This is a genomic window from Sinorhizobium sp. NG07B (genome assembly GCF_002532005.1).
GTDB lineage: Bacteria > Pseudomonadota > Alphaproteobacteria > Rhizobiales > Rhizobiaceae > Sinorhizobium > Sinorhizobium fredii_C.
The window spans coordinates 336,440-450,835 of sequence record NZ_NWTD01000001.1; the positions used below are offsets into that span (position 1 = coordinate 336,440).

Sequence of the window (114,396 nt, forward strand, 5' to 3'; positions counted from 1 at the left end):
GAACTGGCGGTTGCCTCGGCCCGGGCAATTGCCCCGGAGACGCGGATCGTGCTGGTCGAGGGCAACTACCTGCTGCTCGACGAACTGCCGTGGAGCAGGCTCGACGGGGCCTTCGACTACTCGATCTTCATCGATCCGGGGATCGACGTACTCGAACAGCGATTGCTGCAACGTTGGCACGATCACGGCTACGATGAGGAGACCGCCCGGACAAAGGCGTTCGGCAACGATATCCCGAACGCTCGCCGCGTCGTCGGCAGCCGCCGCGCCAGCGATGTGGTGATCGGGGATTTCTGAAATATACTTCGAGCCATTGTCTTCGGCGGCGCAATGATGGTATCGAGGCGCGGTTTCACCACATGAGTTACCACGCCTTCAAGCGCACTGGCCGGCTTTGACGCCGCCCGCGCCGATCGGGCGCGAGCATCGGGAGAAAGCTGAAATGCAAGAGCTCGTTATCCGCCGCCCGGACGACTGGCATCTCCACCTGCGCGATGGCGGCGTGCTGCGCGGTGTCATCGGCGACACGAGCCGGCATTTCGCCCGCGCCGTCATCATGCCCAATCTGGTGCCGCCGGTGGTGACCTCTGCCGACGCCGCGGCCTATCGCGAACGCATCCTCGCCGCCATTCCGGTCGGTGACCGGTTCGAACCGTTGATGACTCTCTATCTCACCGAAGGAACCGACCCCGCCGACGTCGAGGCCGGATTCAGGAGCGGTCTGGTCAAGGCAGTGAAGCTCTATCCGGCCGGCGCGACCACCAATTCGCACAGCGGCGTCCGCGACATCACCAAGGCGATGCCTGTTCTCGAGCGCATGGCCGAGATCGGCATGCCGCTCTGCGTCCACGGCGAGGTGACGACGCCGGAGGTCGACATCTTCGACCGCGAGGCCGTCTTCATCGAAACGGTCCTCGATCCGCTTCGCCGGCGGCTGCCAGACCTCCGCATCACCATGGAGCATGTGACAACGAAGGACGGCGTCGATTACATCAAGGAGCACGCGGCCAACCTTGCCGGCTCCATCACCACCCATCACCTGATCATCAACCGCAACGCCATCCTCGTCGGCGGCATCAAGCCGCATTATTACTGCCTGCCGGTCGCCAAGCGCGAGACGCACCGCCTGGCCTTGCGCGCCGCTGCCGTGTCGGGGGATGTGCGCTTCTTCCTCGGCACCGACTCCGCCCCGCATGTCGACCCCCTCAAGGAATGCGCCTGCGGTTGCGCGGGCATCTACACGTCGGTCAATACGCTGAGCTGCCTTGCCCATGTCTTCGAAGAGGAGGGGGCGCTTGACAGGCTCGAGGCCTTCACCTCGCTGAACGGCCCCGCCTGGTATGGCCTGCCAGTGAACGAGGAAACGATCACGCTGCGCAAGGCAGAAGAGGCGGTCCGCTATCCCGCCAAGGTCGAGACCGAAGCCGGGCCGGTCACGGTTTTCGACCCGATGTTCCCGCTCCACTGGGCGGTCGTCTGATTGAGATATGTCTTGCCGCGTGTCTGAAAGCCGCTTCGGGTCACGCTTCTGAAGGAGAGGTCATGTTTTCGAATACGTTCACCGACAAGACGGTGATGGCCGAGCTGGTCGCCAAGATGCTTTGGGAAATAAAGGCGGTGCATTTCCGGGCCGACGAGCCCTACAAGCTCTCCTCCGGAATGGCGAGCCCGGTCTACATCGACTGCCGCAAGCTGATTTCCTATCCGCGCATCCGCTCGGCCGTCATGGATTTCGCTGCAGCGACGATCCTCCGCGAGGCCGGCTTCGAGCAGTTCGATGTGGTCGCTGGCGGCGAGACGGCCGGCATCCCCTTTGCGGCCATGCTCGCCGAGCGCCTCGGCCTGCCGATGATCTACGTGCGTAAGGCCCCGAAAGGCCACGGCCGCAATGCCCAGATCGAGGGCCACATGCCGGAAGGCGCGCGCGTGCTGGTGATCGAGGATCTGACCACCGCCGGCGGCTCCATGTTCAAGTTCATCGACGCGATCCGCGCCGCCGGCGGCATCGTCGCGCACGGCATTGCGCTCTTCTACTACGATATTTTCCCGGAAGCCCGGGCCAACATGAAGGCGAAGGGTGTCGACCTGCACTACATCGCCACCTGGCGCAATGTGCTCGCCGTTGCCCGAGAGCAGGCGCTGTTCGACGAGAAGACGCTGAACGAGGTGGAATCTTTCCTCAATGCGCCGCTCGCCTGGTCGGCCCGCAACGGCGGTGTCGGCGAACTCGCTGCCCAGTGATTCGACGCTGGTCTATGGAATAGTTTTCAAGGGAGGACGTTGATGATCGTTTGCTGCGGAGAGGCCTTGATCGACATGCTGCCGCGCGAGACGCCGGCCGGTGAAAGCGCCTTTGCCCCCTATGCCGGGGGCGCCATCTTCAATACGGCGATCGCGCTTGGCAGACTCGGCATTCCGACCGGCTTTTTCACCGGGCTCTCCGACGACATGTTCGGCGACATCCTGCGGGAGACCCTGAAAGCGGCGAATGTCGATTTCGGCCCATGCGCGACCCTGCCGCTGCACACGACGCTTGCCTTCGTGAAACTCGTCAACGGCCACGCAAGCTACGCCTTCTTCGACGAGAACACCGCCGGGCGGATGATCACCACCGATCACCTGCCGGCCTTCGGAGATTTCTGCGAGGCGTTGCATTTCGGTGCGATCAGCCTGATCCCCGAACCCTGCGGCTCGACCTACGAAGCGTTGATGACGCGCGAACACGAAAAGCGGGTGATCTCCTTCGATCCGAATATCCGGCCCGGCTTCATCAAGGACCGCGACGCCCATCTCGCTCGCATGAACCGCATGGCGGCAATGTCGGACATCGTCAAGTTCTCCGACGAGGACCTCGCCTGGTTCGGCATGGAGGGGAGCCATGACACGCTCTCGGCGGAATGGCTGCAGCGCGGGCCCAAGCTGGTGGTGATCACCAGGGGCGCGGACGGTGCCGTCGGCTATACCAAGAACCACAAGGTCGAAGTGGCGAGCGAGCGGGTCGCGGTGGTCGATACGGTCGGCGCCGGCGACACCTTCGATGCCGGAGTGCTCGCCTCGCTGAAGCTCAACAATCTGCTGACTAAGGAACAGGTCGCAGACTTGAGCGACGAGGCGGTCCGGCAGGCACTCGCTCTCGGCGCCAAGGCAGCCGCCGTCACCGTGTCGCGCGCCGGCGCCAACCCGCCGTGGAAATATGAAATCGGGCTCTGACGCCAGCAAATCCGCGTGAAAGAGGGCGCCGGTTGGCGCCCTTTTTCCTGTCCGTCAGCGTGCCGCCTGCAGCAGTGCCGCAACGAGGCCGGCGGTCGACGAATCGTGCCCCTCGGCGCTCTCCTTGCCCTCGACGACCGGCAGCAGCCCGGTCGCCAGCTCCTTGCCGAGCTCGACGCCCCACTGGTCGAAGGAATTGATGTTGAGGAGCGCGCCCTCGACGAAGACGCGGTGCTCGTAAAGCGCGATCAGCCGGCCGAGTGCGAAGGGATCGAGCTGGTCGTAGACGAAGGTGAGCGACGGCCGGTTGCCGGTGAAGACGCGGTGCGGCGCGATCTTGTCCGCCTTTGCCTCGTCCATGCCTTTCGAGGTGAGCTGCGCCTTGGCCTCCGCAAGCGTGCGGCCCTTCATCAGCGCTTCCGATTGCGCCAGGCAGTTGGCGATCAGCAGCTGGTGCTGGTGGCGCAGATCCTTCTCGTGGCCATTGGCGGCGATCATGAACTCGGCCGGGATGATGTCGGTGCCCTGGTGGATGAGCTGGTAGAAGGCATGCTGGCCGTTGGTGCCGGATTCGCCCCAGACGACCGGCCCGGTCGCGAATTCGACGGGGGTGCTGTCGAGCGTCACGGCCTTGCCGTTCGATTCCATATCGAGCTGCTGCAGATAGGCCGGGAAGCGGGCGAGGCGCTGGTCGTAGGGCAGGATCGCCCGCGACGGATAGCCGAGCACATTTCGGTGATAGAAGCCGATCAGGCCGAGCAGCATCGGGATGTTTTCGCGCGGCGGTGCGGAGCGGAAGTGTTCGTCGATCGCATGGCCGCCATCGAGGAAGCGGCCGAAATTCTCACTTCCGACGGCGATCATCAGCGGCAGGCCGATCGCCGACCAGATCGAATAGCGGCCGCCGACCCAATCCCAGAAACCGAAGACGCGGGCGGCGTCGATGCCGAATGCGGCGACCTTGTCGAGGGCGGTGGAGACCGCTGCGAAATGGTGACCGACCGCCGCTTCGCCGAGCTTGCCGGCGATGAAGGCACGCGCTGTGGCCGCATTGGTCATCGTCTCGATCGTCGTGAAGGTCTTCGAGGCGACGATGAAGAGCGAGGTCTCCGGGTCGAGCAGCTTCAGCGTATCGGCGATGTGGGCGCCGTCGACATTGGAAACGAAGTGCAGCCGCGGCCCGTCATGGAAGGGGGCGAGCGCCAGCGTCGCCATGACCGGGCCGAGGTCGGAGCCGCCGATGCCGATATTGACGACGTCGGTGATCTTCTTGCCGGTGGCGCCCTTCAAGGCGCCGGAGCGGACGTCGCCGGCGAAGGCGCCCATTGCGTCCAGAACGGCGTTGACGTCGGGCATGACGTTTTTGCCGGCGACGAGGACCGGCCGGTTCGAGCGGTTCCTGAGCGCCGTGTGCAGGACGGCGCGTTCCTCGGTGATGTTGATGATGTCGCCGCGGAACATGGCGTCGCGCTTTTCCTCGCCCCTTGCGGCCTTCGCCAGCGCCTCGAGACCGTCGAGAATCCGATCGTTGACGGCGCATTTCGAATAGTCGAGGAGGAGATCGCCGAGCCTCGTGCTGAAGCGCGAAAAGCGCTTCGGATCGGCCGCGAATGCGGCCCGGATGTCGGCTGCATTGGTCTCGCGTGCAGTGGCTTTGAGGTTTTCGACAAGCGCTTTCATCGCAGGGCTCCTTGCATCGGAAATCGGCTGCGATAGCTAGTCGGTTTAGACATGGCAAATCAAGGGCAGGTGTGCACTGCAGCGAAAAAAGCGAGTGGCGAGCCCTTGTAACCGCCCCTCACCCTAACCCCGCACGTGGGGCGAGGGGACTCTAGTAGTGGGCGATGCCGCGAGCCCCTTCTCCCCGCCTGCGGCGAGAAGGTGGCGGCAGGCGGATGAGGGGCACTCCCAATGCTAGTCGCGCAGGTCCTTGCGCAGGATCTTGCCGACATTGGACTTCGGCAGTTCGTCACGGAATTCGACGTGCCGCGGCCGCTTGTAGTTGGTGAGGTTTTCGGCGCAGTGGCGCTTGACGTCCGCTTCCGTGAGGTTCGGATCCTTGCGCACGATGAAGAGCTTGACCGCCTCGCCGGAATGCGGGTCGGCAACCCCGACCGCAGCGCATTCCAGAATGCCGGGATGGGTCGCCACGACCTCTTCGATCTCGTTCGGGAAGACGTTGAAGCCGGAAACGAGGATCATGTCCTTCTTGCGGTCGACGATCTTCGTCAGCCCTGCCGCATTCATGAAGCCGATGTCGCCGGTGCGGAAGAAGCCGTCCGGCGAAATCGCCTTCGCCGTCTCGTCCGGGCGTTGCCAATAGCCGGCCATGACCTGCGGGCCGCGGATGCAGATCTCGCCGATTTCGCCGGCCGGCAGCGCGTTGCCGTTCTCGTCGCGGATTTCGACCTCGGTCGAAGGCAGCGGCATGCCGATCGTGCCGGTGAACTCGTCCGTGTCGAGCCGGTTGGCGGTAGCGACCGGCGAGGTTTCCGAGAGCCCGTAGCCTTCATGGATCGGGCAGTGCGTCATCGCGAGCCAGCGCTCGGCGACCGGTCGCTGCACCGCCATGCCGCCGCCGAATGTGAGAATCAGCGAGGAGAAGTCGAGCTTCTGGAAGTCCGGATTGTTCATCAGGGCGTTGAACAGCGTGTTGAGGCCGGGGAAGATGTTGGTCTTGTACTTGCCCAGTTCCTTCACGAAGGCGGGAATATCGCGCGGATTGGGGATCAGGATGTTGTTGCCGCCGGTCGCAAGCCCCATCAGCGAATTCACCGTAAGTGCGAAGATGTGGTAGAGCGGCAGGGCGCACATGAAGGTGAGGTTTTCCGGGCGCGGCTTGCGCAGGAAGGCCGTGTTCAGCCAGAGTTCCATCTGCGCCATGTTGGCGAGAAGATTGGCATGGGTGAGGGTGGCGCCCTTCGAAACGCCCGTGGTGCCGCCGGTATATTGCAGGAAGGCGACGTCGCTCGGCCCGATATTGGGTTTCGCAAGCTGAAGCTTCTCGCCCCTGGCTAGAACCGTTCGGAACGAGAGGTGGCCGGGCAGCGACCAGGCCGGAACGAGCTTCTTCACGCGGCGTACGACGAGATTGACGACGAGGCCCTTCACCCCGAGCATGTCGCCCATGGTCGCGACCACCACATGCTTGACTTTGGTGCGGGCGACGACCTGCTCGACCGTGTGGGCGAAGTTTTCCAGCACGAAGATCGCCTTGGCGCCGGCATCGACCAGCTGGTGCTCGAGCTCGCGCGGCGTGTAGAGCGGGTTGACGTTGACGACCGTATAGCCGGCCCGGAGAATGCCGTAGACAATCACCGGGTTCTGCAGGATGTTCGGCATCATGACGGCGACGCGATCGCCTTTCGCCAAGCCGAGCGACTGCAGCCAGGCACCGATCCGGCCCGAATGGACGTTGAGATCGGCGAAGCTCAGCGACTTGCCCATTGAGGTGAAGGCGGGGCGCCAGGAATGCTGCGCCACCGCATGGTCGAAAAACTCGCCGAGCGATCGGTAGGGGAGCGGTCCGATGTCGGCGGGCACGCCCGGCGGATAGGATTTGACCCAGTTCTTGCCCGCGCCGGACCCCGCCTGCTGCATGCTTGCTTCCGCCATGATCTCTCTCCCTCTGGTGGCAACGAACGGCCTTGCTCACGGCGAAGAAAAATCCCTCCCGATCTTCCCTCCCGATCGAAGATGCTGCTTTTCCAGCGTCTCTTCAAGCACTAATCGGAATTATATGACTTTGACGTAAACGTCAACAATCCGGGCGTGACTGCGCATGGTGAATTTTGCCGCGAGCGTTCCTCGGTCACGGCTAAATCTGCCTGTCATGTCCGTCCGCTAGACCGGTGAAGGCGATCACGGCAATTGTGAATTGATCCTTAATCGTCGCGATCATTTGGAGACGCCGGCTCCTTCAAGCCGAAAGCGCGGATAGACGCAGCAGACGGGCTGGCAAGCCTGCGGGATTGTTGTAAGGTTCTTGAAAGACGGAGGACTACAGGTGCAATTGGGCAATCGTGAGCGAGAAAATCCCCCGGTGGAGCCGCGGCTCTTCGGGCAGCCTGCCCATGCACGCTCGGCCCTCGTCCTGCCGATCTCGGCAGCCCGCTGGCTGCTCGTCCTGGTATTGATCGCCGGCGTCTATTTCTTTCACGGCTTCGTCGTGCCGGTGCTTGCCGCCGTCGTCATCGGCTTTGCCAGCTGGCCCATCTATCGTCGGCTGCTTCAGGCACTGAACGGCAATCGGACGCTTGCGGCGACCATTGCCATCACCTCCGTCGTCGCCTTCATCGTCGTGCCGATCTCGATCGCCGCGGCCTATGCAGTGGACGAGGTGCGCGACTGGCTCGTCTGGGCGGTGGAGACCAACGTCAACGGGGCGCCGGTGCCGGCCTGGCTGACGACCATCCCCGTGGCGGGCGCCTGGCTTGGTCAGCAATGGGTGAAATATGTGGGCCATCCCGGCGCGCTTGGCGAACTGGTCCAACTCGTCAGCGGCTCCAATATCGGCAACATCTACCGCGGCGTCCTGGTGATCGGAGCCTCCGCCTTCCAGTCCTTCCTGACGCTGCTCTTCATGCTGATCACGCTGTTCTTCGTCTATCGTGACGGCCAGTCGTTTTCTAAGCAGCTCGATCGTCTCGGCGAGCAGATTTTCCCGATGCGCTGGGAGCGCCTGTCGCGCGTCGTGCCGCTGACCATCAGCTCGACGGTAACCGGCATGGGCATCATCGCGATCGGCGAAGGCATCGTGCTCGGTGTCGCCTATTGGATGGCGGGCGTGCCGTCGCCGGTGACGCTCGGCATCATCACCGGCCTCATGGCGCTCATTCCGGGCGGCGCGCCTCTCTGCTTCACCCTGGTGTCCATCTATCTGGTGGCGAGCGGTTCGCCGTTCCACGGCGTGGCGCTCTTCGCCTGGGGTACGACGGAGCTCTTCATCGTCGACAAGACGCTTCGCCCGAGGCTCGTCGGCGGCCCGATCAAGCTGCCCTTCCTGCCGACCTTCTTCGGCCTCGTCGGCGGCGTCAAGACGATGGGCTTCCTCGGCCTTTTCGTCGGCCCGGTACTGATGGCACTGCTCGTCGCGATCTGGCGGGAATGGATGCACGAGGTGGCGAACCAGCCGGAGCCGGCGGCAAAGCCGATCTCCCGCGTCGACATCGCCGCGAAATAGGATCCGCACGTTGAGGGTCCGGTCACGGATGGTCTCTGGGAGCGAACCTTCTCCAACGACCGAGTTCGAGAGATTGCATGTCCGAGATTGATCGCGATCTGGCAAACCGCCCCGATCCCGATGCCCTGCTGGCTCTGGCCGAACAGGGCGGAAGAGGGAAGCTGACGGTGTTCCTCGGCGCCGCGCCGGGCGTCGGCAAGACCTTCGCCATGCTGATGCGGGCGCAACGCCTCAAGCAACAGGGCGCCGACATCGTCATCGGGCTCGTCGAAACTCATGGGCGCAGCGAAACCGCGGCGCTGCTCGAAGGGCTGGAGGTCCTGCCGCGCCGGGAAGTCGTGCATAGCGGCCGCACGCTGAGCGAATTCGATCTCGACGCCGCTTTGGCGCGCCGCCCGACGATCATCGTCGTCGATGAGCTCGCCCATACCAATCTCGGCGACGGTCGCCATCCGAAGCGCTACCAGGACATCGAGGAACTCGTCGATGCCGGCATCGATGTGTGGACGGCGCTCAACATCCAACACCTCGAAAGCCTGTCGGACATCGTCGCCCAGATCGCCGGCGTGCCGGTGCGCGAACGGATTCCCGACACGGTCCTGAATCGGGCCGACGAAGTCCTGCTGGTCGACCTGCCCCCGGCGGAACTGATCGAGCGGCTGAAGGAGGGCAAGGTCTATCTGCCCGACAATGCCCGGCGTGCCGCGGACAATTTCTTCCGGCTCGGCAATCTGACGGCGCTGCGCGAGCTTGCGCTGCGGCGGACCGCCGACCGGGTCGACGACCAGATGGTCGATTACCTCAAGCAGAACGCCATCGAGGGTCCCTGGCCGGCCGGCGAAAGGCTCCTCGTCTGCATCGGCCCGGATCCGCTGTCGGAAAAGGTGGTGAGGACGGCGAGCCGGCTCGCCTCCGGCCTCAATGCCGATTGGATCGTCGTTTCCATTGAACGGGCGGATCGCGAAGCGGGCGACGGCGAGGCGATGCGGCAGCTCGACGAGACCTTCCGCCTTGCCGAGCAATTGGGCGCGGAGACGCGCCGCATCGTCGGCAGCGATTTCGTCGAGGAGATCCTGAAGCTTGCAAGGCGCGAGAATGCCACGCAGATCGTCATCGGCGCGCGCCGCCACTGGTTCCCTCTTAGCCTTTTCCGTGCCTCCCTGCCCGATGCACTGGCCAAGCGCGTCGCGGGTGTCGGCATTCACCTCGTCACGGGCAAGATCGAGCCCGCCGCAAAGCGGCGGCGGAGAAGCGGGCAATTGCTGCCGGAAGGATTGGGGCGGGCCTTCGGCATAGCCTCCGGCACCGTCGGGCTGGCGACCGCGCTCGGCGTGCTGATCGAGCAGGTCATCATCCTGCAGAATATTTCGCTCCTCTATCTCCTCGCGGTGCTCGCCTCGGCGGTTTATGCCGGCTACTTCGCGGCCCTGGCAGCCGCACTGTTTTCCGTCGTCGCATACAATTTCTTCTTCATCGAGCCGGTCGGCACCTTCACGGTGGCCGAGCCGCACGAGGTTTTCGCGCTCTTCGTTTTCCTGGCCGCAGCGGCGCTCGCCGGCGGGCTTGCCTCGCGCATCCGCGAGCAGGCAAAGACCGCCAAAGGCCGGGCGACGGCGACGCAGGCGCTTTACGATTTTTCCCGCAAGCTTTCCGGCACTGCCAATGCCGAAGACGTGTTGTGGGCGGCGGCCAACCAGATTCACGCGACATTGAAGCGCAATGCCGTGCTGTTGCTGCCGGAAGACGTTGACATCGCCGTGAGGGTGGCTTGGCCTCCGGACACCGACCTCAGTGTCAGCGACATGATGGCGGCGCGCTGGGCGTTCGAAAAGAAGGAGCCGGCAGGCAATGAGACCGGTACGCTGCCGAACAGCCCGTTTCAGTTCAGGCCGCTGATGAGCCCGCATGGTGTCGTTGGTGTTTGCGGCTTTCTGCAGGAGGGCAACCCTCTCGACATCAACGCGGAACGAGCCCTTGCCGCGATCCTCGACCAGACCGCCATCGCCGTCGATCGCGCGAGGCTGTCGCGTGAAAGCCTCGATCAGGCCGCCCAGCTTGAGGGCGAGAAGTTCCGTGCTGCGCTTCTCTCGTCGCTGTCCCACGATCTCACGACCCCCTTGGCGGCGATCGGCGGCGCGGTCGCGAACCTCCGCAAGCTCGGCGAAGGAATGCCGCAGGCGGATCGGGAGGATCTGCTGAACTCGATCGATGAGGAGAGCGGCAGGCTGAAGCACTTCGTTGCCAACCTGCTCGACATGATCCGGCTCGAGGCCGGAACGATCAATGCCAGGCGCGATCGGGTCGATGTGGCGGAAGTGGTCCACGATACGGTGGAACGGGCGCGGAAATATTTTCCGGGCCGAGTTTTCGAGACCAGCATCGCCCCGGAGCTGCCCCTGATGCGCGGCGACAGCGTCCTGCTCGGGCAGGCCCTCTTCAATCTGCTCGACAATGCCGACCGCTTCGGCGGTGACGAACCCGTCAGCATCTATGCCCGGCGGGAGGGCGACGAGGTCGTTCTGTCGGTGACGGATCTCGGCAAGGGCATTGCTGCCGCCGATATCGATCAGGTCTTCGACAAGTTCTTCCGCAAGGGAAAGCCTGACGGACGCTCGCTCGGCACCGGGCTCGGCCTGTCGATCAGCAAGGGATTCGTGGAGGCGATGGGCGGGCGGATCAAGGCCGAGAGCCCGGCCCTCAGGCGCCGCGGAACGCGGATCTCCATGCGCTTCCCGGTGGCCGGAACGGAGGCCCAGGAGAAGGAACGCGGGTGACTCCGGCATGGCCGCCGTTGCCGCCGTTGCCCCGTCCGCAGTCGCGAGGCGGCCATATGGCCTTTGGCGCGAAGTTGTTTTATGACAGGTTGCAATCATAAATTTTGTAGGGGCTGAATTCCACAAAGATGAGTGTCGCTCCGGATGGCGCAGAGCCCAAGAGGCCGGGCGCGGATCGGCGTCCCATTGCGGCGCGCGATAGCGGCTTGGCGCGCCGCCTGACGGCGCTGCTCCTCAAGACGCCGATCACGCCGAACGGGATCTCGCTGCTGAGCATCGGCTTCGCCGCTGTCGGCGCGGCAGCGCTCGTCTTCGCGCCGCGCTGGCCGTTGCTTTATCTCGTCGCCGTCGCCGGCATCCAGTTGCGGCTTCTGTGCAATCTGCTTGACGGCATGGTGGCGGTCGAGGGCGGCCGCGGCTCGCCGGTCGGCGCGCTCTACAACGAATTTCCCGATCGCATTGCCGACACGCTGCTGATCGTGGCGCTTGGCTACGCCGCCGGCGCCGGCTGGCTCGGCTGGGCCGGCGCGCTTGCGGCCGCCCTGACGGCCTATGTGCGCGTCTTCGGCGGCTCGCTCGGCCAGGTCCAGGACTTTCGCGGACCGATGGCCAAGCAGCACCGCATGGCACTCATGAGCCTCGCCTCCCTCCTGGCGCTCGGCGAAGCCTGGCTGACAACGGGGCGTTTCGTTCTCTACGCCACGGCATGGATAATCCTCGTCGGAGCGCTTCTCACCTGCTGGACCCGCACCAAGGCGATCGTCTCGCGCATCCCGGGAGCCGCAAAGCCGTGATCGACCTGTTGCTGATCGGCCTCACCCGGTTTCTCGTCGGCGGCCAGGCGCAATGGATCGGTGCCGTGCCGGACACGCGCCAGCGCGTCTATTTCGCCAACCACGCCAGCCATCTCGACACGCTGCTGATCTGGTCGGCCCTACCGCGACCCCTGCGCGGGATCACTCATCCGATCGCGGCCGCAGACTATTGGGGCAGGGGCAAGCTCCGCCGCCACATTGCGCTGAAGGTGTTGAATGCGGTGCTCGTCGAGCGCGCTACGCAAGGCCCGCCCGGATCGGCGCTCGCCCCCTTGCGCGGTGTGCTCGCCGACGGCGAGTCGCTCGTTCTCTTTCCAGAGGGAACGCGCGGCAGCGAGCGTCTCCCGGGGCCGTTCAAGAGCGGCCTCTACTGGCTGTCGCAGGAATTCCCGGAGGTCGAGCTGATCCCCACCTATCTCGACAATCCCTCGCGCGCCTTCCCGAAGGGAACCTTCCTGCCCGTTCCGATCAGCTGCACCGTTCGCTTCGGCGCGCCCCTCATGCGGCGGGCGGGGGAGGAGAAGGACGCGTTTCTCGAACGCGCCCGCGCCGCCGTCGGCGCGCTCGCCTCCGACCCGGTTCCATGAGGCCGCCATGTCTTTGATCGACAAGCTTTCCATCCTCTTCGGCGGCATCTCAGCGCTGCTCGGCATCGCCTCGGTGATCGGCTTCGTGCTGTCGTGCAAGGTGACCTCCGAAAACGGCCGGGCGACGGTCGCCAATCTCAACGCCCGCATCAAGGCCTGGTGGGTGATGGTGGCGATCTTCGCGGTGAGCTTCGGTCTCGGCCGCGGCGTGACCGTGGTGCTCTTCGCGCTCACCTCGTTCTACACGCTGCGCGAGTTCATATCGCTGACGCCGACGCGCGGCGCCGATCACCTGCCGCTGGTCGCCGCCTTCTATGTGCTGCTGCCGCTTCAATACTGGCTGATCTGGACCGACTGGTACGCGCTCTTCGCGATCCTCGTCCCGGTCTACGGCTTCCTTCTCCTGCCGAGCCTTGCGGCGCTGAAGGGCGATGCCGGTGAGTTCCTGCTGCGTGTCTCGCGCATCCAGTGGGGCCTGATGCTGACCGTCTACTGCATCAGCCACGCACCGGCCCTGCTGACGCTCGACATCCCCGGCCGTCCCAACGAGGGTTTCCTGCTGCTCTTCTTCCTGATCACCGTCGCGCAGTTCAGCGACGTGATGCAATACGTCTTCGGCAAGCTCTTCGGCCGGACGAAGGTGGCCCCCGTCGTCAGCCCCTCAAAGACCGTAGAGGGCCTCGTCGGCGGCGGCCTCTCCGCCGTCGCCGCCGGCGCCGGTCTCTGGTGGATCACCCCGTTCACGCCGCTTCAAGCTGCCGCCATGGCGCTCGCCATCGTCGCCATGGGCTTTTTGGGCGGCCTGTCGCTCTCGGCCGTCAAGCGTTCGATGGGGGTCAAGGATTGGGGCACGATGATCTCCGGCCACGGCGGCGTGCTCGACCGCATGGACTCGCTGAGCTTTGCCGCACCGGTGTTTTTTCATCTGACGCGGTATTTTTATACGTGAGCGGCTGAGCGCCGCAGCGGCGACTTCAAGTAAAAATGCAGGGAAGAAATGGTGCCGCTTACGTGACTCGAACACGTGACCCCATCATTACGAATGATGTGCTCTACCGACTGAGCTAAAGCGGCATTAAAGCGCCCCGCAGCGTGACCGCGGAACGAATGTGAGGCGCTGATAAACGCAAAGCGCCGGGATTTCAAGTCATCAGTTTCGAGAACTTGAAAATTCCTTCGACGCGTCGAGGCCCGCCAAGGATGCCAGGCCGAGGCGGGCGCGGGCGGCGGCGTATTCGCGTTCCAGCCGGTCGACCAGTTCCGCGACCCGGCTGATCCCGTGGATGGCGCCGATGCCTTGGCCGCAGCCCCAGATGTCCTTCCAGGCCTTGGCGCCGTCCGTTGCCTTGCCGAAGTCCATCTTCGACGGGTCGGCCTCCGGCAGGCTGTCCGGATCCATGCCGGCGGCGCGGATCGAGGCCTTCAGATAGTTGCCGTGAATGCCGGTGAAATAATTGGAGTAGACGATATCGGCGGCGTTGCCGTCGACGATCGCCTGCTTATAGGCATCGCTGGCGCGGGCTTCCTCGGTGGCGATGAAGGGCGAGCCAATATAGGCCATATCGGCGCCCATCGCCTCTGCCGCAAGGATGGCGTCGCCGGTGGCGATCGCGCCCGAGAGAAGCAGCGGCCCGTCGAACCAGGCGCGGATTTCCTGGATCAGGGCGAAGGGCGACAGCGTTCCGGCATGGCCGCCGGCGCCGGCGGCGACCGCGATCAGCCCGTCGGCCCCCTTGCGGATCGCCGAGTTGGCGTGGCGGTTGTTGATGACGTCGTGCAGCACGATGCCGCCATAGGAGTGGATTGCAGCGTTGACCTCCGGTACGGCCCCGAGGGAGGAAATGACGATCGGTACCTTGTATTTGACGCAAAGCATCAGGTCCTGCTCGAGCCGGGTATTCGACTTGTGCACGATTTGGTTGACGGCAAAGGGCGCGGCCGGCCGGTCGGGATGCTGGCGGTCGTGCTCGGCGAGCGTTTCGGTGATCTCGGCGAGCCACTCGTCGAGTTGTGCCTGCGGACGGGCGTTGAGCGCCGGGAAGGCACCGATGACACCGGCCTTGCATTGCGCGATCGTCAGCTTGGGATGTGAGACGATGAATAGCGGCGCGCCGACAACCGGCAGTCTCGTCGTTCTGGAAAGAATGGGCGGCAACGGCATTGGTCTCTCTCATCCCATTTTTTGACGTTTGCGTAAACGTCAATGTAGATAGCAGCAAAGGCCGTGCTTGCAAAGAGAGGTTTTCCGCCCCGCATTTTGACGGGGCAAGGGGCCCTTTTCCCCGTGCAAGACCCGGCCGCAGCGCCGCCGGACTTGCAGATTCCGAAAGCAGCGGTTACCCAATCGTTAATAAAACCAACGGCGTGCCGCGGGAAGAGGCAGGGCCTTCCGATACTCGCCCCGTAAGCCTGGTGTGCAGAAGGATTTGATGTGAGCGGACTCGAGACGGCGATCAGGAATGCACTGGAACGCTCGGAGCGGAGCAATGCGGAGATCCGCGCGCGGATCTATCAGTCGGCCCGCCAGGCGCTGGAAAACGGCCTGAAGAAGCAGGAAATCGAGGACCCGGAAGTCATCGCCAGGCAGCGCCATCGGCTGGAGGCGGTCATCCACGCGATCGAGACGGAGGAGCGCGCGGCCCTGAAGGCGCGTGCCGCCACACCGGTGGTGAGCCTAGCAGAGGTGAAAAGCAAAGCTGATGCGGCGGCGCAGGTCGCAGCCGGGCCAGCCGCCACGGTGCGGCAGGAGCCGAGCCTCCAGCCGGAGGCGCGTCCGGCGGGCGACGGCGGCCTCGGTGCGCTCGGCGCGCTCCGCCCGGAGCGCGACGGCCCCACGCCGCCGGTCAACGGTGGCGGAAAATCTGCGGAGGCGGCGAGGTCCGGTACGGCCGCCCCCGATCTCGGCGTCACCGACAAGCGTCCCCGCAAGCGCAGGCGCGGCCGGCTTCTCTCCTTCGTCATGGTTGTCGCGACGCTGGCCGCCGCCGTCGGCGCGGGCGTGTGGTGGGTTCAGACCAACGACCTGTTGAAGTCGCCCGCCGAGCGCGACACCAATGTCGCCAACCCTCCGGCCGTGGTGGAGAGCGAGGACTTCCCCGGCGCGGCCGGCTTGCCGACCCTCGGCGCGCAGGAGGGGTTTTCCGACGACTGGATCGAGATCTTCACGCCGGCGAACGCGGCGGCCGTCAGGCCTGGCACTCGCGCCACGGCCGAGCCTTTCGACGACGACGGCGGAGAGCGCATCCGGCTGGCGTCGGCGACAGGGTCGAAGGAGGGCGAGGTGGCAATCGACATTCCCGCCGATGTGCTGGCCCAGCTCTCGGGCAAGTCCTCGACGCTTGCCCTGAGCGTCCGGGCGCTGCCGGGCAAGACGACGGAGTTCTCCGTCGAATGTGATTTCGGGGCACTCGGCGCCTGCGGCCGTCACCGCTTCACCGCCCATGACGAGCGCGTCGACATGCTGTTCAAGATCAGCTTCGAAGATCGCGCGCCGGGCAGTTCCGGAAAGCTGCTGATCAACAGCGATGTCAGCGGCGACGGCAACAGTCTGGATCTCTATGCGATCCGTGTGCTGCCGGGGCAATGATCGGGCCTTGCGCCCGGCTCACCTGAGGAAGCCCGGGCCGGCGCCGACGATCTTCTCGTCCACCTTGCCGATCGCAGCCTTGTCCTTGCCGTCATAGTCGAGCTTCGTCAGCATATGGCGGACCAGGTTGATCCTGGCGCGGCGCTTGTCATTGCCGCGGATGACGGTCCAGGGCGCATGGTCCGTATGCGTTTCCTTCAGCATCCGGTCGCGCTTCCTGGTGTAGTCGTCCCATTTCGGCAGCGCGGCTATGTCCATCGGCGACAGCTTCCAGACCTTCAGCGGGTCGTGCCGCCTGTCGTGGAACCGCTTCAGCTGCATCTCGCGGCCGATATTGAGCCAGAACTTGAAGAGCTGGATGCCCTCGTTGACGATCATCTTCTCGAAACGTGGTGCCTCCTTGAGGAAATGCTCGTACTGCTCGGGCGTGCAGAAGCCCATAACCGGCTCCACGCCGGCCCGGTTGTACCAGGACCGGTCGAAGAGAACGAATTCGCCGACCGTCGGGAAGGTCGAGACGTAGCGCTGGAAATACCATTGACCCCGTTCCGTTTCGGTGGGCTTGGTGAGCGCCACGACGCGTGCGGAACGAGGGTTCATGTAGGCCATGGTCGCATGGATGGCGCCGCCCTTGCCGGCCGCATCGCGCCCCTCGAAAACGGCCATGACGCGCTTGCCGGTCGCCTGCATCCAGAACTGCACCTTGACGAGCTCGATCTGCAGCCTGGTCAGCGTTTCTTCGTATTCCTCCTCGTCGAGCTTCTTCTCGTAAGGATAGTCGTCGGAGGAAAAGGCTTCGTCGTCGATCCATTTCGGCAATTCCGGATTGTCGATGTCGAAGACCCGTGTCTTGCCGCCGATCTCGAGCTCGACCGCCCGGCTTCCGGGTGCCCCCGCATTCGGGATCTGTTCGAGAGCCATGTGATTTCCTCCCGCTGATGTGAAATCCACTACCGCGCCGTGCATCTGTTCAGTCGCGCAGGCGTCGCTGCAGGCACTTTGCTCGCTGCCTGCCCTTTATCCTCAAATTGACTGAGATTTGAGGAGGCATGCAATGGAGGAGGCCACAATTGCATTGCAGATTCAAGCATGTCGTGAAAATCATGTCATGAAGCGCCGCTATCTCTGAGCTTGTGGCGAAGCGGGCGGCTGGAAAGCTTGCGTCGATTTCCAGCCAGGGCCGCGCCACCTTGGCGGGTCACCACCACGTTCTTAACACGTGGCTGCAATTCCTCATGGGTCGGGAGGCGGCAATTGGACAGCGAGGGTATCGTCTTGGATGGCGCGAAGGTGTTCTGGCAGGGCCTCAAGCCGAAGCTGAAGGCAGAGCGCTGGATTCTTGGCCTCTCGATCCTGCTTGCCATTCTTGCGGCCCTCGCCGGTATCCATGTGCTGGCGGTGCTTGCCTTCTGGCTCGTTCTCGTAGCAGCGCTCCTCAAACGAAGTGTCCCTTCGTCAGAGCCGGTGCCGGAGGCGGCCCCGAGGGTGGTCGACACGCGCACCGACGCGCTGATCCCCGTGCTGAATGCGCTCGATATGCCCGTTCTCGTTATCGCCACGGACGAGACCGTCCTTTTCCAGAATGCAGCCGCCGAGAAGGCTTTCGGCGCGATTCCCCCGGAAAGCTATCTTTCGGCGCGGGTGCGTTCCCCCGGAATACTCGACATGGTGCGCGAGACCATCGCCACGGGAAAGGTCAATCAGATCGAACATGCGGAACGCCTGCCTTCGGATGCAGTCTATGTCGTCCGCGTCGCCCCGGCGGATATCGGCGGCGAGCTTTCCGGCGGGCGGATCTTCCTGCTGACCTATCGCGATATTTCCCAGACCCGCCGCATCGACCGGATGCGATCCGACTTCGTGGCCAATGCCAGCCACGAGCTGCGTACCCCACTCGCTTCCCTCCGGGGCTTCATCGAGACGCTGTCGGGGCCAGCAAAGAACGACACGAAGGCGCAGGAGAAATTCTTCGGCATCATGCATGAGCAGGTGACCCGCATGAGCCGCCTCGTCGACGATCTATTGTCTTTGTCACGGCTTGAGTTGAAATCGCACATCGCTCCCGAAGACCCGGTCGATCTGGTGCCGCTGCTCGGACATGTGCGCGACAGCCTTCAGCCGCTGGCAAGCGATCTCGACGTGACGATCTCGCTCGAGGTGCCCGAGGGCCCGGTCGTCGTCCGGGGCGATCGCGACGAACTGATCGAGGTCTTCGAGAATCTCGTCGAAAACGCCTGCAAATACGGCCAGGAAGGCAAGAAGGTCGAGGTGCGCCTGACCGGCGGCGAGGGTTGTCAGGCAGAGGTCTCGGTCACCGACCATGGGCCGGGGATTCCGGCCGAGCATGTGCCGCGAATTACCGAACGTTTTTATCGGGTTAACGTGGAGGCGAGCCGGTCCAAGAAAGGGACTGGCCTTGGCCTCGCGATCGTCAAGCACATCCTGACCCGCCACCGGGCGCGCCTGCTCATCCATTCGGAGGTCGGCAAGCGCACGATCTTCACGGTGCGCTTCTGACACAAAAAGCGTGCGTCGGCTGCGACGAGCATGGATACCCAAGTATCTTCAATGACTTAGCCTGTCATAAATGTTTCACCCAATTGACATAAAACCTGTAGCCATCGGCGGCTAACTAGGGCAGCCGATTAAACGGCGAGAGAGCGCTGATCGCTAGCGCACCAACACGAGCCCATTCCGGGAGAACATCAATGAACATCCTTAAACTCAGTGTAGCGGCGCTGGTTGCATCCGCCGCATTCGCGGGCGCTGCTGTCGCTCGCGACCAGATCCAGGTCGCGGGCTCCTCGACCGTTCTTCCCTACGCAAAGATCGTCGCCGAAAGCTTCGGCGAGGCATTCCCGGACTTCAAGACCCCGGTCGTCGAATCCGGCGGCTCTTCCGCCGGCCTGAAGGAATTCTGCAAGGGCGTCGGCGAAGACACGATCGACATCGCCAATTCCTCGCGCAAGATCAAGGACAGCGAGATCGAGGCCTGCAAGGCAGCCGGCGTGACCGAGATCCAGGAAGTCAAGATCGGTTACGACGGCATCGTCTTCGCGACGGACGCCGGCAATGCCGATATCGCACTGAAGCCGGAGCACCTCTACAAGGCGCTCGCCGCTGAAGTCGTCGTCGACGGCAAGCTCGCTGCCAACCCCTACAAGAAGTGGTCGGAAGTCGACGCTTCGCTGCCGGATGCCGAAATCGCCGCCTACATCCCGGGTCAGAAGCATGGTACGCGCGAAGTCTTCGAAGAGAAGATCCTCGCTGCGGGCTGCAAGGCCTCCGGCGCTCAGGACGTCATCAAGGCTGCCGTCAGCGATGAAAAGCAGCAGCACAGCAAGTGCGTTGCCGTGCGCAAGGACGGCCTCGCCGTCGACATCGACGGCGACTACACCGAGACGCTCGCCCGGATCGCTTCCAACAAGAGCGGCATCGGCGTCTTCGGCCTGTCGTTCTACGAAAACAACGCCGACAAGCTGAAAGTCGCGACCGTCAACGGCATCGTACCGTCGACCGAAACGATCGCCTCCGGCGAGTACCCGGTTTCCCGTCCGCTGTTCTTCTACGTCAAGAAGGCGCATCTCGGCGTCATTCCGGGTCTCAAGGAATATGTCGAGTTCTTCGTCGACGACCAGATGATCGGCCCCGACAGCCCGCTTGCCGAATACGGCCTGGTTGCTGCTCCGGATGCCGAGCGCGAAGAAATCCGCAAGACCTTCGAAGCTGGCAATCTGCTCTGATCAAGACCGGTCCCGGTGCAGCTTTCCGCTGCGCCGGGACCTTGCATAGTTGGATTTTTTTGGCGGCCCTGCCGTGGAGACGTGCCGATGAGCACCTCGCTTCTTCTCCTGATCATCGCTTTAGTTGGATTTGTTGCCTATTTTGCCGGCCGCGCCCGTTCGCTTGCCGAGTCCGGCAACAAGCTTGCCACCTTGCATTCACTGCCGGGCTACCATGGCAGCTATGTCGCCATCTGGGCAGTGCTGCCCGCGGTCCTGGTGCTTGCCGCATGGCTGATCGCCTCGCCGCTTCATGTCGATTCCGCCGTTCGCTCGGCGCTCCCTGATACGGTCCAAAGTCAGGGCAACGCGGCAGTGCAGCTCGCGCTCGGCCAGGTGAAGGCGGTCGCCACGGGGCTTAAACGCCTCGACACCGCGGAAATCGAGGCAGTCAAGACCGGTTCGGCCAATCTGCGCGAAACGCTCGCCGCCAAGGGCGTGGCGCTTGCCGGTGAAGGCGAGCCGTACATGGTCGAGGCGGCTGAGCAGTTCAATACGATGCGCGGTTACAGCCGCTGGCTGATGAGCGCCGTCGTGCTGCTCGTCGCCATCGCCGGCGGCCTCTATGCAATCCGCAACGTTACCACCCGCTTTCGCGCCCGCAATCAGGTCGAGCGCGTCATGCTCGGCTCGCTCGTCGTCGCTTCGTCGATCGCGATCCTGACGACGATCGGCATCATCGGCTCGATGTTGTCGGAAGCCGGTCGCTTCTTCAGCATGGTTTCGCCGATGGAGTTCTTCTTCGGCACGGTCTGGGATCCCCGCTTCGCCGCGGCAGGCAGCGAGGGCGCCTCCGGCCAGTTCGGCCTGCTGCCGCTTCTCGGCGGTACGCTCTATATCGCTTTTGTCGCCATGCTGTTTGCTGTACCGGTCGGCCTGTTCGCCGCCATCTACATGGCCGAGTATGCCAGTCCGCGGCTGCGGTCTATTGCGAAGCCGCTGCTGGAGGTGCTGGCGGGCATCCCGACGATCGTCTACGGCTTCTTCGCGCTCGTCACAGTCGGCCCGTTCCTGCGCGACATCTCGACGCAGCTGAACGGCCTCATCACCGGCAACTACCAGAATTTCATTCAGGCGCAGAGCGTGCTGACCGCTGGCATCGTCATGGGCATCATGCTCATTCCGTTCGTCTCGTCGCTGTCGGACGACATCATCACGCAGGTGCCGCGGGCGCTGCGCGACGGCTCGCTCGGGCTCGGCGCGACGCGCTCGGAGACGGTGAAGAAGGTCATTCTTCCCGCCGCACTGCCCGGCATCGTCGGAGCGCTGCTGCTGACCGCCTCGCGCGCGGTCGGCGAGACGATGATCGTCGTGCTTGCTGCCGGCGTCGCCGCGCGCATGCAGCTCGACCCGTTCGAACCGATGACGACGGTGACGGTCAAGATCGTCCACCAGCTGACCGGCGACCTGGAGTTCACTTCGCCGCAGACTCTGGTCGCCTTCGCGCTCGGCATCACACTCTTCGTCATCACGCTCTGCCTCAACATCTATGCGCTCTACATCGTGCGCAAATATCGGGAACAGTACGAATGACCGACGTTGCTTCTCCCACGGTAAGGGTCTCGACCCGTCCCGCCGAAAGCCGCCGCGACATCGGCATAAAACGCCGCTACGCCGCGGAGCGCCGGTTCCGTGCCTATGGCATCAGCGCCATCGTTATCGGCCTGTTCTTCCTGGCGGTCCTTGTCTGGAGTGTTGTCTCGAAAGGCTACACGGCCTTCCAGCAGACGACGATCACGCTGCCGATCGAGTTTTCCGAAAAGGTGATCGACCCGAAGAACGAGCGCGCGACCGATCCGAAGCAACTGATGACCGCCAATTATCCGGTGCTCGTCCGCGACGCCCTGGTCAAGCAGCTCGGCATCGACCCGAAGAAGCGGCCGCTTGTGAAACAGGCGAACGACATGGTCTCCGACAGCGTCCGCACGCAGCTGCGTGACATTGTCGTTGCCGACCCTTCGGTGATCGGCAAGACGATCCCGGTGACGCTGCTCGCCGACGCGAACATCGATTCGGCCTTCAAGGGCCAGATCGACCTCACGGTCGACGAATCGAAGCGCAAGGTCAAGGACCAGCAGGTCGCCTGGATGAACCAGCTGGCCGAGGCCGGCGTGCTGAAGAAGAGCTTCAACACCGGCATCTTCACGTTCGGCGCATCGAGCCGCCCGGAAGCGGCCGGCGTCGGCGTGGCGCTGGTCGGGTCTGCCTATATGATGCTGATCGTCCTCGTCCTGTCGCTGCCGATCGGCGTCGCCGCCTCGCTCTATCTCGAGGAATTCGCGCCGAAGAACCGGCTGACCGACCTGATCGAGGTCAACATCAACAATCTCGCCGCCGTGCCGTCGATCGTCTACGGCCTTCTCGGTCTCGCCGTCTTCGTGAATTTCGCCGGCATGCCGCGCTCGGCGGCCCTCGTCGGTGGATTCGTGCTGACCCTGATGACGCTACCGACGATCATCATCGCGACGCGCGCCGCGCTGAAGGCCGTGCCTCCGTCGATCCGCTCCGCCGCGCTCGGCCTCGGCGCCTCGAAGATGCAGACGATCTTCCACCATGTGCTGCCGCTTGCCATGCCCGGCATCCTGACCGGCACGATCATCGGCCTGGCGCACGCCCTCGGCGAGACGGCGCCGCTGCTCCTGATCGGCATGGTCGCCTTCGTCGTCGACTATCCGGGCTCGCCGCTCGAACCGTCCACGGCGCTCCCCGTGCAGATCTACATGTGGGCGAACGAGGCTGAGCGCGCCTTCGTCGAGCGTACCTCGGGGGCGATCATCATCCTGCTGATCTTCCTCGTCATCATGAACCTCGGCGCAATTCTGTTGCGGCGTCGCTTTGAGCGTCGCTGGTAGTGGGGTAAGGACTATGAACATCATGTCGGAAGCTGCAGTCGAAAAGGCTCTGGACCAGAAAATGAACACGGTGCCCTTGAAGATGATCGGCAAGGATGTGTCGGTCTATTACGGCGAGAAGCGCGCGCTCTTCGACGTCAACCTGAATATCCGCGAGAGTACCGTGACGGCGCTCATCGGCCCTTCCGGATGCGGCAAGTCGACCTTCCTGCGGACGCTCAACCGCATGAACGACACGATCGAGAATTGCCGGGTCACCGGCCGGATCACCCTCGACGAGGACGACATCTACGATCCGTCGATCGACGTGGTGGAACTGCGCGCCCGCGTCGGCATGGTCTTCCAGAAGCCCAATCCGTTCCCAAAGTCGATCTATGAGAATGTTTCCTACGGGCCGCGCATCCACGGCCTCGCCCGCACGAAGGCCGATTTCGATGAGATCGTCGAAACGAGCCTGCAGAAGGCGGGCCTGTGGAATGAGGTGAAGGACCGCCTGCAGGAGCCGGGGACGGGTCTTTCCGGCGGCCAGCAACAGCGCCTCTGCATCGCCCGCGCCGTTGCCGTCAGCCCGGAAGTGATTCTCATGGACGAGCCCTGCTCGGCCCTCGACCCGATCGCCACGGCCAAGGTCGAAGAGCTCATTCACGAGCTGCGCGCCAATTTCACCATCGTCATCGTGACCCACTCGATGCAGCAGGCGGCCCGCGTCTCGCAGCGCACCGCCATGTTCCACCTCGGCAATCTCGTCGAGGAGAACGACACCGACAAGATGTTCACCAATCCGGACGACCAGCGCACCCAGGATTACATCATGGGCCGCTTCGGCTGATCGCCCGAAAACCCACCGCGAAGAGTGCGCCCTCGAGGAACCGTAGATGTCTCACCCCCACATAACGACAGCCTTCGACGAAGAGCTTAAATATCTGACGCGCCGGATCTCGGAGATGGGCGGCCAGGCCGAGCAGATGGTGGCGGATTCCGTCCGGGCTCTGGTGCATTCCGATCTGGCGCTCGCCCAGAAGGTCATTTCCGACGATGCAATCTTGGACGACGCCGAGCGCCAGATCGGCGAAAAGGCGATCGTCACCATCGCCAAGCGACAGCCGATGGCCGCGGATCTCCGCGAGATCATGGGGTCGATCCGGATCGCCGCCGATCTCGAGCGCGTCGGCGACCTCGGCAAGAACACTGCCAAGCGCGTCATCGCGGTTGCCGGCTCCGGCATTCCGCGCAAGCTGGCGCGCGGTCTCGAGCACCTCGCCGAACTCGCCCTGATCCAGCTCAAGGAGGTCCTCGACGTTTACGCCTCGCGTTCGCCGGAGAAGGCAAACAGCATCCGCGAACGCGACGAGGAGATCGACGCGATTTACACCTCGTTGTTCCGCGAGCTGTTGACCTACATGATGGAGGATCCGCGCAACATCACCCCCTGCACGCATCTCCTTTTCTGCGCCAAGAACATCGAGCGTATCGGCGACCACGCCACCAATATCGCCGAAACCATCTACTACATGGCGACGGGCGCCCAGCCGCAGGGCGAGCGGCCGAAGGACGACATGACGTCAACGCTCGGATCCGTCACCGACTGAGGGGACACCCGCCAATCATGAATCTAGGCAAGGAGTCGTAGCTGAATGTTGCCGAAGATAGCCGTTGTCGAGGACGAGGAAGCGCTCAGCGTGCTGCTGCGCTACAATCTCGAGGCTGAGGGCTTCGAGGTCGATACGATCTTTCGCGGCGACGAAGCGGAGATCCGCCTGCAGGAGCGCTTGCCCGACCTTCTCATCCTCGACTGGATGCTGCCCGGCGTCTCCGGCATCGAGCTTTGCCGCCGTCTCCGACAGCGCCCGGAGACCGAGCGGCTGCCGATCATCATGCTGACGGCGCGCGGCGAGGAAAGCGAGCGGGTGCGAGGCCTTGCGACCGGTGCCGACGACTACGTCGTCAAGCCGTTCTCGACGCCGGAGCTGATGGCGCGGGTCAAGGCGATGCTCCGGCGGGCGAAGCCTGAAGTGCTGTCGACGGTGCTTCGCTGCGGCGACATAGAGCTCGACCGCGAAACCCATCGCGTGCATCGTCGCACCCGCGAAGTGAGGCTCGGCCCGACGGAGTTCCGGCTCCTGGAGTTCCTGATGGCCTCGCCAGGCCGCGTCTTCTCCCGCTCGCAGCTGCTCGACGGCGTCTGGGGGCACGACATCTATGTCGACGAGCGAACGGTCGACGTCCATGTCGGTCGGCTGCGCAAGGCTCTGAATTTCTCCAATATGCCCGATGTGATCAGGACGGTGCGCGGCGCCGGCTATTCGTTGGAAAGCTGACGCTTGCGCTGCTCTTCCGGCGTTCCAAAGTGATAAGGGGCCCGACGGGCCCCTTCATGCGTTATTTGTTATTGCTCCGACCGATCAGCGCGCGCGGCGCCGCTCGGCCGAGGGCTGGTAGGCGAGGCGAGCGTGGTAGCTGCAATAGGGGGAGGATTCCGGCGAGTCGTTGCCGCAGAAGTGGAATTCTTCCTTGAGCGGGTCGCCGATCGGCCATTTGCAGGTCCGCTCGGTCAGCTGGGTGAGTTCCAGCCGGCGCGACATCGGCACGACAATGTTGGTGTCGAGTGCGAGATCCTGCTCCGCCACCAGATCGACGGCGACCTCTTCCTTGAGCACGGCCGTGCCGGCAGCGCGGGTAACCGTCCGGGTCACGGCGCGTGCCGCGTAGTTCGGGGCGCGGGGCGCCGAGGTCGTCCGCTTGGGACGAGCCGCCGCTGTCGCTCCGCCGGCCTTGGCGCGGCCTGGCAGGCTCAACCGATGAACCTTGCCGATCACCGCGTTACGGCTGACGCCTCCCAGCTGCGCCGCGATCTGGCTCGCGCTTAGGCCCTCGGACCATAGCTTCTTCAGCTTCTCAACCCGCTCGTCCGTCCAGTTCATGTCTGCACTCCCCGTTCTCGGCGTTGGGATGGCAGAATCCATCACCGTTCTCCGGAAAAGCCCCGGAGTTACAACGCGATAACTATTTTGGTGACTAGGTCCGCCGCATGCGTCTAGTAATTGAATATTAACCTACCGGCCGGGTGACTCCGTGGCAAGAGTCGCCGGAATCGCGCCGAATCGATTTCGCAGTTTTCCCCAACTTGCTGTCGGATAGTTGCATTTTTGCAAGCCCCGCATCGGGATTTTTTCGCGGTGCGGAATCCGGGCCGGCGCGTCTGTTGCAAGCCTTGGTTTTGTTGACATTGCGCCGCGATATGGGAATAGTGCCTGCGCCGCCGAAAGGCGGCATTTTTGATTTTTGTCGGGCCGATACGTCCGACAGCGATGCCGATGACGAAGGAGATGCTGATCATGGCCGCAACAACGCCGCTCTACGACACCTATCTGCGTGCGCCGTTGCGTTTCGAGCGAGGCGAGGGCGTCTGGCTGATTGCCGAAGACGGCACCCGCTATCTCGACTTTGCAGCCGGCGTCGCGGTCAATTCGCTCGGCCATGCCCATCCTCATCTCGTCGAAGCGCTGAAAGCGCAGGCGGAGAAGCTCTGGCATGTGTCCAATCTCTACGATGTTCCCGGCCAGGTGAGCCTGGCGCAGCGGCTGACGGCGGTCACCTTCGCCGATCGAGTGTTCTTCACCAATTCCGGTGCGGAAGCGCTCGAATGTGCGATCAAGACGGCGCGCCGCTACCATTTCGCCAAGGGCCATCCGGAGCGGTTCCACATCATCACCTTCGAAGGCGCCTTCCACGGCCGCACCATCGCGACGATTGCCGCCGGCGGCCAGCAGAAATACATCGAAGGGTTCGGGCCGAAGGCTCCGGGCTTCTATCAGGTGCCGTTCGGCGACATCGCCGCCGTCAAGACCGCGATCAACGACGAGACCGCTGCAATCCTGGTCGAGCCGATCCAGGGCGAGGGCGGCATTCGCCTCGCTTCGAAAGAATTCATGCAGGAACTGCGCGCGCTCTGCGACGAGTTCGGGCTGCTGTTGATCCTCGACGAGGTCCAGTGCGGCGTCGGCCGCACCGGCAAGCTCTTCGCGCATGAATGGTCGGGCATCAAGCCGGACATCATGGCCGTCGCCAAGGGCATCGGCGGCGGCTTCCCTCTCGGCGCCTGCCTGGCAACGGAAGCGGCGGCGGCCGGCATGGTGGCCGGCACCCACGGCTCCACCTACGGCGGCAATCCGCTGGCGATGGCGGTCGGCAATGCGGTGCTCGATGTCGTCCTGGCCGATGGTTTCCTGGAGAATGTCCGCGACGTGGGATTGGTGTTCCGCCAGGGGCTTGCCTCGCTCAAGGATCGCTTCCCCGACGTGATCGAGGAGATCCGCGGCGACGGCCTGATGCTCGGCATCAAGGCAAAGGTGCCTTCCGCCGACTTCCTGAAGGCGATCCGCGCCGAGAAGCTGCTTGCCGTGCCGGCCGGTGAGAACGTGCTGCGGCTGTTGCCGCCGTTGATCACCACGCCCGCCGAAGCGCGCGAGGGGCTTGCACGACTCGAGCGTGCCGCCGAGGCGGTGCGCGCCAAGAGCGGAACGGCCGCGGCCTGAGGTCGCGACGGACGGTCGATTACCGGTTTACGACAGGAACTACAGCATTATGACTGCCACCAGACATTTTCTCGATCTCTCGGCAATGACCGCGACCGACCTGCGCACGATCATCGACGATGCCCGCGCACGAAAGACGGCGACCAAGGCCGGAACCGCCGAGAAACCGCTTGCCGGCAAGATGCTGGCGATGATCTTCGAAAAGCCGTCGACCCGCACCCGCGTTTCCTTCGATGTCGGCATGCGGCAGCTCGGCGGCGAGACGCTGTTCCTGTCGGGGACCGAAATGCAGCTCGGCCGCGCCGAGGCGATCGGCGACACGGCCAAGGTGCTGTCGCGCTATGTCGACGCCATCATGATCCGCACGACCGATCATCGCCGGCTTCTGGAATTGGCCGAGCACGCCACCGTTCCGGTCATCAACGGGCTGACCGACGACACGCATCCCTGCCAGATCATGGCGGACATCATGACCTTCGAGGAGCATCGCGGGCCGGTCAAGGGAAAGACGATTGCCTGGGCGGGTGACGGCAACAACGTGCTTCACTCGTTGATCGAAGGCTCGGCGCGCTTCGGCTACCGGATGAACATGGCCGTGCCGCTCGGCTCCGAGCCGCAGGACAAGTTCCTGAACTGGGCGCGTAACAATGGCGGCGAAATCCTGCTCTGCCATGAGGCGGAGCAGGCGGTTGCCGGCGCGCACTGCGTCGTCACCGACACCTGGGTGTCAATGAACCAGGAGCATCGCGCCCGCGGGCACAACGTCTTTCAGCCCTATCAGGTGAACGCGGCGCTGATGAAGCACGCGGCCCCGGAGGCCTTGTTCATGCATTGCCTGCCGGCGCATCGCGGCGAGGAAGTCACCGACGAGGTCATCGACGGCCCGCAGTCGGTCGTCTTCGACGAGGCCGAGAACCGGCTGCACGCGCAGAAGTCGATCCTCGCCTGGTGCATGGGTGCCGTCTGACGGGACCGTTCGAGGGCCAGGCCGGGCTATTGAAATCGGAGAGCGGTGACACGATCTAGGCGATGTGCGGGAGAGTTCGGCCGCTGCGCCGTTTCTCGCCACAGCGCGTTTCAGCGGATCCGCCGCATACGGGGCGCTTCCGGAGCCGCGCTTGCCTGCTGGACAAATCGGTCCATGCCGGGATCAAATAGGATAAGCGGCAGTTAGAGACGGAGTGCGTCGATCGGCGCTCTCGATGTCACGAGCAATGCACGGTGTCATGCGACCGTTGCGCCTCTCGATCGAGACGCAGCGGTGCAACGAACGGCAGGGTGTGCGCGGCTGCGCTTGCATCCGCAGGATGGAAGTTCGATTACGGCGACGGCGGGTTGCTCGGCCGCTGTGATCCATGCAAGGAGCAAACGATGACAGAGACAGCACGGGGACTTGGCGAGTTCGATTTTGCCGGTGACGACCACGTCGTTCCCTTCCAGGTCGAGGGCCTCGACGTGCGTGGCCGAGCCGTGCAGCTCGGCCCGATGCTCGACGCTATCCTCGAGCGGCACAGCTACCCGCTGCCGGTGGCGCGGCTGGTTGCCGAAACCGTCGTGCTGACGGTCCTGCTCGGTACCTCGCTCAAGTTCGACGGCAGGCTGATCGTCCAGACCCAGGGCGATGGGCCGGTCGATCTCGTCGTTGCCGATTTCTCCACCCCGGATCGGGTCCGCGCCTATGCGCGCTACGACGAGGAAGCGCTTTCCGCCGCCGAGAAGGGCGGCCGCTCGCAGCCGCACGAACTGCTCGGCAACGGCATCCTTGCCTTCACCATCGACCAGGGCGCCCATACCCAGCGCTACCAGGGCATTGTCGCGCTTGACGGCGCGACGCTCGAAGAGATCGCTGCGGTCTATTTCCGCCAATCGGAACAGATACCGACCAAGGTTCGCCTCGCCGTCGCCGAACTGCTCGACCGGGACGAAAACGGCAAGCCGCGGCATCGCTGGCGCGCCGGCGGCATGGTGGCGCAGTTCCTGCCCGAGGCGTCCGAGCGCATGCGCCAGCCGGATCTGCCTGGCGGCGATGGCGATGACGGCGACGCCAGCCTGCTCTTCGAGGAAGACGATCTCTGGGCGGAAGCCAAGGTGATGGTGGATACGATCGATTCCGACGAGCTGACCGATCCTACCGTCGGCACCGAGCGTCTGCTATATCGTCTGTTCCACGAACGGGGCGTGCGCGTCTACCAGCCGCAGGCCGTCTACGATCGCTGCAGCTGCTCGCGTGACAAGATACGCGAGGTCCTGGAGGGACTGAGCGAGGAGGATATCGAGCACAGCATCGAGGACGGCGAGATCAAGGTCACCTGCGAGTTCTGCTCCACCGACTATCGCTTCGAGGCGAGCGAGGTGCGATCTCAATAAAGGCGGGCGGCTAATGCATGTCGCCCAAAAGTGTGCAGCGGTTTTGGGATAACGACATGCACAAAAACAAAGACCTAAGGCGCGCCGCGTGAATACGTTTGAACGCGACGGGCTTTAGTTCAGCGTCCGCACCAGTCCGGGAGAATCGAGCGAGAAGGCGGGGATGGCGACATTGAAGGTCTCTCCGTCTTCGGCCTCCATGCTGTAGTGGCCGAACATGACGCCGGAGGGGGTGTCGAGCGGGCAGCCGGAGGAATATTCGTAGGTGTCGCCGGGATTGAGCAGCGGCTGCTCGCCGATGACGCCTGGACCGCTGACCTCGTCCACCTGGCCGTTCTCGTCGGTGATGTGCCAGTAGCGGGTCATCAGCCGAACCGCGATTTCGGAATGGTTCGAGATGACGATGCGGTAGCCCCAGACATAGCGGCTATCATCCGGATCCGATTGTTCTTCGAGATAGTACGGCTCCACCGTGACCTCTATGTCGCGTGTCAGCGCACGGTACATGTTCGACATCCTGTTTCAAAACTGCTCGAGTATCATACAGCGATAAGGTTTCGTGAAGAATAACGGCAGGATTATACGGGTCCTTACGATTTTCACGCAAGGCAGGGGAATATGCTCGACGGCGCGGCGCGCAGGCATCTCGATCCTATCCTGAACCGGCTCGGCGCCGCCCTCGCCAAGCGGGGCTTGGGCGCCGATGCGGTCACGGTCGCCGGCCTTTGTCTTGGACTTGCCGCGGCCGTCCTGATTGCCTTGCATTACTACGTGGCGGGTGCGGCTCTCATTCTCCTGAGCCGGCTTTGCGACGGCCTCGACGGGGCAGTGGCGCGCGCGAGCCGCAAGACCGATTTCGGCGGTTTTCTCGACATCGTTCTCGACTTCGCCTTCTATGGCGCGATCCCGCTGGCCTTCATCGCCGCCGATCCGGCGGCCAACGGGTTTGCCGGGGGGCTCTTGCTCTTCGCTTTCTATGTCAACGGCTCGAGCTTCCTCGCCTTCGCCGCGATCGCCGAGAAGCGCGCACTGTCGACCGAGATCCGTGGTGCGAAGTCGATCTACTTCACCACCGGGCTTGCGGAGGCGACCGAGACGATCGTCTTCTTCGTGGCCGTCTGCCTGTTTCCGCACCGGTTCCCTGTGCTGGCGGCGATATTCGCCGTCCTATGCCTCTACACTGCCCTGTCGCGCATCGTTCTCGCGCGTCTCACCTTTCGTGACGGGTCATGAAAAAGCCGCCCGGCGCGGGCCGGGCGGCTGAGGTCACCTGAAATTGGACGGTTCAGGCGCGGATCGACTTCAGTCCCTTGGCGAAATCCTCGACAAGGTCGTCGCTGTCTTCGATCCCGGCCGAGAACCGTACGGTTCCGGCCGAGATGCCGAGTTCGGTACGGGCCTCGTCGGTGAGGTTCTTGTGCGTCGTCGTCGCCGGATGTGTAATCAGGCTCTTGGAATCGCCGAGATTGTTGGAAATCCGAACGATCTCAAGGGCGTTCTGCAGCGCGAAGGCCGCATCCTTGCCGCCCTTCAGCTCGAAGGCGACCAGCGTCGAGCCGCCGGTCATCTGCTTGGCGATGATGTCGGCCTGCGGATGGTCCTTGCGGCCCGGATAGATGACGCGCGCCACCTGGGGCTGCTCAGCGAGGAAGTCGGCGATGCGGCGGGCGTTTTCCGTCTGCTGCCTGACGCGCAGCGGCAGCGTTTCGATGCCCTTGAGCAACGTCCAGGCGTTGAAGGGCGACATGGCAGGGCCGGTGTGGCGGAAATAGTCGTGCAGGTTCTCGTCGATCCATTCCTTGTCGGCAAGCACGACGCCGCCGAGGCAGCGGCCCTGGCCATCGATATGCTTGGTGGCGGAATAGACGACGACATGGGCGCCCAGCTCCAGCGGCTTCTGGAAGAGCGGCGTCGCGAAGACATTGTCGACCACGAGCTTGGCGCCCACCTGGTCGGCGAGCCTGGCGACGCCGGCGATGTCGATCACCTCCAGCGTCGGGTTGGTCGGGCTCTCGAGGAAGAAGACCTTGGTGTTCGGCCGCACCGCCTTTTCCCAGTTGGCAAGCTCGCGGCCGTCGACCAGCGTGCATTCGACGCCGTATTTCGGAGCGAGCGTTTCGACCACCCAGCGGCAGGAGCCGAAGAGGGCGCGGGCGGCGACGATGTGGTCTCCCGCCTTGACCTGGCAGAGGATCGCCGCCGAAACCGCCGCCATACCGGAGGCCGTGGCGCGCGCATCCTCGGCGCCTTCGAGCATGCACATGCGCTTCTCAAACATGTCGTTGGTCGGGCTTCCGTAGCGGGCATAGATGAAGCCGTCGGTCTCGCCCTTGAAGCGGGCTTCCGCCGCTTCCGAGCTTTCGTAGACGAAGCCCTGTGTCAGGAAGATCGCTTCCGAGGTCTCGCCGTGCTGCGAGCGGGTGGTCCCGCCGTGGACGAGTTGGGTTGCCGGGCGCCAGGTCTTGCTCATGCGACGATCACCTTCAGAACAAAAAAACCGGCCGCGAAACGACCGGTTTGACACCCGGCCTTTTTAGCTACTTGTTTAACGTGGCTGCAAGCCGACCGGCCAAATCACCACGGGATAAAGCTCCAATACTGCCTGGCCGCGCTTGCGTCAATTCCCGGAGTTTGGTTTTGTCTGGCAACTGAGAATGAGGATCGGAATGGGCCGCGACACAGGGATTCTGGCCGACCGCGCAATTGCCGCGCTGTTTGCCACGGGACGTCTGAAGAGCGAGAAGCCGCTGGATGATGACCAGATCCAGCCGGCGAGCCTCGATCTTCGGCTCGGATCCAAGGCGTTTCGCGTCCGGGCGAGCTTCATGCCGGGACCGGCGCATCTCGTCGCCGACAAGCTCGACCGCCTGAAGCTGCACGTCATCGATCTTCGCGAGGGCGCGGTGCTGGAAACCGGCTGCGTCTATATCGTGCCGCTGATGGAGAGCCTGACGCTGCCGGAGACCATGTCGGCGTCGGCCAATCCGAAGAGTTCGACCGGTCGCCTTGACATCTTCACGCGCGTCATCACCGATAGGGCGCAGGAGTTCGACAAGATCCCCGCCGGCTACAGCGGGCCGCTTTATCTCGAGATCAGTCCGCGGACCTTTCCGATCGTCGTTCGCCGCGGCTCGCGTCTCTCGCAGATCCGTTTCCGCGTCGGCCACTCCGTTCTTTCCGAGCAAGAACTGCTGGGCTTGCACGAAAGCGACGTGCTCGTCGCCAGCGAGCGGCCCAACATCACCGGCGGCGGCATTGCGCTGTCGATCGACCTCAAGGGCACCGGCCCGGACGGCCTGATCGGCTATCGCGGCAAGCATCACACGTCGGTGGTCGACGTCGACAAGAAGGCGGAGCACGCCGTTTTTGATTTCTGGGAGCCGCTCTATAGCCGCGGCCGCGACGACCTGATCCTCGATCCGGACGAGTTTTACATCCTCGTGTCGCGCGAGGCAGTTCATGTGCCGCCGCTCTACGCCGCCGAAATGACGCCCTTCGATCCGCTGGTCGGCGAGTTCCGCGTCCATTATGCCGGCTTCTTCGATCCGGGGTTCGGCCACGCCTCAGCCGGCGGCAGCGGCAGCCGCGCAGTACTCGAGGTCCGCAGCCACGAAGTGCCCTTCATCCTCGAACACGGGCAGATCGTCGGCCGGCTGATCTACGAGCACATGCTGGAGCGTCCGGAAGGTCTTTACGGCATCGATCTCGGCTCGAACTACCAGGCGCAGGGCCTGAAGCTTTCCAAGCATTTTCGCGCCGAGTGAGCCCAATAGCTGGATGATTCACTGCTCCAATAGAGCAGTGAATCATCTAGACGCTTGACAGATCGCGACCATTGGGGAAATTTCCGCTTCAGACGCGGGTGTAGTTCAGTGGTAGAACGCCAGCTTCCCAAGCTTGATGTCGTCGGTTCGATCCCGATCACCCGCTCCATTTTCCCTTCCTTCCGTATTCGCCCGACCGGCTTTAAGAATGCGCGGCCCTGCCGAGGGCCGGCCTATGGTCAGCGCTGCAGCATCCCGCTAAGTTCCGCTCAATGCTTGCGAATCGGATGGTAATGACGCGCGCTTCCTTTCACAAAACTATCGGGCTGCTGGCGGTCGCGGCGGTGCTCGTCGCATCCGCGGCGGGCGGCGCGCCGAAGGACCTGCCGCTGCTGTTCGATGCCCGCGAGCGCATCGCCAAGCCCGATCTGACCGGCCTGGCTCGGCTGCGCTTCCTCACCACGGTCGATTTCCCGCCTTTCAATTTTATCGATCAGTCGGGCAAGCTTTCGGGATTCCACGTCGATCTCGCCCGGGAAATCTGCCGCGAGCTGGAGATCGAACCGAAATGCCAGATCCAGGCGGTGACCTATCCCGAACTGATGCCGGCGCTAGAACAGGGCCAGGGCGAGGCGATCGTCGCCGGCATCGCCGTGACGCCGGAACTAAGGCGGCGTTTCGCCTTCTCCAGGGCCTTCTTGCAACTGCCGGCCCGTTTCGCCCTCAACAGGAAGGCTGCCGAGGGGGTTCAGAGACCGGACGACCTCGTCGGCAAGCCGGTCGGGGCCGTGGCCGGAACGACGCATGAAGCGATGCTGAAGGCCTTCTTCCCGAAGCTCGAGGCCAAAGCCTACCCCGACCGACAGGCCCTACTGAACGCCCTGCGGGAGGGCGCCGTGACGGCCGCCTTCTCCGATGCCATGCAGCTCTCCTTCTGGGTCTCCGGCAGCGTCGCCGCGGGATGCTGCGCCCTGATGGACGGCGCCTATTTTTCCGAGCGCTTTCTGGGCGAAGGGCTGACGATCATGAACCGCACGACCGAGCCCGCTTTGACGCAGGCGATCGACCATGCGCTCTTGGCGCTTTCGCGCAGCGGCAGGCTCGAAGAGATTTACCTGCGCTATTTTCCGAACGGCATCTACTGACGCCAGGCGGCCGGGCTCGGCTGGCAAGCAGGGCCTGCTCCCGTCTCGTTTACCCGCGCCGGAACGGCAGCATCAGCGACCAGACGAGCTTTGTCGGCTCGCTGCGTCCAAAGGCCCTTAAGCCGGTCTCGATCCCGTCGTCGCCGCTTGCCGGCTGTGCCACATAGGTCGAAAACAGTCGATCCCAAAGAGAGAGATTGAAGCCGTAGTTCGAATCCGTTTCCCGCTTTTCCACGGAGTGATGGATGCGGTGCATGTCGGGTGTGACAATCAGCAGCCGCAAGACCCCGTCAAATTTTGGCGGCAGTCGCAGGTTGGCGTGGTTGAACATCGCGGCGGCATTGAGGACGATTTCAAAGACCAGCACCGAGAGTGCCGGCGCCCCGAGAGCGATGATGACCGCGCTTTTCCAAGCCATCGAAAGCAGGATCTCCAGCGGGTGGAAGCGCAGCGCCGTCGTGACGTCCACCCCGGGGTCGGCGTGATGCACCCGGTGGATCAGCCATAAGATGGGCAGTTTGTGAAACACCACGTGTTCCAGCCAGACGGCAAAATCAAGTGCGACGAAGGCCAGGAGACCGGCAAGCGGCGCCGTCACGCCGAGTGCTGGGAGGAGGCCATAGCCGCGCAAGCCGGCCCAGATCGCGACGCCTGTCGCGGCGGCCGGAAAGACGATGCGCAGTAGCAGGGAGGAGAGCAGAAGAATCGACAGGTTGGTGGCCCAGCGACGCGCCTTGAGTGCCCGCAGCAGTTCCGGCCTTTCGAGCCGCGGATGCAGCAGTTCGAGTGCTGCTAGCGCGGCGAAGATTACCGCAAAGGCACCGAGCCGCCAGACCGGCTCAGCAATTCCAAGGAAAAGCATTTCACTCTTCACGCCGATCCTATGGCCGCTTGTTCACTTTGAATCGCCGCTTCCTTCCTAGAGGCGGCTTTTAAGGAAAGAGGCGACAGGACGACGGTATGACCATTGCCGAGAAAGGGCAAAGACACGTTGCCGTGAATGAAGCCTGCCGTTGCGAGCGGGTTACTTGCGAAAGCGGGCAAGCGCGCCGCGCTCAATCGCCGCGCAGGTGAGCTTGTCGAGGGCGAGACGGTCGCGCAACAGCTGCAACAGCCGGATTTCCTCGGTGCGGATGCGTTGATCAGCGGCGGCGATCTCGACGGCAAGAGCGTAGGCGGTTTCGTAGTGGCGCTGCGGCAGCGATTCGCGAACCATTTCGAGCGTCACGTCGAGGCCTTCAGGCGCGGCGAGCTGGGCCGCGCACTCGCGGCCGATATGGATCAGGCGGTCTTCCTCGAAACCGTCGAAGGCCGGCAGGAAACGCACCAGCCCGCCAATCCGTGCGAATTCGTCGTCGCTCATCCTCCTGTCGACAGCAGACATCATGACCATGACATAGACAAGGGCTTCGTGCTGACTGAGGCTCGCGGACATCTATTCTCCTGAAATTGATGGAGCCCAGTTAGGAGTTCCCGCAGGGGCTTGCAAGTCCCGCGCGGTCTCGCCGAGGTCCGCGGCGCCCGCGGGCTCGTCGATCACCAGCCGCCTCCGGCTCAGATCACGCGGGTCGCCGCCGTAGAAGCCGCGCTTGGCTTTGCGGGCGGCCTCCGCCTTTGCTTCGAGGGCGGTGCCCGGGATCGGTATCGCCCAGCCGTTCGTGACCAGCCACTCGGCGACGCTCATGTTGCCGACCCTGCAGTTTGCGGCGGCGGAGCCTTCGCGCTCCTCGTCGATCTCAGAGCAGACGAGCGCCCGTCCCCTCAAGAAATTGCGGAACGCCGTTCGCGCGACCATGCCGCAGGGCCATGTCTTGCCGCCCCCCTCGCAGATCCGATCGGCTTTTTCCGGCTCGATGTCGCTGATTTGCAGTGTCGTGTCGCCGGTCTGGACGAGGCCGGCGGCAAGGGCGACGGGCCGCTGCAGGACAAGCGGCGTTGCCTTCTTTTCGGGCGGCGCCGAAAGAGGCGGCCGCGGCGCAATCCGCTCGAGCGGTTTAGCAAGCCCCTCTTCCGGCATGGCAAAGAGATTTGGGTCGACGGGTCGCACCGGCGTCCTGGAGGTCTTGGCGGCCGCCTCCTGTTCGGCGGTCGGCGACGCCGCCGCGGCTGGCGGTTGCTCCGCCGGAACCGGCTCCGCGGCCGGGTCCTCGATCATGGCGGCGTCCGGCGTCTCGAGCACGAGATCGGGCGCGGCGGCGCTTTCACGACCGCGGATCGAGGCGGCCCCGCCGAGCAGGATTGCGGTATAGAGGGCGAGGGCGGCGAGCCCGCCGGCGATGGAGATGAATTGCGGCCGCATCTCGACGCTTTCCTATTGGCTGGCCCAGATGATCCGAGCGATCCATTCCACGTCTTTCATCTCGAAACTGCGGTTCGGGTGGTCGGGATTGAGCGACAGAAGCTCGACGCCGCGCGACGTCTGACGCGCCAGGATCTTCGCCATCACCTCTCCCTCGCGACTTTTGAGGACGACGCGGTCGCCGCGGCGCACCTGGGCTCCCGGATCGACGATCAGGACGTCGCCGTCGCGATAGAGCGGCAGCATGCTGTCGCCTTGGACCTCCAAGGCGTAGACGCTGGATTTGCTCTGCGGCGCGACCGGAAATTCGACCTCGTCCCAACCCTGCCCGACGGGGAAGCCGCCGTCGTCGAAGAAGCCGCCTGCGCCGGCCTGCGCGAAGCCGATCAGCGGAATGCCGGAGGCCGGCTGGCCGGAGTGCGGCGGCCTAGCGTTGCCGGATTGCAGGAGTGCCATGAACTGGTCGATCGTCGCGCCGGTCGCATCGAGGACCTTCGCAATCGATTCCGTCGACGGCCAGCGATCGCGACCGTCGGGCGACTGACGCTTCGATTTGTTGAAGGAGGTCGGGTCGAGTCCCGCGCGGCGTGCCAGACCGGACGGCGAGAGCTGATGGTGCTCCGCCAGCGCATCGATCGCCCGCCAGATGCTGTCATGTGAAAGCATGTCGATCCACCCCCGCCGGTGCAGCATACGCGGCTGAAAACCGCACGCTGTTTCGCTTCCGCTTCAGCCTGATTGTACCTTACCGAAGCCGGGATCGGCCGTAAAGAAGAGCAGGAAAATAGTCCTGTGCCTGCAGGGGCGGCGGCCGGGGACGGCTTATTTGCCGGCCCTGACGAGTTCCTTGGCCTTGCGAGCCATGACGTTCTCATAGGCCGCCTGCAGCGTCTGGCGCACCGTAGGACCTTCCGTCTCGCCGGGCGCGCCAAGATGTTCGACCCTCAGCTCGTCCATGAAACGCTCCCATAGGACCGGGCCGCCTTCCTCCATGAGTTGGGCGCGGATACTCAGTTCTTCGCTGACCGGCAGGTAGCGCCGACCCCAGGCGCCGAGATGCGCCATGATCGGTACCAGGGCGATCGCCATCTCCGTCAGGCTGTAGATCGCCTTCTGCTTATGGCTCGGATCGTCTCTCTTCGTCAGCATGCCGATCTCAAGCAGAGTTTTCAGCCGGTCGGCTAGAATATTGGAGGAGATGCCCTCTTGCGACCGCAGAAGCTCGCGGAAATGGCGTTTGCCGCCGAAGATCATGTCGCGGATGATCAGGAGGCTCCATTTGTCGCCGAAGACTTCGAGCGAAAGGTTGATCGGGCAGGCCGAGCGGTGGTCGTCAGTCATTCTGGTCTCTTTACCGGAGGGCGGATGCGGATAGGCGATTCCCATCCTGCAAAACCGCTTGCATTATTGCAGCAGTGACACTGCAGTGCAACTGCTTTCATAGTACAATCAGCTTTGCGGCGCACCGGCACAAAGCCGCCGAGGAGGAGAGAAAGCGATGACCCAGACTTCCGTCGAACATGCAAGCTTCACAATCGAGCGCGTCTTCAAAGCGTCCCCCGAGCGGGTGTTTCATGCCTTTGCCGACCCTGCTGCGCACGACCGCTGGTTCGTCAAGGCCGACAACTGGCCGGTGGCGGAATACCGCCACGATTTCCGCGTCGGTGGCCGGGAAAGCGGCCGCTTCAGCCAGGACGGCAAGACCTTCTACTTCAACGAGACCGTCTATCTCGACATCGTCGAGAACCGGCGGATCATTTCGGCCTATACGATGGCGAAGGACGAACGTCCGATTTCCGCATCCATCGCCACGGTCGAGCTGGTGCCGGAAGGAAGCGGCACGCGCGTCATATTCACCGAGCAGGCGGCTTTTCTCGATGGCCTAGACCAGGTCGAGTATCGCCGCAGCGGCTGGGAGCAGCTGATCGGTTTCCTGGCGGCCGAGCTTGGCGAGAACGCCGAAGCCGCCTGACCTGCGGATCGCCTATAGCATCGATGCGAGCGCGCTCCCGGCGATGCCGAAGGAGAAGGCGACAAGGCAGGCAGCGGCGATGCGGCGCGGGAGACGTGGGCCGACCGGCCGCCTCGGCAGGCGCGCCAGTAGGCTGCCGGCGGCGATCCAAAGCGTGCCGGCACTCAGCGTCAGTGCCGCAAGGCCGAGAAACCATGGCAGCATCGCCAAGAGCCCGTGCTGCGGCATGATGACGAGCGCAATGACCAGCGCCTTCGGATTGAGGAGCGTGGTGGCGAGGACCTGGCCGGAGGCGATCGGCCGTTCACTCGCGCTGTGCGCCTTCCTCGTCCAGAGCGCATGCGCCATGAAGAGGATCCAGCAGGCGGCGGCAAGCTTCAGCAAAAGGCCGATCTCGGGATGGGCGGAAAGCAGCGCGGCCGCCAGCACCGCCACGGGGGCGATCACCGTCAGATAGCCGCCGAGTTCGCCGAGAAGCAGGGGCAGGGACCGGCGCATGCCGACCGCCGCGCCGGAAAGCCACAACAGCGTGTTCGTGGGCCCTGGCGTTGCGAGCAGAAGCAGGATGGCGAGTGCGAAGGAGAGCGGCAGCATGGTTGGTTCTCCGATTTCGATAACTGCAGATGCACTTAGCCCAGCCGCTAGCTTGGCGACTTGTTTCCGGTCAATTGCGCTTATAGGCGCGGCGTCCCCCTTGCTCCGTCATCCTCGGGCTTGACCCGGTCAAGCCCGGGGATGACGGAGGGTGTTGGCACGAGCGAGCCCACATGAGCGTCGCTTTGCAGGCCGCGGGGGGCCCGCGCAAAACGACATTGCGGACGGGGCGAAACGAAACGCGGCGTCAGCCCCTGTGCAGCCGGATCGGTCGCGTCTTCTCCCGCACGATCGCTCCCTTTGCCTCGAGGTCGAGTTGCACGGTCTTCGACCACCAGGAGACGCCCCTGCCTCCGGGGAATTTCTCCTCCGGCAGATGGGCGAAGATCCGCGCGCGGATTTCAGCCAGCGTCAGGCCGGGCGCTTCGGAGGGGATGACTGTGAGCAATGCCGTCTTCATAGCGGCATACACATCGATGTCGACCGCGTTGGTCTTGCCGGGGCGGATGACGTTCTCGATGATGATCTTGTTGTCCTTCGACATGGCGGATCCTCCAGTTCCTCCGAAGGACGATCGAGCGAGGTGGCGGCCGACAAGGCGAACTAGTCGGGCTGACGCGCGTGCCGCTTCACGAACCAGCACAACAAAAAAGGGCCGCGCCCAGTGGGCCGGCCCTTGGATTTTCATATGCCAGGACGAGCGGCTTAAGCCGCCCTCTGCGCCGCACCGTAGGGGTCGAACCGTCCGTAGAAGGTCTCGCCATTTTCGGCCATTTCCTTCAAGAGCGGCGTCGGCTTGAAGTGCTCGCCATACTCCTTGGCAAGTTTATCGCAGAGCGCGACAAAGGCCTTGGCGCCCATGCCGTCGATATAGGAGAGCGTGCCGCCGGTATAGGGTGCGAAGCCGAAGCCGAGGATCGAGCCGACATCCGCCTCGCGCGGATCGGTGACGATGCCTTCCTCCATCGTCCGGGCCGCTTCCAGTGCGATCGTTGCCAGGAAGCGCTGCTTCAACACCTCGACATCGACCTTGTCGGCCGCCTTTTGTGGGTAGAGGTCCTTGAGGCCCGGCCAGAGATACTTCTTGGCCGGCTTTGCCGGATACTCGTAGAAGCCCTTGCCGTTCTTGCGGCCGCGCCGGTCGAGTTCGTCGACCAGCTTGTTGACCAGCGCCATGTGCCTCGGGTCGACAGCCTTTTCGCCGAGATCGGCGACGGTGGCCTTGAGGATCTTCTGGCTGAGATCGATTGCCACCTCGTCGTTGAGCGACAACGGCCCGACCGGCATGCCGGCCATCTTTGCGGCGTTCTCGATCATCGCCGGGGGCACGCCCTCGATCAGCATATCATAGGCTTCGTGGATATAGCGGAAGACGCAGCGATTGACGTAGAAGCCGCGGGTGTCGTTGACGACGATCGGCGTCTTCTTGATCGCCGCGACATAGTCGAGTGCCGTGGCAAGCGCACGGTCGCCGGTCTCCCTGCCGAGGATCACTTCGGTCAGCATCATCTTCTCGACCGGCGAGAAGAAATGGACGCCGATGAACTGCTCCGGCCGCTTCGAGTTCTTGGCAAGCCCGGTGATTGGCAGCGTCGAGGTGTTCGAGGCGAAGATCGCGTCGGGTGCGATGACGGCCTCGACCTTTTCGATCACGTCCTTCTTGACCTGCCGGTCCTCGAACACCGCCTCGACGACGAGACCGGCATCCTTGAGGTCGCCATAATCGGCAGACGGCGTGATCCGGGCGAGCAGTGCTTCGCCCTCTTCCTTCGTCAGCCGGCCCTTGCCGACGGAATCCCTAACCAGGCCTTCCGAATGCGCCTTGCCCTTCTCGGCCGCTTCCATGTCGCGGTCGATGAGGGTGACCGGAATGCCGGCGGCAGCCGTCACATAGGCGATCGAGGCACCCATGAAGCCGGCCCCGACGACGCCGACCTTCTTGAATTCGGACTTCGGCACGCCGGCCGGGCGACGCGCGCCCTTGCCGAGTTCCTGCATCGAAACGAACAGCGAGCGGATCATCGAGAAGGCCTCGGTGGTCTGCAGGATTTCGGTGAAATAGCGCTGCTCGATCTTGAGGCCGGTATCGAACGGCACTTGCAGCCCTTCGTAGACGCATTTCAAGATGGCGATCGCGCCCGGATAGTTGCCGTAGGTCTCGCGACGAAGAATGGCGGAAGCCGCCGGCCAGAGTTGGGCCGAGGCGGGCGTCCAGACGCCGCCGCCCGGAAGCTTGAAGCCTTTCTCGTCCCAGGGCTGCACGGCCTTCAAACCGTTCTTGATCATCGCCTTGGCGGCCTCGATCAGCTTCTCCGGCTCGACCACCTCGTGCACGAGACCCATCGCCTTGGCGCGTGCAGCGGTCAGCGACGAACCGGTGGTCATCATCTGCAGCGCGTCCTGCGTGTTGGTGAGCCGCGGCACGCGCTGCGTGCCGCCGGCGCCCGGAAAGATGCCGACCTTGACCTCGGGCAGGGCGATCTTCACGGATTTCGAATTGGAAGCGACGCGGCCGTGGCAGGCGAGCGACAGCTCGAAGGCGCCGCCCATGCAGGTGCCGTTGATCGCCGAGACCCAAGGCTTGCCCGAGGTTTCGAGCTTGCGGAAGAGCCGGGTCATGCGGCCGACGAGATTGAAGAGCTTCTGCGCGGCATTGGCCGGATCGTTCTTCTTCTCCTCGGCCTGCAGCGTGAACATCGACTTGATCATCGAGAGGTCGGCGCCGCCGGAGAAGGACGATTTCCCGGAGGTAATGACCACACCCTTGACGGCGGTGTCGGCGGTCGTCTGGTCGACGATCGCGTCGAGCTCCTCCATCACCTCCTGGGTGAAGACGTTCATCGACTTCTCCGGCATGTCCCAGGTGACGAGTACGATGCCGTCTGCGTCGGTTTCGATCTTGAAGTTCGTGTAAGACATATTCTCTCTCCCGGGACGGATCAGACGCGTTCGATGATCGTGGCGGTGCCCATGCCGGCGCCGATGCAGAGCGTCACCAGCGCCGTGTTGAGGTCGCGGCGCTCGAGCTCGTCAAGCACGGTGCCGAGGATCATGGCGCCGGTCGCGCCGAGCGGATGGCCCATCGCGATCGCGCCGCCATTGACGTTGATGCGATCGGGCGGAATGTCGAAGGCTTGGCAGAAGCGAAGCACGACGGCGGCAAAGGCCTCGTTGAGCTCGAAGAGATCGATGTCGGATAGCCTCATGTCGGCGCGTTTCAGCAGCTTTTCGGTGACGTCGACCGGGCCGGTCAGCATCAGCGCCGGATCGGAGCCGATATTGGCGAAGGCGCGGATGCGGGCGCGCGGCTTCAGCCCCATGGATTCGCCGCCGGCCTTCGAGCCGAGCAGCACCGCCGCGGCGCCGTCGACAATGCCGGAGGAATTGCCGGCATGATGGACATAGTTGATCCGCTCGATTTCCGGATGCGCCTGTATGGCGACGGCCTCGAAGCCGCCCATCTCGCCGGGCATCTGGAAGGAGGGGTTGAGCGAGGCGAGCGCCTGCATGTCGGTGCCGGGACGCATATGCTCGTCGCGGTCGAGGATCGTCAGGCCGTTCTGATCCTTGACCGGCACGACCGAGTTCGCGAAATAGCCCTTTTCCCAGGCATGCGCGGCGCGTTTCTGGCTCTCCACCGCATAGGCGTCGACGTCATCGCGCGAGAAACCGTATTTGGTGGCGATCAAATCGGCGGAGACGCCCTGCGGCATGAAATAGGCCGGCAGGTTGACGGAGGGATCCATGAACCATGAGCCGCCGGACATGCCGAGACCGACGCGCGACATGGATTCGACGCCGCCGGCGATGACGATGTCATCCGCCCCTTGGGCGATCTTGGCGGCGCCGAAATTAACGGCATCGAGGCCGGAGGCGCAGAAGCGAGAGATCTGCATGCCGGGCGCTCGCGTCGAGTAGCCGGCCTCGAAGGCGGCCGCCTTCGGGATCACCGAGCCTGCATCCATCACCGGATCGACGCAGCCCATGACGATGTCGTCGACTGTCGACGTGTCGAGCCCGTTGCGGTCGCGGACCGCCTCGAGCACCTTGGCGGCGAGCCGGACGGACGGCACTTCGTGCAGCGATCCGTCCTTCTTGCCACGGCCGCGCGGCGTGCGCACGTGGTCGTAAACGAAGACTTTCGTCATGTCTCATCTCCCTTTCGCCGGCGCCTCGTCGGGCCGCGCATCATCAATTGGAACGGAGTGCGGGCGGAAGCCGCCCCGCAGGCCGTTCCTCGTCCAGTTCCACTCTGAAATCAGAAAGCGGCGGCGTCCAGCGCCATCAGCGTATCGGCGCCGGTTTCAATGCGCACCTTGCGCAGTGCCGTTTCCGGCAGGATGCGCTCCATGAAGAACTTGGCCGTGATCAGCTTGTTCTTGAGATAGTCCGCCTGCGCGCTTTCCCCGGCGGCAAGCTTATCCTCCGCCGTCTTGGCGATCTTCGCCCACATGTAGCCGAGCACGACGAGGCCGCAGAGATGCATGTAGTCGGTCGAACCGGCACCGGCATTGTCGGGCTTCGCCATGGCGTTCTGCATGAACCACATGGTCGCCGCCTGCAGGTCGTTGAGGCCCTTCTTCAGGGCCTTGGTGTAACCGGAGAGCCTATCGTCGCCGCGGTTCTCCTCGCAAAAATCGCCGATTTCCTTGAACAGCGCCATGACGGCGCGGCCGCCATTCATCGCCAGCTTGCGGCCGACGAGATCGAGCGCCTGGATGCCGTTCGCCCCTTCGTAAATCATCGCGATGCGGGCGTCGCGCACATACTGGCTCATGCCGTGCTCTTCGATATAGCCATGGCCACCGAACACCTGCTGCGCCATCACCGTGTGGTCGAAGCCCTTGTCGGTCAGCACGCCCTTGAGGATCGGCGTCATCAGGCCGAGAATGTCGTCGGCCGCCTGCCGCTCCTGTTCGTTGTCGGAGCGGTGGGCGATGTCGGACTTCAGCGCCGTCCAGAGGGTGAAGGCGCGGCCGGCCTCGTTGAAGGCCCTGATCGTCATCAGCGTGCGGCGCACGTCCGGGTGGACGATGATCGGGTCCGCCTTTTGGTCGGGCGCCTTGACGCCGGAAAGCGAGCGGCCCTGGAGGCGGTCGCGGGCATAATTCGCGGCGTTCTGATAGGCGATTTCGGCGATCGCCAGTCCCTGCATGCCGACGGCAAGGCGGGCCTCGTTCATCATCACGAACATGGCGCTCAGACCCCTGTTCTCCGCGCCGATCAGATAGCCCGTCGCCTCGTCATAGTTCATGACGCAGGTGGAGTTGCCGTGAATGCCCATCTTCTCTTCGATCGCGCCGCAGGAAACGCCGTTGCGCTCGCCGGGCTGGCCGTCGTCGTTGAGCTTGAACTTCGGCACGATGAAGAGCGAGATACCCTTGACGCCTTCCGGCGCGCCCTCGATGCGGGCGAGCACCAGGTGGATGATGTTCTCGGCCATGTCGTGCTCGCCGGCGGAGATGAAGATCTTCTGCCCGGAGATCCGGTAGGATCCGTCGCCGTTCGGCACGGCCTTGGTGCGAAGCAGGCCGAGATCGGTGCCGCAATGCGGCTCGGTCAGGTTCATGGTGCCGGTCCAGGTGCCGTCGACCATTTTCGGCAGATAGGTGCGCTTCTGCTCCTCGGAGCCATGCACGAGGATGGCAGCGATCGCTCCCTGGGTCAGGCCGGGATACATCATCAGCGACATGTTCGCGGCGGACAGGAATTCGCCGACCGCGGTATGGAGCGCATAGGGCAGGCCCTGTCCTCCGAATTCCTCCGGCGCCGCGAGGCCCAGCCAGCCGCCCTCGCGATAGAGATCGAAGGCTTTCTTGAAGCCGGCCGGCGTGGTGACCGTGCCGTCTTTGTGACGCGTGCAGCCCTCCTGGTCGCCGGAAAGGTTGATTGGGAACAGCTCCTCCTCGGCGAGCCTGGCGGCCTCGCCGACGATTGCCGCCACCATGTCCGGCGTCGCATCGGCAAAGCCCGGCAGGTTGTGGTAGCGCTCGAGGCAGAGCACGTCGTTGAGGATGAACAGGGTGTCGTCGACCGGAGCCTTGTAAATGGGCATTCTTTCCTCGCCTTGAAATCCTCTCGGGCTGGCCGCGGCTTGCCCGATTCGAGCTGTTTGGGCGCGAGCCGAAATTCTCGGCCTCGCACGATTGGCAGGATGCTACAAAATTTTGACGTTTGCGTAAACGTCAAAATCTGGCGCGTGGCAAAAATCTGGAAAGAGGCGGTTGTCGGCCCGGAAGAGACCTGACGAGGAAGATTAGGACGGGCGCAGATGGATAAATCGTTAAAAGATCCCGACGATTAACCGCTTGTTTACCACGTTTAATGAATTGTGGGCTGTGAGATGGTCAAAGCTGCAACCGGAAGGCTCGCATCGTTGTGGCTTTGCCCGCTTCGGCTGGGCCGCTGAAGAGGAACGGACTTAAACGCCCTTCCGCGGCTTCCATGATAGTCGACGACAGGGGCGAAGAGACAATGAACGGATCGCGATCCAATCCTCAGCGCGCAGGCAACCCGTCCTATGGCGACAGGCCGTCGCTCGATGCCCTCAACCGTACCATCGAGGGTCTCGAGGCCCGCATCGAGGGCCTGATGAGCAGCGTCAACCGTGAGCAGCGCCAGCCGGAGCGTCCGGCAGCCCCGGCGAGCAACGCCGTCTCGGAAATCCTCGAACGCCAGCGGGCGCTCAGCGCCGGGCGCGAGCGATCGCCGTTGCGCGAGCGCCTTGCGGCGCGCGCCTCCGATCGCCCTGCGCCGCAGCGCCTTGCGGAAGAGCCGCGATACCAGTCCCCCCAGCCGGCGCCGGCGCAGCCGTCGCGGCCCACCGCGGCAGCCGATATTGCCGAGGCTCTCGTCGGGCTGAGGCAGGATCTGAAGCGCGACATCAGCGATGGGCTTGCCCGGGAAATGCACGCCCTTCGTTCCGAAATCCGCGGCATCAAGGCGGAAGCCTCCGAGGATCGCAGCTACGCCGCCGATATCAGGACCGATCTGCAGCGGCTTGCCGACAGCATCAATCAGCTCGGACGCCAGGCACCCTCGGCGCAGGTCGACGCGCTGCGGGTCGAATTCGACGATCTCCGGGCGATGATCGACGGCCTGGCCCGCGAAGACAGCATGCGCCGCATGGAAAGCCGCTGGAGCGGCGTCGAGGATCGGCTGAACGCCTTCGACCAAAACCGGGACGACGAGCTTGTGGCGCTCGCCTATCGTCTCGACGAGATCAAGTCGCAGATCGGCACGCTGAACCCGGCCTCGGCCGTCGATGTGCTGGAGGACAAGCTGGTCGCGGTCGCCCGGGCGATCGAGATGCTCGGGCGCCAGATGGAGCCGGACGATAGACGCTTCGTCCCGCAGTTCGCCGAGCTCGATCAGCGGCTCGATGAGATCAGCCGTGCGGTCGCCGCCGGCCGCACTGCCACGAACCTCGACAGTGCCTTCGTCAACCGGCTGGAAAGCCGCCTCGGCGACCTCTCGCGGCAGATCGACAACATTGCCCGCCCGGACGCCGGCCTCGGCGCTAGGATTGAGGCGCTCACGGCGCGGGTCGAGGATCTCGCGGGGGAGAGGGCTGCGGCCCGGCTGGAGGAACGCCTCGACCAGCTTTCCGCGTTGCTCGAGCACGGCCAGCGCAACACGGTGCCGGAACTGACGGACTATCTCGCCGATATTTCGCGCAGGATCGAAGCCCTGGACCAGGGCAGCGTCAACGACGCCCTGGCCGAGCGGCTCGATTATCTCGCCCGCCGTATCGATGATCTCGACGGCCATGCCGGCGCGACGGCGCCCGACATGCGCTTCGAGCGGCTCGAAGACCGGCTTGCCGACATCGCGCAGCGCCTCGAGGAGACGCAAGCGGCGCCCTTCGACGATCGCGAGGCGCTGCGCAATCTCGAAGCGCAGATCGGCAATCTTTCGGCGCTCGTCAGCCAGTCGCATCAGGAGCCGGCAGGCGCAGCGCCGGTCGAGTTCGAAAGCCGCATGACGGCGCTCGAAGACTATCTCGCCACCAGCGACGAATATATCATCGAGGCCGCCCGGCAGGCCGCCGAGGCGGTGATGGAGGCCTATGCCAGAAACGGCACGCCGCAGGCCCCGGCCGGCACCGACATGGCGGCAATCTCGGCGCTTGCCGACGATCTCAAGGCGCTGGAGGAGCTCAGCCGGTCGAGCGAAGAACGCACGGCGCGCACTTTCGAGGCCCTGCATGACACGCTCGTCCACATCGCCGAGAAATTGGAACGGCTCGAAGAGCGGGAGCCGAATGCCGGAATTGCTGCCGCGGCGCGCGCCGCCCCGATGCCCAAGGCGGTGCAGCCGGAATTCGGCGGCGCCTTCGGCGATGCCGGTCAGCGGCAGGAATATCAGCCGGTTGAAACAGCGGCCGAAGGCGAAGCCGTCGTCGCAGTCGCAGCCGACCTGTCTTCCTCCGTTGAGGTTGCGACTGTCGCGCGGGACGAAACTCGAGTCGAGCCGCCCGCGGCAAAGGCTGGCCTGCTCGCCGGCCTGACCCGTCGCTTTTCCCCCAAGCGCAGCGAGACGGCACTCGCGCCGGCGCGCCAGATGGTCGAGCCCGCCCCCTCGATCGATCCGTCGGAAATGCTCGCGCCCGAGGACGCCAACCAGCTGCTCGAGCCGGGCTCGGGCGTGCCGGACGTCAAAAAGATACTCGAGCGGGTGCGGGCCGGGCAAATGGCCCGCGGCGGCCAGTCGGCTGCCGGCGTCGAAAAGGCGGACTTCATCGCTGCCGCACGCCGTGCGGCGCAGATGGCCGTCGAGGAAGCCGATTCGCTGAAGAGCGCCAAGGACAATAAGGGACCGTCTGCCATGGGTGGCGCCCTTGCCCGTCATCGCCGTCCGATCCTGATGGCGGTCGGCGCCGTTCTGCTGGCGATCATGTCCTATCCGCTGGTCAGCACGATGCTGAAGGGCCGGGACGTGGAAAACATCCGGCCCGCCGCAGCGCTCGAGCGCAAGGCGGAAGCCGAAACCGCGCCGAAGGCCGCCGACGAGGGCGCTGCAAAGCCGCTTCCCGCCGTCGCGGCGGCAAAGCCTGCCGAACCGGCAGTGGCTGTGGCTCCGGTCGGCAAGACGGACACGCCGCCGCTTGCGGCGAAGGCTCCCGGCGCGGCGCCCGAGAAACCTGCCGCGACCGCTCCGGCAACGGAGGCCGGCGGGGCACCGATGCTGCAGGCGGCAGTCATGCCGGCGCAGGCGAGTCCGGTCTCGACATTCCAGCCGGCGACCGCAGGCACGCCCGCGGCAGCGACTTTTGCGCCGCTGAAGGCGAACGAAATCATTCTGCCCGAAGGCTTCGGCCCGCCGGCTCTGGTGACTGCGGCAAAGGGCGGCGATCCCCTCGCCTATTACGAGATCGGCACCCGCTTCACCGAAGGACGCGGCGCGAAGGAAGATCTTGCCGAAGCCGCAAAGTGGTATCATCGCGCCGCCGATGCCGGCGTCGTTCCGGCGGCCTACCGGCTCGCCAATCTCTACGAAAAGGGGGCAGGGGTAACCCGCGACGCGGCCAAGGCCAAGGCGCTGTACCAGAAGGCTGCCGAGGCGGGGAATGCCAGTGCGAGCCACAATCTTGCGGTCATGCTTGCCAGCGGCCGCGATGGTGCGCCCGATCTCGCCGCAGCCGTGAAATGGTTCGAGAAGGCGGCCAATCTCGGGGTCCGCGACAGCCAGTTCAACCTCGCCGTGCTCTATGCCCGCGGCAACGGCGTCGCTCAGAGCCTCGAGGAATCCTACAAGTGGTTCGCGATCGCCGCGCGCGACGGCGACAAGGACGCCGGCGAAAAACGCGACGAGATCGCCAAGGCGATGAAGCCCGGGGAGCTTGCGAACGCCAAGGCGAAAGTCGACGCCTGGAAGGTGCAGCCGGTCGACGCCGAAGCGAATTCGGTGGATGTGCCGGACGCCTGGGTGGGTCCCTCGACGAAGACGGCCTCCGTCGACATGACGAAGGCGGTTCGCAACATCCAGGCCATTCTCAACAACAACGGCTTCGAAGCCGGCGCCTCCGACGGGCAGATCGGCAAGAAGACGATTGCCGCGATCAAGGCATTCCAGAAGTCGATCGGTCACGAGCCGACCGGTGAAATCACCGATGAATTGGTAAGGGAATTGTTGAAGCGCAATTCGTGAGAGCCGGAAGGCCCGTCTGCTCGACGTTTCTGCTGTGGACCGCGCCATGCTCGCCGCGCTCACCCGTCGCCGGACAAGCCGTCTATCGCTTGTGATCGGCGGCGGGTGCAAACTGCGGCTCCATGTCCCTGAAAAGGTTGACAGCTCCCGCCTGAGGGCGCATGAGCGGGGTGCCGTCCGGCGTCCCGTCGAGGACGCAGGCGGTCGGCCAAATGTCCCCGTGGTGAAATTCTTGCCACTTCGAAGCACGTCGCCGTGCCTTGCTCCGAGCGGGCGTGCGAATGCTCCAGCGTTGCACGATTCCTAAAGCGTTTCCGGGTTAGGAATTGTTCAGTTGCAATTTTTCACCCGCCCTGCGGGTCCGTTGTTACATCGAGGTTTGGCCGTGACGGTCTATCTGCCCATTGCAGAATTGTCGGTGAACATTCTCATCATTCTCGGCATGGGCGCGGCCGTCGGTTTCCTGTCGGGCATGTTCGGCGTCGGCGGCGGTTTCCTGATCACGCCGCTCCTGATCTTCTACAACATTCCGCCGGTGGTGGCGGTGGCGACTGGCGCGAACCAGGTGGTCGCCTCGTCGATCTCCGGGGCGATCACCCATTTCCGGCGCGGCACGATCGACATCAAGCTTGGAACGGTGCTGCTCTGCGGCGGCCTCGTGGGTGCGACGGTGGGTGTCTGGCTGTTTTCGCTGCTGCGCAGCATTGGTCAGCTCGATCTCGTCATTTCGCTGCTCTACGTCGTCTTGCTCGGTTCGGTCGGCGGGCTGATGCTCTGGGAGAGCATCATCGCCATGCGCAAGGCCGCCAAGAACCAGCCCACGCAATTGCGCCGGCCCGGCCAGCACAACTGGATCCACGGGCTGCCGTTGAAGATGCGCTTCAAGAAATCGAAGATCTATCTGAGCGTCATCCCGGTCGCCACGCTCGGCTTCTGCATCGGCATCCTGACCTCGGTCATGGGCGTCGGCGGCGGCTTCATCATGGTGCCGGCGATGATCTATCTCCTGCGCATTCCGACCAGCGTCGTCGTCGGGACCTCGCTGTTCCAGATCGTCTTCGTCTCCGCCTACACGGTCATCGTCCAGGCCTCGACCAACTATACGGTCGATATCGTGCTCGCCTTCGTGCTGATGATTGCCGGCGTCATCGGCGCCCAGTACGGCGTGCGCGTCGGCCAGCGGCTGCGCGGCGAACAATTGCGGGCGCTGCTGGCGCTGCTCGTGCTTGCCGTCGGCATCCGCCTGTCGATCGAGCTCATCATTCCGCCGAAGGACATCTACTCGGTCGTTTCAGCGGGGTTCGGCTTCTGATGCGCTCGCTCGCCCGTCTCGTTCTGCTTGTTCTCGCTCTTTCGGCCGCCTGGCCGGCATCGGCACAGTCTCTGGAGCGCGAGGTCGGCGACTTCCCCGAGAAGCTCGAGATCGGCATCTCGACGGACGAGATCTCCATCACCTCCGATTTCCGCGGTGCCGACCTGACGATCTTCGGCGCCATTGACGGCTTCGACGCGAACCTTCTCGCCCAGGGCAAGTACAACATCATCGTCGTCCTCGAGGGGCCGAAGGACAATGCGACGGTGCGCAAGAAGGAGCGCGTCTTCGGCATCTGGGTCAACACCCAGTCGATGACCTTCGAGCTCGTCCCGGAAGCCTATTCGCTGTCGAGCACGCGCGATATCGAGACGATCGCGCCGCCGCGCGACATCGCCAATATGGGCATCGGCGTCGATCATATGCGGCTGGTGCCGCTCGGCTTCATCGGCGACGGCAGCAGCCTCGGCGAGTTCCGCAACGCCTTCCGCCGCATCCGCGAAGAAAGCGGCGTCTACCAGCGCGATCCGGGCGGCGTGCAATTCATCAGCTCGAGCCTTTTCAAGGCTTCCGTCCGCCTGCCGGCCAATGTTCCGAACGGCGTCCACGTGGTGCGCGCCTATCTCTTCCGCGAGGGCCTCTTCGTCGCCGCCAAGGCCTTGCCGCTGAGGGTGGTGAAAACCGGCCTCGAACAGGCGATTACCCGCGCAGCGCACGAGCAGCCGCTCGTCTACGGCCTTCTTGCCGTGACGCTGGCGGTGATCACCGGATGGGGCGCGAGCCTGCTCTTCCGCAAGGATTGATGCAGAACTAAGCCGGGCGATAGCTTCGCGGGCACGTTCACTTTTGTACCGTGGCGGTTTAAGAGAGACTGAAGATCAGCATGCCCCTCCGGTCCTTGCGCCGGCGGCGGCTACTGCATGTGTCCTTAAATCGACCTCGATTGAAGGACAAAGACATGCAGCAATTCAAAGTGCTACAGCGACTTTGCGCGTCTGATAAGACGCGCGGCACTGTAGAATGGTCGGGAGCCAACTCCCGGAAGCAGAGGAAGCCCATGAAACCGATTTTCGTGCAACTGCAATGCGCTCCCGGCCGCACCTACGAGGTTGCCGATGAGATCTACCGCAAGGAAATCGTCTCGGAGATGTATTCGACGAGCGGCGATTACGACCTGCTCTTGAAGATCTATGTCGCGGAAGGCCAGGACATCGGCAAGTTCATCAATGACAATATCGCCAGCGTTCCAGGTATTTCCCGTTCGCTGACGACGCTCACCTTTAACGCCTTCTGATCGATTCCAATAGCGAGCGGGATGCGGGGGGAAAACCGCGCACAGTTTTTCCTCGATCCCGCTCTACCCCAAGAGGTTGGCAAAGCGCACCGAATAGATCCGGTCGCGGCCGAGCATGTGGGCGACAAGCCGCTCGCGCTCGAACAGGCCGCTCATCGCCCGGTGCCGGAGATCGAGCCCGCCGGTGGTGACGCCGAAGGCGGGCATCAGCAGCCGTCTGCCATCCGTCGCAAAGCAGGCGCGCCGGATGGAACGCTCCCGGCGCTTGACGGTTGCCGAGGGGTGCAGATGGCCGGCGATCTCACCGACGCCGTCCACCATCGACGGTTCGTGGCGAAAGACGAGGCCGGCGTGGCGCAGCTCGTCCATCGAGGCGCCGGGCAGTCCCGAGGTGCCGTCCGGATCGTGATTGCCGTTGATCCAGATCCAGTGGCGGCCGCGGGCCATCGCGGCGATCATCTGGCGGAAGCTGTCCGGCATTGCCGCCGATCCGCGCCGGTCGTGGAAGTTGTCGCCGAGGCTGATCACCGTTGAGGGATCATGGCGAAGAATGACGGCCTCGAGGATGCGCAGCGTCGCGAGCGTGTCGTAAGGCGGCAGCATCATCCCCCGCCTGGCGAAGGCGGAGCCTTTTTCGAGGTGGAGGTCGGAGACGACCAATGTCCGGCTGTCGGGCAGAAAGAGGCCGCCGAGCGGATCGCAGATGCCGGCGACGCCGCTGATCGTCGCGCGGGCCTGGAAAAAGGCGCCCGTTGCCGGAGCCGAGGTCGCGTGAAGAAGCCGATGCATCGTCACGCCGCCGTTCTCGGATGTAGGACGAGACCCCTCCCCAACCCCTCCCCCCAAAGGGGAGGGGCTAGGTTGCCGCGCCCTCCGCGCGTCGTCTTTGCTCCAAGCGCCTGTAGAACCGTCGGAAGGGGCAAATCGGGGCCGCAGCGAAGCCCCTCCCTCTTGTGGGGAGGGGTTGGGGAGGGGTCTCCACTCCGAATAAGCCGGCGAGTCTCTCTCATACCGCTTTCCTATTCGCCTGCACCGTGCCCGATCCCCATTGCCTCGTTGATCAACTCATCGGCCGCCGCTTCCGTGAGCAGGAAATCCTGCGCTTCTCCGTGAACCGATTCCCGGCCGATTTCCAGCATGACCGGCACGGCGAGCGGCGAGATGCGGTCGAGTTGGCGGTGGGTGATGTGTCCCTTGATTCGCTTGAGCATAGAGCCGAGGCGGCCAATGTCCAAAAGTCCGGCCGCCGCGTCGTTGCGGGTCGCTTCGAGCAGGATGTGATCGGGCTCGTGCATCCGCAATACGTCGTAAATGAGGTCGGCCGAAACGGTGACCTGCCGGCCGGTCTTCTCCTTTCCCGGATGGCGCTGGTCGATCAGTCCGGCAATCACCGCGCAGGTGCGGAAGGTGCGCTTCAACAGGAAGGATTCGTTCAGCCAGGCCTCCAGATCGTCGCCGAGCATGTCCTCGTCGAAGAGCTCGGCGAGCGATGGCGCCCGCGTCTGGAACGCCGCGCCTAGATCGTCGAGCGCCCATACGGCCAGCGAATAGTCGGTGGCGACGAAACCGAGCGGCTTCAGGCCGGCTCGGTCGAGGCGGCGGGTGAGCAACATGCCGAGGGTCTGGTGGGCGAGCCGCCCCTCGAAGGCGTAAGTGACCATGTAGTGGCGGCTGCCGCGCGGGAAGGTCTCGATCAGCAACTCGTCCTCGCCGGGCAGCATCGAAATGTCGCCCTGCAGCGCCAGCCAGTCGCGCACCTGGTCCGGCAGCGTGGCGCGCCGCGCCGGGTCGGCGAGCATCTTTCTCACCTGGGCTGCGAGATAGGTGGAGAGCGGGAACTTGCCGCCGGCATAGCTCGGCACCTTCGGGTCGAAGGAAAAGGCCTGCGAAACGAGGCACTCGTTCTCGCGGATACCTTCGAAGCGCAGCACCTTGCCGGAGAAGAGGAACGTGTCGCCGGGCGACAGCATTTCGAGGAAATATTCCTCCACCTTGCCGAGCGGCATGCCGCCGCGGCCGAGCGAGCCGCGTGCATTCCGTTTCACCATGCGCACGTTCAGCATCGGCGATTCGACGATCGTGCCGACATTCAGCCGGTATTGCTGCGCGACCATAGGGTTGGAGATCCGCCACCGCCCTTCCTTGGTCTTGCGGATGCGGGCGTAGCGCTCATAGGTGCGAAGCGCATAGCCGCCGGTGGCAACGAGGTCGACGACCCGCTCAAAGGTTTCCCAGGGAAGATCGGCATATGGGGCCGCGGTGGTGATCTCGTCATGAAGCTCGACCGCGTCGAAGGGTCTGGCGCAGGCCATGCCGAGCACGTGCTGCGCCAGCACGTCGAGCGCGCCCCTGCCGACCGGCGGCGTATCCTGGGCGCCGATATAATTGGCATCGAGGGCGGCCTGGCATTCCATCACCTCGAAGCGGTTGGCCGGCACGAGGATCGCCCGGCTCGGCTCGTCCATGCGGTGGTTGGCGCGGCCGATCCGCTGCGCCAGCCGGCTCGCCCCCTTTGGCGCGCCCACATGGACGACCAGGTCGACGTCGCCCCAGTCGATGCCGAGATCGAGCGTCGAAGTGGCGACGACGGCGCGCAGCCGGTTCTCCGCCATCGCGGCTTCCACCTTGCGGCGCTGGGCGACGTCGAGCGAGCCGTGATGGAGTGCGATCGGCAGGTTGTCGTCGTTGATCGTCCAGAGCTCCTGGAAAAGCATCTCCGCCTGACTGCGCGTATTGACGAAGAGCAGCGTCGTGCCGTGCTGTTTGATCGCGGCATAGACGTCCGGGATCGCATAGCGGGCCGAGTGCCCCGCCCAGGGCACGTGGTTGTCGCCGCGCAGGATGGAGATTTCAGGTTTTGCACCGCCGGATACGGTGATCAACCCGGCATGGCTTTGCTCGCCGGGAGGTTGGCCGACAAGCCAGCGCTGCAGTTCCATCGGTTCGGCGACCGTCGCCGAAAGGCCGATCGTCTGCAAGCCGGGCGCCAAGCGGCGCAGCCGTGCGAGGCCAAGGGCAAGCAGATGGCCGCGCTTCGAGGTGACGAGCGAATGCAGCTCGTCGAGCACCACATAGCGCAGGTTTTTGAAGAAGCGCTCAGCCTCGCCGTCGGCGATCAGCAGGGCAAGCTGCTCCGGCGTCGTCAGCAACAGGTCGGGTGGGTTGAGCTTCTGGCGCTGCCTCTTACCCTGCGGCGTGTCGCCGGTGCGGTTCTCGATCCTGACCGGCAGGCCCATCTCGTTGACCGGCTTCATCAGATTGCGCTCGATATCGACGGCGAGCGCCTTAAGCGGCGAGATATAGAGCGTGTGGATACCGACGAAAGCAGAGCCGGGCGGTACTTTGCCGCGCCGCGTGAGATCGACGAGCGACGGCAGGAAGCCGGCAAGCGTCTTGCCCGCACCGGTCGGCGCGATCAGCAGCGTGCTTTCCCCCGCTTCGGCGCGCGACAGCAATTCGAGTTGATGGGCGCGCGGCCGCCAGCCCTTTTCGGCGAACCAACGCAGAAAAGGCGCGGGCAACGTCACGGCGTTGCTTTCCGGCAATGGGGGATCGATCCTGTTCACGGGGAACAAAGGTAGATCAAACGCGGCAAAAGAGAAGCCTGTACCTCTTCATGCCCGCGATTGCTGGAGGCCAACCAAGCTTCAAAGTGCGATATATCGATCGGCGCGGTGGTTGATTGCCACGAAGAGGTTGAGGACGACCGCGCCGAGCACCGACCACAGAACGACCCAGGGCGTCGTGACCGCGAAGGCAACTGCCAGCACCCCCATGTCGATCGACAGCTGCACGAGGCCGGCGCGGATGCCGAAGCGCTCCTGCAGATAGACGCCGAGGATGCCGACGCCGCCGAGGCTGGCGCGGTGGCGATAGAGCGCCAGGACACCGTAGCCGAGCAGCAGCCCGCCGAGAAGCGCCGCCCAGCCGGGATGGATCTGACCGATCTCGAAAAGCCGCGACTGTACGTCGGCCAGGATCGAGGTGAGCCCGATGGCGATGAAGGTCTTGATGGAGAAGGCAGCACCGAGCCGCTTGAGCGACAGGTAGAAGAACGGCAGGTTGAGCAGGAAGAAGGCGAGGCCGAAATTTACGCCGGTCGCATAGTGCAGCAGGAAGGCGACACCGGCGGTGCTTCCGGTCAGCAGTCCGGCACTCGCCAGGAAATAGAGGCCGAGGGCGGCGACGAGGCTGCCGGAAAAGACGCCCTGCACATCCTCGACCGGCGTGTGCCTGGTGGGGCTGGTGTTCCAGAGACCGAAAACGCTGCTCATCTGTGCCATGGTAAACTCCCGCGAAGAGCTCCACCATTTGCTGCGGCGCACAGGAATAATCAAGAAAAATATGTAAGCATTGCTGACCTATTTTCGCAGGTCAGCGTTGCGGTTCATGCAGGCTTGCGGGCGAGAAACAGGATGCCGGCAATCGGCAGGCCGGCATCCATGCGAATGACCCTCCGTTCGACGGCAATCATCTCGAGCCGAAAGTCGGCACAGAGCGAAGCGACATAGGCTTCCGAGTGCGCGTAGCGCAGCGATGGCCGGAGCAGGAAGTCGCGCTCGTCTGCCGCGTCCTCGACGGAGAAAGCAAACAGCCCGTCCGGCTTCAGAAGCCGCTCCGCGATGGCGAAGGCGCTTTCGAGATTGCCGAGATACATCAGCACGTCGGCGGCGCTGACGAGATCCGCGCGCCCTTCCGCCAGTTCGCCGAAGAGGCCGCAACTGTCCGGCTGCAGCGACAGATCCGCCTGGCCCAGCCAGTCGTAGAGCGCCTTGCCTTCCGCCTTGGCCAGCATGTTGGCCGAGAGATCGAAGCCTTCGAGAAAGGCGGTGCGGCTGCGGATGCGCTCACCGAAGAGCCCCGTGCCGCAGCCGAGATCGGTGACATGACGAAATTTTTGCCCGCCGATCGCACGCTCGATCAGCGCCGCGAGCTTTTCTGGAACGCTGTAGCCGAGTTTCTCGACCAGCGCCTGATCGAACCGCTCGGCATAGTCGTCGAAGAGCCGCTCCACATAGGTGCTCGGCGGTTGCTCCGGCGTATCGGCCGCACCGAGCAGGGCCAGTTTCAGGCTGGCGCCGAAAATGTCCTCCGGGTTGAGGCGAAGCGCGTTGCGCAAGGCCGCGACCGCCGCCTCTTTTCGGCCCGATTTCTCCTCATAGTCCGCCAGCCGGAACCAACCGGCCGCCCAGTTCGGCACCAGTTCCAGCGCTTGGGCCATAAGCTCGGCCGCGCCCTGGTGGTCGCCGCTTTCGGCGAGCATCTTCGCATAGTCGGCGCGACGATCGGTGATCAGATCGCCGGAGGAAAGCTGGTTTGCGGCCATGAGGGTGACGGGTTTGTTTGCGACGGACGCTTCTGGCGCCGGACGCGGCAAAACACAAGCGGAATCTGAGGACCCCCGACTCGCGCGGCTTGCGAGGCCGGACCGAGCGGCTTATGTGGGATGGAAACAGGAGAATTTTTCGCTGATGTCGGACGGCGTAAACAGATTTCTCGGTGATTCACCGCTGCGCGTGCTGGTCAAGCTCGTCGTCGTGTCGATCCTCGTCGGCTTCGTCATGACCGTTTTCGACTGGCGCCCGATGGACCTTCTCGATGGTATCCGCGACTTCGTCGTCGACCTCTGGCTCACCGGCTTCGCGGCGCTGGGGCGCGTCGGCGACTACCTGCTGCTCGGCGCGGCCGTGGTCATTCCTGCCTTCATCATCCTCCGTCTCTTCAGCTATCGGCGCTAAGCATGCAGGACCAGTTCTTTCTTCCGCGCAGGCGGCTCATTCTGCGTGCCGGTGCCGTGATGTCGCTTGGGCTCCTCGCCGGATGCTCGGCCTCCGGCCTCCTTACGCCCGACGACGGCACCGGCAGCGACCAGACCGAGGCGACGCTCGGCTATGTCAATTCGCTACGCAAGGGCAGGGGGCTGACGACGCTCGCGCGCGATCCCGCCGCATCCGTCGCCGCCATGCACCAGGCCGCCCGCATGGCACGCGCCGGCAAGATGAAGCACAATATCGGCTGGCGCGACGATTTTGCCGATCGGATGAAGGGCGATGGCGTCACTCTTCCGGCCGCCGAGAACATCGCCATGGGCCAGAACAACGCCGAGCGCGCCTATGAAGCCTGGTTCAATTCGCCGAAGCACCTTCAAAATATGCTCGGCAGCTATCGCGGCTTGGGCGTGGCGGTGGCGCAAAATAGCGCTTCCGGAAACCGACCCTATTGGGCCATGGTGCTGTCCGGCTGAGTTGATTCCCCAAGATCGCCTTGCGGAGACGGCCGCGGGGTAGCGACGATGTCTGCCATGGAAAGCCTCGAGCGTGAAAGGCTTGCCCGCGAAGCGGGTCCGTTCGACGTCACCAACCGGCTGATTTTCTCGATCGCCCTGCCGATGACGCTCGGCTTCCTGACGACGCCGCTCCTCGGCCTCATCGACACCGGCGTCGTCGGCAGGCTCGGCCGGGCCGAGATGCTCGCCGGCCTCGCGGTCGGCGCCGTCCTGTTCGATCTGATCTTCACCACCTTCAATTTCCTGCGCGCCTCGACCACCGGCCTCGTAGCGCAGGCCTATGGCCGTGGCGACCGGCGCGAGCAGCAGGCGGTGTTCTGGCGCTCGCTGGTGATCGCGCTCTTCTGCGGCATCGCCATCGTCCTGTTGTCGCCGCTGCTGCTCGCACTTGGTCTGTGGCTGATGGCGCCCGGCCCGGAAGTGGCGGCGGTGACAAGCACCTATTTTCTCTATCGGATTCTTTCCGGTCCGGCGGCGCTTGCCAATTACGCCATCCTCGGATTCGTCCTTGGTCGCGGCGACGGCTCGATCGGCCTCTTGCTGCAGACCATCATCAACGGCACCAATATCGTGCTGTCGATTTTGCTGGGACTGGTCCTCGGCTGGGGCGTGTCAGGGGTTGCGATCGGGACTGTCGCGGGCGAACTGATCGGCGCGCTTGCGGGCTTTGCGATCGTCTACGGCCGTTTTGACAAGAGGGACGCGCCGGACTGGGCGACGATCTTTGCCGGCGACCGGCTCAAGGCGCTGTTCGGTCTCAATCGCGACATCATGATCCGTTCCTTCGTGCTGCTCGCCGCCTTCACGCTGATGACCCGGATCGGCACGTCCCTCGGCCCGGTGACGCTCGCGGCCAATGCGGTGCTGATGACCATTTTCCTGGTCGCCGGCTATTATCTCGACGGCCTCGCCAATGCGGCCGAGCAGCTGACTGGCCGCTCGATCGGCGCCGCCTACCGCCCGGCTTTCGATCGAGCGCTCAGAATGACAGCGTTTTGGTCGCTGGGCCTCGCCTTGATGACGACGGTGTTGTTCCTCGCCTTCGGCAACATTCTCGTCGATCTTTTGACGACGGCGCCGGATGTGCGCGCGCTCGCCTATGAATATATGCCCTGGGCGGCGATAACGGCGCTCACCGGCGCCATGGCCTTCCTGATGGACGGCGTCTTCATCGGCGCCACCTGGTCGCGCGACATGCGCAACATGATGCTGGCCGCCTTCCTCGTCTATGGGGCGGCGCTCGCCGTTCTCGTGCCGGTCTTCGGCAATCACGGCCTGTGGGCGGGGCTCAACCTGTTCCTGCTGCTGCGCGGCCTGTTCCTGGTGATGCTGCTGCCACGGCGGGCCGCTCAGACGTTCCGCCCGGCCCAGTGGTCGAGACGGCTGTCGCGGATCTCGCGGATCGAGGCAAGCTTCTCCCGATCGCAGAGCGTCGAGAGGCCGCGGACGATCCGGCCGGGAAGCGACGGCCCCTCATAGACCATGCAGGAATAGAGCTGTACCAGGTCTGCGCCGGCGCGGATCTTTTCCGCCGCCGTCTCCGCCGAACTGACGCCGCCGACGCCGATGATCGGCAGGTTCGGCCCGACGCGCTTGCGCATGCGGGCGAGCACCGCCGTCGACTTCTCGAAGAGCGGCTTGCCGGAAAGGCCGCCAGCCTCCTTGGCCTGCCGCTGGTCCCTGAGACCTTCGCGCGACAGCGTTGTGTTGGAGACGATCAAACCGTCGAGATCGTGCGCCAGCATCTCCGCCGCGATGTCGTCCATGCCCTCTTCGGTCAGATCAGGGGCGATCTTCAGGAACACCGGAACGCGTCGTCCGCTCTTCGCGGCCTCGTCGTCGCGGGCGGCGAGCACGGCCGAAAGCAGCGCCGCCAGGCTTTCGCGCGCCTGCAGGTCGCGCAGGCCGGGCGTGTTCGGCGAGGAGATGTTGGCGGTGAAATAGCGGGCGACGGCGTGGAAGGTGCGGATGCCGGCGACATAGTCGGCGATCCGGTCGGCGCTGTCCTTGTTGGCGCCGATATTGACGCCGATCAGCGCCTGGCGCGAGCAGCCCTGGAGGCGCGCCAGCGCCGCACCGTGGCCGTCATTGTTGAAGCCGAGCCGGTTGATCACCGCCTCGTCCTCGACGAGCCGGAAAATCCGCGGCTTATCATTGCCCTGCTGCGGCCGCGGCGTCACCGTGCCGATCTCGGTGAAGCCGAAGCCGAGCCTCAACAGCGCCTCCGGCACCTCGGCATTCTTGTCGTAGCCGGCGGCCATACCGACCGGATTCGGAAAGACGAGGCCAGCAATGGTCTGCTCGAGCCTGGCATCGGCGGGCGCGGCACAGCCCGGCACGACGCCGCTCTTCAGCGCCTTGATCGAGAGCCCGTGGGCGGTTTCGGGATCTAGGAGGAACAGGCCGCGGCGGGCCAGGCGTTCGAGAGCACCGGTCATGGCGCAAGCTCGGGGAAAATATGCGTGCCGTCGGCGCCGAGCGGCAGCGGTTTTTCCCACAGCACGGCGTCGAGCCTCAGCGCCGCATAGAGATGCGGAAACAGCGCGCCACCGCGCGACGGCTCGTAGACGAGCTTGTCGCCGAGCGCTTCTGCGTCGACGGCGACGATGAGAAGGTCCGTCTGGCCCTCGAAATGCCGTGCCGCAGTCTCGGCGACCTGCTCGCCCGTCGAGAAGTGAATGAAGCCGTCGGCGAGATCGACGGGCGCGCCCGCGAATTGTCCGGCCCGCCTGGCTTCCTGCCATAGAAGCGCCGGAACGATCTTGTATATGGTAGCGTTCATCTTTGTCCGCCCGTCGTCATGATTCCGAGCCATGGCCTTGCCGCAAATAACGGCGCGTGTCCACCGCGGTTCACCTGATCGAACGCGGATTTCCGTCAGTCTCCAAGGGAGAGGATGTCATGAGGAAGGTAATCGCGGTGCTCGTCTTCGGCCTGGGGCTTGGGTGCGCCCTTCCGGCCGCAGCGCAGGCACCCACGCCGGGGCGCTACAGCATGCAGAAATCTGAGACGGGATTCGCCCGGCTCGACACGGAGACCGGCGAGGTCACGCTCTGCCAGGAAAAGAACGGTGAGCTCGTCTGCCGCATGGCCGCCGACGAGCGTGCCGCCTTCGAGCGGGAACTCGACCTTCTGACGAAACGGATCGAAGCCTTGGAAAAGGCCGTGCAGAGTGGGGCGGCAGCCGCGAAACCCGATCTTCCGACCGACGAAGAGATTGACCGGACCATGAGCATCATGGAAAGAATGATGCGCAAGTTCATGGATATCGTGAAGGAACTCGAGGGTCGCGATCCCGCAGGCGAAGGTGGATCGGTCCCCGACAAGACCTGAACGTCGTGAACAAGCACCGAGTGGCACGCGGAGGACGAAGCCGATCGGTTCCGGGGCTCTTGGGAGGGAGCGTCATCATGCCCGACATGACCATCATCATTGCTGACGACCATCCGCTGTTCCGCGGCGCGATGCGCCAGGCGCTGAGCGGCATGGCCGGCGCGCCCGCCGTCGTCGAGGCCGGTGATTTCGCCGCTGCCCGCAAGGCTGCGGCGGACAATCCCGATGCCGACCTGATGCTTCTGGATCTCACCATGCCGGGCGTCAGCGGCCTGTCCGGCCTGATTGCGCTACGCGCCGAATTCCCGAGCCTGCCGGTGATGATCGTCTCGGCCCATGACGATCCGGCGACCATTCACCGCGCCATCGATCTCGGCGCGGCGGGCTTCCTCTCGAAATCCGCCGGGATCGAGGAGATCCGCGACGGAATCGGCAAGGTCATGGCCGGCGAAATCTTCGTCCCGGTCGGCTACGACCGGAACCAGGAATACGAGCCGGAGATGGCCGACCTCCTGCATCGCCTGCAGACCTTGACGCCGCAGCAATCGCGTGTCCTGTCCATGCTCGCCGAGGGCCTGCTCAACAAACAGATCGCCTACGAGCTCGGTGTCTCCGAGGCGACCATCAAGGCGCATGTCTCGGCGATTCTGCTGAAGCTCAATGTCGACAGCCGCACCCAAGCGGTGATTCAGCTTTCCAAGCTAGGCAGCGTCGCGGCGGCTTAGCGATCCCGCTTGCGGCGTTTGGCCCCTCGTCCCGCTGCTGCGACCTTCTCCCCGCAGGCGGGGAGAAGGGGCATGCCGCCACGTCTCGCTTCTTTCGCCGGCGGATTCGGGGAACCGGGAGCGAGCCGCGCGTCCCTTCGCCCCGCGTACGGGGAGAAGGTGCCGGCAGGCGGATGAGGGGCAAGAATTGTAACCAAGTGAAACGATTGCTATTCCGCCGCCGCCCGTGCCGCTGCGGCAAGCTGCGTCAGCCAGGCGCGCAAGGCGGCCGGGCGCACCGGCTTGTGTTGTAGAGAGACGCCGTCGCGCTCGGCGGCACCGCGGACCTCCGGGGTGCGGTCGGCGGTTACCATCAGCGCCGGAATGCTCTCTCTCCAGCGCGCCCGGATGGAGGCGATCGCGTCGATGCCGGTGCCGTCCCCGAGGTGGTAGTCGGCGACGATCGCATCGGGCCGCAGCGGCAGCTGTTCCGGGCCGATCTTGTCGCAGGCGGCGACCGATTCCGCCGTCGTGACGGTGCAGCCCCAGCCGCCCAGCAGCAGCGCCATGCCCTCGAGGATCTTCGGTTCATTGTCGATGCAGACTACAGTCAGCCCGCTCAGCGCGTCGCTCGACTTCGGCGCGGCGACCGGCTGCGGCCTTGTCCGTTCGGCGGCGCTGGTATCGAGCGGCACGGCAACCTTGAAACCGGTGCCCTTTCCCGGCTCCGACTGCAGGCTGACCGGATGGTTCAGCACACGCGAGATGCGGTCGACGATCGAAAGTCCGAGGCCAAGCCCGGCGGCGGTGCGCGCCCCTTCGTCGAGGCGCGCGAATTCCTTGAACACGGTGCGGAACTTTGACGCCGGAATGCCGATGCCGGAATCGAGCACTTCGATCGTCGCCGTCTGCCTATGCCGGCGCACGCCGACGAGAACCTTGCCCTCAAGCGTGTATTTGATCGCATTGGAAACGAGATTTTGGACGACGCGTCTCAAGAGGTTCGGGTCGCTGCGCACGACAAGCGAGGTTGGCATGACCGTGAACTCTATGTCCTTCGCCCGCGCCATCGGCGCGAAATCCGTCTCGATCCGCCGTAAGAGATCATCGAGCGGCACGGCCTGTAGCCGCGGCTTCATCGCGCCGGTGTCGAGCCGCGAGATATCGAGCACGGCACCGAGTATCGCCTCCACCGATTCGAGCGAGGAGTCGATGTTCTGGACCAGCGCCCTGTTGTCGGAATCTCCGAGCCGCTCGACGAGCGATGAGGAGTAGAGGCGCGCCGCGTTCAGGGGCTGCAGGATGTCGTGGCCGGCGGCCGCGAAGAAGCGGGTCTTGCCGATATTGGCGTCTTCGGCGGCGGCGCGCGCCTCGCCAAGTTCTTTGTTGACCCGCGTCAACTCGCTCGTCCGCTCGGCGACGCGCAGTTCCAGCGTTTCGTTCGCCTGCTTCAGCGCCATGTCGGCGGCGACCCGCGGGGTGATGTCGGTATAGGTGGTGACGATGCCCTTGTCGGGCATGGCGTTGGTCCGCACCTCGACGATACGGGCGCCGTTGCCGAGTTCCAGCAGGAACGGCTTGTCGAGCGTCAGGAAATTGGCGACCAGCGTCTTCTCATAGTCTTTGCGGATGTCGCCGCGGCGCGCCAGGATCGCCACGATGTCGGCAAGCGGGAAGCCGACCTGGCCGGCCGCCTCGGGCAGATCGAGCAGTTCCCGGAAACGGCGGTTCCAGATGATCAGGTTGCTGGCATTGTCGAAGACGGCGATGCCCTGGTCCATCTGCGAGAGCGCCGTCTGCAGCATGTCCTGGTTATGCTGCAGCGCCTCGCTCGCCTGGTCGAGCAGCCAAGCGGTGTCCGAAGAGGTGTCGTCCATTCGCTGCAGCACCAGCGAAAACACCAGCCGGGCCGAGGAGGAACCGATGGCGCTGCCAAGCAATTGCTCGGAAAAATGGACGAGGGCCATGTCGGCGGAGGCGTTTTCGTCGAGCCAGCGGCCGGATTGCTGCTCATAAGTGTGGAACGAGCGCTGCATGCGCTCCTCGCCCATGTAGCGGGCGATCGTAGTCTTTAGGTCGCGTACCGTCACCTTCGTCTTGCGGCCGCGGAAGGCCCGTTCCGTGCGCGATCGGCGGGTGATGAAGACGCCGGCCTGGAAGCGCTCGAGCGGCTTCGGCGCCCGGGTCAGCGAGCCGAGCACATAGGCGCTGACGTTGACTAGCATGCTGAGGGCCGACGCATTGACGAGCGGGTCGGACTGCGGCCCCGAAAAAACATCCGTAAACGGTAGGAGGAAGCTCAGGATCGTCGAGGCCACGTGAGAATTGTCGGGCCCGCCGAGGCTCGGCAGAAACAGCACATAGGCCCAGACGAGGAAGCCGCTGACCATTCCGGCAATCGCGCCGCGGGCGTTTGCCTGCCGCCAGACGAGGCCGCCGATGAGCGCCGGCGCCATCTGCGAGATGGCGGCGAAGGAGAGCAGCCCCAGCGAGGCGAGGCCGGAGCTCATGTCTGCCGAGCGATAGTAGCCGTAGCCGAGCAGCAGCACGACAAAGATCGCGGTGCGGCGGATGTTGAGCAGCGTCCCGGCCACGCTCTCCTGCAGGGTGCCGCGGGTGCCGAGCCTCTGGCGCAGGAAGACCGGCATGACGATGTCGTTGGAGATCATGATCGACAGTGCCACCGAGGCGACGATGACCATGGCCGTGGCGGCGGAAAAGCCGCCGATGAAGGTGAGGAGCGTGATCAACGGCACGTCGCTGGCGAGCGGCAGGGCCAAGAGATAGAGGTCGGCGTCGCCGGAGCCGGAGAAGGTCAGGATGCCGGCAATGGCGATCGGCAGGACGAAGAGGTTGATGGCGATCAGATAGAGCGGAAACAGCACCCCGGCGGTACGCAGCTCGTTATCGGTGCGGTTTTCGACGACGGTGACGTGGAACTGCCGCGGCAGCATGATGATGCCGAAGGCGGAGAGCACGATCAGCAGGATCCAGCGGGCGGCGGGCGTCTGGTATTCGAGGGCGGAAAGGACGGCGGGACTTTGTCGGGCCGCCTCCAACAGATTCGCCGGCCCGTCGAACAGGACGAAGACGATGTAGAAGCCTGCCGTCAGCATGGCGACGAGCTTGACGACCGATTCCATCGCGATCGCCAGGATCAGCCCGTCCTGATGCTCGGTGGCATCCGTGTGGCGGGTGCCGAAGACGATCGCGAAGCAGGCGAGGAAGAGGGTGACGAGCAGCGGCAGGTCGATGAAATTTTCGCCCGCGCCGATGCCGTAGTCGCTGGTGTCGATCATCGCGGCGACCGAGCTCGAGACCGCCTTGAGCTGAAGGGCAATATAGGGAATGGCGCCGACCAGCGAGATCAGTGCGACGATCGCCGCCACCGCCGGGTTCTTGCCGTAGCGCGCCGCTACGAAATCGGCGACCGAGGTCAGTTTCTCGGTCTTGGCGAGCCGCACGATCCTGCGGATCAGCGGCATGCCGAGCGTGAACATCAGGATCGGCCCGATATAGATGCCGGTGAACTCGAGCCCATGCTCCGCGGCGAGCCCGACGCCGCCGAAATAGGTCCAGGAGGTGCAGTAGATCGCCAGGCTCAGCGCATAGACCAGCGGCCTGCCCTTGCTGGCAATCCTGCTTCTGCTGGCCCGCCGGTCGCCGTAGCTTGCGACCGCGAAGAGCAGTAGCAGATAGGCGAAGGCCGAGGCGAAAATGACCGAACCCGAAAGCATGCCTCACTCCTCGACGGGCAGCATAGGGCAAGTCCATCCCATTGAGAATTGGCTGCTTTATGCGTCTTAAGTCCAAGACGCGACGGGGCAGCCGTCGCGCGCCACGGGCCGCTGCCCGCCTTTGATCGCGAACGGCGGTTCCATCGCTCCGAGCTTTGGTCTAGTTTCCTACCAGCGGTTGCCGCGCGGGACAGGCGCGGCCGAGCGTTCAAGGACGGGGATATTACGGAGAGACGCATGCTGAACGAATTCAAAGAGTTTATCGCCCGCGGCAATGTGATGGACCTGGCGGTCGGCGTGATCATCGGCGCTGCCTTCACCAAGATCGTCACCTCGGTCGTCGACGATCTCGTCATGCCGGTGGTCGGCGCGATTACCGGCGGCGGTTTCGATTTTTCGAATTATTTTCTGCCGCTTTCCGCCAATGTCACCGCCCCGACGCTGGCCGCAGCCCGCCAGCAGGGCGCGGTCTTTGCTTATGGCAGCTTCATCACGGTGTTCATCAACTTCCTGATCCTTGCCTGGATCATCTTCCTGCTGGTCAAGGCGGTGAACCGCATCCGCGCCTCGGTGGAACGAGAGAAGGCACCGGAGCCGGCCGCGCCGCCGCCTGAGGATGTGCGGCTGCTGTCGGAAATACGGGATATCTTGAAGCAGCGGGCCTGACGGCAGCGAAATCATCACAGAAATCGATAAGTTCGTCAGAGAAAATCGTGTGATCACGGGTGCGAAAACGTCTAGAAGCGGCGGGCAATTCAGGAGGCCGCCGCTGATGACGACCATGACCAGCCTTAGTCCCCGCGCTCTTGCGGCGCCCGAAAGCGGCATCGTCGAAGTGGTGAACTATGCCCGTGGTCGCGATGGCCTGATCCCGCTCTGGGTCGGTGAGGGCGATCTTCCGACGCCGGACTTCATCAGCCGGGCAGCGGCCGACGCGCTGGTGGCCGGCCAGACCTTCTATACGTGGCAGCGCGGCATCCCGCCGTTGCGCGAGGCGTTGGTGCGCTATTATCAGCGCCGCTTCCAAAAGACGCTCGCGCCGGAGAATTTCTACGTCACCGGATCCGGCATGCAGGCGATCAAGCTTGCGATCGAGGCAATCGCTTCGCCCGGCGACGAGATGGTTCTCCTGACCCCGGCCTGGCCGAATTTCGCCGCCGCCGCGGACCTCTCCGGCGTCCGGCCGGTCTCGGTGCCGCTGCGCTTCGAGAACGGCAAATGGCAGCTCGACCTCGACCGCCTTGCGGCGGCGATCGGCGATAAGACGCGGGCGCTGTTCATCAACACGCCGTCCAATCCGACCGGATGGACGGCGTCGCCCGACGATCTCAAGGCCATCTTGGCGCTGGCGCGCAGGCATGGCATCTGGATCATCGCCGATGAGATCTACGCGCTCTACTACTATCTCGGCCGACGCGCGCCGTCCTTCCTCGACATCATGGAGGACGACGACCGCATCCTCTTCGTCAACTCCTTCTCCAAGAACTGGGCGATGACTGGCTGGCGCGTCGGCTGGATCGTGGCGCCGCCGGCCATGGGCCAAGTGCTTGAGAACCTGATCCAGTATTCGACCTCCGGGGTCGCCCAATTCATGCAGCGCGGCGCCGTCGTCGCCCTGGACGAAGGCGACGCTTTCGTCGACGACAACGTCACCAAGGCCCGACGCAATCGCGACCTGCTCTGCGACACGCTGATTGCCACCAATCGCGTCGAGACCCTGAAGCCCGACGGGGCGCTTTACGCCTTCCTGAAGATCGACGGCGTCACGGATTCGCGCCGGGCGGCGATCGACATCGTCGACAAGACCGGGGTCGGACTGGCTCCGGGAACGGCTTTCAGCGAGGGCGGGTCGCTGTTCATGCGCGCCTGCTTCCTGCGTGACCCGGCCCAGATCGCAGAGGCCGCGGACCGTCTGCGCACCTATATCCTCGATCGCTGATCCAAGATTCGTCCGTTGCGGGCCGATCGATAAAATCCGAATGATTGCCGTGGCGGGTGCTTAACCACCGCCGCAGGAATAGCCGGTGAAGAGCGGCGCCGGCGCCGCGATTTACCAATTCCGTAAGCATCGCCCGTCTTTCCTGTTCCCGGGTTCAATCGGGGGTGGAAGGCAGCCATGGCCATATTGGTGACAGGCGGAGCGGGCTATATCGGCAGCCATATGGTTTGGTCGCTGCTCGACGCGGGAGAGACCGTCGTCGTGCTCGACAGCCTGACGACCGGCTTCCGCTGGGCGGTGGCGCCGGAGGCGCGCTTCTATTTCGGTGACGTGGGCGACCGGGCGGCGCTGGCGCGGATCTTCGCCGAGAACGAGATCGACGCGGTCGTCCATTTTGCCGGCTCGGCCGTTGTACCGGAATCGGTTGCCAAACCGCTCGCCTATTACGAGAACAACACGGCGAAAACGCGCACCCTGATTGCCGCGACGATAGAGGCCGGCGTGCGCCGCTTCGTCTTCTCATCGACGGCTGCCGTCTACGGCACCCAGGAGACGCCGGATCCGGTCAAGGAAACGGCGGCCCTGCGTCCGGAAAGCCCCTATGGCCGTTCCAAGCTGATGTCGGAAATCATGCTCGAGGACGCGGCGGCGGCGCATGATTTCAGTTATGTGGCGCTTCGCTATTTCAATGTGGCCGGCGCCGATCCGCTGGGGCGTGCGGGGCAGTCGACCTTCGGCGCCACGCATCTCATCAAGGTCGCCTGCGAAGCCGCGCTCGGCAGGCGCCGCAAGGTCGATGTTTTCGGCACCGACTATCCGACGGCGGACGGCACCGGCATTCGCGATTACATCCATGTCAGCGACCTGGTTGCCGCCCATCGGAAAGCGCTTGAATATCTAAGCGGTGGGGGCGGTCCGCTGGTCAGCAATTGCGGCTATGGCGAAGGCTTTTCCGTGCTGCAGGTCCTCGACACGGTGCGGCAGGTTTCCGGCCGCGACTTCCGCATCGATTACGGGCCGCGTCGCCCGGGCGACGCGGCCCAGGTCGTCGCCGATCCGACCGTCGCGCGATTGAAGCTCGATTGGGTGCCGACCCATGCGAGCCTCGAACATATCGTTCAGAGTGCCTTCGATTGGGAAGGCTATCTCAGTCGCAAGAACAGTTTCGACGATGGTCGCGGCGACGACGGACGCCTTGTCGCCAACGGCTGAAGGGCCGGAGCCTTACTCCTCGTCTTCGCCGAGGAGCTTGCGCTCATGCGCGATCGCATGGTCGATGAGCTGTGTCCACAAGCGCTCATAGAAGTCCGGGTCGAGCCCGAATTCGATCGCGTGCCTGCGGGCATTCTCCCGGACCTCTGCGACGCGCGCCGGAATGTCTGCCTTGAGATACAGCGGGCGCTTGATCTCGGCAGCCCGGTCGATATAGCCCCAGCGTTCGGCAAAGAGCGCCATCAACGCGCGGTCGAGCCGATCGATCTGAGCGCGCACATCCGCCATCGTCGTGCATTCTGCGGGGGTCTTTGGCATGTCCGGCTCCTGCCGGGGCGGATCGCGCCCCGTTCCATCGCGCCGAACTGCTAGCAAAGCGGACGCCGGCTGAGAAGGGGAAAAACCGCCGCAGCGCCCGTGGCGAGTTGCCTAGCCCGCTGCTTGGTCACCTCGGCAGGCGATCGCTGGGGAGTAGGGTGCGGTCCTGTCTCCGTCGGCGATTGCCTGCCGATGTGTAGGAAGACGGTAGGTCCGCAAGCTTGAGCGGGGCTTTCCCTAATTAGCTGCCGAGCGCGAGCTTAATCGCGAGCCCGACTACGCTCACCGCCGCGACGCCGGCGAACCAGAGCCAGACGAACCAGAGGAGCCGGCGGCCGAGCGCGCCCATCAGTGATAGCCCTCTTCCGGATCGACCTTGCCGCGGAACACCCAGTAGGCATAGGCGGTATAGGCAAGAATGATCGGCACCAGCACGAGCGCGCCGACGAGCAGGAAAGCGAGGCTGTCGTTCGGTGCCGCGGCGTCCCAGATGGTGAGCGACGGCGGCACCATATAGGGATAGAAGCTGATGCCGATGCCGATATAGCCGAGCAGGAAGAGGCCGAGGGCGGCGATGAAGGGCTGGCGGTCGTGGCGCTGCTGGATGCCCTTGAGCAGCAGGTAAAGGCAGCCGAGAACGAGCAGCGGCACGATGACACTGAAGATCGCCGTCGGCCAGCCGAACCAGCGCTGCAGATAGACCGGCTCGAGAAATGGCGTCCAGAGGCTGACGATGCCCATGGCCGCCACGGTGGCGAAGGCGCATTTCAGCGCGATGGCGCGAGCACGCTCGGCGAGATCGCCGCGCGTCTTCATGATCAGCCAGGTCGCGCCGAGCAGCGCGTAGCCGATGACGATCGCCGCGCCGGTGACGATCGAGAACGGCGTCAGCCAGTCCCACCAACCGCCGGCATAGGCCCGGTCTTCGACCGGAATCCCCTGGATGAGCGCGCCGAGCGCCAGCCCCTGGGAAAAGGCTGCGAGCGTCGAGCCGCCGGCAAAGGCCCAGTTCCACAAAAACTCGCCGCGTCGCGTGCGCCAGCGATATTCGAAGGCGACGCCGCGGAAGATGAGGCCGAGAAGCATGCCGATGATCGGCGCATAAAGCGCTGGCATGACCGTGGCATAGGCGAGCGGGAAGACGGCCATCAGGCCGCCCCCGCCGAGCACGAGCCATGTCTCGTTACCGTCCCATACCGGTGCCACGGAATTCATCATTACGTCGCGATCGTGCTTCTCCGGGAAGAACGGAAAGAGAATGCCGACGCCGAGATCGAAGCCGTCGAGCACCACATAGGCGAGCACCGCGAAGGCGATAAGCGCGGCCCAGATGAACGGCAGGTCAATGGCCATGCGGGCCTCCATTGGGTCTCGCCGCTGCCGGGCCAGGGGTGACGCCGGCCGTGCGCAGCGGCCCCTCGTCGAGTTCCGGCATGGTATCGCGCGGCAGGCGCGCCATCAGCCGCAGGATGTAGAAGGTGCCGGCGCCGAAGACGAGGAAGTAGACGATGATGAAGGCGACGAGCGACGCGCCGACGGCCGGAGCCTCGATCGGTGACACAGAATTGGCCGTCAGCAGGTGGCCATAGACAGTATAGGGCTGCCGCCCGACCTCGGAAGTGATCCAGCCGGCAAGCACCGCGACAAATCCCGCCGGACCCATTGCCACCGCCATGCGGTGCAGCCAGGCATCGGTGGCGAGTGTGCCACGGTACCGACACCAGAGCGACCAGAGGCCGATCCCGAGCATGGCCAGGCCCATGCCGACCATCACGCGGAACGACCAGAAGACGATGCCGACGGGAGGGTGGAGTTCTTCGGGAATCGAGTCGAGGCCGGCGAGCGGTGCATCGAGATCGTGCTTCAGAATGAGGCTCCCGAGTCTTGGCACTTCGATTGCGTAGTCGATGCGCTTCTCCGCTGAATTGGGGATGCCGAAGAGCACCAGCGGGGCACCGTCGGGATGGCTGTGATAGTGACCCTCCATCGCCATGATCTTGGTCGGCTGATGCTCGAGCGTATTGAGGCCGTGCAGGTCGCCGGCGAGAATCTGGATAGGCGCGACGATCGCTGCCATCCACATCGCCATCGAGAACATCGTCCGGGCACGCCGAGGCGCAGTGTGGCGCAACAGATGCCAAGCGCCGCAGGCGCCGACGACGAACGCCGTCGTCAGATAGGCGGCGAGCACCATATGCACGAGCCGGTAGGGGAAGGACGGATTGAAGATGATTGCCCACCAGTCGACCGGAATGAACTGTCCGGCTTCGTTCATTGCAAAGCCCGCCGGGGTCTGCATCCAGGAGTTCGCGGACAAGATCCAGGTGGCCGAGATCAGCGTGCCGAGCGCGACCATGGCGGTTGCGAAAAAATGCAGTCTCGGACCGACCCGGTTGAGGCCGAACAGCATGATGCCCAGGAAGCCTGCCTCGAGGAAGAAGGCCGTCAGGACCTCGTACCCCATCAGCGGTCCGATGATCGGGCCCGCCTTGTCCGAGAACACGCTCCAGTTGGTGCCGAACTGATAGGACATGACGATGCCCGAGACGACGCCCATGCCGAAGGCGACGGCGAAAATCGTCTTCCAGAAGTTGAAGAGCTCGAGATAGACCTCGTCCTTCTTCCAAAGCCACAGCGCCTCGAGAACCGCGAGATAGCTCGCGAGTCCTATGGAAAAGGCGGGAAAGATGATGTGAAACGAGACCGTGAAGGCGAACTGAATGCGCGCAAGCACTGTCGCATCGAAGGCTTCAAACACGGGGCGCGATCCTTTCAGCCCGGGCGGTGAGGGCGGAGGCGCAGGAGCCCTTGCATCCCGCACGATCATTCATTCGCTCATCGAGCGGCGGCTCGACTTCATCGTGTGATTGAATTTGATGCAGAATTGCCAAAGGTCAATAACGGGCAGCCCGCCACGTTGTCACACTGCGGCAATGTTTCGCCTGTGGCATTTTGGACCATCTTTTTCGTGCATGTCGTTGTTCCAAAACCCCATGCACACTTTTGGGCGACATGCGCTGGAGGACTACGGTCGCGCCAGATAGGCCTCGGCGAGCTCTGTCCAGAAGGCCGCGCCGATCGGCAGCAGGTCGTCGTTGAAATTGTAGCCCGGGTGGTGGAGCGACTTTTCCTCGCCGGTCATCCGAGACCCGAGGAAGAAATAGGTCCCCGGCCTCTCCTTGAGCATATAGGCGAAGTCCTCGCTGCCCATATAGGGGCGGGCGAGATCGAAGACCTTGTCTGCCCCGGCGAAGCGGATCGCGAGGTCGCGGACGAAATCCGTCTCCGCCTTGTGGTTGATCGTCGCATCGTAGCTTCGCTGGTAGTCGACGGTCGCTTGCATGCCGAAGCTTGCCGCCTGTGCTTCGGCGATCATCCGGATTCGGCGCTCCAGTTCGTCGCGAACGGATGGATCGAAGGAGCGGATGCCGACGACGATCTCCGCCCGTTCCGGAATGATGTTGCTCGCCGAACCCGCGTGGAAGGCGCCGACGGTGACGACGGTCGGGTCCATCGGATGGATGTTGCGCGACACGATGGTCTGCAGAGCCATGACGATGCTGGCGCCGCAGACGATCGGGTCGGCCGTCTCCTGCGGTTCGGCACCATGACCGCCGCGGCCGTGAACGGTGATGCGTGCCTCGTCGACGGCGGCCCCGATCGGACCCTCGCGCAATGCAAACTGCCCGAAGGGGAGATTCGGCGCGTTGTGAAGCGCGAAAACGGCGTCGCATGGGAACTTCTCGAACAGACCCTCGTCGATCATGATCTTCGCACCGCCGAAATTCTCTTCGGCCGGCTGGAAGATGAGGTGGACGGTGCCGTTGAAATTTTTTCGTTCGGCAAGCGCCCGGGCGGCGCCGAGCAGCATCGCCGTGTGGCCGTCGTGGCCGCAGGCATGCATCAGTCCCGGCGTCTTGCTGGCATAGTCGAGGCTGGTTTCCTCATGGATCGGCAAGGCGTCGATATCGGCGCGGATGCCGATCGAACGGGGGCCGCTGCCATTCCTGAGCGTGCCGACGACGCCGGTTTTCGCCAGTCCCGTCGCCACCTCGTAGCCGAGCGCTTCGAGATGGCCGGCGATGAAGGCCGACGTGCGGCGTTCTTCCAGCCCGAGTTCCGGATGGGCGTGCAGGTCCCGGCGAATGGTGACGAGTTCCGGCAAGGCATTGCTGATCGCAGCGGCAATTTTCATCTCAGGCACCACGGGTGGGAATGCGGTTTTCGAAATAGCGGAAGGCGACGACCAGAATGCCGGTCAGACACATGTAGATGAGCGCCAGCAAGAGCAGCGGCTCGTAGGTGAGATAGGTTTCCTGCCGCACCTTGGAGATCACCGCATAGACGTCGACCACGGTGATGGTGGCGACGAGCGGCGTCGATTTGAGTTGCAGCACGGTCTCGCCGTTGAGCGTCGGCAGCGCCCGGTGGACGGCCCGCGGCAGCCAGATGCGCCGGAACTTCGTCCAGCGTCCCATGCCGTAGGCGCGAGCCGCCTCCAATTCTCCGCGCGGCACGCCGGCAAAGGCGCCGCGCATCACTTCGCCCTCGTAAGCCGCGAAGGAAAGCGTGAGCGCCGCCACCCCATACGGCCATGCCTCGCGCAAATAGGGCCAGAGGAAGGAATGACGGATCGCCGGGAACTGCGGAAAGAGAGAGCCGAGGCCGTAGTAGAGCAGCCAGAGCTGCAAGAGCAGCGGCGTTCCGCGAATGACGGTACACAACAGGCGGGCGGGGGCCTTGAGGAACCAGGGGCCCGTCACCTGGACGAGGCCGAGGGGAACGGCGAGCAGGAAGCCGAGGAGTGCGGTGCTGAACAGCATGACCAGGCTGACGAGGATGCCGGAGCCGAGTCTTGGCAAGTAGCGCGGCAGCCAATCCCAACGCATGAAGACGGCGACTGCGACGACGAGGCCGGCGAAGAGGAGCATCAGGACGATGCGATGCGGTTTGAGAAAGTTCTCCGGCTTGGGAAGATCCTCGGGGGCGAGCGCGAGCGCGTGGGTGGTTTCGTCGGTCATCGCTGCTCCGCGAAGCCGCGCCTGGCATGGCGCTCGATGATGCCGATGAAAAGGTTGGAGATAAGCGTCAGGGCGAGATAGAGCGCGCCGGCGGCGCAGAAGAACAGGAAATAGGCCTTGGTCGTGCCGGCCGCCTGGCGGGTGACGAGTGTCAGTTCGCTGAAGCCGACGACGGCAAGCAGCGCCGTGTCCTTGGTGGCGATCAGCCAGAGATTGGCAAGGCCGGGTATGGCATAGGGCAGCATCGCGGGGAGCGTAATGCGCCTGAGAACCTTCATCGGTGACATGCCGTAGGCGCGCGCCGCCTCGATCTGCCCGGCGGGCACCGCCTTGATAGCGCCGCGCAGCACCTCTGTCGAATAGGCGCCCTGGACGAAGCCGATGACGAAGATGCCGGCTGCCAAGCCGCTGATATCGACGGTGCCGATCCCCATGGCGCCGAGGACCTGGTTCAGGAGGTCGGTGCCGGCATAGTAGAGAAGCAGGATGAGGACGAGCTCGGGCACCGCCCGCACGATGGTCGTATAGCACTCGAGCAGGTCGCGCAACACCGGCCCGCCATAGAGCTTGCCGAAGGCGCCGCCGACGCCGAGCAGCAGGCCGAGCGCATAGCCGCCGACGGCGATCTCGATCGAATGCAGGAAGCCCTGCAGCAGAACGCCGCCCCAGCCGGGCGCCGCGAGCGCCAGCAGGCTCCAGTTGATGAAGGGTTCCGCGGCCATCGCCACCCAGCTCCTCGAAGATCAAGGGCCGGCAGCGCTGAAGCTGCCGGCCGGCTACGGCCTAGCCGCCGTAGATGTCGAAGTCGAAATACTTCTTCGAGAAGGCGTCGTAGGTGCCGTTGGCCCGGATCGCCTTGATCGCCGCGTTGATCTTGTCCTTGAGTTCGGTCTCGCCCTTGCGCAGCCCGACGCCGACGCCCGGTCCGAGCACGTCGATGTCCTGGGCGACTTCGCCCTTGTAATCGCAGCATTCCTTGCCCTGATCGCTCTTCAGGAAGGCGTCGAGAGCGATCGCATCGGCCTGCACCGCATCGAGGCGCCCGGCGGCGAGGTCCTGGTTGGCCTCGTCCTGCGTCTGGTACTCCTTGACCGCCACGCCGGCCGGGGCAAAATGCTTGGTCGCATAAGCCTGGTGCACCGTCGCCACCTGCACGCCGAGCGTCTTGCCGGCGAGCCCTTCCGGCGTCGGCTTGAAGTCCTCGCCCTTGGCGCCGATGATGCCTGTCGGCGTGTTGTAGTATTTGTCGGAGAAGTCGATCGTTTTCAGGCGTTCCGCGGTGATCGACATCGACCCGACGATCAGGTCGATCTTCTTCGACGTCAGCGCCGGGATGATGCCGTCCCAGGCGACGGGGGTGATCACGCAATCAAGCTTCGCCTCGGCGCACATCGCCTTCATGAACTCGATCTCCCAGCCTTCCCAGTTGCCGTTCGCGTCCGGCGAGGTGAAGGGCGGGTAGGGTTCGGCTGCAATGCCGACCTTGACCTGTTCGGCCGAAGCGGCAACGGCGCCGGCGATCGACAGGGCGGCGGCGACCGCCAGGAGCTTCAATGTCTTCTTCATGCTGTTCCCTTTTTTGGTTGTTGAGCATTGCTGAATTCAATGAATCGAACTGATGAACTTCTTCAGCCTTTCGGATTTCGGCGCGCCGAAGATCGCCTCGGGCGGCCCCTGTTCCTCGATGATACCGTTGTGCAGGAAGACGATATGGTTGGCGACGTCGCGGGCGAACTTCATCTCGTGTGTGACGAGGATCATCGTCCGCTTCTCGCGCGCAAGATCGCCGATCACGGAGAGGACTTCGCCGACGAGCTCCGGGTCGAGCGCCGAAGTCGGTTCGTCGAACAGCATGACCAGCGGCTGGATCGCCAAGGCGCGGGCGATCGCGGCGCGCTGCTGCTGGCCGCCGGAGAGAAAGGCCGGGTAGGCGTCGCGCTTCTCGTATAGTCCGACGCGGTTGAGCAACCTCTCCGCCGTCTCCACTGCCTCGGCTTTGGATTTGCCGAGCACGTGGACCGGAGCTTCGATGACGTTTTCGAGGATCGTCATGTGCTGCCAGAGATTGAAGCTCTGGAAGACCATGCCGAGCTGGGTGCGGATGCGCTGCACCTGCTTGCGGTCGGCGGGAACCAATCCGCCTTTGCCGTCCGGTTTCAGGCGGATTTCTTCGCCATGGACGGAGACCCGTCCGGCCGAGGGCAATTCCAGCATATTGATGCAGCGCAGAAAGGTTGATTTCCCGGAGCCGCTGCCGCCGATAATGGCGATCACGTCGCCTTGCCGGGCGTCGAGCGACACACCCTTCAGCACTTCCAATGGCCCGAAACGCTTGTGGAGGTCGGTGACCTCTATTGCCTGGGCCGCATCCGTCATCGACAGACGTCTCCGGTCCATCGCAGAGCTTCTCGTGAAGGCATGAAAACAGTTCCCCTGGTCGACTTTTCGTGCAGCATCTTGGGCTTGTCACGCTGTTTCATGAGAGGCATCGTTGCACTTGTGCCGCTATTATTCAAGTGTATAATAACGTCGCCGCTGAATTTTTGGCGCCTCATCTAAGAACGACACCCCCGCAGGAGCCGCGCAATGAGCCTAACCGTCTGGCAGACACCGACGATCGGGCAGAGCGGATGGGAGCGGCCATGAGCCGCCGCAGCTTTCACCGCGCTCCGGAAGGCGAGCGCCGCCAGGAACTGATCGAGGCGACGCTCGACTGCATAGCGGAATTCGGGCTCAAGGGCGCGACGGTCCGGCAGATCGCGGTCCGCGCCGGCGTGACCGCAGGTCTCGTCCGCCATTACTTCGACTCGAAGGATCAGATGGTGGCGGAGGCCTATCGCGCCGTCATTGCCTCGCTCACCGAAAAGGCGAAAAATGTCGAGGGCGACCCGACGACGCGGCTCAAGGACTTCATTGCCATCAACCTCACCGAACCGGTCGCCGACAGCCGCAGCGTCTCGCTCTGGGCCGCCTTCATCAGCCAGGTGCGCGTTGATCCGGTGCTCGCCGAAATCCATCGCGAGGGCTATCTCGCCTTTCGCAACGCGCTCCAGGCTCTGTTGAGCGATTTCCTCGCGGCGAAAGGCAGGCCGGCGGGCCCGGAGGAATGCCGCCGCTACGCGATCGCGGTCAACGGCCTCGTCGACGGGCTGTGGGTGGAAGGCTGTCTTGCCGGCGATCTATTCCGCGACGGCGAGCTGGTCGGCATCGCCATGGCCTCGGTCGAGGCGCTGCTCGGCCTGCCGGTAGAACAATAACAGACGGGAGAAATCACCATGCGTTACGCGTCGATCACCTCGCGCCTGGCGGATCTTGGCTCCGGCAAATGGTCGCTGCACATCCGGGCGCGGCAGCTGAAGGCGAGCGGCGCTGATCTCATCGAGCTCACCATTGGCGAGCCCGACCTGCCGCCCGACCGTGCCCTGCTCGACGAGTGCCAGCGCGCCATGAATGCCGGGCGCTACCGCTATTCGAACGGCCGCGGCGAGCCCGCCATCGTCGCCGCGCTTGCAGAAAAATACCGTCGCCGCCGTGCCGATGTGACGGCGGCGAACATTCTCTGTTTTCCCGGCACGCAGACGGCGCTTTTCGCCGTCATGCTGGGCTTGGCCGAAGCCGGCGACGGCGTGCTCGTCGGCGATCCGCTCTACGCCACCTACGAAGGCGTCATCCGCGCGACCGGCGCTCATCCGGTCCTGGTGCCGCTGAAACCGGAACACGGCTTTCACATGCGGGCGGAAGATCTGGAACGGGCCGTCACGCCCGACTGCCGCGTCCTGCTTCTGAACACGCCGCACAACCCGACCGGTGCCGTTCTGACCGAAGCGGAAATCGCAGTGATCGGCGAGGTGGCGCGCCGCCACGATCTCTGGATCGTCTGCGACGAGGTCTATGAGGAACTGGTTTTCGATGCCGTCTTCGCATCGCCCTTCGACAATCCGGATCTGGCCGACCGCACCGTGGTCGTCTCGTCCATTTCGAAGTCGCATGCCGCTCCCGGCTTCCGCAGCGGCTGGGCCGTCGGGCCGGGGGAATTCACGGAACGCCTGCTGCCGGTTTCGGAAACGATGCTTTTCGGCCAGCAGCCCTTCATTGCCGACATGACCGCCTATGCGTTGACCCACGAGATCGACACGGCGCGCCAGATGCGCGAGGCTTACAGGCGGCGCGCCGGCCGGATAGCGCTGGCTCTCGCCCGGACGCCGGGCGTCTCGGTTCTGCCGCCGGAGGCCGGAATGTTCGCGCTGATCGACGTCGCCGGAACGGGTCTCTCGGGCGAAGCCTTCGCCTGGGCGCTGCTCGAGGAGGAAAGCGTGGCAGTGATGCCGGGCTCCTCCTTCGGTGAGCAGGCGCAGGATTTCGTCCGGGTGAGCCTGACCGTACCGGATGCGGGGCTCGACGAGGCGTGCCGGCGCATCGCCGCTCTTGCCGAACGCTGCACGGATCGAAGGGAGCGCCGCGCATGAGTGCCGAAATGAAAACCGTCGGCGAGGTGCTCGTCGATCTGCTCGAGGCGAATGGCGTCGAGGTCGTGTTCGGCATTCCCGGCGTTCACACGGTCGAACTCTATCGCGGCCTTTCGGCGTCGAAGATCCGCCATGTGACGCCGCGCCACGAGCAGGGTGCCGGCTTCATGGCCGACGGCTATGCACGCGTTAGCGGCAAGCCGGGCGTGGCGCTGGTCATCACCGGGCCGGGGCTTACCAACACGATCACGGCGATGGCGCAGGCGCGGCAGGATTCGATCCCGATGCTCGTCATTTCCGGCGTCAACCGGCGCGACTCGCTGGGGCATGGCCGCGGCCTGCTGCACGAATTGCCGGACCAGCAAGGCATGATGAAGACCCTGGCGCTCTATTCGCACACGCTCATCAATCCGGCTGACCTGCCGCTTGTCGTCGACCGTGCCTTTGCGGTGCTGCTTTCCGGCCGGCCCGGGCCGGTGCATATCGAGATCCCGACCGATGTGATGGCCGAGCGGATCGAAAGCCGGGAGACAAAGCCGGCGGCGGCGACCCGCCCGCGCTCCGACAGCGAAACCCTGCAGAGGGCGGCGATCCTCTGTGCCGAAGCCGCGCGCCCCGTCATCCTCTGCGGCGGCGGCGCACTGACGGCGGAGGCGGAAGTGCGTGCGCTTGCTGAGCAGATCGGCGCGCCGGTGGTCACGACTGTGAACGCCCGCGGCATGCTGGCCGGCCATCCGCTGCGCGTGCCGGCAAGCCCGAGCCTCAAGTCCGTGCGCGCCTTGCTGCGCGAAGCCGACCTCGTGCTGGCGCTCGGCACCGAAATGGGCCAGACCGACTACGACCTCTATGCGGATGGCGGCTTTCCGGCGCTTCAGAACCTGATCCGCACCGATATCGACGCCGCGCAGCTGGCGCGGGGGCCGCAGGCGGCGCTGTCGATCCTTTCCGGCGCAAGGGCGGCAACGGCGGGTATTCTGGGCTTTCTACCCGGCCACACCGCCGCCAGGGATGGCGCGTCGCGGGCCGATGCGGCGCGCAAGGCGGCCCTGAAAGAACTGACGCCGAAGATGCGGGCCGAGGTCGGTATCATCGAGCTGATCTACAAGGCCCTTCCGGACGGCACGATCGTCGGCGATTCGACCCAAGCAGTCTATGCCGGCAACCTCTATTGCGACGCGCCGCGGCAGCGCGCCTGGTTCAATTCGGCGACCGGCTATGGCTCGCTCGGCTATGCCCCGCCGGCGGCAATCGGCGCGGCGGTTGCCGACCGCGCGAAGCCGGTCGTCTGCCTTGTCGGCGATGGAGGCTTCCAGTTCTCCTTGGCCGAGATCGGCTCGGCGGTCGATGCCGGAGCGAGAGTGATCTTCCTTGTCTGGAACAATGACGGCTATCAGGAGATCGAGTCCCACATGGTCGAGGCCGGAGTCACCCCACAAGGCGTGAAGCCGTCGGCGCCGGATTTCCTGCTGACCGCCAAGGCCTATGGCGTCCCGGCCGAGCGGCTGACGGATATCCAGGATTTGCCGCGCGCGCTGGCGGCGGCCGCTTCGCGGCCGGGTCCGTCGCTGATAGAGATCCATCAGGAGAAAACCGCCGGCGCTGGCGGCTGACCGGTGTCAGGCGAGCGCAGATTTGACTTTTGCGGCACGGGATGGTGTTAAGGGCGCCTGCTCGAATCCGGCCATGTTCTTCGACTAGCTTTGTGGGATCGGGCTGAATTTATCTCGCGGGCGCCAAGGTGCCGAGAGAAAGGGATCGCGTCCTCGATGGACCGCTTGGGTGGTGGCAGCAGCAACATGCAGGCCGGCCGGCTTCTTGCCGTGCTGTGGCTGTTCTGCGCTTCCTTTGCCATGCAGGTCATCGCCGTCGGGCAGGGCGTTTCCGGTCGTCTGGGCGCGCAGAGCGGCAGCGTGTCCGCGCCAGACAGCGGATCGTCCGATCGCCCCGCCGCCCGCCAGGTCTCCCGCGCCGTCGCCTTGCCGGAATTGCGCATCGTCGGCGAGCGGTCCGACGGCAAGCTAGCGCTCGGCGGCGATCCGGCCGCGGTCCTTGCGGCCGAAGCGGCGATCCTGCCGATCTATGAAGACATTCGGCTCCTCGTTTTCCCGCGCAAGGAAGGGGCGCCTGGCGCCTGGCATGAGAGCGAGCGCATCCGCGGACCGCCCTCGGCCTAGAATTGCGATTGAGAATTCGGCGGAGGTCCACTCCGGCTCGATGAAACCCAGCCCGATGAGTGCCGCAAGGCGCGTCCGGGCGTTTTTGGAATTTCCACATGCGTACATCCAGATGGGCGGTTCTCGCCTATGTCGCGATCATTATCTTCGGATGCCTCGCGGCGGTGCCGAGCGTTCTGACGCCGGCCATGCGGGAGCAATTCGCTTCCGTGCTTCCCTTCAAGCCGGTCACCCTCGGCCTCGACCTTCGGGGTGGTTCGCACCTCGTGCTCGAGGTCGACGGGGCGGGGCTGCAGAAGGCGCGCCTCAACTCGCTTCTCGACGACACCCGCCGCGTTTTGCGCGGCGAGCGCGTCTCCGCCTCTTCGGCGCGCATCAGCGGCAACAGTGTGACGGTGAACGTCGCGGATCCGGCTGACCGCGAAAAGGTGCTGCCGAAGCTGCAGGAACTCGCCGCCCCCGTCGGCACCGTTGGCTTCGGTGGCTCCGCTGCCGAGCTCAACGTGACGACGAATGGCGACGGGATCACGCTCGCCATGACCGAAGCAGGCCTTGCCGACCGTATGACCAAAGCGGTCGAGCAGAGCCTTGAAATCATCCGCAACCGCGTCGACCAGGTCGGCGTCGCCGAGCCGCTGATCCAGCGCATCGGCTCGAACCGCATTCTCGTGCAGCTGCCGGGCCTCCAGGATCCGACTCGGCTGCGCGAACTGCTCGGCTCGACCGCGCAGATGAGCTTCCACATGCTCGACCAGACGGTCGACATCACGCAGCCGGCTCCGCGCGGCGTCGATATCCTGCCGGGCGCCGACGACGGCAACAAATATCCGGTCGAAAGCCGTATCGCCATTTCCGGCGAACGCCTCGAAGATGCGAAGGTCGGCTTCGACCAGCGCACCAACCAGCCGGTCGTGGATTTCGCCTTCGACTCGCTCGGCGCCCGCCAGTTCGCCGACATCACGCGCGAAAATGTCGGCCGTCCCTTTGCCATCGTCCTCGACGGCAAGGTCTTGACGGCGCCGGTCATCAACGAGCCGATCCTCGGCGGCCGCGGCCAGATCAGCGGCAACTTCACGGTGGAGGAGGCAACGGTCCTCTCGGCGCTGCTGCGCTCCGGTGCCCTGCCCGCGCCGCTCACCATAATCGAGGAGCGTTCGGTCGGGCCGAACCTCGGCAGCGATTCGATCCGCATGGGCCTCTATACGGGCCTTGCCGGTTTTGGTCTCGTCGTGACGCTGATGATCGTCCTTTACGGCGCCTGGGGCATGATCGCCAATGTCGGCCTGGTGCTCCACACCATCCTGACGATCGGCGTTCTCGGGCTGATCGGCTCGACGCTGACGCTCCCCGGCATCGCCGGTATCATTCTCGGCATCGGCATGGCCGTCGACGCCAACATCCTCATCAACGCCCGTATCCGAGAAGAGACGGAAGCGGGCGCCGGTGCGATGAAGGCACTCGACGTCGGCTTCAACAAGGCCTATGCGACGATCCTCGACTCCAACGTCACCACGCTCGCCGGCACGGTGCTCCTGTTCTGGCTCGGCAGCGGTCCGGTCCGCGGCTTCGCGGTCACCATGATGCTCGGCATCATCATCTCGATGTTCACCTCGGTCACCGTCGTGCGCCTGCTAATGCGTGAGGTCGTCGTGCGCCGCAAGATGAAGAAGCTGGAGATCCCGTCGCTCTTCGGACGCGTGCCGCATCTGCCGACCTTCTCGTTCATGAAGCGTCGCTACCAGGCGATCGGTTTCTCGGCCTTCCTCTCGATCAGCTCGGTCATCCTGTTCTTCACGCCGGGCCTCAACTACGGCATCGACTTCATCGGCGGCATCCAGGTCGAGGCGGTGTCGAAGGACAAGATCGACCTGCCGACGCTGCGGCACAGCCTCGAAGAGCTTAATCTCGGCGAGGTGGCGCTGCAGGACTTCGGCGGCGGCCAGTCGGTGCTCATCCGTGTCCAGCGTCAGCCCGGTGGCGAACAGGAGCAGACCGCAGCCTTGAGCAAGATCAAGGATGCGGTAACCAAAGCGATCCCGGGCTCGACGATGGAGCGGACCGAGGTTGTCGGTCCGACGGTCAGCGGCGAGCTGGCGCGTTCGGGCTTTCTCGCCGTCGGCCTCGCCATGGTGGCGATTCTGCTCTACATCTGGTTCCGCTTCGAATGGCACTTCGCCGTCGGCGCGATCGCCGTGTTGCTGCTCGATATCACCAAGACCGTCGGCTTCTTCGCGCTGATGGGGATCGACTTCAACCTGACGGCGATCGCCGCCCTGCTGACGATGATCGGCTACTCGGTGAACGACAAGGTCGTGGTCTACGACCGCATGCGCGAGAACCTGCGCAAGTACAAGTCGATGCCGTTCTCCGATCTCATCGACATGAGCATCAACCAGGTGATCGCACGATGCATCTTCACCTCGATGGCGACGGCACTTTCGCTGGTGCCGATGGCGATCTGGGGCGGTGAGGCGGTGCGCAGCTTCGCTTGGCCGATGATCTTCGGCGTCATCGTCGCGACGACCTCGTCGATCTATATCGGCGGACCGATCCTGCTGTTCCTCAGCCGTTGGTGGAAGGATCGCGAGGCGAGCCGTTCCGGCGCGCAGCAGCCCGGCGCGCCGGCGGCCTGACGCCGCCGCGCCTGTCGCCTACAAGTCAGGGGCAGCCTCGAGGGGCTGCCCCTTTTTCGTCCGAAAGTGCTGTCTTTATCCGAATCGTCACTTGCAGGCCGATTCGGCGCTACCTAGATAGGAAGCGCTCCTGCAGGGGAGCAACGGGATTGTCTACGGGGCAGGCGGAAGCGAATGGGGAAGAATTATTTTTCGCCATATCGCTTTTGTAGTTGACCAAATTGGTAGATTATTCTAGTTTGCAGACCGTGACGCGGAAGGAGTCCGCCTCACATTGTTCATGAAACGCCGCGGCGCTCTGTGCCGCGCCTAGCCAAAGGAGAGTGACATGTCCAGAATCGTCTCGACCGCCGCCTTCTGCGGCTCTCGTTCCCTTTGTCGTGCAACAGTGAAAGGTCTCATTCGCACGCTTTGCCGAATGTGACCTGTCGAACCTGCCGAATTCACCTATTGCCGAGAATTGAAAATATCCGCGCCCGCTGCGTGGAGGAGCGTTATTCGCATGAACAAGCAAGTTATCGAATATGGCGGAGAAGCCGTTGGTGTCGTGGTCCCGGATCAGGACCGGTTCAAGTTCCTGGCGGTCAAGTATCATGTCTGGGATCTCGACGCGAAGCGCTTCGGCTCTGCCGACGAAGCGCGTGCGGCCATAGGGCACCTGCTGGCCGGCCGGACTGCGCCCAAACCGGAGATCGGCGCGGCGTGATTCTGCGCCGCTGCGCAAGCCATGATCCAAGGCGGAGCGTAAGCAGTCTATTACGGGCGGGCACGCCAAAGCGCGTTTCCTGCCGCCGGACGCGCCTGTGGAAAATCCTGTCCGCCGAGGTGAGCGCTGCGAAAAGTGGCCGGTTTGGGCAATAGACGGCGGAGTGAGGCTTGGTTTGCGGAAGGAAAGGGCTTATTTGGCTCTATATTCCGAGCGGGGACGCGAGAGGCGAACTCGCCGTCATGTCGTTTCTGGACCGGATTTGATTATGGGCTTGCGAAATGTGAAGGCCGAGGGGCATTCCCCTAGTGCCATTCTGGACTCGATCGGCCGGACGCTGACGACGGCGACGAACGGCATCAAGGCGCTCGCCGAGCACCTGGCGGCGGACGCAAACTTTGCGCAAAGCCTCGTCAGTGCCGTCGAGTTGATTGGTGACGGGCATGGCCGCGTCGTCGTTTCCGGCGTCGGCAAGAGCGGCCATATCGGCCGAAAGATCGCCGCCACCTTGGCCTCGACCGGCACCTCCGCCTATTTCGTCCACCCGACCGAGGCAAGCCACGGCGATCTCGGCATGGTCACCTCCGATGACGTGCTGATCCTGCTCTCCTGGTCGGGCGAGACGGCGGAACTCGCCAACATGCTCACCTATGCCAAGCGCTTCAAGGTGCCGATCGTGTCGATCTCGTCGAACCGCGACAGCATCCTGGCGCGCAATTCCGAGATTGCCCTGGTGCTTCCAAGAGTGCCGGAAGCCTGCCCGCACGGGCTGGCACCGACGACCTCGGCCATGCTGCAGCTCGCCGTCGGCGATGCGCTGGCGATTGCGCTCCTGGAGCGGCGCGGCTTTTCCGCCGAGGACTTCAAGACTTTCCATCCAGGCGGCAAGCTCGGCGCCCAGCTGCGGCTCGTGCACGAGCTTGCGCATCAAGCCGACCAGATGCCGCTGCTTGCCATCGGCCGGCCGATGAGCGAGGCGGTCATCGAAATGTCGGCGAAAGGCTTCGGCGTCGTCGGCATCGTCGACGGAGCAGGTGTGCTCGTTGGCGTCATCACCGACGGCGACCTGCGCCGGCACATGGCCGGCGACCTGCTCGGCCAGCCGGTCGAAGACGTCATGTCGCATCATCCGAAGGTGGTCCAGGCAGACCTGCTGGCGAGCGCCGCCATGGAATTCATGCAGGAGCACAAGGTGACGGTGCTGTTCCTCGTCGACGAGGCGGGGATGCCCGAAGGCATCCTGCATATTCACGACCTGTTGCGCGCCGGCGTCGCCTGATCTGAGGCGGCTGCCCTCTTTTCCGGTCTTTGCCGGGGCGGCGGATCGACGAAGGCGCCGGGTTGGTTGACGGTGTTGCGGTGCAGCCGCTCGGCGATGGCCTTGGCGCCGGCATCAGTCCCGGCGTCGGAGTAGAAGTTGCCGCGAACCTGGATCGAGGCCGCCATCAGCCGGAACATTGCCGTGCTCAGCTCCGAATCGGGCGGCCGCGGTGCTGTCCAGAACGAATCGAGCGTCTGCTGGTCCGTCAAACCCGCGATGTCGAACACGGCCCTGCCCAGGACTTTCACCGGCTTTCCCTGCTTCAAGGCGTGCAGCCCGGCGGTCGAGTTGACCGTCACCATGCCGGCGCTCTTTTCCGCCAGCAGATCCAGATTTCCGCCGTCGAGATAGATGACGCGCTCGGCCACCCCGAGGGCCGCCGCTTGATGGGCAATGATCCGGCGCCAGGGGATAAGGCTGTTGTCGAGCGGGTGCACCTTGACGGCGAGCTTGTTGGTCGCGGGCGCATGGCGTGCGAAGGAGGCTAAAATATCGGCAATCGCTTCTTTCTGGCTGTTGAAGGGAGAGTGCGCCCGCAATTGGAAATCGGTCTCGAGTTGCAGCGGGTAGACGAAATAAGGCGCGCATGCAGATGTGAGCGAGGCGACCAGCCCGTCTGCGGCTTGCTGGTGGCGCTTGCTTGCAGCCAGGCGTCTTACCCAGCCGGCGTATTCCGCCAGCGGATGAAAGATCGCGTGCCGGCGATAACCCGGAAAAAGAAACCAGAAGAAGACATTCGGTAGATTGTAGAGGAGGTCATAGGCCGCTTCGGCCAGGAAGGTCTGCGTGTGCCGCCGCCGCCAGTCCGGCTCCGGCAACCCAGCCGCCGCTTGCACGATCTGTTCCGGATCGACGGGGAAATGCGAATTGGACGACATGCCGCTTCGCTCGAGCGTCAGCCAGTCGGGCCTGAGATAGCCCATCTCGACGACGAAGACTTCGATCCCAACATGGCGCGCGGCAGCGATTGCGATTCTATGGTAGGGACGCTCCTCGCCGAGAAGGACGAGATCGCTGACGGATTGGCGACGGAGGAATGATTCCACATAGGCGCCCCAATCGGCGAGCGAGCCGCGATAGTTGTGCGCGCCGCCCCGCCGCCAGAAGATCTGGTCGCCCGCATTGAGATTGATGCGCAGGCATGTATGGCCGAAAGCCTCGAGCCGCGTCGCGATCTTGGCGAAGATCGGCGAAGACGGGCCCTGCAGGAACAGGAATGTCCGCCGTGGCTGCTGCTGGATCGTGGTGCCTGCCGTCATGCTATTGCAGCGCGTCCCTGTGCAGATTGGCGTGCTTGAGCAGGGCACGCAGAAGGTTCCACGGGTCCTCGTCCTGCGGCGCTTTGGGCCGGTGATTTGCCGGACGCGCCTTGGCAAGCGGCACGATGAAATAGTCCGTGCGCGGGTCGGGAAAGGGATCGGCGAAGGACTTAAGAAGCGGGGCGTGATCGCCGTAGAAGACGAGCCATACCGGGCGGTCCAGCCTGTCGAGACCGTCGACGAGCTTCCTCAGCGCAGCATCCGACTGCTCCAGGATCGCCAGGTAGATGTCGACCGGGTTCGTAAGCGTTCCGACGCGGCCGGGTTCCCAGGGCCCGTGATTGGCCATTGAGGCAACGAAGAAGAGCCCGCTTTCGTCGTCGGCGAGCTTCCGCGTCTCCTCCAGAACTCTCGCCGTCAGGGCGGCATCGGAAACATACAGTCCGTCTTGCGCGGCATCATGAGCGAAGGCGTCGAGCATGGTCAGCGTGTCGAAGCCAAGCACCGGCATCGCCTTGTGGCGCAGGAAGAAGGTCCGGTCATAGGGATGGATGAAATGCGTGCGCCAGCCGGCGCGCTTTAGCTTTCCCGGCCAGACGACGTCCGCATAATGGGCGGCGCGAAGATAGGGATAGCTCGCATCGACATGGATATCGTCCGGCACGAGGCCGCTCAACACCGCGAATTCGGTGCGCAGCGTATAGCCACCCTCGAAAACATTGCTCAACCGCCCCCACTGCACCGCCTGCTGGCGCAGCCTGTCGATCGCCGGCAGCTTGATCGTATCGACGCCGAAATGCCGCATGTCGATGAAGGATTCCGATTGCCAGACGACGATCAGCGGCGCCTCATCATGGCCGATCAGTTCATGGACGGCGGCGCGAAGGCGTTCGGAAAGTTCTGCGACGATCTTCTCGCGCTTGACCCCAAGCCAGACGATGAAATGGAAGACCACCGAGCCGAAGGTGCCGAAGCGCACCGTGCTCATCTTGACGTTGACCTTCTTGCCCACCAGCCGCTGCACGAGAGCGGCCGTCGGACGGTTGACCGGGCCGTAGAACAGCAGAAGCCAGGGCCCGGCGGCGACCGCGATCAGCACTAGGACCCAGAACAGCTTGTCGCGCGCCGGCAGGATGCTCGGCTCGAGATACATATAGAGACCCGAGACGCCGAACACGTAGAGGAAGGCGACGATCCAGAACAGGATGTTCAGCGAGGTCGCATAGAAAATGCTCTTGTATTTGAACACGTCGGCGACGAGCGCGATGTCGGAGAAGACCAGCGGCTCGCGGATGAACTTGAACTTCGCCCGGGAGATGCCGGTGAAGATGATGAAGAAGCTCATTACGCCGGCAGCCGCGTAGAGCGGCCTCCAGGAGATCGCGAAGAAGCCGGCAAAGACGAGCGCGATCACTGGCAGTCTGGCCAGCGCATCGATGATATCCTGGTTGCGGCCATGCGGAGAGGCGTTCTTCCGACGCTCGCGTGCGGGCAAGGCGAAGCGGTCGGTGAAGAAGATCACCCCGCAGGACAGCAGGTAACAGCCGAGCGTCAACGCTGCGGGATAGTCGTGCAATTCAAAGGGAAGTAGCGCCAATCCGTTACCTTCGAGCCTTTCCGCACCTCGCCAGCAGGTCTCCGCCCGACACTTAAATGCTAACCACTGCAGGCACAAGCGCGGCAGAGATCTCCACGGTCACCGTCCACGGCAGCGCGCGATCGCCCGGTCGAACCACCAGTTGATCAGCGGCCGAACGGCGGGGCCGAAGCGCCCGAGGAGGAAAAGCGGGAGGCCGAAATAGATCTCGAACCGTCTTTTTTCGACGCCGTCGGCGATCTTCCTGGCAACGGCCTCGGCGCTCCAGGGGCGGACGACACCCATCACCACGCTTGCCTCCGGCGGGCGCTCCGCGATTTCCCGCTCGAACTGCGGCGTTTCCGTATCTGGCGGAAAGCCCACCGATATGTCGACGCCATGGCAGCGCGCTTCGCTGCGCAACGCCTCGGCAAAACCGCGCAGCGCGAATTTCGACGCGCAATAGGCTGTGTAGCCGTAGATGCCGATAAGTCCGGAACCCGAGGAAATCATCACGATGTGACCGCTGCCCCGCTGCGCCATGTCCGGATAGACGGCGCGTACCGCGTTGACGGTGCCGGAAAAATTCGTGTCCATCTGGCGGCGGAAGGCCTCGCTCGACGCTTCCAGAAACGGCGCCGGTTCGACAATGCCTGCGGAGGTCACGAGAATGTCGCAGGGGCCCAGCGCCTCGACGCAGCGGCCGATCGCCGAGTCGATTTCGGCCTCGTTCGCGACATCGGCGGTTTCGATGTGAATGTCGGCGGCCTTAGCGCCATGCTTGGCAACGAGCTTCTCAGCCGCGAGCTCCAGGAGATTGCGCGAGCGCGCAATGAGCGACAGCCGCGCGCCGCGGCTCGCATAAAGCGCCGCGAGTGCCAGGCCGATTCCGCTGGAGCCGCCGGTTATGATCACATGGGTCATGCAGCAACCTGCCTGGCGCCGCGGCTCGACGCGGCCACGATGTCTAGCGCGCCGAGAGCGCCTTCAGCATCTGATCGATATCGACCCCGCCGAGGCCGAAATTCCGTTGGATGAGATCGTTCAGCCGCTCGGCCGTCAGCGCTACAGTGCGGCGGATCTGCTCCTCCGAATGCTCGCTGGTGATGAAGAAGCGCAGCCGCGCCATGCCCTCCGGAACGGCGGGATGGATGATCGGCAGCACGTTGACGCCGGCGGCGAGCAGATCGTTCGAGAGCTGTACCGCCCTGAGCGAATCGCCGACGATCACCGGCACGACCGAGTAACCGCCGCTCAAGCCCGTATCGAGACCGGCCTCCTTGGCGAGTTTCAGGAACAGGGCGCCGTTGCGCCTCAGTGCTGCGGTACGCTCCGGCTCCCCTTCGAGCACATCGAGGCTCGCCACGGCCGATGCGCCGAGAACGGGCGCCAGGCCGACGCTGTAGACGAACCCGCCGGCCGACGCCTTGAGGACGGCCGCCAGTGCCGCGCTGCCGGCGATATAGCCGCCGCAGCTCGACGTGGTCTTCGACAGGGTTCCCATCCAAATGTCGACCTCGTGCGGATCGACTCCGAAATGTTCGGCGAGACCCTTGCCCCGCCGACCCAGGACGCCAAGCGAGTGGGCCTCATCCACCATCAGCCAGAAGCCGAATTCCGCCTTGAGCTTCAGAAGTGCAGGCAAGTTGGCGACATCGCCGTCCATCGAATAGATGCCTTCGACGATCACCATGACATGGCGATAGTCGCCGGAAACGGTGCGCAGCACATGTTCGAGGTCGGCCGTATCATTGTGCTTGAACAGGCGGCGCGCGGCGCCTGAAAGCTTAATGCCGGCAAGAGCGCTGTTATGGATGAATTCGTCATGGATGACGAGGTCCTGCGGCCCCAGCAGACAGCCTATGGCAGCCACATTGGTGAGATAGCCGCTGACAAAACAGACGGCCGCCTCGACGCCGTAGAAGCGCGCGATCCGCTCCTCAAGCTCGACATGCACCGGTCGTTCACCTGCCACGAGCCTGCTCGCCGACGCCGAAATTCCAAAGGTTTCGATCGTCTCGCGCGCCTTGTCGAGCACGTGGGCGTGTTTGTTGAGCCCGAGATAATCGTAGGACGCGAAGTTGATGAGCTTGCGGCCGTCGATCACGGTCGTCGCGCCGGCGGCCGTCTGGTGCGCCCGATAGAACGGATTGCCGATGCCGAGCTGCTCGCTCGCGAACTTCTGCGCCTGCACCTGCTTAAATTCCGGCAGGTCTTCGAAGCGCGCCTGGTGGCGGCGCGGGGCAGGCGGCAACTCCCGCTCCGAGCGCGCCATGCGGTTGCGCTCGGAGGATTGATGAGTGTTCCTCATCCTGTCCAGCAGGTTCTCCTTTAGGCTGCTGTTCATTTTGGAGAAGGTCTGGCCGTTTCCGTCCTTGCTCATTGGCTCAGTGCTTTTTCCTTGACTGCTCCGATATGGCGTTGCGTCAGTTCGGTGACGAGCTTGTCGTCGGCCGGTTCTGCATCGCCGCTCTGATCGCGCTTGCTGACCTTTTCATACAGCTTGCGGGCCACGTCGCCGACGGTCGTGTTGTCGGCAACGCCGCTGAGCGGCATGTCGAAGCCGGTATTCTGCTGGAAGCTGATGCCGAGCTCGACCGCCATCAGGCTGTCGAGACCGATTTCCTTCAGGATCTTGCCGCGCGTCACCGTATCCTTGGCGACACGGAGAATGGCGGCGATCTCGCCGGCCACCAGATCGAACAGGATATCCTCGGCCTCCTGCGGCGACTTGCCCTCGATCATCGCCACCAGGTCCATCTTAGTACCCTCGGTGCCGGAGGCGTGCTGGTCGGCGCTGCGCAGGATCACCTCGAAGAGGGCGTTCTTGGCAACCGGCAAGTTGCGTGCCGCCGCCCAGTCGATCTCGGAGATCATCACCACGGCGGCATCGACGCTGCCCGGATCGGCGGCGATATGGCTTTCGACCATGTCGAGTGCCATCTGCGCCTTGAGCGCCGTCTTGCCGATGCGCTTGGAAAGAAGGTCGTTCACGTCGGCGTTCTGCGTCAGGTAACCCGCGTCGGCGATGGCGCCGAAGCCGACGGCCAGGCCGGCCAGCCCCTCGGCGCGCCGTGCGCGGGCGAGGCCCTCGAGATAGCCGTTGGCCGCGACGTAGTTCGCCTGGCCCGGATTGCCGACGAGGGTGGTCGCGGAGGAGAACAGGATGAAGTTGTCGAGCCGATCCTTCCGCGTCAGGCGGTCGAGCATCGCCGCGCCCTTCGCCTTCACCTCGATGACCGGTCGGTTTCGCTCGCGATTGAGATTGCTGATCAACGCATCGTCGAGCACCATTGCCGCGTGCACGATCGAGCGCAGCGGCGCCTGCGCCCGAAGGTTCGCGAGGAGCGCTTCGACGGCAGCGGCGTCGGTTACGTCGCAGGCGTGGAGCGATGCCGTCACGCCGGCCTTTTTCCAGCGGTCGACCATCGCGTTCGTGGCGGCATCCGGCTGGCCGCGGCGTGAACAGAGGGCGATGTGGCGGGCGCCCTTCTCGACAAGCCAATTGGCGGCGACAAGGCCGAAGCCGCCGATGCCGCCGACGACCAGATGCATGCCGTCAGGATCGACCTTCATGCCGCGACGCGGCTTGGCGGCGATCTCGTGCTTGCCGGCGACCGGCGGCAGTACGACGATCTTGCCGATATGGCCGGCGTTCTGCATTAGCCGGAAGGCATTGCCGATCTCGTCGAAATCGAAGGCGCGATAGGGAAGCGGCGTCAGCCGGCCCTCGTCGAACAGCGAACCGATCTCCATGAAGATGCGCTTGGTCAGCTCCGGCTGGTTGACGAGGAGCTGGTCGGCGTCGATGCCGAAATAGCTGACATTGCGGCGGAACGGCCTGAGACCGATCTTGCTGTCCGCGTAATAGTCGCGCTTGCCGAGTTCCAAGAACCGCCCGAACGGTTTGACGAGGGCGAGACTCTGCTCCATCGCCTCGGCGAAGAGCGAGTTGAGGACAAGGTCCACCCCTTCGCCGCCGGTCACGGCGCGAACGTCATTGACGAAGCCGAGCGTCCGGGAATCGAAGACGTGGTCGGCCCCCAGCATCGTCAGGAACCGCCGCTTCTCGCGGGTTCCGGCTGTTGCGATGACCGTGGCGCCCTTCAGCTTGGCAACCTGGAGTGCGGCAAGACCGACCCCGCCGGCAGCGCCGTGAATGAGGATCGTCTCGCCCGCCCGAATCCGGCCGAGCTCGACCATCGCATAATAGGCGGTGAGGAAGGCAACCGGCAGGGTGGCGGCGGCCACCGGGCTGATCGTCTGCGGCAGCTTGGCGACGCCCGCCCGAGAGACAACGGCATGCGTCGAGAAGGCGGCTGAGGCGATCGCCATCACCGCATCGCCGACGGCGAGATCGTCGACGCCCTCGCCCACTTCGAGCACATGGCCGGAAAGTTCCATGCCGATCGTCGCGCCGGCAAAGCCGTCTTCGAGCGCCTCTTCCGGCAGCAGGCCCATGGCCCACATGACGTCGCGGAAGTTAAGCCCCGTGGCGGCGACGGAGACGACGATCTCACCCGGTCCGGCCCTAGGCACGTCGGTTTCTTCCCAGGCGATGCTGCTGACCTGGGAGCTGACGCGCTGGCGAATGGTCGCAGCCGGGAAAGCGCTGGTCTTGCCTTCGGTCTTGACTGCCGGACCGGCGACGGCCCGGATTTCCGAAATCAGTCCCGCTGCCCGATCGAGCAGCCATTCGCGGTTGGAGCCTTCAATGGTGAGCAGCGGCAGCGCCGAGGCAAGCAACTCCTCGCGGGTTACTCCGGAATGTTCGGAGAGGTCGAGCGCGTGGACGTCGAGGAACTCATACTCGTTCTGCAGCACGCGGACGAATGTCCACAGTCCCGAATTGACGCCCGAGCTTGCCGTCTGAGCCACCGGAGCGCCGCCCGGCGCCACCAGCACGAGGCGGGGACGCCCGGCGCCGGTCGGCTCCACGTTCGCGAGGCGCTGCTTCAGCGCTTCGGCAAAGGCGCTAAGCGCCAGCACCTGCGTCTGCAGCAAGTCGGAGTCGGCGTCGCCGGCGGGATCTGCCGTTGCAGAGACGAAAACCGCGCGGACCGGCTTTTCGCCGAGCCTGTCGAGCGCTGCCCCGAGCACGACGACGTCGGCAGCCATGTCGCCCGACACGACGACCGGAATGGCCTCGGCAGGACCGGAGCCGCGCGGTGCGTCTTTTTCGATCAGCAGATAGGGACCAACGCCAGACTCCCTTGCCATCGGCCGCGCTGTCGCGGTGCAGCGCGCCTCGATCAGGATTATATTGCCGTGCGGGCATTCGCGATCGCCGACGCTGACATCGTCAAGTTCGAGATCGGCCAGACATTTCTGCCAATGCGATACCGCGGCGAGCCTGCCGATCGGGAACTCCGCCGTCTGGCTGCGTTCGAACCAGCCGTCGGAGAGGCCGAGCGCAAAATCGCCGAAGATCGACGGAGCACTGACGGCGGCAACCAGCGCGCCGCTTTCCCGCAGCATCGAACGAAGCGCGGTGCGGACATCGGCTTCCTCTTCGATCAATCGATAAAGGTTGTCCGAAGCGCTGACGGCGAGATCGAAGGGTCCGATCCCGGCGAATTCGCTCTTCTTCAGAATGCGCACATGCGCGTCTTCCTCGAAAGCGATCTCGAGATTGCGTTGCGCATTGTCCCGCGGCTCGAGGACCGACAGGGTCGTTCCATGCCGTGCCGCCAGATCGGCCAAGCGCCGCGTGAAGCCGGCGGAGACGCTGCCGAACTCGACGATCCGCAGGCGCGCGCCGCCAACCTGTGCGGCGAGGGCGCGCTCGACCATGCCGAGGACCTGATCCATGCGCGAACGGCTTGCCACCGAGTGAACGGCCTGATGATCGAGCGTCGCCTCGCTGATGAAGCCGGCGTTGAAGGCCGCCGTTTCGCTCCCCGCCGCTCTGGCCAGCAACAGGTCGAGGCGGCTCAGCGCTTCCGCATAGGCGTTGTTGACCAGCACCGCTTCGACGGCGCGGTCGGGACGCTCGCCATAGAGTTCGCCGAGGATCTCCTCGACGGACGGCAGCGTGAACTCCGGCGCGATTTTCCAGCTGTCGTCCTGATGTTCGCAGAGCCCGGCATCCTCGAGCGCGTAGAGGCAGTTCGACAGGAAGCACTGGAAGGCGAAGTCGCCCGGCAGGCCGGCGACCTGGACCGCGCCTTTGCCACGCGCCAGCTTGAGCGCGATTTCATGACAGGCGCGATAGATCGCCGCGTTGAAGAGCAGCGTCGCGTTGTCGACGCCGCTTTCGGCGACCGATTCCGTCAGCTTCGCGGGCACCGCGCCTTTAAGTGTCGTGCCCGGCACGATCACATTGGACAGAACCGTCTCGTAGTGGAAGGACAGGCCGTCGAGCGTCTTGTGCTTGCGCAGATAGGTGCGGCGGAAACGACAATCGTCGAAATGCGCGATCGCTTTGCCGCTTGCGTCGAAGAAGTGGAATCGGGCCTTGATCGAATTGGCGCTGACACGGTCGATCTCGATCGTCGCGCGCGCAATCGGCGTGCCTGCATTGACGACGCGCACCGAACCGAAACGGACCGGGATATAGGGCGCGCCGCCCTTGTCGCCGGTGAAGCGGTCGAAGAGCGCGACCAGCCCGTGGAAGGTCGCGTCGACGGAGATCGGATTGAGCGCGTAGGTGACGAGGGGGTGCCCCGGCCCGGCCGGAGCCTTCAGCTCGACATCGACCAGCCGGTCCCCATACGCGATCGCCTTGGCGAGCAATTGGAAGCGTGGACCGTAGTCGAGCCCGAAGTGCCTGGCCGTGTCATAGGCCTTTTCCGGAGTGACGGTGCCGGTCTTGGCGAGACCGGAGAAGGAGGGCCGTGTTCCGTTGGCAACGGATATCGGCTTGCGGCTTCTAGCCACCGCATGCACCGTCCAGTCGTCCTCCGACAGGCGCTCGCGCGACCGGATCTCGATGTCGCCGGTTTCCGGCGACAGGATGGTCGAGAGTTCCATCATCCGGCTGTCGCTGAGCTCGAGCGGCCGGACGATCTCGAGATTGGTGATCTCGACCTCGTCGCTGCCGTAATATTGCTGCGCGGCGGAGACCGCCACCTCGATGAAACCGCTGCCCGGCAGGATCGCCTTGCCGTCGACGACATGTTCGGCGAGATCCGGGAAAAGATGGCCGTCGATATGGTTTTTCCAGCTGCCGCTATTGGGGTCGCCGCGCCAGCCGGTCAGGCGGTAGGGCTTGCCGGAGCGACCGAAAAGGTCGGTCGCGTCGGTGGTCGCCTGCGGGCGCAGTTCGACCGGTTCGAAGGGCAGGCTCGGCAGCTCGATGAAGGCGTCGCGCTTGCCATAGACGCGCAAGCCGTCGACCGCCGCACCATGGGCGACCGCCCGCGCCATCGACGCGGAGATCGGGTCCTGACCCCTCTCGCCGGCATCGCGAAGCAAGGTCGGCACGACAGTTGCCGGAACCGCCGCCTGCTTGATCGTCTCCTTGACGTAGGAGGCGAGGATTGGCCGCGGGGAAATTTCGATGAACAGCCGGCAGCCGAGCGCGAGCGCCGCATCGGTGGCCGCCTGGAAACGCACCGGCTCGCGGACATTCTTCCACCAATAGTCCGGATCGAGCTCGGTACCGTCGAGCGCGCTGCCTGTGACCGTCGACAGATAGGTCAGTTCCGTCCGGCGCGGGGCGATATCGGGGATATCGGCGAGGAACGCCTCTTTCGCCTGGTCGATGATCGGATGGTGGAACGGGTAGTTGATGTCGAGGATCTGAACCGGGATCTTCGCCTTGCGGGCGGCGTCGCGGAAGGCACTGACCTCCTGCGCCGGCCCGGAAATCGTCACCGAATTATGCGCGTTGACGGCTGCGACGCAGACTTCGCTGAGGCCGCGCGCCTCAGCAAAGGCGCTGGCCGCCTCTTCGCCGAGCATCACGGCCGCCATCGTGCCCTGGCCCGCCAGCAGGTCCTGATGCAGCGAGCGCTTGGCGACGATCGATACGGCATCGACCAGCGACAGGGCGCCTGCCGCATAGGCTGCGGCAATCTCGCCGACCGAGTGGCCGAACACCGCGGCCGGCTTGACACCCATCGCCACGAGCGAGTCGGAAAGCGCAGCCTGGATCGCAAACAGCAGCGGCTGGGCGACCTTGGTGTCGGCGAGCTTCTTGTCGAGCTCCGGATCGGTCAAAAGGTCCTTGAGATCGATTTCCGAGTGGAACTTGAAGAGCGCGCTGACCGAGGTGAAGGACTGGCGGAAATGCAGGTTTTCGCGGAAGGCGTCGACGCCCATGCCGGCCCATTGCGAGCCGTTGCCGGAGAAGACGAAGGCGACCTTGGCATCCTTGACCGGCGCCTCGCCGATTTCGCCGATATCGGAACCGGGATTTTCCAGCTGGCTGGCGATCGCCCGGACGATATCCTCGGGGTGGTCGCTGCGCGCCGCAAAACGGTGGCGCATATGGGTGCGATTCGCACCCGAGGCGGCGATGATGGCGCGGGTCTCGTCCTTGGAAGCGCCCGCCAAGGCCGCCTTGTAGTCCTTGAGCAGGTTCTCGAGGCTCGTTTGCGTGTGGGCGCTGGCAAGGAACACGTGGCCCGCCGATGCCGCCTGCGTCCTTTCCTGCGGGACCGGATCCGGATCGCTGATGACGACATGCGCATTGGCGCCGCCGAAGCCGAAGGAGTTGATGCCGGCGAGCCGGGTGCGCTTGCTCTTCAGAAGCTCGATCGGATTGGCCGTCACGCGGACGTTGAGGCCCTCGAAATCGATATGTTCGTTCGGCGTGTCGAAATGCAGCGATGCCGGAAGGTAGTTGTGCTCGAGCGCCAGCACCGCCTTCAGCATGCCGAACAGGCCGGAGGCGGGCTCGGTGTGGCCGATATTCGACTTGATGGAGCCGATCGGCACCGGCGCGCGGCGCTTGGCGCCGATGACGGTGCCGATGGACCACACTTCGGCCGGATCGCCGACCTTGGTGCCGGTGCCGTGGCCTTCGACGAAGGCCACCTGGTTGGCGTCGATGCCGTTGCCGTCGTAGATGCTCTTCAGCAGATTGGCCTGCGCCTCGCGCGAAGGCAGCGAGATGCCGTTGGTGCGGCCGGCCGAGTTGACGCCGGAGGCGACAATCCTCGCATAGCTCCTGTCTCTTTCGCGGCGAGCGCGGTCGGAGCGCCGCAGCACGAAGACGACGCCGCCCTCGGCGCGGACATAGCCGGCGCCGTCATTGTCATAGGCGCGGCAGAGGCCCTCCGGCGACAGCATGCGCGCCTGGGCGAAGCCGACGAAGGGAAGCGGATGAGCGAGAATATTGACCCCGCCGACGATCGCCGTGTCGATCTCGCCGGCATTGAGCGCCCGCATCGCCTGGTCGAGCGCGACGAGCGAGGAGGAACAGGCGGTATCGACCGTCATGCTCGGGCCGCTCAGCCCGAAGACATGCGAGATGCGGTTGGAGACGATCGACAGCGTGTTGCCGGTCATGAAATAGGGGCCGGCGGCCGCCGGGTCCTCGACCGTCAGGTTGGCATGATCGAGGCTCGATGCGCCGATATACACGCCGACATTCTCGCCGTTGAGCGACGCGACCGAGATATTCGCGTCCTCCAGCGCGCGCCAGGCGAGTTGCAGCAGCACCCGCTGCTGCGGGTCCATATACATGGCCTCGCGCTGCGACATGCCGAACACGGCCGGGTCGAAATCGTAGATCGTGTCGAGAACGCCGGCGGCAAAGGAATAGGTCTTGCCCTGCATTCCCATGACCGGGTGCCAGAAGCGCGCCAAGTCCCAGCGGTCGCCCGGCACGCTGGAGACGGTGCACATGCCTTGACGGAGAATTTTGAAGAGCGCCTGCGGCGATTGCGCTCCAGGTGCCAGGCAGGCACGCCCTATGATTTCAACAGTCATGTATGATCGAACGCTCTGAGAACTGCCGTTAAATTGATCCAGTCAATCGCAACGTCAAACGAAAATTGCAACCGGCGATACTTTTGCTGGGCGCTTTTCCCCTTTTTTGTACCCCCTGCTGCATTAGGGAGCTTTTAACTGATAGGGCCTAGCTTTCAACCCCAAAGGACTAGATAAACGGCCTGCAATCCCCGTCCAACACAATTACGGCGACAGCTCGTAACCGTTTTCGAGGGCGGTATGGCCGGAAAGGCGCAGTGCCGAATATTTTGGCCCGCTTCACGGCGGGTGACTTGTTGTGGAACGGCGATTGTGCTTTTCAGGGACCGGCGGATTCCTGCCGGGAAGAATGCGGTGCAGATTTTTGAACGGAATCATCGCTGTGCCGAATACGGAGTATCGTAGTGAAACGAGTGACTGCCCTTCTGCTTTGTACCGCGCTTGCGGGATGTCAGGCTGTACCGGGCGAGGGGCCGCTGACCAGCGATATCGTCGCAGAAGCCGGCCAGTCGGGATCGCAGATCGGCAGGAAGAACGCCACCGTTTTCGACATCATTGATATCGATGGCCAGTCCGCGCGGCTCGTTTCCGAATATGTGGCGACGACGCTGAGCCGCCGCTTCGGCATCGGCGGTGGCGTCGGCCAGGTGGTGATCGGCGTCGGCGACCAGCTGAAAGTCACGATTTTCGAGGCGGGCAGCGACGGGCTGTTTTCCACAACGGAATCGAAACAGACGAGCATTGATCTCGTCGTCCAGCCGGACGGCAAGGCGGCGATCCCCTACGTCGGCTCCGTTCGCTTCGCCGGCCTGACGCTGGAACAGGCGCGCCAGGCGATCCTCGACGCCTTGAAGCAAAAGGCCGTCGAGCCGGACGTCATCGTCACCTCGACGTCGACCGCGTCGCGCATCGTCACCGTCTCGGGCGCCGTCGGCCGCCCCTCGGTGGTGCCGCTCAATCTTGTCAGCGAAACCATTAACGAGGTGATCGCCAAGGCCGGCGGTCCCTCGGCGCAGCCCTACGAGACCTATGTGACGCTGGTGCGCGGCAAGAAGACCGGAACGGTTCTCTTGAAGTCGATCATCGAGAGCCCGTCGGAAAACATCCATGTGAAACCGGGCGATCAGATCTTCGTCACCCGCGACCCGCGCACCTTCACGGTCCTCGGCCAGGTGCGCGCCAACCAGCGGGTCGAGTTCGGCGCCAACGACCTGAACCTGCTGGAAGCGGTGGCGCTCGCCGGCGGCGGGTCGGATCGGACCATCGATGCAAAGGGCTATTTCGTCTTCCGCTACGAGGAGCCGGACATCGTCATGAGTTTGCTCGGCCGGGAGCGCTTCAACACCATGCTGAGCAAGGGCATGCAGCCCGACAGGGTCGGCCGCTATCCGATCGTCTACCGCTTCAACATGACGAACCCGGACAGCCTGATCGTCGGACAGACCTTCCCGATCAAGAACCGCGATGTCATCTACGCCTCGCGCCATCCGTCGGTCGACATCACGAAGTTCATGGAGTTCATCGCGCGGCCGATCGGCATTGCGAATTCCGGCGTCAACGTGGCTGACAACATCAACGATCTCAACAATTGATGGCCGCGCGGGGCAGTCCCCTGCGCGCCACGCTCCCCGCGACCGAAGCGGCACCGCCAGCAACATCCTTGAATCGATTGCCTTGATCGGCTTGCATGAGTTCGTGCCGAAGCGGCAGCGGCCGGCGAACATGCTTGCCGCCTCGCGCGTTCTGTGATTGATCTTGCAGGATTAAATCGATTTGCCGGCTCTGCCGGTCGGCGATCGCGAGGAGTGGCCCATGGCTGAAGACGCCCTGATCGTCATCGACATGCAGAACGACTTCTGCCCCGGGGGCGCGCTTGCCGTGGCGGGCGGCGATGACATCGTGCCGATCGTCAACCGCCTGATCGAAGCCGCGCCGCACGTCATCCTGACGCAGGACTGGCACCCGGCCGGGCATTCGAGCTTCGCTTCGAGCTATCCCGGCAAGGCGCCTTTCCAGACGGTGACGATGCCCTATGGCGAACAGACGCTCTGGCCGGATCACTGCGTCCAGGGAAGTCCGGGAGCCGATTTTCATCCCGGCCTGCGATGGACGCCGGCGGAACTGGTGGTGCGCAAGGGCTTCCGCACGGGCATCGACAGCTATTCCGCCTTCTTCGAGAACGATCATCGGACCCCGACGGGGCTTGCCGGCTACCTGCGCGAGCGCGGCATCTCCAAACTGTCGCTCTGCGGTCTGGCAACGGATTTCTGCGTCGCCTATTCGGCGCTCGATGCGGTTGCCCAGGGTTTTTCGACCTCCGTCGTGCTCGGTGCCTGTCGCGGCATCGATCTGAACGGATCGCTGGCCGCGATGACCGGGCGCATGCGCGACGCGGGCGTTGAACTGATCTAGCCGCGCCGGCGCAGGATCAATCGATCGCCGCGGTCCCATGGCGATCCAGAAGGAGCGAAGTCTCAGATGCCAAAGACCGATATCGCGCGGCGGGTCTATAACCACACCTGGAAGCTCGACCCGATCATCCGCAGCCTGTTGGACACGGACTTCTACAAGCTCCTGATGCTGCAGATGATCTGGCAGCTCTATCCGGATGTCGACGCGACCTTCTCGCTGATCAACCGCACAAAAACCGTGCGGCTTGCCGAGGAAATTGACGAACAGGAACTGCGCGACCAGCTCGATCATGCCCGCACCCTGCGCTTCACCAAGAAGGAGATGATATGGCTAGCCGGTAACACATTCTACGGCCGCAAGCAGATCTTCTCGCCGGAATTCCTCTCCTGGCTCGCGAAGTTCCGCTTGCCCGAATACGAGCTGTCGCGCCGCGACGGCCAGTTCGAGCTGACCTTCCGCGGCCGCTGGGTCGAGACCACCATGTGGGAGATCCCGGCGCTGGCGATCATCAACGAACTGCGCTCGCGCGCCGCGATGAAGGGCCTCGGTCCCTTCACGCTCGACGTGCTCTATGCGCGCGCCAAGGCCAAGATGTGGTCGAAGGTCGAGCAACTGCGGCACTATCCGAACCTGCGGATTTCCGACTTCGGCACCCGCCGCCGGCACAGCTTCCTGTGGCAGCGCTGGTGCGTGGAGGCGCTGAAGGAAGGCATCGGCGCCTCTTTCTCCGGCTCGAGCAACGTGCTTCTCGCCATGGATAACGATCTCGAGGCGCTCGGCACCAACGCCCACGAACTGCCGATGGTGGCCGCAGCCCTTGCCCGCAACGACCGGGAGCTCGCCGCCGCCCCCTACAAGGTGCTGCAGGACTGGAACCAGCTCTATGGCGGCAATCTGCTGATCGTTCTGCCGGATGCCTTCGGAACCGCCGCCTTCTTGCGCAACGCGCCCGACTGGGTGGCGGACTGGACCGGCTTTCGGCCCGACAGCGCCCCGCCGATCGAGGGCGGCGAGAAGATCGTCGCCTGGTGGAAGAAAATGGGCCGGGATCCGCAGGACAAGCTGTTGATCTTTTCCGACGGGCTCGACGTCGACACGATCATCAAGACCTACCGCCATTTCGAGGGGCGCGTGCGTATGAGCTTCGGCTGGGGGACCAACCTGACCAATGATTTCGCCGGCTGCGCGCCGACCGAGATCAGCGGCCTCAACCCGATTTCGATCGTCTGCAAGGTCAGCGAAGCCAACGGCCGTCCGGCCGTCAAGCTGTCGGACAATCCGCGCAAGGCGACCGGCGACCCGGCCGAGGTGCAGCGCTATCTGAAGTTCTTCGGAACGGAGGATTTCGTCGAACAGAGCGTCCGGGTGTGAGCAATGATCCTAAAAAAGAAACCGGCTGAGCCGGTTTCAAGAAGGAGTGCGATTGTCCACCATCGCGGCATCATACTAATGGTTGAAATCTTAAGCTTCCGTTATCGGCGAACGGCAAGCTGAGGTTAGCACCCGCGGCGATCAAAAAGCGGCGCCGCGATGTCGCAATTATATGACTTATTGGGGTCCCTCACTATTTTCTTGTATTTCCCCCAGAATACCCCATGATGCGCCCATTGAGGTACACCTTGGGAGGGGTTCGTGCGTCAAGCCTATTCGCCTGATGACGTCGACGTCATGCGCGGAGCACTCGATGTTTGGTGCGCCCTGCACAATGTCGGCAAGGATGGAGCAGAGGCCAACAGAGCCGCCCGCCGCATCCTCGACTTGATGGACAGGAGGAAGTGCTCCTGCGACGAGCTGCTTGCGCAACTCGGAGATTTCCGCCCGGAGCCGCGCCAGCGCGCCTTCTAAGACCCAGCGACAGCATCATCCAGCGTTCCGTGCGGCTGGTCCCGTTCGACGGGCCGCCGCTGTGGACGGAGGCGGGCGTGTGCCTTCAGAGACCGGTCAGCGAAGCGCGCGGGTCGAAGCATCGCGTCGCCTACAGTGCCGTGTATCCTTTAGACGTCACAGTACGCGACTCTCGGCAATTGGGACGGTGGTGGCGGCTTTTCCGCCCTCATCCCTGTGCTTGTCACAGGGATCCAGCAGCGCTGCGTCGGCGGCGCGCAAGAGTCTTTCAGCCAAGGACTTGGCGGGCTGGATTCCTGTGACAAGCACAGGAATGAGGGTCGAAGGTGGGGCACGGCGGTACCACAATCGAAGAAGCGCAGCAGGTTGCTGTCGCGCACTGCGACCGTCACCGCGGGATCGACGAGGTGATCTCGCCGGAGATGGCGGCGTTCGCCTGTATCCTGTGCTGCGTTAGCGCGACATGGAGAATGCCGGATACTACGATCGACACGACGAGAACGGCGATGGTGGCGCCGAGCCCCGATTTGATCATCCCCATGTCCTCCAGGAAGGCGTGAATTGCCGCTGCGGCTGTCAAAGCGTGAAATGGAGATATTCCTGTGGCGGCGACCCGGCTGTTCCCCGAGTAACGGTGGATATGGTTAACGATGTCTTCACGGGGTTGGCGGGCGGTCTGCAACAATCATGCGGCGCCACCATGTTTTGGACATGTTTCTGGCAACCACTCGCCGGCCGATGCGTTCTGCGCATGGGTGATAGATCGATCGAGAGCACGGATGGCGCAAAGCGATGCCGCGTCGAAGATTGGCCCGGAGGACCAGGGGCCGGAAGAAGCCGTGCCGAGCCGAGATCACCCGGGCCGCGCGGATGGCGACGCATTTGCAAAAACCAGGAGAGCATTCGCCGGGCTCGGCCGTGCGCTGATGAGACTTGGCCGGGCGCTTGGGGAGGAAGTGCCGGTTGCGGCCCGTCGGGCCGGTGAGAAATCCGGCGCTGCCGCGCGCGACGCCCTAGAGCGGCTGCGGCGGAGCTCGAGCAGCAAGGCCGAAGCCGCCGGTTCGGCGGGCAGATCAGCCGGCCAATGGCTGAAGGCGCGGCGCGGCGCGGCAACCGAAGACCGCCCGGCCTTACCGAAGCGTCCGGCCGGCCGTCGCGCTATCCTGCTGCGGAGCGCAGCGGCGGCGGCCGTAACGTCGTTCGTGCTGCTGGCCGTCGTCTTCGCCTGGGCGCTCCGCGATGTCCCCTGGAACGAAATCGCCGAGGGCTCGCTGAAGCCGGTCGTCGTGCTGGAAACCGCCGACGGCAAGCCTCTGGTGAGCCAGGGGCCGTTCCAGGGATCCTACGCGGCGCGCGCGGATTTTCCGCCGCACCTGATCGAGGCGGTGCTTGCCAGGGAGGACCGACGCTTCTATGAGCATTCCGGCATTGATCTGAGGGGCATCGCCCGGGCGCTCTACACCAATCTCGGCGCCGGCGAGGTCGTGCAGGGCGGCAGCACCATCACGCAGCAGCTGATCAAGATCCTCTATCTCGAGCGCGACCGCACCTGGAAGCGGAAGATCCAGGAGGCGGTGATCGCCTTCTGGCTGGAGCGCAAGCTCGGCAAGGACGAGATCCTCACCCGCTATCTGAACAATATCTATCTCGGTGCCGGCGCCACCGGCGTGCCGGCGGCGGCGCGGATCTATTTCGACAAGGAGGTCTCGGCGCTTTCGATCGGCGAGTCGGCGATGCTGGCGGCGATCATCCGCGCCCCCTCGCAGCTCAATCCGCTCACCAATCCGGAGGGCGCCCGCCAGCAGGCGGAACTGGTCCTCGATGCGATGGTCAAGGGCAACCGGATCACTCAGGATGAGGCGAAGGTCGCCCGCGCCGACTTCGGCAAGCTGCAGCCGACCAGCCCGGCGGTCCGCTCGGGAAGCTGGTTTGCCGACTGGATCATGCAGGACGCCCGCGAGCTCGCCGGCCCCTATCGCGGCACGATCAAGGTCAGGACCACCATGGTGCCGCGGCTTCAGGCGATCGCCGAAAAGGTCGTCGCTGACGCGCTGAAACGCGAGGGGACCAAGGCGGGCGTCTCGCAGGCCGCCCTGGTGGCGATGACGCCGGAGGGCGCCGTCGTCGCCATGGTCGGCGGCCGCGACTATACCAAGAGCACCTTCAACCGCGCCTTTTCGGCGATGCGCCAGCCCGGCTCGGCCTTCAAGCTGTTCGTCTACTACGCCGCCCTGAAGCGTGGGCTGACGCCGTTCGACCCGGTCGAGGATGCGCCGATCGAAATCAACGGCTGGTCGCCGGAGAATTTCGGCGGCGGCTATAGCGGCGTCGTCAGCATTGCCGAGGCCTTTGCGCGGTCGCTGAACGCCGCGACCGTGGCGCTCGCCATGGAGGTCGGCATCGACGAGGTCATCGCCTCTGCCCGGGAACTCGGCATCGACGCCAAGCTTGCCGACACGCCGAGCCTCGCGCTTGGTTCCTCGGAGGTGAACCTGCTCGACCTCACCGGCGCCTATGCTTCCGTCAGGGCCGGCCGGGCGCCGATCGAGCCCTGGGGCATCGAGTCGCTCCATGCCGAGGGCCAGCCGCAGGCCTTCCGCGTCGGCCCTTCCAGGGAGGCCACCACCGATATCAGCCAGTACCGATCGGATCTCGTTTCGCTCTTGCGGCTCGTCGTCGAGCGCGGCACCGGCCGCGAGGCCGATATCGGCATGCTCGCCGCAGGCAAGACCGGCACCAGCCAGAACCACCGCGACGCCTGGTTCGTCGGCTTCACCGAACCACTGATCGTCGGCGTCTGGGTCGGCAACGACGACGAAACGCCGATGAAGGACGTGACCGGCGGCAAGCTGCCGGCGCGGATCTGGAAAAACTTCATGACCGCGGCACTGGCCGAGGGCACTCCGCAGGAGCCGGGTGCACAAGTGGCGGGCTCGGCGCCAGCTTGCAACTTCCGCGCCTGTGCCAGGGCGTATCGGTCGTTCCGACCGGATGATTGCACGTTCCAGCCGTATTACGGACCGCGGAGGCTTTGCGAGAAGTAGAGATCGAAGGGCGGCGCAGTGCCGTGCCTGAAGTGTCTTCGGTCGGTTGAGCTTCTTCTGTGCGCCCAAGTCCAAAGCTCAGAAGACTGATCGTGTCCAGGTGGGGTGAGGCAGTGAAGCTTAGTGCAGTCTTCCGTGTTGAGAAGGTGTCACGACACTTCGCTAAGCGACGCGCGATCATGCGCTACGCTCTGTCTCGCTTCCCTCGTCCAATTCCTGGATTGGCAGAAAGCCGTATCCGTGTAGCCACTCGCGAATGATGAGTCGGATTATCGATTCTCGCGTCATCTCAAGCAATTCGCAGGCGAGGACGAGCGCCAACTCCACGTCGTCGTCATCGAACGTCCGCCTATCCACGTTTTCGGTGTGAACCATTGTCGCCATGACTGCCCCTACTACTACAACCTCACAGACTAAAGGTTCTCACAGCACACGTTACAGTCAAGGATTACAGGCCCCTTCAAAGGGGTAGAATATGCCGCTAAGCCGTTGGAAAAATTGGGCTAAGACCTTTGTCGCGGTCTCCTAAGACTAAGGTCCTAAAGTCCCGTGCGCGCGGGCACAAGTCGCCGAGGCAACAGGCGACCTATTGAACGCAGTCAAAGCTAATAAGGCCGGGCGGGCAAAGCGGCACTCACACGGGACGGGGCCCAGAGGCGCGGAGCTAACCCGAGTCCCAGACCTGCCGGAGGGTATACGGCGATGCTCTGGGCCCCGCGTGGCGCACACCGGAGGGGGATTATTCTCCGACGTGGTAACTGCGCATTTTGCTCCCCCGTTTGGCCTTCAGAAAATCTCCCAAATCGGCGGCGGAAAGTACATCTTGCGGGCTGCTCAATGTGCGTCCTGGCACATGCGAATTACTGAGGGATCCGGCGGGAACCTTTTGCGCGACAATACGTTACCCGGAATCGCTCCGCTCATCCTGGCCTCAACCCGGGAGCCGTGCCGCTCTGCAAATACGATGATTTTATTGAGAAAACTGGTGCTGCTAGAGAGATTTGAACTCTCGGCCTCTCCCTTACCAAGGGAGTGCTCTACCCCTGAGCTATAGCAGCATCCGGCGGCGTTTCGAGTACGCCGCAGCAAGCGAGGGGCCTATTGCCATAGCTTGCGGGAGAGCGCAAGCCGCATTTCGAAGTTTTTGGTCGGGTTGGGACATGCCGGCATGCGGCAGGTCCGGTATCGGATCGCAAATGCCGCTGGTTTCAATAGGTTGGGCTAGATCGTGGCTGAAAATTCGCCTTTGTTTTTTCGCATTTCTCTCGGTCCGAAATCCTCTTGCTGCTTCCGGGGCGCCCGCTTTTGCGCTAATCCATGATTATGCAGAACGACGACGACAAGGAGCGCGCGCCGGGGCCGCGAAGCGGTGTTGAGAAGGGCGTGAACGAAGCCGAGGCGAGGCGGCAGCGGCTGGCGAAGACGCTGCGCGACAATCTCCAGCGCCGCAAGCAGCAGGCGCGGGCCCGCCGGGCCGGCGACGCCGACGAGACATCCGGGCTGCCTGCCGCAAAATCGGACGAATCGGACGAATAGTAGCGGCGGAGGATGAAGGCCGCGCACCCGGCGGCTTCGTCCCTTTCTTGTCGAGACGCATTTCAAGGCACTTCTAATTTCGCGGCATCTCCACTAAGAGACGCCCTTCAGCAACACCGGAATTTCGAGAAAGCGGGCGGCGCCCGTGCGAGAGGTCTCATGGATCGCATCAGGATCGTAGGCGGAAATCAACTCCACGGGGTCATCCCCATTTCCGGCGCCAAGAATGCCGCTTTGCCGCTGATGATCGCATCGCTCCTGACCGACGATACGCTGACGCTCGAAAACGTGCCGCATCTCGCCGATGTCGAGCAGCTGATCCGCATCCTCGGCAATCACGGCGCCGACATCTCCGTCAACGGCCGCCGCGAGCGCCAGGGCGAGAGCTACGCCCGCACCATCCATTTCACCAGCCGCAACATCGTCTCGACCACAGCCCCCTACGAGCTCGTCTCGAAAATGCGGGCGAGCTTCTGGGTGATCGGGCCGCTGCTTGCCCGCGAAGGCAAGGCGCGCGTCTCGCTGCCGGGCGGCTGCGCCATCGGCACCCGGCCGGTCGATCTCTTCATCGAGGGCCTGGCGGCGCTCGGCGCCAATATCGAGATCGACGGTGGCTATATCGACGCCACGGCGCCGGAAGGCGGGCTTACCGGCGGGCGCTATGTGTTTCCGAAGGTCTCCGTCGGCGCCACCCATGTGCTGATGATGGCGGCGACGCTTGCCAACGGCACAACGGTGATCGGCAATGCGGCGCGCGAGCCCGAGGTCGCCGATCTTGCCAAGTGCCTGAACGCCATGGGCGCGAAGATCACCGGTGCCGGCACCGGCACGATCACCATTGAAGGCGTGCGCTCGCTGTCGGGCGCCCGCCACCGGGTGCTGCCCGACCGGATCGAGACGGGCACCTATGCCATGGCCGTGGCGATGACCGGCGGCGACGTGATCCTCGAGGACACGGATTCGAGCCTGCTCGCGACCGCGCTCGAGGCGATCCGCCGCACCGGCGCCGAGATCAGCGAGACGAACAGCGGCATCCGCGTCGTGCGCAACGGCGCCGGCATCAGGCCGGTCGATATCGTCACCGATCCCTTCCCGGGCTTCCCGACCGACCTGCAGGCCCAGTTCATGGGCCTGATGACCAAGTCGAGCGGCGTTTCCCATATCACCGAGACGATCTTCGAGAACCGCTTCATGCATGTGCAGGAACTGGCGCGGCTCGGCGCGAAGATCTCGCTGTCCGGCCAGACGGCGAAAATAGAGGGCGTCAGCCGCCTGAAGGGCGCCCCGGTAATGGCGACCGACCTGCGCGCCTCCGTGTCGCTGGTTATCGCCGGGCTTGCCGCCGAGGGCGAGACGATGGTCTCGCGCGTCTACCACCTCGACCGCGGCTTCGAGCGGCTGGAAGAGAAGCTGACGCGCTGCGGCGCCCATGTGGAACGCGTCAGCGATTGACCCGGATGCATGTCGCCCAAAGTGTGCCGGTTTTGGGATCACGACATGCACAAAAATCCCGCGCCTGAAACCGTTGCGGTTTCGGACGCGACGTCTTATGTCCTTTGCGACCACCTGCTTATATGTGGGGCCATGAATGGGACGGGATGGATCGCATGGATGCTTTGAAGCTGCTGGCACTCGACGAGGAAGACCTGGGGGTCGTTTCCGCTCATGTGCAGGACGCAGTCTTCAAGGTGGCCGGCATTCATTATGATCCGCGCCGTCGTCAGTTTTCCCTCGTCATCAACCGCTTCGTCTGGGAGAAGGCGGAAGGCAAGCGCAAGAGCTTCGAGCGGCGCCGCGCCCTGCTGCTCTTCAAATGCGTCAGCGCCGTGCGCTCGCTCGGCTTCGACCGGGCCGACATGGAAGCGGTGCTCGATCTGCTGGCGCTGCGCTTCCTGATCAAGGGGGAGGGCCCCGAGGGCACGGTCGAGGTCGTGCTTGCCGGCGATGCCTCGATCGCGCTCGATGTGGAATGCATCGAGGCGCAGCTTGCCGATACCGGCGGGGCGTGGGAAACCGCGTCCAGGCCGCGCCATCCCGAAGGCGACTGAGCAGAGCGCCGCACCACCAAGAGGATCATCGCATTGGCAATCCGGTTGAACTTTCTCGACAGCGGCTTCGAACGTGACTTCGCCGCCTTCCTGACGACCAAGCGGGAGGTCTCCGAGGACGTCAACGCCGCCGTGCGCGCCATCATCGACGACGTGCGGGCCCGCGGCGACGCCGCGCTCGCCGACTATTCCGCCCGCTTCGACGGCGTCGATTTCGGCGTCGCGCCGATGGCGGTCAGCCCGGCCGAGATCGACGCGGCGATCGACGCGGTCGCCCCGGAGGTGCTCGGCGCGCTCAAGGTCGCGGCGACCCGCATCGAGGCGCATCACCGCCGGCAGCTGCCGAAGGACGATCTATACGAGGATGCCATGGGCGTCGGCCTCGGCTCGCGCTGGACGGCGATCGATGCGGTCGGGCTTTACGTTCCGGGCGGCACCGCCAGCTATCCGAGCTCGGTGCTGATGAACGCGCTGCCGGCCAAGGTCGCCGGCGTGCCGCGCATCGTCATGGTCGTGCCGACAAGGGGCGGTGCGATCAACCCCGCCGTGCTGTCGGCGGCAAGGCTTGCCGGTGTCGAGGAAATCTATCGCATCGGCGGCGCCCAGGCGATCGCGGCGCTTGCCTACGGCACCGAGACGATCCAGCCGGTCGCAAAGATCATGGGCCCCGGCAACGCCTATGTGGCGGCCGCCAAGCGGCAGGTCTTCGGCACCGTCGGCATCGACATGATCGCCGGCCCCTCCGAGGTTCTGGTGATCGCCGATGGCGACAACGATCCGGATTGGATCGCCGCCGATCTGCTGGCCCAGGCCGAGCATGATGCCGGCGCCCAGGCGATCCTGATCACCGATGACGCCGCCTTCGGTGCGGCGGTCGAGCAGGCGGTCGAGCGCCAGCTGAAGACGCTGCCACGCGCCGAGACGGCGGCGGCGAGCTGGCGCGATTTCGGTGCCGTGATCCTGGTGCCGGACCTCGACAAGGCGGTGCCGCTCGCCAACCGCATCGCCGCCGAGCATCTGGAGCTGGCGATGGCTGATCCGGATTCGGTGGTGCCGAAGATCCGCAATGCCGGCGCCATCTTCATCGGCCGCCACACGCCGGAGGTGATCGGCGACTATGTCGGCGGCTCCAACCATGTGCTGCCGACGGCGCGCTCGGCGCGCTTCTCCTCTGGCCTCGGCGTGCTCGACTATATGAAGCGGACCTCGATCCTCAGGCTCGGGCCCGAGCAGCTGCGCATTCTCGGCCCGGCGGCGATCGCGCTTGCCAAATCGGAAGGGCTGGAGGCCCATGCCCGCTCGGTTGCCATCCGCCTCAATCTCGAGGACGCCGGATGAGGGCCGATCGCCACTTGCGCCTCTGCGATGTCGTGCTGGACGAGACGATCGGCCGCTCGACGCCGGACGTCGAGCACGAGCGCGCGGTTGCGATCTTCGATCTTTTGGAAGAGAACCTGTTCGAGCCGGTCGGCCACCCGGGCGGTCCCTATCGGCTCAATCTGTCGCTGGTCGACTCGAAGCTCGTCTTCGCCATCTCGACCGACGGCGGCGATGCGGTTGCCACCCATATTCTGTCGCTCACCCCCTTTCGCCGCATCGTGAAGGACTATTTCCTGATCTGCGAAAGCTATTACGAGGCGATCCGCACCGCGACGCCGAGCCAGATCGAGGCGATCGACATGGGCCGCCGCGGCATCCACAACGAGGGCTCGCAGACGCTGATGGATCGGCTTTCCGGCAAGATCAGGCTGGATTTCGACACGGCGCGGCGCCTTTTCACCCTGGTCTGCGTGCTCTATTGGCGCGGCTGACGGAGGCGGAGATGAGCGGCATCGCCGAGCCAGGATCGAAGATGCCCCGCTCGATACTGTTCATGTGCGGCATGAACGCGATCCGCTCGCCGATCGCCGAGGCGCTCGCCAAAGCCGCTTTGCCGAAGGGAACCTATGTGGCCTCGGCCGGCGTGCGGCAGGGCGAGCGCGACCCCTTCGTCGATGTGGTCCTCGAGGAGATCGGCCTGTCGATCGGCCGCCACCAGCCGCGCACGCTCGAAGAGCTCGAAGACGACTACTTCGACGTGATCGTCACGCTGGCGCCGGAGGCCCATCACAAGGCGCTGGAACTGACCCGCTCGATGGCGGTGGACGTCGTCTACTGGCCGACGCCGGATCCGACGGTGGCGACCGGCACGCGCGACCAGATCGTCGGCGCCTATCGCGCCGTCAGGGACCACCTCGCCGGCCTGATCGCCAGCCGGCTCGCCGGCCGCGAGAAGGTCGGCTGAGGGCCGGCGCCCTTCGCTTTTGCATGGATGAAAGCGACAGCGGCAGCGCAGGGTAGAATTCAGGAAAAAACGGGCATCAAGGCGGGTTCACAAATCCATGGCGATTGTGTAGTTTCCGGCAAATTTTTCAAGGATGCGTGGCGCATCCGCTCTTGAACATGAGAAAGCATCATCCTTTATGGCGAAAGAAGAAGTCCTCGAATTTCCGGGCGTGGTCACCGAATTGCTTCCCAACGCGACCTTCCGCGTGAAGCTTGAGAACGACCATGAGATCATCGCCCACACGGCCGGCCGCATGCGCAAGAATCGCATCCGCGTTCTCGCCGGCGACAAGGTGCTGGTCGAGATGACCCCCTACGACCTGACCAAGGGCCGCATCACCTACCGCTTCAAGTAAGCGTTAGCGGCGGTAACCTCCGGGATTCGCGGCTCGTTTCCATGACAGTCACCCAAAAGCTGATATTGGCCTCCGGATCGCCGCGTCGCGTCGAACTCTTGGCGCAGGCCGGCATCGAGCCGGTGCGCCTGCTGCCGATGGACCTCGACGAGACGCCCAAGCGCGCCGAGCACCCCCGCTCGCTCGCCCGCCGGCTTTCCGCCGAGAAGGCGAAGGCGGCGCTGGCGGCGATCAAGGGAGAGCCGGGCTGGGACGGGAGCTACATTCTCGCGGCCGACACGGTCGTCTGCGTCGGCCGCCGCATCCTGCCGAAGCCGGAGCTCGTCAGTGAAGCGTCGAGTGCGCTGCACCTTCTTTCCGGCCGCAGCCATCGTGTCTATACCGGCATCTGCCTCGTTACGCCGGATCGGACGCTCCGCCAGAAGGTCGTCGACACCAAGGTGCGCTTCAAGCGCCTTTCGGGCCTTGACATCGAGACCTATCTCGCCTCCGGCCAATGGCGCGGCAAGGCCGGCGGCTACGGCATCCAGGGCATCGCCGGAAGTTTCGTCGTCAAGCTCGTCGGCTCCTACACCAATGTGGTAGGCTTGCCGCTCTACGAGACCGTCAGTCTCCTCATCGGCGAGGGGTACGACGTCCACGGTCGCTGGCTGGAAGGCTGAAGACAGGTGAGCGGCGAAGGCAAGAAGAAGAGTTCGAATGTCGAACCCCTGCGCCCGACTCGGCCCTGCCCGGAATGCGGCCGCCCGTCGGTGCGCGAGCACTATCCCTTCTGCTCTGAGCGCTGCCGCAACGTGGACCTCAACCGCTGGCTTTCCGGCTCCTACGCCATCCCCGTCGCCGACGACGAGTCGAAGGCCGACGACGACGAGGATCGCTGACAGCGCGGCGCAAGGCGCCGAAGCCTGCTCCGATCCTGCTGAATCCCTTCGCTTTTCACGGCTTTTCCACGCCCCGGGGATTTCCTTCGAAAAAGAGTCATTTGGTGCTGGACACCGCCGAACAAGATGCTATAACCCCGCTCGCTTCCGGGGCGAACCAAGCGCCCCGACGGTTTCGAAAGCGAAAGCCGCTGCCGAAGGCAGGATGCCCGGATAGCTCAGTTGGTAGAGCAGCGGATTGAAAATCCGCGTGTCGGTGGTTCGAATCCGCCTCCGGGCACCATTCAGTCCTCCCCAAAAAGCACAGTCTATCCCATCTCAGAATTGTCGCGACATTTCCGCGAGATAGCCGATATTTTCGTCGAGTGAACGGGCATTTTCTCTGGCTTTCGCGTCTCATTCTCTGCTTTTGGCCGCCCGGTCTCAGAAGGCCATTCCCGCCCGCCAAAATAATTTCTAATATTGGCTGCCATTTTTCTTGCGACTGTTTCCCTTGTCCGGTCCGCGGCGTTCCTTCAGCCGTCTTGGCTGGCGACCTGGCGGACCGTGAAGGCGAGACTGCGGCCCGCTTCCGGCGCCGGAGGCGAGCCGCGATGTTCCGCTGGTGATGCTGCGATGTGATCGTCAGGCGCTTAACAAGGCATGCTGCTCCTGCCAGCTCATCGGCATGCCCAGAATGCGGGTGAGCTTGGCGATGGTGAGATCGGCGGCCTGCTGGCCCGTCAGGATTGCTTCGGTGATCCGGGGCGAGAGGAAGGCCATCGGCAAGACGCGGCTGATGTCGGGACCATGGACGCCCAGTCGCTTGGCCACTTCGGTGTGGGCTGCGCCCGAGCCATCGGTCAGCGCTTCGAGATAGAGATGCGCCTTGGCGATCAGGCCGATCAGCATCGGATCCTTAGCCATGCCGATTTCGGGTCCGCCGTCCGCAGGGCAAATGCCGCAGGCCGGTCCGGCAGCGGAAACAACCCAACCATCATCATCTGTGAGCGCGACACCCAGCCCCTGCGCTGGGCGACCATTTCGTTTTGGTTTGCATGCCCGCTCATAGCGGCATCGTGTCTACGGCGAGTGAACCACACAAATTGAGGAAGTCCCTCCTCCTGTGGGCCATCGACGAGTTTTGGTCCCCGATCGCAGTCCGCGTCAACCGGAGCGCCATGCAC

The 114,396-nt window shown here is 64.3% G+C and carries 96 protein-coding genes, 4 tRNA genes, 2 pseudogenes and 1 riboswitch (2 of these 103 only partly in view); of the genes and pseudogenes, 60 read left to right on the forward strand and 42 right to left on the reverse strand.

Features of this window, described 5'->3' with window-relative positions; all coding sequences use genetic code 11:
* The 4 genes from CO664_RS01680 to CO664_RS01695 all read left to right on the forward strand — a co-directional run.
* Window positions 1-297 carry the end of a nucleoside triphosphate hydrolase gene (locus tag CO664_RS01680; RefSeq protein ID WP_097525584.1) on the forward strand. The gene continues 324 nt to the left of window position 1, outside the view, so 297 of the gene's 621 nt are visible here — the last part of the coding sequence; the start codon falls outside the window, past its left edge; the stop codon is at window positions 295-297.
* Window positions 298-442: 145 nt separating this feature from the next.
* Entirely contained in the window at window positions 443-1,480 is a 1,038-nt protein-coding gene (gene pyrC / locus CO664_RS01685) for a dihydroorotase (RefSeq protein WP_097537778.1), read from the forward strand.
* A 62-nt stretch (window positions 1,481-1,542) separates the two neighbouring features.
* Entirely contained in the window at window positions 1,543-2,241 is a 699-nt protein-coding gene (locus CO664_RS01690) for an orotate phosphoribosyltransferase (RefSeq protein WP_097525586.1), read from the forward strand.
* Window positions 2,242-2,283: 42 nt separating this feature from the next.
* Window positions 2,284-3,210 (forward strand): carbohydrate kinase, encoded by a 927-nt coding sequence (locus CO664_RS01695; protein WP_097537779.1) that lies wholly within the window; start codon window positions 2,284-2,286, stop codon window positions 3,208-3,210.
* A 54-nt stretch (window positions 3,211-3,264) separates the two neighbouring features.
* Here CO664_RS01695 and pgi read toward each other — a convergent pair whose 3' ends face one another.
* On the reverse strand, window positions 3,265-4,890 hold the full coding sequence (gene pgi / locus CO664_RS01700) for a glucose-6-phosphate isomerase (RefSeq protein WP_097537780.1): 1,626 nt from the start codon (window positions 4,888-4,890) through the stop codon (window positions 3,265-3,267).
* 234 nt (window positions 4,891-5,124) lie between these two features.
* A complete protein-coding gene (locus CO664_RS01705) occupies window positions 5,125-6,825 on the reverse strand; it encodes a long-chain fatty acid--CoA ligase (protein WP_097537781.1) in 1,701 nt (566 codons plus the stop codon).
* 391 nt (window positions 6,826-7,216) lie between these two features.
* Between CO664_RS01705 and CO664_RS01710 the strand changes: the two genes are divergently transcribed.
* From CO664_RS01710 to CO664_RS01730, 5 genes are all read left to right on the forward strand, one after another.
* Complete coding sequence (locus tag CO664_RS01710; RefSeq protein ID WP_095677899.1) at window positions 7,217-8,392, forward strand: AI-2E family transporter; 1,176 nt, start codon at window positions 7,217-7,219, stop codon at window positions 8,390-8,392.
* A gap of 77 nt (window positions 8,393-8,469) precedes the next feature.
* Entirely contained in the window at window positions 8,470-11,166 is a 2,697-nt protein-coding gene (locus CO664_RS01715) for a sensor histidine kinase KdpD (protein WP_097537782.1), read from the forward strand.
* Between the two features lie 128 nt (window positions 11,167-11,294).
* The gene (locus CO664_RS01720) at window positions 11,295-11,960 is read left to right on the forward strand and encodes a CDP-alcohol phosphatidyltransferase family protein (RefSeq protein WP_097537783.1); all 666 of its coding nucleotides are present in this window, start codon (window positions 11,295-11,297) and stop codon (window positions 11,958-11,960) included.
* Window positions 11,957-12,568 (forward strand): lysophospholipid acyltransferase family protein, encoded by a 612-nt coding sequence (locus CO664_RS01725; RefSeq protein WP_097537784.1) that lies wholly within the window; start codon window positions 11,957-11,959, stop codon window positions 12,566-12,568. Before CO664_RS01720 ends, CO664_RS01725 begins: the two co-directional genes overlap by 4 nt.
* Before the next feature lie 7 nt (window positions 12,569-12,575).
* The gene (locus CO664_RS01730) at window positions 12,576-13,517 is read left to right on the forward strand and encodes a phosphatidate cytidylyltransferase (RefSeq protein WP_037420552.1); all 942 of its coding nucleotides are present in this window, start codon (window positions 12,576-12,578) and stop codon (window positions 13,515-13,517) included.
* A 49-nt stretch (window positions 13,518-13,566) separates the two neighbouring features.
* Here the strand turns inward: CO664_RS01730 and CO664_RS01735 are convergent.
* Together CO664_RS01735 and CO664_RS01740 are read right to left on the reverse strand one after the other, a co-directional pair.
* Window positions 13,567-13,642 (reverse strand) — tRNA-Thr (locus CO664_RS01735).
* A gap of 76 nt (window positions 13,643-13,718) precedes the next feature.
* The gene (locus CO664_RS01740) at window positions 13,719-14,729 is read right to left on the reverse strand and encodes a nitronate monooxygenase family protein (protein WP_097525595.1); all 1,011 of its coding nucleotides are present in this window, start codon (window positions 14,727-14,729) and stop codon (window positions 13,719-13,721) included.
* A 270-nt stretch (window positions 14,730-14,999) separates the two neighbouring features.
* On the opposite strand from CO664_RS01740, the gene CO664_RS01745 reads away from it, so the two are divergent.
* A complete protein-coding gene (locus CO664_RS01745) occupies window positions 15,000-16,154 on the forward strand; it encodes a biotin transporter BioY (RefSeq protein ID WP_095677900.1) in 1,155 nt (384 codons plus the stop codon).
* A gap of 18 nt (window positions 16,155-16,172) precedes the next feature.
* On the opposite strand, the gene ppk2 is transcribed toward CO664_RS01745, so the two are convergent.
* Window positions 16,173-17,075, reverse strand: coding sequence for a polyphosphate kinase 2 (gene ppk2, locus CO664_RS01750; RefSeq protein ID WP_037420512.1), 903 nt, complete (start codon window positions 17,073-17,075; stop codon window positions 16,173-16,175).
* A 333-nt stretch (window positions 17,076-17,408) separates the two neighbouring features.
* Here ppk2 and phoR point away from each other — a divergent pair, with 333 nt between their 5' ends.
* The 7 genes from phoR (at window position 17,409) to phoB (ending at window position 25,106) form a co-directional block, all read left to right on the forward strand.
* Entirely contained in the window at window positions 17,409-18,671 is a 1,263-nt protein-coding gene (gene phoR, locus CO664_RS01755; RefSeq protein WP_176536474.1) for a phosphate regulon sensor histidine kinase PhoR, read from the forward strand.
* A gap of 191 nt (window positions 18,672-18,862) precedes the next feature.
* Window positions 18,863-19,897: a substrate-binding domain-containing protein gene (locus CO664_RS01760; protein ID WP_037420506.1), complete on the forward strand. Its 1,035-nt coding sequence runs from the start codon at window positions 18,863-18,865 to the stop codon at window positions 19,895-19,897.
* A gap of 87 nt (window positions 19,898-19,984) precedes the next feature.
* Window positions 19,985-21,469, forward strand: a complete 1,485-nt coding sequence (gene pstC, locus CO664_RS01765; protein ID WP_097537785.1) for a phosphate ABC transporter permease subunit PstC — start codon at window positions 19,985-19,987, stop codon at window positions 21,467-21,469.
* The gene (gene pstA, locus CO664_RS01770; RefSeq protein WP_097537786.1) at window positions 21,466-22,788 is read left to right on the forward strand and encodes a phosphate ABC transporter permease PstA; all 1,323 of its coding nucleotides are present in this window, start codon (window positions 21,466-21,468) and stop codon (window positions 22,786-22,788) included. The genes pstC and pstA overlap by 4 nt, the downstream gene beginning before the upstream one ends.
* 13 nt (window positions 22,789-22,801) lie before the next feature.
* Entirely contained in the window at window positions 22,802-23,617 is an 816-nt protein-coding gene (gene pstB / locus CO664_RS01775; protein ID WP_097537787.1) for a phosphate ABC transporter ATP-binding protein PstB, read from the forward strand.
* 46 nt (window positions 23,618-23,663) lie between these two features.
* Window positions 23,664-24,377, forward strand: coding sequence for a phosphate signaling complex protein PhoU (gene phoU / locus CO664_RS01780; protein WP_097537788.1), 714 nt, complete (start codon window positions 23,664-23,666; stop codon window positions 24,375-24,377).
* 45 nt (window positions 24,378-24,422) lie between these two features.
* Window positions 24,423-25,106 (forward strand): phosphate regulon transcriptional regulator PhoB, encoded by a 684-nt coding sequence (gene phoB / locus CO664_RS01785; RefSeq protein WP_037420492.1) that lies wholly within the window; start codon window positions 24,423-24,425, stop codon window positions 25,104-25,106.
* 84 nt (window positions 25,107-25,190) lie between these two features.
* On the opposite strand, the gene CO664_RS01790 is transcribed toward phoB, so the two are convergent.
* Entirely contained in the window at window positions 25,191-25,709 is a 519-nt protein-coding gene (locus CO664_RS01790) for a GcrA family cell cycle regulator (RefSeq protein WP_037378329.1), read from the reverse strand.
* Between the two features lie 414 nt (window positions 25,710-26,123).
* Between CO664_RS01790 and CO664_RS01795 the strand changes: the two genes are divergently transcribed.
* From CO664_RS01795 to CO664_RS01805, 3 genes are all read left to right on the forward strand, one after another.
* Complete coding sequence (locus CO664_RS01795; protein ID WP_097538559.1) at window positions 26,124-27,323, forward strand: aspartate aminotransferase family protein; 1,200 nt, start codon at window positions 26,124-26,126, stop codon at window positions 27,321-27,323.
* 49 nt (window positions 27,324-27,372) lie between these two features.
* Window positions 27,373-28,290 (forward strand): ornithine carbamoyltransferase, encoded by a 918-nt coding sequence (gene argF / locus CO664_RS01800; protein WP_097525601.1) that lies wholly within the window; start codon window positions 27,373-27,375, stop codon window positions 28,288-28,290.
* Between the two features lie 404 nt (window positions 28,291-28,694).
* Window positions 28,695-29,690, forward strand: a complete 996-nt coding sequence (locus CO664_RS01805; protein WP_097537789.1) for an Hsp33 family molecular chaperone — start codon at window positions 28,695-28,697, stop codon at window positions 29,688-29,690.
* Between the two features lie 114 nt (window positions 29,691-29,804).
* On the opposite strand, the gene apaG is transcribed toward CO664_RS01805, so the two are convergent.
* Window positions 29,805-30,197 (reverse strand): Co2+/Mg2+ efflux protein ApaG, encoded by a 393-nt coding sequence (apaG, locus tag CO664_RS01810; protein WP_012706741.1) that lies wholly within the window; start codon window positions 30,195-30,197, stop codon window positions 29,805-29,807.
* A gap of 111 nt (window positions 30,198-30,308) precedes the next feature.
* Between apaG and CO664_RS01815 the strand changes: the two genes are divergently transcribed.
* Window positions 30,309-30,923, forward strand: a complete 615-nt coding sequence (locus CO664_RS01815) for a CDP-alcohol phosphatidyltransferase family protein (RefSeq protein WP_037420482.1) — start codon at window positions 30,309-30,311, stop codon at window positions 30,921-30,923.
* Window positions 30,924-30,975: 52 nt separating this feature from the next.
* Here CO664_RS01815 and CO664_RS01820 read toward each other — a convergent pair whose 3' ends face one another.
* Window positions 30,976-32,160 (reverse strand): O-succinylhomoserine sulfhydrylase, encoded by a 1,185-nt coding sequence (locus CO664_RS01820; protein ID WP_037420479.1) that lies wholly within the window; start codon window positions 32,158-32,160, stop codon window positions 30,976-30,978.
* A gap of 42 nt (window positions 32,161-32,202) precedes the next feature.
* Window positions 32,203-32,281, reverse strand: a riboswitch (SAM riboswitch).
* 75 nt (window positions 32,282-32,356) lie between these two features.
* Between CO664_RS01820 and CO664_RS01825 the strand changes: the two genes are divergently transcribed.
* From CO664_RS01825 to CO664_RS01835, 3 genes are all read left to right on the forward strand, one after another.
* Window positions 32,357-33,454: a 2'-deoxycytidine 5'-triphosphate deaminase gene (locus CO664_RS01825; RefSeq protein WP_037420476.1), complete on the forward strand. Its 1,098-nt coding sequence runs from the start codon at window positions 32,357-32,359 to the stop codon at window positions 33,452-33,454.
* Between the two features lie 94 nt (window positions 33,455-33,548).
* Window positions 33,549-33,623 (forward strand) — tRNA-Gly (locus tag CO664_RS01830).
* 124 nt (window positions 33,624-33,747) lie between these two features.
* Window positions 33,748-34,599 (forward strand): transporter substrate-binding domain-containing protein, encoded by an 852-nt coding sequence (locus CO664_RS01835; protein ID WP_097525603.1) that lies wholly within the window; start codon window positions 33,748-33,750, stop codon window positions 34,597-34,599.
* Window positions 34,600-34,648: 49 nt separating this feature from the next.
* On the opposite strand, the gene CO664_RS01840 is transcribed toward CO664_RS01835, so the two are convergent.
* The 5 genes from CO664_RS01840 to CO664_RS01860 all read right to left on the reverse strand — a co-directional run bounded on the left by CO664_RS01840 (window position 34,649) and on the right by CO664_RS01860 (window position 38,239).
* Window positions 34,649-35,461, reverse strand: a complete 813-nt coding sequence (locus tag CO664_RS01840) for a sterol desaturase family protein (protein ID WP_037420473.1) — start codon at window positions 35,459-35,461, stop codon at window positions 34,649-34,651.
* A gap of 162 nt (window positions 35,462-35,623) precedes the next feature.
* Complete coding sequence (locus tag CO664_RS01845; protein WP_097525604.1) at window positions 35,624-36,034, reverse strand: tellurite resistance TerB family protein; 411 nt, start codon at window positions 36,032-36,034, stop codon at window positions 35,624-35,626.
* A complete protein-coding gene (locus CO664_RS01850; RefSeq protein ID WP_097525605.1) occupies window positions 36,035-36,898 on the reverse strand; it encodes a thermonuclease family protein in 864 nt (287 codons plus the stop codon).
* 12 nt (window positions 36,899-36,910) lie between these two features.
* A complete protein-coding gene (locus CO664_RS01855; protein ID WP_097525673.1) occupies window positions 36,911-37,564 on the reverse strand; it encodes a helix-turn-helix transcriptional regulator in 654 nt (217 codons plus the stop codon).
* A gap of 156 nt (window positions 37,565-37,720) precedes the next feature.
* Window positions 37,721-38,239: a helix-turn-helix domain-containing protein gene (locus CO664_RS01860; protein ID WP_037420522.1), complete on the reverse strand. Its 519-nt coding sequence runs from the start codon at window positions 38,237-38,239 to the stop codon at window positions 37,721-37,723.
* 157 nt (window positions 38,240-38,396) lie between these two features.
* On the opposite strand from CO664_RS01860, the gene CO664_RS01865 reads away from it, so the two are divergent.
* Window positions 38,397-38,870, forward strand: a complete 474-nt coding sequence (locus tag CO664_RS01865; protein WP_097537790.1) for an SRPBCC family protein — start codon at window positions 38,397-38,399, stop codon at window positions 38,868-38,870.
* Between the two features lie 12 nt (window positions 38,871-38,882).
* Here the strand turns inward: CO664_RS01865 and CO664_RS01870 are convergent, their stop codons facing one another.
* The 5 genes from CO664_RS01870 to CO664_RS01890 form a co-directional block, all read right to left on the reverse strand.
* Window positions 38,883-39,464, reverse strand: coding sequence for a LysE family transporter (locus CO664_RS01870; RefSeq protein ID WP_097525606.1), 582 nt, complete (start codon window positions 39,462-39,464; stop codon window positions 38,883-38,885).
* Between the two features lie 247 nt (window positions 39,465-39,711).
* A complete protein-coding gene (locus CO664_RS01875; RefSeq protein WP_037420456.1) occupies window positions 39,712-40,008 on the reverse strand; it encodes a hypothetical protein in 297 nt (98 codons plus the stop codon).
* A 161-nt stretch (window positions 40,009-40,169) separates the two neighbouring features.
* Entirely contained in the window at window positions 40,170-42,383 is a 2,214-nt protein-coding gene (locus tag CO664_RS01880) for an FAD-dependent oxidoreductase (protein WP_097525607.1), read from the reverse strand.
* A 20-nt stretch (window positions 42,384-42,403) separates the two neighbouring features.
* Complete coding sequence (locus CO664_RS01885) at window positions 42,404-43,612, reverse strand: acetyl-CoA C-acetyltransferase (RefSeq protein WP_097525608.1); 1,209 nt, start codon at window positions 43,610-43,612, stop codon at window positions 42,404-42,406.
* A gap of 110 nt (window positions 43,613-43,722) precedes the next feature.
* A complete protein-coding gene (locus tag CO664_RS01890) occupies window positions 43,723-45,519 on the reverse strand; it encodes an acyl-CoA dehydrogenase C-terminal domain-containing protein (RefSeq protein WP_097537791.1) in 1,797 nt (598 codons plus the stop codon).
* 419 nt (window positions 45,520-45,938) lie between these two features.
* Here CO664_RS01890 and CO664_RS01895 point away from each other — a divergent pair, with 419 nt between their 5' ends.
* The 4 genes from CO664_RS01895 (at window position 45,939) to CO664_RS01910 (ending at window position 52,219) form a co-directional block, all read left to right on the forward strand.
* Window positions 45,939-49,613, forward strand: coding sequence for a peptidoglycan-binding protein (locus tag CO664_RS01895; RefSeq protein ID WP_097538560.1), 3,675 nt, complete (start codon window positions 45,939-45,941; stop codon window positions 49,611-49,613).
* 385 nt (window positions 49,614-49,998) lie between these two features.
* Window positions 49,999-50,925: a sulfite exporter TauE/SafE family protein gene (locus tag CO664_RS01900; RefSeq protein WP_037420514.1), complete on the forward strand. Its 927-nt coding sequence runs from the start codon at window positions 49,999-50,001 to the stop codon at window positions 50,923-50,925.
* On the forward strand, window positions 50,925-51,728 hold the full coding sequence (locus tag CO664_RS01905; protein ID WP_037420441.1) for a TIGR02186 family protein: 804 nt from the start codon (window positions 50,925-50,927) through the stop codon (window positions 51,726-51,728). The genes CO664_RS01900 and CO664_RS01905 overlap by 1 nt, the downstream gene beginning before the upstream one ends.
* 254 nt (window positions 51,729-51,982) lie before the next feature.
* The gene (locus CO664_RS01910; RefSeq protein ID WP_037378372.1) at window positions 51,983-52,219 is read left to right on the forward strand and encodes an Lrp/AsnC ligand binding domain-containing protein; all 237 of its coding nucleotides are present in this window, start codon (window positions 51,983-51,985) and stop codon (window positions 52,217-52,219) included.
* Between the two features lie 63 nt (window positions 52,220-52,282).
* On the opposite strand, the gene pdeM is transcribed toward CO664_RS01910, so the two are convergent.
* The 4 genes from pdeM to CO664_RS01930 all read right to left on the reverse strand — a co-directional run bounded on the left by pdeM (window position 52,283) and on the right by CO664_RS01930 (window position 57,545).
* A complete protein-coding gene (pdeM, locus tag CO664_RS01915) occupies window positions 52,283-53,008 on the reverse strand; it encodes a ligase-associated DNA damage response endonuclease PdeM (protein ID WP_037420435.1) in 726 nt (241 codons plus the stop codon).
* 230 nt (window positions 53,009-53,238) lie between these two features.
* On the reverse strand, window positions 53,239-55,794 hold the full coding sequence (locus CO664_RS01920; protein ID WP_097537792.1) for a ligase-associated DNA damage response DEXH box helicase: 2,556 nt from the start codon (window positions 55,792-55,794) through the stop codon (window positions 53,239-53,241).
* A gap of 72 nt (window positions 55,795-55,866) precedes the next feature.
* Complete coding sequence (locus CO664_RS01925; protein ID WP_097537793.1) at window positions 55,867-56,502, reverse strand: YitT family protein; 636 nt, start codon at window positions 56,500-56,502, stop codon at window positions 55,867-55,869.
* 104 nt (window positions 56,503-56,606) lie between these two features.
* Window positions 56,607-57,545, reverse strand: a complete 939-nt coding sequence (locus CO664_RS01930; protein WP_037420425.1) for a class I SAM-dependent methyltransferase — start codon at window positions 57,543-57,545, stop codon at window positions 56,607-56,609.
* A gap of 145 nt (window positions 57,546-57,690) precedes the next feature.
* On the opposite strand from CO664_RS01930, the gene CO664_RS01935 reads away from it, so the two are divergent.
* From CO664_RS01935 to CO664_RS01945, 3 genes and pseudogenes are all read left to right on the forward strand, one after another.
* Entirely contained in the window at window positions 57,691-57,957 is a 267-nt protein-coding gene (locus tag CO664_RS01935; protein WP_037420422.1) for a DUF6460 domain-containing protein, read from the forward strand.
* A 2-nt stretch (window positions 57,958-57,959) separates the two neighbouring features.
* Window positions 57,960-58,463 (forward strand): CAP domain-containing protein, encoded by a 504-nt coding sequence (locus CO664_RS01940; protein WP_037420419.1) that lies wholly within the window; start codon window positions 57,960-57,962, stop codon window positions 58,461-58,463.
* Window positions 58,464-58,511: 48 nt separating this feature from the next.
* Window positions 58,512-59,876 (forward strand): annotated as a pseudogene (locus CO664_RS01945) (MATE family efflux transporter); the annotation flags it as partial.
* On the opposite strand, the gene CO664_RS01950 reads toward CO664_RS01945, so the two are convergent.
* Window positions 59,855-60,943: a quinone-dependent dihydroorotate dehydrogenase gene (locus CO664_RS01950; RefSeq protein ID WP_097537794.1), complete on the reverse strand. Its 1,089-nt coding sequence runs from the start codon at window positions 60,941-60,943 to the stop codon at window positions 59,855-59,857. The pseudogene CO664_RS01945 and the gene CO664_RS01950 overlap by 22 nt on opposite strands.
* On the reverse strand, window positions 60,940-61,287 hold the full coding sequence (locus CO664_RS01955) for a DUF952 domain-containing protein (protein WP_037420410.1): 348 nt from the start codon (window positions 61,285-61,287) through the stop codon (window positions 60,940-60,942). The genes CO664_RS01950 and CO664_RS01955 overlap by 4 nt, the downstream gene beginning before the upstream one ends.
* A gap of 119 nt (window positions 61,288-61,406) precedes the next feature.
* Here CO664_RS01955 and CO664_RS01960 point away from each other — a divergent pair, with 119 nt between their 5' ends.
* A complete protein-coding gene (locus CO664_RS01960; RefSeq protein ID WP_097537795.1) occupies window positions 61,407-61,838 on the forward strand; it encodes a hypothetical protein in 432 nt (143 codons plus the stop codon).
* Between the two features lie 77 nt (window positions 61,839-61,915).
* The gene (locus CO664_RS01965; RefSeq protein WP_097525617.1) at window positions 61,916-62,563 is read left to right on the forward strand and encodes a response regulator transcription factor; all 648 of its coding nucleotides are present in this window, start codon (window positions 61,916-61,918) and stop codon (window positions 62,561-62,563) included.
* A gap of 209 nt (window positions 62,564-62,772) precedes the next feature.
* Here the strand turns inward: CO664_RS01965 and CO664_RS01970 are convergent, their stop codons facing one another.
* A complete protein-coding gene (locus tag CO664_RS01970; RefSeq protein ID WP_097537796.1) occupies window positions 62,773-66,279 on the reverse strand; it encodes a PAS domain-containing hybrid sensor histidine kinase/response regulator in 3,507 nt (1,168 codons plus the stop codon).
* 237 nt (window positions 66,280-66,516) lie between these two features.
* On the opposite strand from CO664_RS01970, the gene mscL reads away from it, so the two are divergent.
* The 3 genes from mscL to galE all read left to right on the forward strand — a co-directional run bounded on the left by mscL (window position 66,517) and on the right by galE (window position 69,430).
* Window positions 66,517-66,945 (forward strand): large conductance mechanosensitive channel protein MscL, encoded by a 429-nt coding sequence (mscL, locus tag CO664_RS01975; protein WP_097537797.1) that lies wholly within the window; start codon window positions 66,517-66,519, stop codon window positions 66,943-66,945.
* Window positions 66,946-67,051: 106 nt separating this feature from the next.
* Window positions 67,052-68,218, forward strand: coding sequence for a pyridoxal phosphate-dependent aminotransferase (locus tag CO664_RS01980; protein WP_097525619.1), 1,167 nt, complete (start codon window positions 67,052-67,054; stop codon window positions 68,216-68,218).
* 177 nt (window positions 68,219-68,395) lie between these two features.
* Complete coding sequence (gene galE, locus CO664_RS01985; protein WP_097537798.1) at window positions 68,396-69,430, forward strand: UDP-glucose 4-epimerase GalE; 1,035 nt, start codon at window positions 68,396-68,398, stop codon at window positions 69,428-69,430.
* A 12-nt stretch (window positions 69,431-69,442) separates the two neighbouring features.
* Here galE and CO664_RS01990 read toward each other — a convergent pair whose 3' ends face one another.
* The 8 genes from CO664_RS01990 to CO664_RS02025 all read right to left on the reverse strand — a co-directional run bounded on the left by CO664_RS01990 (window position 69,443) and on the right by CO664_RS02025 (window position 77,145).
* Window positions 69,443-69,748 (reverse strand): chorismate mutase family protein, encoded by a 306-nt coding sequence (locus tag CO664_RS01990; protein ID WP_097537799.1) that lies wholly within the window; start codon window positions 69,746-69,748, stop codon window positions 69,443-69,445.
* Window positions 69,749-70,096: 348 nt separating this feature from the next.
* Window positions 70,097-71,101 (reverse strand): cytochrome d ubiquinol oxidase subunit II, encoded by a 1,005-nt coding sequence (gene cydB, locus CO664_RS01995; protein WP_037425988.1) that lies wholly within the window; start codon window positions 71,099-71,101, stop codon window positions 70,097-70,099.
* Complete coding sequence (locus CO664_RS02000) at window positions 71,091-72,506, reverse strand: cytochrome ubiquinol oxidase subunit I (RefSeq protein WP_097537800.1); 1,416 nt, start codon at window positions 72,504-72,506, stop codon at window positions 71,091-71,093. The genes cydB and CO664_RS02000 overlap by 11 nt, the downstream gene beginning before the upstream one ends.
* A gap of 267 nt (window positions 72,507-72,773) precedes the next feature.
* The gene (locus CO664_RS02005; protein ID WP_097537801.1) at window positions 72,774-73,943 is read right to left on the reverse strand and encodes a M20 aminoacylase family protein; all 1,170 of its coding nucleotides are present in this window, start codon (window positions 73,941-73,943) and stop codon (window positions 72,774-72,776) included.
* A 1-nt stretch (window position 73,944) separates the two neighbouring features.
* Entirely contained in the window at window positions 73,945-74,769 is an 825-nt protein-coding gene (locus tag CO664_RS02010; RefSeq protein ID WP_097537802.1) for an ABC transporter permease, read from the reverse strand.
* Entirely contained in the window at window positions 74,766-75,491 is a 726-nt protein-coding gene (locus CO664_RS02015; protein WP_097537803.1) for an ABC transporter permease, read from the reverse strand. Before CO664_RS02015 ends, CO664_RS02010 begins: the two co-directional genes overlap by 4 nt.
* Before the next feature lie 61 nt (window positions 75,492-75,552).
* A complete protein-coding gene (locus tag CO664_RS02020; protein WP_097537804.1) occupies window positions 75,553-76,335 on the reverse strand; it encodes a transporter substrate-binding domain-containing protein in 783 nt (260 codons plus the stop codon).
* Window positions 76,336-76,371: 36 nt separating this feature from the next.
* The gene (locus CO664_RS02025) at window positions 76,372-77,145 is read right to left on the reverse strand and encodes an ABC transporter ATP-binding protein (protein ID WP_097525676.1); all 774 of its coding nucleotides are present in this window, start codon (window positions 77,143-77,145) and stop codon (window positions 76,372-76,374) included.
* 266 nt (window positions 77,146-77,411) lie between these two features.
* Here CO664_RS02025 and CO664_RS02030 point away from each other — a divergent pair, with 266 nt between their 5' ends.
* The 7 genes from CO664_RS02030 to CO664_RS02060 all read left to right on the forward strand — a co-directional run bounded on the left by CO664_RS02030 (window position 77,412) and on the right by CO664_RS02060 (window position 86,027).
* Entirely contained in the window at window positions 77,412-78,026 is a 615-nt protein-coding gene (locus tag CO664_RS02030; RefSeq protein WP_097525677.1) for a TetR family transcriptional regulator C-terminal domain-containing protein, read from the forward strand.
* Between the two features lie 18 nt (window positions 78,027-78,044).
* Window positions 78,045-79,235: a pyridoxal phosphate-dependent aminotransferase gene (locus CO664_RS02035; protein WP_037425957.1), complete on the forward strand. Its 1,191-nt coding sequence runs from the start codon at window positions 78,045-78,047 to the stop codon at window positions 79,233-79,235.
* Complete coding sequence (locus CO664_RS02040) at window positions 79,232-80,845, forward strand: 5-guanidino-2-oxopentanoate decarboxylase (protein ID WP_097537805.1); 1,614 nt, start codon at window positions 79,232-79,234, stop codon at window positions 80,843-80,845. The genes CO664_RS02035 and CO664_RS02040 overlap by 4 nt, the downstream gene beginning before the upstream one ends.
* A gap of 156 nt (window positions 80,846-81,001) precedes the next feature.
* Window positions 81,002-81,409 carry a hypothetical protein gene (locus tag CO664_RS02045; RefSeq protein WP_097537806.1) on the forward strand — a complete coding sequence of 136 codons (408 nt, stop codon included), beginning with the start codon at window positions 81,002-81,004 and terminating at the stop codon, window positions 81,407-81,409.
* A gap of 98 nt (window positions 81,410-81,507) precedes the next feature.
* Entirely contained in the window at window positions 81,508-84,042 is a 2,535-nt protein-coding gene (gene secD / locus CO664_RS02050) for a protein translocase subunit SecD (RefSeq protein WP_097537807.1), read from the forward strand.
* 502 nt (window positions 84,043-84,544) lie between these two features.
* On the forward strand, window positions 84,545-84,748 hold the full coding sequence (locus CO664_RS02055) for a hypothetical protein (protein WP_097537808.1): 204 nt from the start codon (window positions 84,545-84,547) through the stop codon (window positions 84,746-84,748).
* A 268-nt stretch (window positions 84,749-85,016) separates the two neighbouring features.
* Window positions 85,017-86,027: a KpsF/GutQ family sugar-phosphate isomerase gene (locus CO664_RS02060; RefSeq protein WP_037425947.1), complete on the forward strand. Its 1,011-nt coding sequence runs from the start codon at window positions 85,017-85,019 to the stop codon at window positions 86,025-86,027.
* On the opposite strand, the gene CO664_RS02065 is transcribed toward CO664_RS02060, so the two are convergent.
* From CO664_RS02065 to CO664_RS02085, 5 genes are all read right to left on the reverse strand, one after another.
* Entirely contained in the window at window positions 85,997-87,328 is a 1,332-nt protein-coding gene (locus CO664_RS02065; RefSeq protein WP_037425946.1) for a capsule biosynthesis protein, read from the reverse strand. The two genes, CO664_RS02060 and CO664_RS02065, sit on opposite strands and share 31 nt — an antisense overlap.
* Window position 87,329: 1 nt before the next feature.
* On the reverse strand, window positions 87,330-88,925 hold the full coding sequence (locus CO664_RS02070) for an LTA synthase family protein (protein WP_097537809.1): 1,596 nt from the start codon (window positions 88,923-88,925) through the stop codon (window positions 87,330-87,332).
* A gap of 99 nt (window positions 88,926-89,024) precedes the next feature.
* Window positions 89,025-89,828: an SDR family oxidoreductase gene (locus tag CO664_RS02075; RefSeq protein ID WP_097525632.1), complete on the reverse strand. Its 804-nt coding sequence runs from the start codon at window positions 89,826-89,828 to the stop codon at window positions 89,025-89,027.
* Between the two features lie 43 nt (window positions 89,829-89,871).
* Entirely contained in the window at window positions 89,872-91,287 is a 1,416-nt protein-coding gene (locus CO664_RS02080; protein ID WP_097525633.1) for an aminotransferase class I/II-fold pyridoxal phosphate-dependent enzyme, read from the reverse strand.
* A complete protein-coding gene (locus CO664_RS02085) occupies window positions 91,284-98,783 on the reverse strand; it encodes a type I polyketide synthase (protein ID WP_097537810.1) in 7,500 nt (2,499 codons plus the stop codon). Before CO664_RS02085 ends, CO664_RS02080 begins: the two co-directional genes overlap by 4 nt.
* A 404-nt stretch (window positions 98,784-99,187) precedes the next feature.
* Here CO664_RS02085 and CO664_RS02090 point away from each other — a divergent pair, with 404 nt between their 5' ends.
* From CO664_RS02090 to CO664_RS02105, 4 genes are all read left to right on the forward strand, one after another.
* Complete coding sequence (locus tag CO664_RS02090) at window positions 99,188-100,375, forward strand: polysaccharide biosynthesis/export family protein (protein WP_037425932.1); 1,188 nt, start codon at window positions 99,188-99,190, stop codon at window positions 100,373-100,375.
* A gap of 220 nt (window positions 100,376-100,595) precedes the next feature.
* Entirely contained in the window at window positions 100,596-101,195 is a 600-nt protein-coding gene (gene pncA, locus CO664_RS02095; RefSeq protein ID WP_097525635.1) for a bifunctional nicotinamidase/pyrazinamidase, read from the forward strand.
* A gap of 66 nt (window positions 101,196-101,261) precedes the next feature.
* Window positions 101,262-102,566: a nicotinate phosphoribosyltransferase gene (gene pncB, locus CO664_RS02100; protein WP_037425925.1), complete on the forward strand. Its 1,305-nt coding sequence runs from the start codon at window positions 101,262-101,264 to the stop codon at window positions 102,564-102,566.
* Window positions 102,567-102,827: 261 nt separating this feature from the next.
* The gene (locus CO664_RS02105; protein ID WP_037378445.1) at window positions 102,828-103,040 is read left to right on the forward strand and encodes a hypothetical protein; all 213 of its coding nucleotides are present in this window, start codon (window positions 102,828-102,830) and stop codon (window positions 103,038-103,040) included.
* 388 nt (window positions 103,041-103,428) lie between these two features.
* Here the strand turns inward: CO664_RS02105 and CO664_RS02110 are convergent, their stop codons facing one another.
* Window positions 103,429-103,575, reverse strand: a complete 147-nt coding sequence (locus CO664_RS02110; RefSeq protein WP_082912172.1) for a hypothetical protein — start codon at window positions 103,573-103,575, stop codon at window positions 103,429-103,431.
* 244 nt (window positions 103,576-103,819) lie between these two features.
* On the opposite strand from CO664_RS02110, the gene CO664_RS02115 reads away from it, so the two are divergent.
* The gene (locus CO664_RS02115; protein WP_097525636.1) at window positions 103,820-106,084 is read left to right on the forward strand and encodes a PBP1A family penicillin-binding protein; all 2,265 of its coding nucleotides are present in this window, start codon (window positions 103,820-103,822) and stop codon (window positions 106,082-106,084) included.
* A 177-nt stretch (window positions 106,085-106,261) separates the two neighbouring features.
* Here CO664_RS02115 and CO664_RS31075 read toward each other — a convergent pair whose 3' ends face one another.
* Both CO664_RS31075 and CO664_RS02125 read right to left on the reverse strand, forming a co-directional pair.
* Window positions 106,262-106,468: a hypothetical protein gene (locus tag CO664_RS31075; protein WP_050988378.1), complete on the reverse strand. Its 207-nt coding sequence runs from the start codon at window positions 106,466-106,468 to the stop codon at window positions 106,262-106,264.
* A 599-nt stretch (window positions 106,469-107,067) separates the two neighbouring features.
* Window positions 107,068-107,142: transfer RNA gene (locus CO664_RS02125), tRNA-Thr, on the reverse strand.
* Window positions 107,143-107,401: 259 nt separating this feature from the next.
* On the opposite strand from CO664_RS02125, the gene CO664_RS02130 reads away from it, so the two are divergent.
* From CO664_RS02130 to CO664_RS02175, 10 genes are all read left to right on the forward strand, one after another.
* Window positions 107,402-107,620: a hypothetical protein gene (locus CO664_RS02130; protein ID WP_037425919.1), complete on the forward strand. Its 219-nt coding sequence runs from the start codon at window positions 107,402-107,404 to the stop codon at window positions 107,618-107,620.
* A 159-nt stretch (window positions 107,621-107,779) separates the two neighbouring features.
* A complete protein-coding gene (murA, locus tag CO664_RS02135; protein ID WP_097525638.1) occupies window positions 107,780-109,072 on the forward strand; it encodes a UDP-N-acetylglucosamine 1-carboxyvinyltransferase in 1,293 nt (430 codons plus the stop codon).
* A gap of 155 nt (window positions 109,073-109,227) precedes the next feature.
* Window positions 109,228-109,668: a DUF2948 family protein gene (locus CO664_RS02140; protein WP_097538561.1), complete on the forward strand. Its 441-nt coding sequence runs from the start codon at window positions 109,228-109,230 to the stop codon at window positions 109,666-109,668.
* A 33-nt stretch (window positions 109,669-109,701) separates the two neighbouring features.
* Window positions 109,702-111,006, forward strand: a complete 1,305-nt coding sequence (gene hisD / locus CO664_RS02145; protein WP_097537811.1) for a histidinol dehydrogenase — start codon at window positions 109,702-109,704, stop codon at window positions 111,004-111,006.
* Window positions 111,003-111,479, forward strand: a complete 477-nt coding sequence (locus tag CO664_RS02150; protein ID WP_097525640.1) for a UPF0262 family protein — start codon at window positions 111,003-111,005, stop codon at window positions 111,477-111,479. Before hisD ends, CO664_RS02150 begins: the two co-directional genes overlap by 4 nt.
* Before the next feature lie 11 nt (window positions 111,480-111,490).
* Entirely contained in the window at window positions 111,491-111,952 is a 462-nt protein-coding gene (locus CO664_RS02155) for a low molecular weight phosphatase family protein (RefSeq protein ID WP_037425909.1), read from the forward strand.
* 178 nt (window positions 111,953-112,130) lie between these two features.
* Window positions 112,131-112,349, forward strand: a complete 219-nt coding sequence (infA, locus tag CO664_RS02160) for a translation initiation factor IF-1 (protein WP_014327290.1) — start codon at window positions 112,131-112,133, stop codon at window positions 112,347-112,349.
* Between the two features lie 41 nt (window positions 112,350-112,390).
* Complete coding sequence (locus CO664_RS02165) at window positions 112,391-113,011, forward strand: Maf-like protein (RefSeq protein WP_097525642.1); 621 nt, start codon at window positions 112,391-112,393, stop codon at window positions 113,009-113,011.
* A gap of 6 nt (window positions 113,012-113,017) precedes the next feature.
* On the forward strand, window positions 113,018-113,230 hold the full coding sequence (gene yacG / locus CO664_RS02170) for a DNA gyrase inhibitor YacG (protein ID WP_037425901.1): 213 nt from the start codon (window positions 113,018-113,020) through the stop codon (window positions 113,228-113,230).
* Between the two features lie 207 nt (window positions 113,231-113,437).
* Window positions 113,438-113,513 (forward strand) — tRNA-Phe (locus CO664_RS02175).
* A gap of 341 nt (window positions 113,514-113,854) precedes the next feature.
* On the opposite strand, the gene CO664_RS02180 is transcribed toward CO664_RS02175, so the two are convergent.
* Window positions 113,855-114,136, reverse strand: coding sequence for a hypothetical protein (locus CO664_RS02180; RefSeq protein ID WP_097537812.1), 282 nt, complete (start codon window positions 114,134-114,136; stop codon window positions 113,855-113,857).
* A 188-nt stretch (window positions 114,137-114,324) separates the two neighbouring features.
* On the opposite strand from CO664_RS02180, the pseudogene CO664_RS31080 reads away from it, so the two are divergent.
* Window positions 114,325-114,396, forward strand: a pseudogene (locus CO664_RS31080) (hypothetical protein); its annotated part runs 172 nt beyond the window's last position; the annotation flags it as partial.

Bases quoted from the DNA above. Each gene is read 5' to 3' on its own strand.
- CO664_RS01970 (WP_097537796.1), bottom strand. From the start codon at position 66,279: ATGCTTTCGGGTTCGGTCATTTTCGCCTCGGCCTTCGCCTATCTGCTA.
- pgi (WP_097537780.1), bottom strand. From the start codon at position 4,890: ATGAAAGCGCTTGTCGAAAACCTCAAAGCCACTGCACGCGAGACCAAT.
- CO664_RS01740 (WP_097525595.1), bottom strand. From the start codon at position 14,729: ATGCCGTTGCCGCCCATTCTTTCCAGAACGACGAGACTGCCGGTTGTC.
- CO664_RS01815 (WP_037420482.1), top strand. From the start codon at position 30,309: ATGCTCGACGGCGCGGCGCGCAGGCATCTCGATCCTATCCTGAACCGG.
- CO664_RS01875 (WP_037420456.1), bottom strand. From the start codon at position 40,008: ATGTCGAAGGACAACAAGATCATCATCGAGAACGTCATCCGCCCCGGC.
- CO664_RS02150 (WP_097525640.1), top strand. From the start codon at position 111,003: ATGAGGGCCGATCGCCACTTGCGCCTCTGCGATGTCGTGCTGGACGAG.
- pncA (WP_097525635.1), top strand. From the start codon at position 100,596: ATGGCTGAAGACGCCCTGATCGTCATCGACATGCAGAACGACTTCTGC.
- CO664_RS02035 (WP_037425957.1), top strand. From the start codon at position 78,045: ATGCGTTACGCGTCGATCACCTCGCGCCTGGCGGATCTTGGCTCCGGC.
- pyrC (WP_097537778.1), top strand. From the start codon at position 443: ATGCAAGAGCTCGTTATCCGCCGCCCGGACGACTGGCATCTCCACCTG.
- CO664_RS01955 (WP_037420410.1), bottom strand. From the start codon at position 61,287: ATGAACGCTACCATATACAAGATCGTTCCGGCGCTTCTATGGCAGGAA.
- mscL (WP_097537797.1), top strand. From the start codon at position 66,517: ATGCTGAACGAATTCAAAGAGTTTATCGCCCGCGGCAATGTGATGGAC.
- CO664_RS02010 (WP_097537802.1), bottom strand. From the start codon at position 74,769: ATGACCGACGAAACCACCCACGCGCTCGCGCTCGCCCCCGAGGATCTT.
- CO664_RS01960 (WP_097537795.1), top strand. From the start codon at position 61,407: ATGAGGAAGGTAATCGCGGTGCTCGTCTTCGGCCTGGGGCTTGGGTGC.
- CO664_RS01805 (WP_097537789.1), top strand. From the start codon at position 28,695: ATGACAGAGACAGCACGGGGACTTGGCGAGTTCGATTTTGCCGGTGAC.
- phoU (WP_097537788.1), top strand. From the start codon at position 23,664: ATGTCTCACCCCCACATAACGACAGCCTTCGACGAAGAGCTTAAATAT.
- CO664_RS01885 (WP_097525608.1), bottom strand. From the start codon at position 43,612: ATGACGAAAGTCTTCGTTTACGACCACGTGCGCACGCCGCGCGGCCGT.
- cydB (WP_037425988.1), bottom strand. From the start codon at position 71,101: ATGGCCATTGACCTGCCGTTCATCTGGGCCGCGCTTATCGCCTTCGCG.
- CO664_RS02065 (WP_037425946.1), bottom strand. From the start codon at position 87,328: ATGACGGCAGGCACCACGATCCAGCAGCAGCCACGGCGGACATTCCTG.
- CO664_RS01890 (WP_097537791.1), bottom strand. From the start codon at position 45,519: ATGCCCATTTACAAGGCTCCGGTCGACGACACCCTGTTCATCCTCAAC.
- CO664_RS01895 (WP_097538560.1), top strand. From the start codon at position 45,939: ATGAACGGATCGCGATCCAATCCTCAGCGCGCAGGCAACCCGTCCTAT.
- CO664_RS01850 (WP_097525605.1), bottom strand. From the start codon at position 36,898: ATGCGGCCGCAATTCATCTCCATCGCCGGCGGGCTCGCCGCCCTCGCC.
- CO664_RS02005 (WP_097537801.1), bottom strand. From the start codon at position 73,943: ATGAAAATTGCCGCTGCGATCAGCAATGCCTTGCCGGAACTCGTCACC.
- CO664_RS01825 (WP_037420476.1), top strand. From the start codon at position 32,357: ATGGGCCGCGACACAGGGATTCTGGCCGACCGCGCAATTGCCGCGCTG.
- secD (WP_097537807.1), top strand. From the start codon at position 81,508: ATGCGTACATCCAGATGGGCGGTTCTCGCCTATGTCGCGATCATTATC.
- ppk2 (WP_037420512.1), bottom strand. From the start codon at position 17,075: ATGGCTCTCGAACAGATCCCGAATGCGGGGGCACCCGGAAGCCGGGCG.
- CO664_RS01790 (WP_037378329.1), bottom strand. From the start codon at position 25,709: ATGAACTGGACGGACGAGCGGGTTGAGAAGCTGAAGAAGCTATGGTCC.
- pdeM (WP_037420435.1), bottom strand. From the start codon at position 53,008: ATGCATCGGCTTCTTCACGCGACCTCGGCTCCGGCAACGGGCGCCTTT.
- argF (WP_097525601.1), top strand. From the start codon at position 27,373: ATGACTGCCACCAGACATTTTCTCGATCTCTCGGCAATGACCGCGACC.
- CO664_RS01690 (WP_097525586.1), top strand. From the start codon at position 1,543: ATGTTTTCGAATACGTTCACCGACAAGACGGTGATGGCCGAGCTGGTC.
- pncB (WP_037425925.1), top strand. From the start codon at position 101,262: ATGCCAAAGACCGATATCGCGCGGCGGGTCTATAACCACACCTGGAAG.
- CO664_RS01880 (WP_097525607.1), bottom strand. From the start codon at position 42,383: ATGTCTTACACGAACTTCAAGATCGAAACCGACGCAGACGGCATCGTA.
- CO664_RS01865 (WP_097537790.1), top strand. From the start codon at position 38,397: ATGACCCAGACTTCCGTCGAACATGCAAGCTTCACAATCGAGCGCGTC.
- CO664_RS02180 (WP_097537812.1), bottom strand. From the start codon at position 114,136: ATGGCTAAGGATCCGATGCTGATCGGCCTGATCGCCAAGGCGCATCTC.
- CO664_RS01910 (WP_037378372.1), top strand. From the start codon at position 51,983: ATGAAACCGATTTTCGTGCAACTGCAATGCGCTCCCGGCCGCACCTAC.
- CO664_RS01925 (WP_097537793.1), bottom strand. From the start codon at position 56,502: ATGGCACAGATGAGCAGCGTTTTCGGTCTCTGGAACACCAGCCCCACC.
- CO664_RS02015 (WP_097537803.1), bottom strand. From the start codon at position 75,491: ATGGCCGCGGAACCCTTCATCAACTGGAGCCTGCTGGCGCTCGCGGCG.
- CO664_RS02040 (WP_097537805.1), top strand. From the start codon at position 79,232: ATGAGTGCCGAAATGAAAACCGTCGGCGAGGTGCTCGTCGATCTGCTC.
- phoB (WP_037420492.1), top strand. From the start codon at position 24,423: ATGTTGCCGAAGATAGCCGTTGTCGAGGACGAGGAAGCGCTCAGCGTG.
- CO664_RS02020 (WP_097537804.1), bottom strand. From the start codon at position 76,335: ATGAAGAAGACATTGAAGCTCCTGGCGGTCGCCGCCGCCCTGTCGATC.
- CO664_RS02025 (WP_097525676.1), bottom strand. From the start codon at position 77,145: ATGACGGATGCGGCCCAGGCAATAGAGGTCACCGACCTCCACAAGCGT.
- apaG (WP_012706741.1), bottom strand. From the start codon at position 30,197: ATGTACCGTGCGCTGACACGCGACATAGAGGTCACGGTGGAGCCGTAC.
- CO664_RS01720 (WP_097537783.1), top strand. From the start codon at position 11,295: ATGAGTGTCGCTCCGGATGGCGCAGAGCCCAAGAGGCCGGGCGCGGAT.
- pstB (WP_097537787.1), top strand. From the start codon at position 22,802: ATGAACATCATGTCGGAAGCTGCAGTCGAAAAGGCTCTGGACCAGAAA.
- CO664_RS01950 (WP_097537794.1), bottom strand. From the start codon at position 60,943: ATGACCGGTGCTCTCGAACGCCTGGCCCGCCGCGGCCTGTTCCTCCTA.
- CO664_RS01965 (WP_097525617.1), top strand. From the start codon at position 61,916: ATGCCCGACATGACCATCATCATTGCTGACGACCATCCGCTGTTCCGC.
- CO664_RS02060 (WP_037425947.1), top strand. From the start codon at position 85,017: ATGGGCTTGCGAAATGTGAAGGCCGAGGGGCATTCCCCTAGTGCCATT.
- CO664_RS02110 (WP_082912172.1), bottom strand. From the start codon at position 103,575: ATGATCAAATCGGGGCTCGGCGCCACCATCGCCGTTCTCGTCGTGTCG.
- CO664_RS01855 (WP_097525673.1), bottom strand. From the start codon at position 37,564: ATGCTTTCACATGACAGCATCTGGCGGGCGATCGATGCGCTGGCGGAG.
- CO664_RS01705 (WP_097537781.1), bottom strand. From the start codon at position 6,825: ATGGCGGAAGCAAGCATGCAGCAGGCGGGGTCCGGCGCGGGCAAGAAC.
- CO664_RS01870 (WP_097525606.1), bottom strand. From the start codon at position 39,464: ATGCTGCCGCTCTCCTTCGCACTCGCCATCCTGCTTCTGCTCGCAACG.
- CO664_RS01715 (WP_097537782.1), top strand. From the start codon at position 8,470: ATGTCCGAGATTGATCGCGATCTGGCAAACCGCCCCGATCCCGATGCC.
- CO664_RS02165 (WP_097525642.1), top strand. From the start codon at position 112,391: ATGACAGTCACCCAAAAGCTGATATTGGCCTCCGGATCGCCGCGTCGC.
- CO664_RS01730 (WP_037420552.1), top strand. From the start codon at position 12,576: ATGTCTTTGATCGACAAGCTTTCCATCCTCTTCGGCGGCATCTCAGCG.
- CO664_RS02140 (WP_097538561.1), top strand. From the start codon at position 109,228: ATGGATGCTTTGAAGCTGCTGGCACTCGACGAGGAAGACCTGGGGGTC.
- galE (WP_097537798.1), top strand. From the start codon at position 68,396: ATGGCCATATTGGTGACAGGCGGAGCGGGCTATATCGGCAGCCATATG.
- CO664_RS02130 (WP_037425919.1), top strand. From the start codon at position 107,402: ATGATTATGCAGAACGACGACGACAAGGAGCGCGCGCCGGGGCCGCGA.
- CO664_RS01835 (WP_097525603.1), top strand. From the start codon at position 33,748: ATGACGCGCGCTTCCTTTCACAAAACTATCGGGCTGCTGGCGGTCGCG.
- CO664_RS02085 (WP_097537810.1), bottom strand. From the start codon at position 98,783: ATGACTGTTGAAATCATAGGGCGTGCCTGCCTGGCACCTGGAGCGCAA.
- pstC (WP_097537785.1), top strand. From the start codon at position 19,985: ATGAGCACCTCGCTTCTTCTCCTGATCATCGCTTTAGTTGGATTTGTT.
- CO664_RS01840 (WP_037420473.1), bottom strand. From the start codon at position 35,461: ATGCTTTTCCTTGGAATTGCTGAGCCGGTCTGGCGGCTCGGTGCCTTT.
- CO664_RS02080 (WP_097525633.1), bottom strand. From the start codon at position 91,287: ATGAGCAAGGACGGAAACGGCCAGACCTTCTCCAAAATGAACAGCAGC.
- CO664_RS02155 (WP_037425909.1), top strand. From the start codon at position 111,491: ATGAGCGGCATCGCCGAGCCAGGATCGAAGATGCCCCGCTCGATACTG.
- CO664_RS01980 (WP_097525619.1), top strand. From the start codon at position 67,052: ATGACGACCATGACCAGCCTTAGTCCCCGCGCTCTTGCGGCGCCCGAA.
- CO664_RS01930 (WP_037420425.1), bottom strand. From the start codon at position 57,545: ATGGCCGCAAACCAGCTTTCCTCCGGCGATCTGATCACCGATCGTCGC.
- CO664_RS01860 (WP_037420522.1), bottom strand. From the start codon at position 38,239: ATGACTGACGACCACCGCTCGGCCTGCCCGATCAACCTTTCGCTCGAA.
- CO664_RS31075 (WP_050988378.1), bottom strand. From the start codon at position 106,468: ATGGCGACAATGGTTCACACCGAAAACGTGGATAGGCGGACGTTCGAT.
- CO664_RS01990 (WP_097537799.1), bottom strand. From the start codon at position 69,748: ATGCCAAAGACCCCCGCAGAATGCACGACGATGGCGGATGTGCGCGCT.
- CO664_RS01820 (WP_037420479.1), bottom strand. From the start codon at position 32,160: ATGAGCAAGACCTGGCGCCCGGCAACCCAACTCGTCCACGGCGGGACC.
- CO664_RS02075 (WP_097525632.1), bottom strand. From the start codon at position 89,828: ATGACCCATGTGATCATAACCGGCGGCTCCAGCGGAATCGGCCTGGCA.
- CO664_RS02030 (WP_097525677.1), top strand. From the start codon at position 77,412: ATGAGCCGCCGCAGCTTTCACCGCGCTCCGGAAGGCGAGCGCCGCCAG.
- CO664_RS01935 (WP_037420422.1), top strand. From the start codon at position 57,691: ATGTCGGACGGCGTAAACAGATTTCTCGGTGATTCACCGCTGCGCGTG.
- CO664_RS01760 (WP_037420506.1), top strand. From the start codon at position 18,863: ATGAACATCCTTAAACTCAGTGTAGCGGCGCTGGTTGCATCCGCCGCA.
- murA (WP_097525638.1), top strand. From the start codon at position 107,780: ATGGATCGCATCAGGATCGTAGGCGGAAATCAACTCCACGGGGTCATC.
- CO664_RS01845 (WP_097525604.1), bottom strand. From the start codon at position 36,034: ATGTCCGCGAGCCTCAGTCAGCACGAAGCCCTTGTCTATGTCATGGTC.
- pstA (WP_097537786.1), top strand. From the start codon at position 21,466: ATGACCGACGTTGCTTCTCCCACGGTAAGGGTCTCGACCCGTCCCGCC.
- CO664_RS02055 (WP_097537808.1), top strand. From the start codon at position 84,545: ATGAACAAGCAAGTTATCGAATATGGCGGAGAAGCCGTTGGTGTCGTG.
- CO664_RS01905 (WP_037420441.1), top strand. From the start codon at position 50,925: ATGCGCTCGCTCGCCCGTCTCGTTCTGCTTGTTCTCGCTCTTTCGGCC.
- infA (WP_014327290.1), top strand. From the start codon at position 112,131: ATGGCGAAAGAAGAAGTCCTCGAATTTCCGGGCGTGGTCACCGAATTG.
- CO664_RS01695 (WP_097537779.1), top strand. From the start codon at position 2,284: ATGATCGTTTGCTGCGGAGAGGCCTTGATCGACATGCTGCCGCGCGAG.
- CO664_RS02115 (WP_097525636.1), top strand. From the start codon at position 103,820: ATGGCGCAAAGCGATGCCGCGTCGAAGATTGGCCCGGAGGACCAGGGG.
- CO664_RS02045 (WP_097537806.1), top strand. From the start codon at position 81,002: ATGGACCGCTTGGGTGGTGGCAGCAGCAACATGCAGGCCGGCCGGCTT.
- CO664_RS01940 (WP_037420419.1), top strand. From the start codon at position 57,960: ATGCAGGACCAGTTCTTTCTTCCGCGCAGGCGGCTCATTCTGCGTGCC.
- CO664_RS01795 (WP_097538559.1), top strand. From the start codon at position 26,124: ATGGCCGCAACAACGCCGCTCTACGACACCTATCTGCGTGCGCCGTTG.